Genomic DNA, 115,343 nt, shown 5'->3' with positions numbered 1-115,343 from the left:
CTTTACGGAAAATACGCCGGAAGTGAATTAAAATTTGATGGCAACGACTATATGATTATGCGCGAGGACGATATACTCGCTATTATCTAACGATTAAAACTCACAAATTCCAATAAAAAAATCCCAAGTTCCAAAGTATCTATTTTGAATTTGGAGCTTGAAATTTAGAATTTAAAAAATATTAACCCGACGATTCCTGATTATGACGGAATCACAAAATAAAATGTTTATGGCAAAAGATATAAAATTTGACATTGAAGCTCGCGACGCTATTAAGCGCGGAGTTGATGCTTTGGCAAATGCGGTAAAAGTAACTTTAGGACCAAAAGGTCGTAACGTAATTATTAGCAAATCCTTTGGTGCTCCACAAGTAACAAAAGATGGTGTTACAGTTGCAAAGGAAGTAGAATTAGAAGACGCTCTTGAAAATATGGGCGCGCAAATGGTAAAAGAAGTTGCTTCTAAAACCAACGATCTTGCTGGTGACGGTACAACTACTGCTACTGTTCTTGCGCAGGCAATCGTTAAAGAAGGGCTTAAGAACGTAGCTGCTGGCGCTAATCCAATGGATTTAAAGCGTGGAATTGACAAAGCTGTTGAAGCTATTGTTTCAAACCTTGAAAAGCAAACTACTAAAGTTGGGAATTCTTCTGAAATGATAAAGCAAGTAGCTTCTATTTCAGCAAACAACGACGATGTTATAGGCGATTTAATTGCTAAGGCATTTGGAAAAGTTGGAAAAGAAGGTGTTATCACTGTAGAAGAAGCAAAAGGTACTGAGACTTATGTTGATGTAGTTGAAGGTATGCAGTTTGACCGTGGATATCTTTCTCCATATTTCGTTACTGACACTGAAAAAATGCAAACAGAATTGGAGAATCCAATGATTTTGCTTTACGACAAGAAAATTTCTTCAATGAAAGACTTACTTCCTGTACTTGAGCCTGTGGCACAACAAGGAAAATCTCTTTTAATAATCGCTGAAGATGTTGATGGAGAAGCTTTAGCTACATTGGTAGTAAATAAACTTCGTGGTTCATTAAAAATTGCTGCGGTTAAAGCGCCAGGTTTTGGTGACAGAAGAAAAGCAATGCTTGAAGATATTGCAATCTTAACAGGAGGTACCGTAATTTCTGAAGAGCGTGGTTTCACTTTAGAGAATACTACGATTGATATGCTTGGATCTGCAGAGAACGTAACCATTGATAAAGATAATACTACTATCGTAAATGGTGCTGGTGAAACCGACAATATTAAGGGTCGAGTAAACCAAATTAAGGCACAAATCGAATCTACAACTAGCGACTACGATAAAGAAAAATTACAGGAGCGTTTGGCTAAATTAGCTGGTGGAGTTGCTGTTCTTTACGTAGGTGCGGCTTCTGAAGTAGAAATGAAAGAGAAGAAAGATCGTGTAGATGATGCACTTCACGCAACTCGTGCAGCTGTAGAAGAAGGTATTGTTGCTGGAGGTGGAGTTGCTTTAGTTAGAGCTATAGAAGTTCTTAAAAAACTAACTACAGATTCACTTGACGAAACAACTGGTGTAAATATTGTTTCTAAGGCAATTGAAGCTCCTCTACGTACCATCGTTGAAAACGCAGGTGGTGAAGGTTCAGTTGTTATCAACAAAGTATTAGAAGGTAAGAAAAACTTCGGTTACGATGCTAAAAGCGAATCGTATGTTGACATGATTAAAGCTGGAATTATCGATCCTAAGAAAGTAACACGTGTAGCCCTTGAAAACGCTGCTTCTGTTGCGGGAATGATTCTAACTACTGAATGTGCGTTAGTAGATATTAAAGACGAAAATGCTGGTGGTGGCGGAATGCCTCCAGCAGGTATGGGTGGCGGAATGCCAGGAATGATGTAAAAATTAGTTCCTAGTATTCAGCACAAAGTGAATTAGTAAGCCTCACAAGTCCTTGAGACCTGTGAGGCTTCTTCATTTTTATTAATTTTTCAAAATGAAAAAAAGCAAACTCGTATGAGGCAATTAAAATTAAAATCATTTTAATTTTAAACATATAGTTACATTTGGGTATCCTAAAGATAAAATTTAGCTAGAACCATAAATCGATTTACAAACGACTTGAATTTCATTAAAACTTATAAAATCCCAATTCTCGTTGCTTTAGTATCGATAGTGCTATACCTAGGTTTTGCCTATATTTTAAAACGCAGTGAATTTGTAAAATTAATTAGCCTTTATGCTGCACTATATATTACCTCATATTTATTCATAGAAAAATACTACTCACGAAATTCAAGAAATTTCAGGTTTTTAACTAGTATAGGAATAGTATTTAGATTAGCTCTTATTGTTTCGATTCCGAATCTTTCGCAAGACTTTTATCGCTTTTTATGGGATGGCAGATTGTTAATTCAAGGCTTTAGTCCGTATTTATTTACACCCGCCACTTCATCTACATTTGATGTAACAATTGCACAATCACAGAAGCTAATTGAAGGAATGGGTTCGCTTAACGCAAGTCACTTCAGCAATTACCCTCCAGTTAATCAATTGTTCTTCGCAATTGCTGCGCTATTCGCTGGCAAGAGTATTTTAGGGTCGGTTATAGTTCTTCGAATGGTGATTATTTTGGCAGATGTAGGTATTCTCTACTTCGGAAAAAAGGTGTTAGAGCAATTAAACCTTCCTGTGAAAAATATTTTCTGGTATTTCTTGAGCCCTTTTATAATTATTGAACTTACAGGAAATCTACATTTTGAAGGAGTTATGCTTTTCTTTTTTGTATGGGCCTTATATTTACTATTCAAGAGAAAGTGGTTATGGGCGGCGGTTTTAATCGGTCTTTCTATTTCGGTGAAATTGTTACCCTTATTGTTATTACCTTTATTTTTTAGATGGTTTTCAAGCAAAGAGGCTTCGGCTGCGCTCAACCTGACGTCTCTTTTAAAGTTTTATAGCATAATAGGAGTAACGATTTTAATAACTTTTCTCCCTTTTTTCTCCTCAGAATTCATTCAAAACTTTGCTGTTACCATCGGACTTTGGTTTCAAAACTTTGAATTTAATGCGAGCGTTTATTACATAATTCGATGGATTGGGTTTCAAGTTGTAGGATGGAATATTATTGGAACTGTTGGAAAAATACTGCCAATGATAGTTGTGCTTTTCATCCTAGGTCTTTCATTTCTTAAAAAGAATAGAACACCTCAACAGTTAATCACGTCAATGCTATTCGCGGTATCTTTTTACTTCCTATTATCTACAACTGTTCATCCGTGGTACATTGCCACTCCGCTTATTCTTTCGGTTTTTACGAATTATAAATTTCCTATTGTATGGAGTTTTGTTGTTGTCCTAAGTTATTCAGCGTATGGAAAAGAAGGGTTTGATGAAAACTTATGGTTGGTAGCTTTAGAATATTTTATAGTTATTGGAATTGCTGCATGGGAATTTACTCGTTGCAAAAAGTATAGAGAAAAGGAAAAACTCCCAAACTATTGAGTGAAAAAGCAATCTAAAAATTACTCTTTTCGCATCAATCCTATTAGACTATATTCGTAGTGGAGGTAAGCCTTGTTTCCCAATAGTTTGACAAGTAGATTAGATTACTGAAGGGTGGTTTTAAGTTTTTAAACCTCAAGGAGGAGCATTAGAACAAGGTTCTACATATAGAAAATATTATAAGCACTCATTATTATTGGCTAAACAGAATTTTCTATATTTAATTTCACACTAATGTTTTCATATAGTTAACTGAAAAAGAAACAGTTAAAAAGTTGGAAAACCGCAGAAAAAAGTATAAATTTATACTTAGTCTAATGTAAATTCATACTTTTATGAAAAAGCAATATAAAGCCCCCGATAAGGCAAACTACGTCAAGGAAGCCCCTACTTATTTTTACGATGGGAATCTAGCTATTCCCTTAGTTGATATGACTCCCTTTCAGAAAATGCAGATAGTTCGGGATGGGGTTACCAAAACCTATTTAACCCAGCTCAAAGAAGAAACTTCTTTAGATTATGATGCTTTAGCCCAAGCATTATCCGTAACGCGCTCGACGCTTATAAATAAGAAAGGCGATCAAAAGTTTAGCGATCATATTAGCGAACGAATTATTGCTGTGGCTGAAATCTATTCATTCGGCTACGAGGTGTTTGAAGACAAAGACAATTTCAATCAATGGATGTTTTCTTCAAATCAAGCCCTTGCAGGATCAAAACCTTTTGAACTTATGGACAATCAATTTGGTCGTGAGGAAGTTCGAAACCTGATTGGCCGTATTGCCCACGGCGTATTTTCATAATTATGAAGGTATATAGAATAACAAAAACAAAATATGCCGAAGATTTAAGGGGTACCGGAGCAAAACTCTACGGGGGAAGATGGAATCATATTGATTCCGCTTGTATCTATACTGCCGAAAGTCGCGCATTATCTGTATTGGAGTATGCTGTTAATATAAATATAGACTTCATTCCTCGTGCCCTTAGTTTATGTGTTTTTGAAATTGACGAAAGCCAAGTTTATTCATTTAAACAAGAAGATTTACCAGGAAACTGGAGAGAAACGCCTGCTCCTAAATCAACTAAGGATTATGGGACACAATTCTTAAAGGGCAACAAGCCTATCTTAAAAATTCCATCTATAATAATTCCTGAAGAATTTAATTATATAATAAATCCTCGAGTAGCTAGTTTGAGTTTCAAACTAGTTGAAATACAGGACTTCGTCTTTGATCTACGAATAAAGAAAAAGTAATTGTCTTGATTATTTTAGAAGGTAGATATTTATTTTTTTACACGCTCTAATCTGTAGAAATCTTTTCTTCTATCTTTTAAGTTTCTAACCGCTCCAAAGGTATGAAGCTCACGAAGAAGGTCAATATCTACATCGGCCACCAATATCATTTCGGTATTTGGTGTTGCTTCAGCTTTAATTCCATTACTTGGGAAGGCGAAGTCACAAGGAGTGAATACAGCACTTTGAGCGTACTGTATATCCATATTATGTACTTTTGGAAGGTTGCCCACGCTTCCTGCTATAGCCACGTAACATTCGTTCTCAACAGCTCTAGCTTGAGCGCATAATCTAACACGTGAATATCCATTTTGAGTATCGGTTAGGAACGGAACAAAAAGAATGTCCATGCCTTCATCCGAAAGTAATCGCGAAAGCTCAGGAAATTCAGAATCGTAGCAGATTAGCACCCCTATTTTTCCACAATCAGTATCAAATGTTTTTAAGGAATTTCCATTGGACATTCCCCACACACGTTCTTCATCAGGTGTAACGTGAATTTTCTCAAAACGTTCCACACTTCCATCACGTCGGCATAAATATCCTACATTGTATAACTTACCGCGAACTATTTCGGGCATGCTTCCTGTAATAATGTTTATGTTATAGGAAATTGAAAGTTGCGAAAGCTTTTCGGTTATACTCTTAGTGTATTTTGCTAATTCTCGAATGGCATCAGGTTCGCTTAGGTGATTGTATTTTGCCATAAGCGGAGCATTGAAGAACTCTGGAAACATTGCAAAGTCGCAGCGATAACCTGCAACACTGTCTATAAAATATTCCGCTTGATGCATCAATTCCTCCATTCCTGAATAGCTTCGCATTTGCCACTGAATAAGACCAAGACGAACAACACTTTTAATAGCTGTAGGTGTTGGTTTTTTTTCAGGTTTGGTATAATAGATATTATCCCATTCCATTAAAACGGCAAATTCGCCTGAAGCTTTATCACCTTCTAAATACCCTTTTAAAACACGAACAGGGTGAAAGTCATTAGAAATCTGAAAGTTTAATACTGGATCATCAATTTGCTTGCGTTTAACTTTTTCGATGTACTGTTTTGGTGAAAGTTTATCGGCATGCAGATGATAATTTGGCATTCTACCCCCAAACACGATGCTCTTTAACTCTAAGTTTTCACAAAGTTCTTTTCGGTAATCATATAATCTTCTTCCGAGACGAAGTCCACGAAAATCGGGACGAATAAAAACATCAATCCCATATAGCACATCACCTTCGGGATCGTGTATTTTAAAAGTTGGATCACCGGTTACATCTTTATACGTATGCTTCTCCCCTAGTTTATCGAAATCTACTATAATAGAAAGCGCACAACCAGCAATTTGACCATCAGCCATAATTAATACTTGACCTTCTGGAAAAACATCTATCAGGTTACCTATTTCGTTGATTTTCCAATAGCTATTAGGCATTCCTTTATAAGACTGAATAGTTGCCTTTTTTAGTGCTTCGTAGTCTTTTAAAGTTAAAAACTTAAGCTCGATATTTTCAATCTTTTTTGGTTCCATCGTTTATGTGGGTACTTCTATTAAAGCAATTTCAATTAGGGTATATAGTATAAATTTTAGAGAGAAAAAACGCAGCCAATTCCCAATTTTTAATTGGGAACTGTAAACTGCGGATTGTTCTTTAAATGCATTAAGGTATCTACTGAACGTTACTTTTTACATATCTAAGATATACGCAAAAACTAAAGGAGCAACAATAGTAGCGTCACTCTCAATAATAAATTTAGGTGTATCTATATCTAATTTACCCCAAGTAATTTTTTCGTTAGGCACAGCTCCTGAGTAACTACCAAAGCTTGTAGTTGAATCACTTATTTGGCAGAAATAACTCCAGAAAGGAGTATCAGTACGTTCCATATCTTGATATAACATCGGCACTACACAAATTGGGAAATCTCCTGAGATACCTCCTCCAATTTGGAAGAAACCTATTCCGTTTTTAGAATTTTCAGTGTACCAATCTGCAAGGAAAGTCATATACTCAATTCCACTTTTCATAGTAGAAGCTTGTAATTCTCCTTTCAGAACATAACTAGCAAAAATATTTCCCATTGTACTATCTTCCCATCCTGGACAGATAATTGGAAGATTTTTTTCAGCCGCAGCGTACATCCAAGAATCTTTTAGATCAATTTCATAATGTTCTTCCATTACTCCACTTAATAATAACTTGTACATATATTCGTGTGGGAGGTAGCGTTCGCCATTAGCTTCAGCATCTTTCCAAATTTTTACTATATGCTTCTGAATTCTTCTAAAAGCTTCTTCTTCAGGAATACAAGTATCAGTTACTCGGTTCAAGCCTTTTTCAAGTAAATCCCATTCATCCTGCGGTGTTAAATCGCGGTAATTAGGCACTCTTTTGTAATGGCTATGCGCCACGAGGTTCATTATATCTTCTTCAAGGTTTGCACCTGTGCAAGAGATAATTTGAACTTTATCTTGACGGATCATTTCAGCAAATATCTTTCCTATTTCGGCTGTACTCATCGCACCAGCCATAGATACAAGCATTTTTGAGCCGTTCTTTAGTTGTGCTTCATATCCTTTAGCTGCATCTACAAGCGCTGCTGAATTGAAGTGCAAATAATATTTTTCAATAAATTGAGAAATCGCTCCTTTGTTAGTACTCATCTTCTTCTGTATTAAATTTTGAATTGCCTTTTTTGCCCGAATCAGTCGGAATGGAGATATTAAAATTGTTTTCGAAATCGTCGACTTCTTCTACTCCTTCGAATTTATACGATAACATTTTGTAATAAAGTTTGGCCGCTACAAAGTCTGAAGATTTTTCGTCTTCTTTCGGACAAAGTTCAACGATATCAAAACCTACTACGTTTTTCTCTTCAAAAACTTGTTTTAAGAAATCAAGTGTTTCATACCATAACAATCCTCCTGGTTCAGGAGTTCCCGTGGATGGTAAAATTGAAGGGTCAAAAGCATCAAGATCGAAAGTAATAAAAACGTTTTCACCTAAAGCTTCAATTACTTTATCTATCCAGTATTCGTCTTTTACCATGTCGTGTGCGAAGAAAACTTTTTCCACATCCATAACCCTTGTTTCAGTAACATCCATACTGCGGATACCTACCTGAACTAGATTGGTATTTTGACTTGCTTCGTAAACTGCACAAGCGTGATTGCATTTTGTTCCTTCGTACTCTTCACGTAAATCGGCGTGCGCATCTATGTGAAGCACTGTAAGATTATCAAAACATTCATTAAATGCACGGATTGAACCAATTGAAATACTGTGTTCTCCTCCAAATAAAGTAACAAACTTGTTGCGTTTAATATAATCTTTTGTGATTTTATGCACTGCATCAACCATGGCTTCCGGAGAAGAGTTTTCGGTTATTGCATCAGCTAAATAAACGCCTTGTTTGTAAACCTCCGATTGGGTTTCAATATCGTAAAGCTCCATATTTTCTGAAGCATCCAAAAAGGCATCTGGACCTTTGTCCGCACCTTTTTGCCAAGTACTAGTTCCATCGTAAGGAACTGGAATTAATACAATTTTTGATGTTTCAAGTGCCGCATATTGTTGCGGGATACCTGCGTACGTTTTAGTGCTCATAACCTAAAATGTTTAGCAATTGCTCGCTTGTTTGCTGTTCTGAAAAAAGTTTAGTTGTAATATTATTATTTTCATCTCTATCAATCAATATATGTTTGGGCTGAGGAATCAAGCAATGTTGAAGTCCACCAAATCCACCTATAGTTTCTTGATAGGCTCCTGTATTAAAGAAACCAATATACAATGGTTTTTCTTTTTTAAATTTAGGTAAATAAATGGCAGCGACATTCTGCTCACTATTGTAATAGTCATCACTATCACAAGTTAACCCACCTAAAAGCACTCTTTCATACTCATCGTTCCAACGATTTAAAGGTAGCATAATAAACTTCTTGCTAATAGCCCAAGTATCGGGCAATGTAGTGATAAATGATGAGTTTATCATATTCCACTTCTCACGGTCGTTTTGTTGCTTCTGGTACAGAATCTCATAAACAGCACCTCCACTTTCACCAACTGTAAAACTTCCAAATTCGGTGAATATATTAGGAACCGGTACATCTGCTTCAGCGCATGTAATGCTTATCTGATTGATAATCTCATCAATCATATATTGATAATCGTACTCAAAGTGCAAAGAATTTTTTATAGGGAACCCGCCTCCAATGTTTAAGCTATCAAGTGAAGGACACATTTTTTTAAGACGTACATAAACCTTTAAACACTTTACTAATTCGTTCCAATAATAGGCTGTATCACGAATACCCGTATTAATGAAAAAGTGAAGCATTTTCAGATCCACCTTATCGTTATTTTTAATTTGGTTTTCGTAAAAAGGAATGATGTTTTTATATCCAATTCCTAAACGAGAAGTGTAAAACTCAAATTTTGGCTCTTCTTCTGAAGCAATCCTAATTCCCACCTGAAAATGATTGTTTATGCTATCTGAGAGCAAATCAATCTCTTCATAATTATCAATAATAGGAATACAGTTTTCGTGACCTTCGTTAATAAGTCGCGCTATGTTGTCAATATACTTCTCACGTTTAAAACCATTGCAAATTACATAGGTTTTATCTGTAAGTTTACCTGTTTTTTTAAGACTCTCAACAATATTTATATCAAAAGCCGATGATGTTTCGATGTGAATATCATTCTTTAGCGCTTCATCTAACACATGTTTGAAGTGCGAGCTTTTAGTACAATAGCAATAATTGTAATTGCCTTTGTAGTTATGCTTTTCAATGGCTGTATTAAACCATTTCTTCGCCAAATTTATATTTTCCGAAATTTTGGGCAAGTACGTAAATTTAAGTGGCGCTCCATACTTTTGCACCAACTCCATCATATCTACGCCGTGAAATTCAATTCCATTTTCTCCTAAGCGAAATTCTTCCTGAGGAAAATAATAAGTTTGATTTATTAAATCTATATATTTAGTATTCATTTTTTTCTTTCATAGTGTAAATTAGAAATCTCTATAGACTAATCCTCTTAAAAGATTAGATATAATAAAAAATTAACTTGTAAATTATATACGAATAGACAAATACCTTAAAGTAAGGACTTTGCCTTTAACCTGCAGATAAGCAGTTTTAGGAAGTATGAGTATAATGTTCATTTAAGATATCTGCTTTCGAAAACATCAAAAGCCAACCATTAAAGATAATATCATTCGTGTTTACAATACAAATGTGCGAAAAAAAATCAATATTTTATAAAATTGGCAAAAAATTCACTTTAGTTAGCCATACTAAACATATTCAGTTCTTTATTAGTAAGTGTTCTCCAGCGTCCGCGTGGTAAATCTTTTTTAGTAAGAGGGCCCAAAGTAACACAGTCTACACGCATTACATCATAACCTAAATGATCAAAAATTGTTCTTATTACGCTATTTCCTGTATGCTTAATTTTTAAACCAACTTCACTCTTAGGTGAATTATCTACATAGCTAATTTCCTCAACTGCAATTTCTTTCCCTTCAATAGTCAAACCATCTTTAATTTTTTTGAGATGTTCAGCTTTTAAGTTTTTGTCTAGTGCTATGTGAAACAATCTTGAAATACCCTTTTTCGAGTATTTCTGCACAAACTCTTCGTCATTAGTGAAAAGTAACAATCCAGTTGCATTTCTTCCTAAACGACCAAATGGTTTTATTTTTGCAGTGCTAGCATTAGCAACAAGATCCATAACCGTCATACCTTTTGCATTGCTATCTGTTGTAGCAAAACCTTTAGGCTTGTTTAGTAAAATATAAGTATTAGGTTCAGGGTTTAAACGACGTCCATCAAAACGAACATCATCATTTAATTGAACCTTATAACCCATTTCATTAATAATCTTACCATTTACAGTCACTAAACCTGTTGCAATAAATGTATCTGCTTCTCTTCTAGAACAAACTCCACTATTTGCAATATACTTATTTAAGCGAATTCCATCTTTTGGATTGCTTTTCTTAACCTGTTTTGGCGCCACCTCTCTTCTACCAACTTCTTTTCCGCTTTTATCGAATTTTAATTTTGGTTTAGAAACTGGGTCTTGCTGGCGCCCTGTCTTTTTTGATGGAGCTTCAGTTTTTAAGGGAGCATTACCTCTTGCATTACTTCTATTGCGATGGTTGTTACCTCCACGCCCTGAAGCTTTTCCTCTATTCGTGTTATCTTGTCTGCTCATATTATAAATTTTTGCAAAGGTAATGAATTTAAACAGGCAGAAGCACTTTCATTTTATACTTAAACCTCTAATAATAAAACCCCACAGATGCTGGGTTTTAGTTAATTATTTGTTTTAAAACGTTTAAATAGTCGGCTCTATTTTTCACAAAATCCATCTCAGAGATATCAATTATCTTAATATTTTCGGAATGTTGATTTTTTATAAACTCTAAGTAACTTTCATTCAACTTTTGAAGGTATGAAGCCTTGATACTTTGTTCGTATTTCCTACCTCTTTTTTTAATATTTTCTAATAACCGCTCTGTATTTTGATACAGATAAACATATACATCTGGTTTTGGCACCTCTTTGTGCATTACGTGAAATAGCTTTTTATAAAGCGTGTATTCTTCTTCAGGTAATGTGATACTAGCAAAAATTAAAGATTTGTTTACATCGTAATCTGCAATTACAGATTCTTTAAAAAGATCGTATTGAGTAATATCATCTACCAGTTGCTGGTATCTATCAGCCAAAAAAGACATCTCTAATGGAAATGCATAACGAGCTGCATCTTCATAAAATTTCGGAAGAAAAGGATTGTCTTTAAATCGTTCTAAAATCAACTTAGCATTAAAGTCGTCGGCTATTTTGGTCGCTAAACTTGTTTTTCCAGCTCCAATATTCCCTTCAATTGTAATATAACTGTATTTTGAAATATTATAATTATTCATAGGATTCACAAGCCTTTTCAATTGTTTATGCAATTTGCTATTATCTTCAGTTTCTGTTAAAATGTCACCTATACTTTTTTTGGAAACAGGATGAATTAATTCAGAGTTTAAATCAATTAAAGGCTGAAGAACAAACTTTCGCTTTTCCATTTCTGGATGCGGTACTGTAAGTTTTTCAGTATTTATAATCAAGTCGTCTATAAGGACAATATCAATATCTATAGGACGTGAACTATAGCCTTCAAAATTATTTCTTAACCTTCCAATTTTCTTTTCAATATCTAATACAGACTTAAGGACTTTTTGTGGTTTCTGACTTGTATTTATCCAAACTGCACAGTTTAAAAACGGATCGCCTTTAAAACCCATTGCGGGGGTTTCGTAAATTGAGGAAATCTTTAATACAGATCCAATTTCTTCAAAGATAAGGTCAACAGCATTTTGAAGATATTCAAAACGGTTACCCATATTACTGCCGAGAGATAAAAAGACGTTATGCGAGGGTTGAAGTGATTTCAAGTGTTAACATTTAAGACGAAATTAAGGAAAACAAAAAGACTACCAAGTAAATTTGCGCACAGATATAATTTTTCCTTTATAGCACTTTTTAATAAGTTGTTTTAAAAGGAATTATAAAAAAATAAATTTTTCAATTTTCTTATGAAGAAAGCACTCAAAATTTTTGGAATCATTTTAGGTTTAATTTTAGTCTTACTGATTGCCGCACCTTTTATTTTTAAAGGAAGTCTTGAAAAAATATTAAAGAACAACATCGACCAAAATATTAATGCAAACGTAAGCTGGGAAGAACTCGATTTAAGCCTTTTTAGTAGCTTTCCAGATGCTTCTCTAATAGTGAAAAACTTTTCAATTGTTAACAGAGCACCTTTTGAAGGGGACACTTTGGCTAGCGGTAAAAGCTTATCGCTAGATATGGGTATTATGCAACTTTTTAAGTCTGAAAATATTAAGATTGACGCTTTAAAACTTGAAGAAACATTTCTAAATATTAAGATTGACGCTCTAGAGAACACCAATTATGATATTGCCATCAAAGACGATGCACCAATACTTAATGAAGAAGAAACAAGTAGCGGATTTACTTTTGAACTGGATAAATATGAAATAGAAAATTCACGGATTAATTACTTCGATGAATCCTCAAAAATTTATTTGACGCTATCAAACATTCAACATGAAGGTAGTGGTGATCTATCTGCAGAAGTTGGACAACTAGACACCTATACAGAAGCCATGGCTTCTTTTAAGATGGAAGATACTGAATATTTGTCCAACAACAGCATTTCACTTGATGCTATTTTCGACTTAGATCTAGTAAATCAGAAATACACTTTTCTAGAAAACGAAGCCAAAATCAACGAGCTACCGCTAACATTTGAAGGTTATGTAAAACTAAATGAAAACAACAACGAAGTTGATATTACTTTTAAAACCCCTTCATCCGATTTTAAAAACTTTTTAGCGGTGATTCCTGAAACTTATGTAAAGCAAATAAGCGATGTAAAAACCACAGGAAATTTCACTGTAAATGGAGTGATTGAAGGTATTGTAGACAGCACTCACATCCCTACAATGGACATAAAAATAGCCAGTGAAAACGCATCATTTAAATATCCCGATTTACCTAAACCTGTTAAAAACATTTCCATTGATGCACAGCTAAAAAACGAGACTGGCCTACTAAAAGATACTTTTTTAAACATTCCAAACTTAACTTTTAAAATCGACGGCGAACCTTTTCGAATGAAGGGAAGTATTAAAAACATGACCGAAAATCCATTTGTAAATTTAGAAATGCAAGGGACGCTGAACTTGTCAAACATAGAAAAGGTATTACCTGTAGAAATAGAAAAAAACCTCAGCGGAATTTTTAAAGCCGATGTTGTTGCAAATTTTGATATGGAATCTGTTGAAAAAGAGCAATACCAAAAAATAGACGCTCGCGGAGATGCTAGCTTATCTAATTTTACTTATGATGCTGGATTCAAAAAAGACTTAAAAATATCGGATGCTAAACTTGCTCTACAACCTGGAGTTTTTACTTTAAAAGAGCTGAATGCGACCACAGGGCAGACAGATATTAGAGCTTCTGGAAATATTAAAAACTTAATTCCATTTTTAGTTAGCAATCAAGAGTTAAAAGGAAACTTTGACGTAGCGTCAAACACTTTCAATGTAAATGACTTCATGGTTTCTGAAACTTCATTAACTGAATCAAAATCTGGTGAAAAAGGTCAAACATCTAAGAAAGCAACCAACGAAGAAGCCATTAAAATCCCAGGATTTCTTGATGCAACTTTAAACTTTAAAGCTAACAAAGTTATATACGATAATTTAGAACTTAAAAACGCAAAAGGTGTAGCTTCCATTAAGAATGAAGCGATTACAATTAGCAATTTCACTTCTGATATTTTCGGCGGAAATATAGCTCTTGATGGAAATGTTTCTACCAAAACTGATGTTCCAACCTTCGCTATGAAACTGGATCTGAGTAAAATTGACATAGAGGAATCATTTGAAAAACTTGAAATGTTTCAATATCTAATGCCAATAGCAAAAGCTTTACAAGGAACTCTAAACACCAAATTTGAATTCAATGGTAAGTTAACTTCTGATCTTTCTCCTATACTTTCTAGCCTTGGCGGAACTGCCTTAGCTCAAGTATTAACAGCAGAAGTTAATTCCGAAAACACCCCGCTTTTATCAACGCTTAGCGATAAAATTACTTTTTTAAATCTCGACAAATTAAACTTACAAAATCTAACTACCAATTTGGTTTTTAAAGATGGCGATATAGTAATTAAGCCGTTTGACTTCGACATTAAAGGAATTGATGTGGCTGTTTCAGGAACTCACGGCCTAGATAAATCGATAGACTACAATGTAACCATGGATGTACCTGCTAAATACTTAGGTGGTGAAATCACCAAACTCCTTCAAAAACTAAATCCAAAAGAAGCAAACCAAATGAGTGTAGCGCTTCCTATAGGTTTAAAAGGAACATTTAATAACCCCCAAGTTTCATTAAACGCTGAAAACGCTATCAACAAGCTTACTCAAGAAATTATAGCGAAGCAAAAGGATAAACTTATCAACCAAGGAACAGATATTCTTAGTGGTATTCTTGGAGGTGGAACCAAAACTGATTCTACTTCAACCAATGCAAATACCCAAAAACAAGATACGATTCAACAGAATACACAGCAGCAAAATACCCAACAACAAAACACCAAGGTTATCAAGGATATTTTGGGTGGAATTTTAGGTGGTAAGAAAAAGAAACAAGACACTACAAAGGCTGGAAATTAACATAAAATCGCAGCTAATAGCATCTCTTTGTTTGGTTCACTAATTTACAGTTATAGAAACCACACAACCTTCGTTACTGCGAACATTAAAAACGGTATTATCTTCAAATATGAGGTATTGCCCTTTTATGCCTTTTAAGATTCCTTCATAGGATGGAGTTTTGTCGAGGTTAAGCGATTTTGGTTTTTCTGGATATTTAAGAACAGGAAATTGCAAATGGGTTTCAGCATTGTTTTCGAGGTAATAATCCATTGCTTCAGCAGGAATATATTGTTTTAACTTATCTCGCCATTCTACCAAATCTTCATCTTTAAGATCGTTTTTCAGCATATTACGCCAATTTGTTTTATCGCTTACATGATCCTTTAAAGCAATCTCGGTAATTCCAGCCAAATATCTGTTTGGCACTTCTACAATTTCAATGGCTTCGTGTGCCCCTTGATCTATCCAACGTGTTGGCACTTGTGTTTTACGAGTAACTCCTACTTTAACGCTACTGCTATTAGCCAAATAAACAATATGAGGTTGAAGTTGCACTTTTTTTTCATAATCTAGATCTCGATCTTCAATATTTAAATGAGCCGTGCTTTTTTCTGGATTAATGATCCAATCTGCAGCCTGAGGAATTTCAAAAAAACAATCATAGCAAAAACCTTGACGGTAAATTTTCTTTTGAAGCTCACAATTTAAACACTGATGGTATAGGAAATTGATCGAAATTTTCTTGTCCAATAATTGATTCACATTTATAAAGTCGTTTTTAAAAATGAGGTAATACTGAATTGGGGTTCCGATTTCAGTTTGCATTTTTGTAAGTACTCCTTCGTAATTCATTTATTTTATAGTATTTAGGTTGAAAATTTTCCTTGCAAAAGACTTAAAAAACATCTCTTCTGAAAAAGGAATCTCATAATTATAAAATCATTATTTTTATAGCATAAAGATAGCAGAAAATTATGCCAATCCCGATTGTAAACTCCATTGCTTCTTGGTTTCTTAAAAAGAGGTTTCATCAGATAGATTTATTTCTAAAATATCCTATTGAGGTTCAAGAAGAATTGCTTTTCAATTTACTTTACAAAGCGAAAAACACTGAAATTGGACGAGAATACGGTTTTGCTTCTATTAAGACCTATCGAGAATTTGCAGATAGAATTCCCATAACCACCTACGAAGAAAATGAAGCGAGAATTGAGCGCGCTCGAAAAGGCGAAAGCAATATATTCTGGCCTACTCCAATTAAATGGTTCGCAAAATCTAGCGGAACTACTAACGCCAAAAGTAAATTTATTCCTGTTACAAATGATTCTCTAGAAGACTGTCATTATGCAGCCAGCAAAGATTTGTTGTGTATGTACCTCAACAATAATCCAAACGCACAGTTGTTCTTAGGAAAAAGTTTACGCCTTGGTGGAAGTAAACAACTTTACGAAGAAAACGGAACTGTGTTTGGTGATTTATCTGCCATACTTATAGATAATATGCCATTTTGGGCAGAGTTTAGTAGTACCCCGAGCAATGAGGTTTCACTTATGGGCGATTGGGAAACTAAAATGCAAGCCATTGTAAATGAAACTATAAAAGAAAATGTTACCAGTCTCGCAGGGGTACCCTCCTGGATGCTGGTATTATTAAATAACGTAATAGAAACAACAGGCAAAGGAAACTTATTCGAGGTTTGGCCTAATTTAGAAGTGTATTTTCACGGTGGTGTAAATTTCGATCCTTATGTAGATCAATACAATAAATTATTACCTAAAAGTGATTTTAGGTATTACGAAATCTATAACGCTTCAGAAGGTTTTTTCGCCATACAAGATAAAAACGACAGCAAAGAATTATTGCTAATGCTCGATTACGGAATTTTCTATGAATTTATTCCAATGGATAATTATGGGACTAGTGATGAAAAAGTTATTCCTCTAAGTCAAGTTGAAGAAGGGAAAAACTATGCTGTAATAATCACAACCAATTCTGGACTTTGGAGATATAAAATAGGTGATACTGTTCGCTTTACTTCAACAGAACCTTATAGAGTAAAAGTAACAGGCCGCACCAAACACCATATTAATGCCTTTGGGGAAGAGCTAATTATCGAAAACGCCGAAACCGCGTTACGCAAGGCTTCTCAACTTACAAACGCAGAAATTGTTGATTATACCGCAGGGCCAGTTTTTATGGATGGTAAAGAAAAGGGTGCTCACGAATGGATAATTGAGTTTAAATCACCGCCTCACGACTTAGAAGTTTTTACAAAACTTCTAGACACAGCTTTACAAGAAGTAAATAGTGATTATGAGGCAAAACGCTATAACAACACCACCTTAAACCCTCCAAAAATTCATTACGGAAGGGAAAATTTATTTTATGATTGGCTGAAAGACAAAAATAAACTTGGAGGGCAGCATAAAGTCCCTCGACTATCTAATACTAGAAATATGCTAGAAGAATTATTAGCACTTAATAAGTAAAAGCAAAATCTTCTTCATTTTTAGCTAATAAAAAAAGCCTCAGGATATCCTGAGGCTTTTTTAAGTAAAACTATAAATCTCTATGAAACTGCCTTCAACTTTTTAAGTGTTGACTTATTAAGTTTTTCATCGGCATAATCTCTAGTTACTTTCACTAACTTTTCATCAGTACCGGGCATTTCATACATTGCATCGGTAAGCACTGCTTCACAAAGTGAACGTAGTCCTCTAGCTCCAAGCTTATATTCAATTGCTTGTTCCACGATAAAGTCTAATGCTTCTTCAGTCACTTCGAAATCTATTTCGTCCATTTCAAACAGTTTTTTGTACTGCTTAATAATAGCGTTTTTAGGTTCCGTAAGAATTGCGCGAAGCGTTTCTTTATCTAATGGATTCATATAGGTTAAAACAGGAAGACGCCCGATTATTTCAGGAATCAGTCCAAAATCCTTCAAATCTTTAGGAATAATATAGCGAAGCATATTGTCCTTTTCAATCTCTGTTTCCTTTAGAGTAGCAGTAAAACCAACGGCCTGCATATTCAATCTTTTGGAAATATGACGTTCAATTCCATCAAAAGCTCCTCCAGCTATAAAGAGAATATTTTCGGTGTTTACTTCAATAAACTTTTGATCTGGGTGCTTTCTACCACCTTTAGGCGGAACGTTTACTGTAGTACCTTCTAAGAGTTTTAGTAGCGCTTGTTGAACACCCTCACCACTTACATCACGTGTAATCGAAGGGTTATCGCTCTTACGTGCTATTTTATCAATTTCATCGATAAAAACGATACCTTTTTCAGCTTTCTCTAGGTTGTAATCTGCAGCTTGAAGCAAACGAGTTAAAATACCTTCAACATCTTCACCTACATAACCAGCTTCAGTTAAAACTGTAGCATCTACAATAGCTAGTGGAACGTTCAACATTTTTGCAATTGTTTTTGCAATCAGTGTTTTCCCTGTTCCTGTTTGCCCAACAATAACGATATTACTTTTCTGAATTTCGATATCGTCATCGCTCTTTGGCTGAAGCAAACGTTTGTAGTGGTTATACACCGCTACTGACATCACTTTTTTTGTGAAGTCTTGCCCAATTACATATTCATCTAAGAATGCTTTTATGAGCTTTGGCTTTTTCAGCATAAGGTCTTTAGACAATTCTGATTTATCAGAATGCAAAGCCTCCTCAACAACAATCCCGTGCGCTTGCTCTATACAACGGTCGCAAATGTGGGCATCCAATCCTGCAATTAGCAGTTTGGTTTCCGACTTTTTACGGCCGCAAAAAGAACATTCTAAATCTTCTTTCGACATAATATTTTTTTCAAAAATCTTTACTTATTCTCTTGTCAATATTTCATCAATCATACCGTATTCAACAGCTTTATCGGCTTTCATCCAGTAATCACGATCACTATCTTCGTAAACTTTCTCATAAGTTTGACCAGAGTGTTTTGCTATAATCTTATAAAGTTCCTCTTTAAGAGTCACAATTTCGCGAGCTGTAATTTCGATATCACTTGCTTGACCTTGCGCACCACCTAAAGGTTGGTGAATCATTACACGTGAATGCGTTAAACCGCTGCGCTTTCCTTTTTCACCAGCACATAAAAGTACTGCTGCCATAGAAGCTGCCATTCCTGTGCAAATAGTAGCTACATCTGGTTTAATAAATTGCATAGTATCATAAATTCCAAGTCCCGCATAAACACTTCCTCCTGGAGAGTTTATATAAATTTGAATATCGCGAGATGCATCTGCACTAGCAAGAAACAATAACTGAGCCTGTACAATATTTGCAACTTGGTCGTTAATTCCGGTACCTAGAAAAATAATACGGTCCATCATTAAACGTGAAAAAACGTCCATCGCCACTGCATTCATTTGGCGTTCTTCAATAATATTTGGTGTCAAGTTTGTTGGATACATACTACTTATAATCTTGTCGTAGTACATATTACTTATACCCTGATCTTTTATAGCAAACTTTCTAAATTCGTCACTGTAATTCATAAATGTTAATTCTTTATTTAGGTAAGAAATTCAACTTAAAGAGCATTTTTGGATTCCCGTCTTAATAGGAATTAAAAAGGCGTTAAATTAAAAAAATTCAACGCCTAAAGATAACTATTTCTTCGCTAAATTAAGCGTAGGCTTCTTTAATGAATTTGTCGAAGGTAATCTCTTTAACTTTTAATTTTGCATTCTCTTTAAAGAAGTCTAACAATTTAGCTGTGTTTAATTGTTCATTTAAACGCTCAACCTCTTCTCTATTAGAAAGAATACGTGCGGTAATAGATTCAACTTCTTCGTCAGTCGGGTTTGTTTGTCCAAACTGAGCCATTTGAGCTTTAATCATATTTTTTGAATGAGCTTTCAACTCATCAAAAGTTACTTGCAAGTTGTTTTCGGCACGAAGTTTACCTTCAATTAACTGATAACGAAGTCCCTTTTCGCTTTTTTCGTATTCAGCTTTTGCTTCTTCCTCAGAAAGTCTCTTCTCACCAGTCGTTGCAATCCAGCGCTGTAAAAATTCTTTTGGAAGATCAAATTCTGTGTTTTCAATTAAAGATTCTACTACATCATTTAAAAGCTTTTGATCGCTTTGTTGTGCAAACTGCCCTTCAGCGTCTTCTTTAATTTTTGCTTTTAATTCATCTTCTGAAGTAACTTTACCTTCACCAAAAAGCTTGTCGAAAAGCTCTTGATTCAAATCAGCCATTTCACGCTGATTTACTTCTTCAATTTTTAAAGAAACTTCGATATCCAATCCATGAGCGTCATCGTGATCAACACCCAAATGCTTTTGGTTATCGTGGTCATCAGCAAACATACCTTTAGTTTTTAATGTAACGGTATCGCCAACTTTTGCACCAATAAGAGCATCTAATTGTTTTTTTCCTTTGATATCTTCTGTTGAAAAAGTAGATTTTTTCTCAATTTCTTTTTCAGTTGAAGTAAATGTTCCAGTGATTTCATCACCTTTTTCTACTTCATTTTTAGATATTAATTTTCCGTATTGTTTGCGGATAGTTTTTACTTGATTGTCAAGCATCTTATCGTCTGCAACAATTTTGTAATGAACTATTTCTTTTCCTTTTACATCAACATCAAATTGTGGAGCAAGACCTAATTCAAACTCAAACTTATAGTCTTCAGCATCCCAATCGATTTCTGATTCATTCTTAGGAAGTGGGTTACCTAACACATCCAATTTTTCCTCTGTAAGGTATTTTTGAAGTGCATCTTGTAAAACTTTATTCACTTCTTCAACCAAGACAGCTTTACCATATTGCTTTTTAACCATTCCCATTGGGATATGACCTTTTCTAAAGCCAGGTATGTTAGCGGTTTTTCTGTAGTTTTTTAAAACCTTTTCTACGTTGTCTGAATAGTCTTCTTTCGAAACCTCTACTGTAAGAACAGCATTCAGCTTATCAATGTCTTTTTTTGTAATGTTCATCTTTTCTCTTCTGAAATTCGGGATGCAAAAGTACGGCTTTTTACAAAACTCAACAAACATTTACAAATTGTTGTTGATTTAAAGTGAAATAACCCACCTTTTCTTGTTTAAGGTTAAGAAAAACAAGGTATCCTAATCAGATCTGAAAAGAGTAAAAAAAATATATTTATAGAGTAGTTATTAATCTTCGGGTAGTAGTGAAAATAAAATTGACTGAAAAACGGAAAGCAATAAACTAAAGAGTAAAGCCCACCAAATAGTAGTTACATCGAAACTATCGACAAAATAACCTGCAAGTAAAATAATAATAGCATTGATTATTAATAGGAATAGGCCAAAAGTGACAATTGTTATAGGAAGAGTTAAGACCACTAAAATTGGCTTTACAATTAATCTTAACAATGCGATAACAATAGCAACAATTACGGCTGAACCATAACCTTCTACAGCTACACCAGGAAGGATTTTTGCCAAAACCACCACGGCTAAAGCAGTAAGCAACAATTTTGCAATTAATTTCATAAAAGGTGTTTTTAGTTAATTTAAGCTTTAGTAAATATAATAAAAAAACCGCTCTCATTTGAGAGCGGTTTTAACCAATTAAATAAATTGATAAATTTAATTATTTGCAAGCGTAATCGTAGGGTAATACCCTATTTGTACCGTTGGTATCGTAGCGTCGTACGTATCGTTTATTGCCTGAATCATCATATTTGCTGTATAAGCATATCCTCTAGCAGTTGGGTGAACACCATCTAAAGAGAAAGCACCTCCAGTTACAAACTGAGAAGTTAATACACCTCCATCATAAGGAATTCCACCATCCGATAATCTTGCTAACGCAGTTTTTGCATCTACAAAAGCAAGTCCTTTTGCACTAGCTAACCCTTGAATTGTAGCATTATATGAATTTGTTGCAGCTGTAATTCTATCTTGTTCAGACTTAGCTAATACAAATTGGTCTGCCAATGGAATACTTACTCCTACAACACCTTGTGGGTTGTTTGGATCTGGAGTAGAACCTAATACAGAAGATGCTGTTAAAACAACAAGGTCGTCTGAGTTTACTTGACGTAATTGGCCTAACAAAGCAGCTGTTGGAGCTGGTAAGTTAAATGGAGGCCCTTGTAAAATAGCTGTAATATCTGTTAAATCTTTATCTGTGGTAATTGGAAAGTTTTGTCCTGCAGAGAAATTTATCATACGCATTGCAGCTTCTTCAGCCGAGATAATCCCCATACCAGCTAAGCCAGGTAATATTTGAGTATTATATCCTGCGAAATTAGCATTTACAGCAGCAGCTGTAGCTGCATCTAATGGAATAGCGTTAGTAGGAACAGTAGTAAAATATGGGATAGAAGTTACTTCAGGAATATTTACCAATACTCCTTTTGCTCCACCAGCTGTTAATGCCTCTACTTGTGCGTTGTAAACTGAAGCGAAAACGTTTGGATCTGTTATATCGTTACTACCATATGTAGAAGGATCAATATTTCCTGTTTGATCGACTCCTGAACCTCCAGAAGTTGCGTAGCTTAGAATATCATTATTTCCAATCCAAAGACTAAAAAAAGTAGGGCTTTGAGCAGCCGCATCCTCAATAACTTTCACATTTTCACTACTTGCGAAACGTGCAAAATATGGATTAGCAGTTCCAACTGGCACTCCTGCAACATTTCCATACCCTGGCGTTACCAAGTGAAAACTTTTTGCTCCAGGTACTCCCATATTATTGAAAGGCCCACTTAATTTGTTTGTAATATCTGTAGTTGGAGTTCCATCTAAACGAACTGGAGATGGATTACCATCTGCACCAACAGCTAAAACAAGTCTGTTTTCAGCAATTTGGTTTCCACCTAATAACAATCCACCAATATTATCATTCATTAATGGTTGAGTAAAATCTCCACCGCCAACAAATTCGAATTGCTGTGCCATTATATTTGGGTAACTATTGTTTTGACCAGTAATATATAATGCGCCATCTGCATAACCAGCTGTCAAAGAGTTTCCAACTGCTACAAACTTTGATAAGTTAGCAGAACCACTACTATAAAACCCACCATCGGTTACAGGGCTGTCAAATTCTGGCTCACAGCTTACAAGACCTATTGTCAACGCTGCGAATGTATATTTTAATAAGTTTTTCATCTTTCTGAATTTTTCAAATTATAGTTTATAAGTAACTCCTAGACCAGGAACAAAAGCATTGGTTTTATATGCTCCAGCAAAAGGAACAGCTACACCATTTTCTAAGTAATGATCGTATGAAGCATCAATTTCTTTAAAGTGTGAGAAAAGGAAAGATGCATCAATTTGTAGGTTCTCACCAATATTCACTGTTAACCCTGCAGTAAAGTTGTTACTATCACCACGAGGTGTTTCTGGCGCGAAGTAACCTGGCTGAACCGGAGTTTCATCAAAGTAGTATCCTGCTCTTAGCGTAAACATTTTTGTTGCTTCGTATTGTAATCCAAAACGATAAGCAGAAGAGTTCTTGTAGTTACGTGGGTTATAAGAATCTGGAATTGCTGGATTAGCAAAATCAATATCTAAAGACTCGTATACATTCCAATATGTACGATTGTAATCGAAAGCGAATAACCAGTTTTCTGCAAATTTATAAGACATACCAACCATCAATTCTGCTGGTAGAGGCATTGCAGCATCAATCTTAGTATCTTCAAAAGGAGTTAATGGAGAATTTGGAATATTTTCAAAAGTTGCATCTCCACCTTCTGCTTCTAGAATCATTTCAGAACGGTAAGTTGCACCTATTCTTAAATTATCAGTAAAATTAAAAGTTGTACTCGCTACCCATCCCCAAGCAGTTACACCACTTGCGTCAATTGTTACATTCGAACGATTTCCATCAAGATCGGTAAGTGTACGGTTTAAGTTTCTGTTAAAATTTACAGATCCATTTACATATATTGGTCCACCACCAACACTTAATTTTTCATTTATTTTGAACGAAACTGTTGGCTGAACATATATTGCTTGTAGATCTATATTGTTTACAAGATGAGAACCAACCCAGTCTTTATCATATTCTACAGAACTTCCATAAGGTGTATATACCCCAAGACCAAATGCCAACCAATCTGTTGCTTGATATGATGCATAAAAATAAAACGGCGTTCCTAATAAACTTTTAGTTTGGTCACTCGCTCCTGTAGTTTCATTTTGATAGGATATGTTTGCTAATACCCCGTGTGCACCAGCAGAAATGCTAAGTTTATTTTCTAAATACACTAATGCAGAAGGGTTAAAAAACACAGATTCACTGCTATTTATAACTGCAACACCCGTGTGGCCCATTGCAAGGGACTTATTACCCTGTAGACTTACACGGTACCCGCCCGCATAAGTTACCGCAGTTGCGAGTGCAAATACAGCAAGTACTAATACTTTTTTCATAATTTTTTAATTCTTTAGAGTTAATTTGTGAGGTTATTGGTAAGTTCAAAATGGTTTTTATTATGCATGCATAACAACCGTACTTACAATATTATAAAAAATTCATAACATTATCATAAAATTCTTCAGGATTTTCTGCATGAAGCCAATGACCTGCATTTGAAATAGGCTGAATTCTGGCTTTTGGAAAGTGTTTTTTAATCAAAACTTCATCCATAGGCTCAATGTAACCGCTCTTTTCGCCACTTAAAAACAAAGTTTCACCTTGGTAAATGGAATCTTCAGCAAGTGCAACACCAATAGCTTCAACTTTATCTGTTAATACTGGAAGATTTATACGAAGACCATATTCTTTTTTATCTTTTCGATACAGGTTCTTAAGAAGAAACAGCCTTGTGCCTTCATCTTTAATGTATGTTGCCAATATATCTTCCGCATCACTACGAGATTTAATTTTTGAAAAATCTAATTCTGAAAGAGCTTTTAAAATATCTTGATGATGAGAAGGATAAAATTTTGGACCTATATCTGCAACAATTAGTTTTAAAACCATTTCGGGATAACTTACTGCAAATTGCATAGCAACTTTTCCACCCATTGAATGACCTAATAATATGATTTGCTTCAAATTGTGTTCATCGCAGTATTTCTTTAAATCATCCGCCATTATTTCATAGGAAAATTCATTGTGATGAAAACTTCTACCGTGATTTCGTTGATCAACCAAGTGAACTTCATATCCATCTTCTGCCCATCTAGAACCAAGTGTTTTCCAATTATCGCTCATACCGAGAAAGCCGTGGAGTATCACGAAAGCTTGTCCGGAACCGAGAATTTGAGAATGTAAAATCATGTGAAATTTTATTTATTATTTAAGTCTTTGTAAATACCCGGCAATAACTTTTTCTATCCCATCGTATAGCGCCTCACTTATTAGAGCGTGGCCTATACTCACCTCTAAAAGATTAGGAATGTTTTCTTTAAAGAATTGAATGTTATCTAATGAAAGATCGTGCCCCGCATTAATTCCCAAGCCTAATTGGCTTGCAAGAACTGCACATTCGGTATACGGCTTTATAGCATCTTTGTTTCCTAGTGCATACTGATCTGCAAATTCTTCAGTGTACAATTCAATTCTGTCTGTTCCCGTTTCGGCTGCCCCTTCAATCATTTTTAATGTGGGATCAACAAAGATTGAGGTGCGAATTCCATTATTCTTAAATTCTGAAATAATTTCTTTTAAATAATCTTTATGTTTAACCGTATCCCATCCAGCATTAGAAGTTATAGCGTCTACCGCATCTGGTACAAGGGTAACTTGGGTAGGTTTAATTTCTAATACCATTTTTGTGAAGTTATCCATAGGATTTCCTTCAATATTATATTCAGTAGTAACTATAGATTTTAAATCGTAAGCATCTTGATACCGGATATGACGTTCATCAGGCCGTGGATGAATAGTGATTCCTTGAGCTCCAAACTTCTGAATATCCTCTGCCATCTTTAATAAATTTGGCACATTACCACCTCGTGCATTACGAAGCGTAGCTATTTTATTTATATTAACGCTTAACTTTGTCATTGAATAAATTGTTATTTTGTAATAATAATTAAAACCCATTAAACCCGAAAATAAACTCAATCAGATTCAACAAATGCATTTTTAACAAAAATACAAACCTTAAGGACGGAAAGGAACTTATATTTTAAGTAATTTGCATTTTAAATAAATATCTAATGGAGACTATAAATTATATAATCAACGATATTGAACCATTCGACATTTCAGCTAATATTAAAGATGTGCAAACCGTTTTTAACCAGTTAACTTATTCGCACGTACCTGTTGAGAAAGACGGGGAATTTATAGGTTGTGTATCCGAAAATGACGCATATTGTTTTGATAATGCCAAACTCCTTAGCGACTATCAATACGCTCTAGAACCTTTCCACGTTCTGGAAGACACTAATTGGCTTGACGTTTTGGAGGCTTTTGCATTACACAATAGCAATGTAATGCCGGTTTTAGGAATAGACAATAAGTACCTTGGTTATTTCGAATTAGGTGATATAATGAGCCTTTTTAACAATACTCCTTTTTTAAATGAAACAGGGGGCATCATTGTAGTTGAAAAAGGCATTCAAGATTATTCTTTTAGCGAGGCTTGTCAGATAGTAGAATCTAATGGCACTAGAATTTTTGGGATATTTATTTCAAAAATCACAGAAAACACTGTTCAGCTTACAGTAAAAGTTGGTCATACCGCAATGAATAGCATCGTTCAAACTTTTAGACGATACAAATACAACATCATAAGTCAACACGAAGAAGATAAATTTGTGGAAGACTTGAAAGAACGTTCCAAGTATCTAGACAAGTATTTAAACATCTAAAATAATAACCATACCTGAACAAATTTAATTTTTAATACAGCACTCCAATCTTCTAAACCAATTAAATGAAAATAGGAATTTACGGACAGTTTTATCACAAAAATTCAGAAATATACATTCAGATGTTACTGGATGCACTTCAAAAAAAGGCTGCGAAAGTTCTGATAGAGGAAAATTTCCTTGAAATTATTAACCAAAATCAAGAAATCACTAAAAACTTTTCAGAGTGTTCAACCTTTACAAAACTTGATTCTAGTTTCGATCTATTTTTCAGTATTGGAGGTGACGGCACCATTTTGAAAGCGGTGACATTTGTTGGGGATTTAGGTATTCCAATTGTTGGAATCAACACTGGGCGACTAGGTTTTTTGGCGACTATCCAAAAGGAAACCATTACTGAAAGTCTCAATCAAATATTAGAAGGAGAATATATTATTTCTGAACGCAGCCTTCTAACGGTAGAAACTAAACCCGAGAGCGAAGAAGTACCCACACTTAATTTTGCACTAAATGAAGTTGCGGTAAATAGACGCAACACAACTTCAATGATAAAAGTTGAGACCTTGGTAAACGATAAATACCTTACCTCCTATTGGTCTGACGGATTGATTGTTGCTACACCAACCGGATCTACCGGTTACTCCTTAAGTTGTGGAGGTCCCGTTATAGACCCTGATTCAAAAAATATGATTCTAACTCCCATTGCCCCACACAATTTAAATGCAAGGCCTTTAGTAATTGCAGATTCCAACACAGTTACTCTAAAAGTTTATGGACGTGAAGAAACTTTTTTAATGTCTATGGATTCCAGGATTGCTACTTTAAAAAATGAAACGAAGATTATTATAAAAAAAGCTGATTTCACTATTAAACTAGTTCAATTGAACGATGACAGCTTTATTAAAACCCTTCGAAAAAAATTGTTATGGGGCGAAGACAAGAGAAATTAAACAATAAAACAAACTAAAACTTGTTAATCATTTAAGACAATTTGGCTTCAGTCTATTTCAAGCCAAGTTTATTGTTATATTTGCAAACTTTTAAACTATATGAAGCATTTTGCAACTGCATTTTTACTACTCTTAGCTGTGTATAGCGCACAGTCTCAAACCTATGAAGTAGGTGTTATGTTGGGCGGCGCCAACTATATTGGCGATGTTGGAAAAACAAATTATATAAATCCAAATGCAATTGCAGCAGGTGGGATATTTAAATGGAATAGAGGTCCAAGACACTCATTTAGAGGCTCTCTTCTTTATGCTAAAATTAAAGGAGACGATATTGATAGCGGCTATAGCAACAGAGAACAGCGCGGTTATTCATTTGAAAATTCAATCAAAGAATTATCGATAGGGTTAGAATTTAACTTTTGGGACTTTGATGTTCACAGTGGTAAAAAAGTTCACACCCCCTATTTATACACTGGTTTTACGTCGTTTTTATATGATTCATCAGGAGCTTTAGATAGGAGAGATGGCAATACAAAAGAGGAAAAAGTACAAACAGGGATAGATTTTGCAATCCCTATGGTTATAGGATACAAAGCAAAGCTATCTCACAGCACCATGATAGGCTTTGAAATTGGAGCTCGTTATACCCTCACAGACAACTTAGACGGAAGTAGTAATTGGAAAAAAGGAGAACCTCGAAAAGCAAATGATTTTGGAAACATCAATAGTGATGATTGGTATGTGTTCAGTGGCATAACGTTTACATTTGCTTTTGGAAGACTACCCTGCTATTGCAATTTTTAAAACAATAATGGATTCTAAAAACAGCATAGACAAAAACAGATTACCAAAACACCTTGCCATTATCATGGACGGGAATGGTCGTTGGGCTAAACAAAAAGGTCTTTTACGTTCCATTGGGCATGAAAACGGATCGAAAGCTGTTCGCGAAATTGTAGAAGGATGTGCGGAAATCGGAATTGACTACTTAACTCTTTACGCCTTTTCTACCGAAAATTGGAAAAGACCTAAAATTGAGGTAGAATTATTGATGAAACTCTTAGTTTCATCCTTAAGAAAAGAAATTAAAACACTTAATGATAACGACATTAAGTTAAATGCTATCGGCAATTTAAATGCATTACCTAAAAAAGCTCATAAAGAACTTTTGGATGTAATTGAAAAAACAAAAGATAATAAAAGGATGACACTTACTCTTGCATTAAGCTATGGTTCAAGAGAAGAAATAACAAAAACAATTAAAGAGATTAGTCTTAAAGTTAAAAATAACCTAATTTCGCCGGACGATATTGACGAAACGGTAATTAATAATCATCTTTACACCCAAAATTTACCAGATGTAGACTTGTTGATCCGCACCAGTGGAGAACAGCGTATCAGTAATTTTCTGCTTTGGCAAATAGCTTATGCCGAATTATATTTTACTGAAACGCTTTGGCCGGATTATACTAAAAACCATCTTTTTGAAGCAATATTAAATTATCAAAACAGAGAAAGAAGATTTGGAAAAACCAGTGAACAACTTAAATAAAAGTTCCCTATTGCATACATACAGAAAATCTTATTGTATTTTTTTATTTACAATACTTTCCGTTTTTACACTACAGGCACAGCAAAAAGAACTTGACAGCGGCATAAAATACACTATTAATGAAATAGTAGTAACAGGCGCTCAAAACTTTAACGAACAAACCGTTATAGCTTTTACAGGCTTAAAAAAAGGGGATCGCATTTATATCCCTGGTGAAAAACTTAGCCAAGTTACTAAGAAACTTTGGGAACAAAACCTTTTTAGCGACATTGCTTTCTATGTGACTAATATCAATGGAGATGAAGTAGATTTAGAGCTATACATTGTAGAGCTACCTAAACTTAACGAAGTTACTATTGAAGGTGACGGAATTCGCAAAGCCAAGAAGAAAGAAATAATTAAGGATAACAACCTTGGCGCTGGCGCTAAAATTACTGAAAACCTTATTTCTACAACCACCAACTACATTACCAATAAGTATAAAAAAGATGGCTTTTTAAATACTGATGTAACTATCACCACCACTCCTGTTAAGGATTCAAGTGGGGTGGAGATTTCTAAAAACATGAAAATCGCGGTAGACAAAGGAAACCGTGTAAAAGTAACCAAAATAAACTTTGAGGGTAATGAGCAGTTTTCAAATGGAAAATTGCGCAGAGCGATGAAAAAAACAAAGCGTAAAAACTTTTTGCGTTTTTGGAAAAGATCTAAATACACCGAAGAAGGTATTGAAGAAGATAAAGAGTCTATCTTAAAGAAATACAAGTCTAATGGTTATCGTGATGCACGTATCGTTAAAGATTCGTTGCGCATCCTAAATGATAAAAATGTTGCATTAGACATCAAACTTGAAGAAGGAGACAAATACTATTTTGGTGATATTGATTTTATAGGAAATAGCGTTTTTACAGATTCTCAATTACGTCAAGTTTTAGGTATTAAGAAAGGAGATGTTTACAATGGAATCCTACTTCAAGAACGTATTGCAGACGACAGCTCTCCTGATGCTGAAGATATGACTAACCTATATCAAAACAACGGTTATCTTGCTGCAAGAATTAACCCTGTAGAAGTTGCTGTAAGAAATGACACCATCGATTTTGAAATAAGAATCATGGAGCGTAACTTATTCTATTTCGACCACGTTACAGTGGTAGGAAACGACCGTACCAATGACCATGTTATCTACAGAGAGCTTAGAACCCGTCCAGGTCAAAAATATAGCAAACGAGATGTAGTACGTACTATTCGCGAACTTGGACAATTAGGATTCTTTGATCCAGAACAACTTTCACCTAATTTCAAAAAAGTAGATGAAAGCAACGGTTTAGTAGACCTTGAATACTCTGTGGTTGAAAAAGGAAGTAGCCAAGTTGAGCTACAAGGTGGTTATGGTGGTGGAGGTTTTGTTGGAACCTTAGGGCTTTCTTTCAACAACTTCTCACTTAGAAACATTTTTAATCTAGACAGCTACAAACCACTTCCAATGGGAGACGGTCAAAAGCTTTCATTAAGAGCACAAGCAAGTAGCTATTACCAAACCTATAGCGTTTCACTTACAGAACCATGGCTTGGTGGTAAAAAACCAGTTCAGTTCTCTGCTTCGTTCTCACATACAATTCAAAATTTCTACGACTATAGAAATAGAAGAGCCGATACAGACAGAAGCTTTACAATTACTGGTGGTTCTCTTGGATTAGCTAAGAAGGTTAAATGGCCAGATGATTATTTTGTGTGGTCTAATGCTCTTAGTTTTCAACATTACAACTTAAATAATTACAATACTGGATTGTTTACATTCGGTGATGGGTACTCAAATAACTTAGCCTATACTATAGGGATAAGCAGAAACAATACCGCTACAAACCCGATATATCCAACTTCTGGATCGGACTTCAGCATTACTGCTAAACTTACCCCTCCATATTCAGCATTTAACAGTGTAGATTACGGTGCTTTAAAAGATGAAAGAGCTAGATTATTGGAAACATTACCAGACGATCCTAACTTTGTAAATGCAAATCAGAGAATTTCTGAAATTGATCAAGAACGTTTTAAGTGGTTAGAATACTATAAAGTTAAATTTAAAGGAACTTGGTACACACGTTTATACGATAAGCTTGTGCTTCGTACAAACACTGAATTAGGATTCTTAGGCGCATACAATCAAGACCGTGGTGTTCCTCCTTTCGAAAGATTCTTTGTTGGTGGTGATGGACTAGGAGCTTATAGCTTGGATGGTCGTGAAGTAATTCAAATGAGAGGATATCCAAACCAAGGACTTTCTGATACTGATGGAAATACGATTTACAATAAATTTTCGTTAGAGGTAAGATATCCTGTAACTTTGGCACAAATGGCGTCGATTTACGTATTAGCTTTTGCTGAAGGTGGAGCTTCATACGATGGCTTTAGAAATTACAATCCATTCGAACTCAAGCGTTCAGCTGGAGCAGGATTACGTATATTTATGCCAGCATTCGGACTCTTAGGTATCGATTTCGGATATGGATTTGATCCAGCGTTAGGAGGCACCGAAAAAAATGGATGGGAGACACATTTTATCATCGGACAACAATTTTAAAAAAACTGGCACGATATTTTCTTAACCTACAACCAAACAACTATGAAGACAAAAAAAATACTCTTTTTTACTATTGCCCTTTTTTGCTTTACCTTCATGGCAGAAGCACAACGAGGTGTTCGTATAGGATATATTGACATGGAATACATTCTAGAGAGTGTTCCAGAATATAAAGAAGCGTCAATTCAATTAGAAGGAAAAGTTCAACGTTGGAAGCAAGACATCGAAAAAAGGCAAAAAGATATCGATCAGATGAAATTGAATCTTGCCAATGAAAGAGTGTTACTAACACAAGAATTAATTGAAGAGCGAGAAGAAGAAATAAAAATTAAGGAAGATGAAATGCTTCAGTACCAGCAAGACCGATTTGGGCCTAATGGTGACTTAATGATTCAGCGCAGACAATTAGTTCAGCCAATTCAAGATCAAGTATTCAATATTGTTCAAGAAATTGCAGAAGGTAAGAAATACGACTTTATTTTTGACAAGTCTGCAGATGTAGTAATGTTGTTTGCAGCAAAAAGAAATGACATTAGCGACTTAGTAATCAGAAGCATCGAACGTGCTGGAAGAAGAACGCAAGCTTTAGATAAAAAAGAAAAGCGTGAAATAGAACGCAAAGAAAAACTTTCTTTAGAAGAGGAAGGAGCACTTTCAGAAAGAGAAGAAGAAATTCAAAAGAAACAGGAAGAGCGCGAGGCTATTATCGAGGCTAAGAAAACAGAGCGTGAGCAAATGATGGAAGATCGCAAAAGAGAACGCGATTCTATTAGAGATGCAAAAAGAGCTGAAATGGAAGCTCGCAGACAAAAAATGATTGAAGAAAGAGAACGCAGAAGAGATTCTATATTAAATGCTCGAAAAAATAGAAACAACTAAAACCCTGGAAACAGTGGTGAGGAATAGGAAGTAAATAAATGAGTTGTTAAATCTCACTAAACCTTTAACAGAATAACCAAATCAATTTAATTAAAATAACACTTAAATTTAATACACTTACGATGAAAAAAATGAAAACCTTATTAATGGCAGTTGCACTAATGATAGGAGCTACTAGTTTCGTAAACGCTCAAGTAAAAATTGCTCATATTAATGCACAAGAACTTATTGAGTCAATGCCAGACTATAAAGCTGCTCAAAATCAGTTAGACAAAGTTCAAAAGACTTACGATACTGAAATTAAAGCAATGGTGAAAGAATGGGAAACTAAAATGAAGCAATACGATGCTGAAGCTTCATCAAAAACCGACGAAGAAAACCAAAAGAGATTCCAAGAGGTTCAAGCAATGCAAGAAAACATTCAAGCATACAGACAACAAGCATTACAAGATTTAGATAAGAAAAGAGCTGATACATTTAAGCCAGTTCTTGAAAAAGCTCAATCTACAATCCAAAGAGTTGCTAAATCTCTAGGATACCAATATGTATTGGATTCTACAATGGGAGGTGGTGTAATTCTTGCCGATGGTAAAGACCTTATGGCTGATGTGAAAAAAGAATTAGGAATGTAATTCTTTTTTAGATTATACTTTTTAAAAAAACTGCCCCCAAAAGGGCAGTTTTTTTATGCAATATTTTTAATGGAATTGGCTACTTTTACGATATGGATAAAAACAGTCCAATAGGGATTTTTGATTCTGGAGTGGGTGGCACTTCTATATGGAAAGAAGTAGTAAAACTACTTCCTTTCGAGCACACCATTTACCTTGCTGATAGCATAAACGCTCCCTATGGCGATAAATCTACTGACGACATTATCGCACTCAGTATTAAAAATGTAGAAAAGCTACTTAGTTTAAAATGCAAGATTATAATTGTAGCCTGTAATACAGCAACTACAAATGCAATTTCAGTCCTTAGAAATAAATACGATATTCCAATTATCGGAATAGAACCTGCAATAAAACCTGCTGCATTACAAACAAACTCAAAGAGTATTGGCATTCTAGCTACAAAAGGGACGCTTAGCAGCGCACTTTTCAGCAAAACCACCAAAGAGTTCACTAAAGATATTAACGTTGTTGAAATCATAGGAGAAGGACTCGTTACGTTAATTGAAAAAGGAAATTTAGACGGTCCAGAAATGATGGCTCTTTTAAAGAAGCATATTCAACCTATGATTGATGCCAATGTAGATTATTTGGTTTTAGGATGTAGCCACTACCCTTATATTATCCCTCAATTAAAAATGATTTTACCAGACAACGTTAAAATTATTGATTCAGGGGAAGCAGTGGCCAAACAAACAAAAACGATACTACAGAGCTTGGATTTACTTCGTGAAGAAACTTCTGCTCCAACTCTTCAATTCTATACTAATGCCAAAACAAGAACTTTAGAATTTCTATTAAAAGAATATTCTAAAATCATTACTATAGAAAAAAAAGACTTTTAGAAAGTTATTTAAACCAAGAAGAATACATCACGTAATTTTCGGCAATACGTTCAACTTCGCCTTTTGTAAGTTCTGGACTAATATCCTTAATTTTTTTTGCTGGGATTCCAGCGTAAATACTGCCACTTTCAACTACAGTGTTTTTAGAAACAACAGCTCCCGCAGCTATGATGGTATTACTCTCCACAATGCAATCGTCCATAACAATACTCCCCATCCCAATTAGCACGTTATCGTGTACCGTACAACCGTGCACGATAGCATTATGACCTATGGAAACATTATTACCAATGGTTGTAGGTGAGGTTTTGTAGGTAGCGTGAATTACTGCTCCATCCTGAACATTTACCCTATTTCCCATTTTAATAGAATTCACATCTCCGCGAATAACTGCATTAAACCATACACTACACTCATCACCCATAACTACATCGCCAACTATAGTAGCATTTTCAGCTATAAAACAATTTTCGGGTATTTCAGGATGTTTTCCGTTTACTGATTTTATGATCATAAGAATATATTAAGAAAGTAAAGTTCAAATCTATTAATAAAACAAAGCCTAATACAAATTTAAGTATTAGGCCATATTGTAAAATATAAAAACTGTATCAATTAGTTAATCGCAGGGCAATTACATTCGTACGGCGCTGGTCTTCCACCTAAAAAGTCGAAACCTAAAGTAATTTGATGAAATCCTCCACTTTGATATTTAACATTCCCAGATTGATATGAATAAGTATAAGCAAACATAAAGTTGTTAAAGTCTATCCCTAAAACTGGAGTAAAATATTGAAGTTTTTGATTTTCAATTTTTGTACCATCTAAGTATTCTGCACCGTCTAAAGTTCTTCTGTACGATATCCCTCCCCAAAGTTTTCCAAAATCCATTTTGCGATAGGCTTTCATATTTACATCAACAGTTTTTTCACCTGTACGTTCAGCCCATTGGAATAGAAATGAAGGTTCGTAACTCCAATCGGAATCAAACTTTCCAATTGCGTAAGCCATAGAAGCTAAGTATTTACGCTGGTTGTTCGATTCAAATTCTTCACTGTAAATATTTCTATTTCTAAAAATGATGTTTTTAACAGTAAGGTGACTTGAGAAATTTAAAAAATTATAAGAAAACCCTGCGTCTACATTAAAGTAAGTACTACTCTGAATAATTCCACCAATAACAGGATCGAAGTCGGATAAATCAAAGCTTGTTTCATCCAATCTACCTTGAGTAATTCCCGCACTTAATCCAAAAGATAATTGATTTAAATCAACTTCAGTTCTGGAAAACATAATATGATGCGCATAAGTTACATAGCCCCCGGTTTGCGAATGGTATCCATTTTTATCGTTATACAGAATTAATCCAAGACCAGATTGTTCTCCTACTCGAGCATTAACACTCAATGTTTGCAAATTTGGTGCTTCCTTTTGATCAAACCATTGCTTTCTAGCCGTTAGTCTAATCTTGTTATAATTTGCTGCACCCGCCATGGATGGATGAATAAGATATAGATTATCTGCAAAATAGTCTGAGTACACCGGAATTCCATCTTGTGAATAACCACAGAAAGAAACTATTAGTAGCAGTAAAATGGGGAATTGTTTAAATTTCATGTGCATAAAATATTTGATAATGCGTAAGATAAATTGCCTGTTCTAATCTTCGGTAATTTACTATTTTTTGTTAAACACTTTATATTTTCTATTAACGTTTTAAAGTAAAATGTCCTTTAAATTCTTTTAATTGATCGTCTTCTTTATATTCAACTCTAAACCAATAGTCACTAGATGGTAATGGTGTTCCATTATATGTTCCATCCCAACCTTGTTCTGTAGGGCTTAATTGCTTCAATAATTTTCCGAAGCGATCAAAGATATATATTTTTGCCGTTGGGTCACTTGCACCAATGCCATAAATATTCCAAGTATCGTGATAACCGTCTTCATTTGGAGTAAAATACTGAGGATAATCTATTACACTCACTTCAAAAGTAACAGATCCGCAACCATTCACATCCTTAATAGTTATAAAGTGAACTCCAGGACTTACATTTTCAAATATATTGCTAGTTTGAAATGGTCCATTATCAAGTTGATAGTGATACTCTCCAAGACCAGTAGCTAGCACTTCGATTATATGATTTCCTGCGAAAGCTCCATTACTTAAAACAGCTTCATAAGTAAGCGGCGGAGATGATAAAGTAACCGTTGTACTTGCCGTGGTTTCACAACCTGTAGCAATTTCAATAATTGTAACTGTATACACTCCTTCTTCCAAAGCCGTAATAGAAGGCCCAGTTTCTCCAGGCACTAGTACTCCATTTAATTCCCACATAAATGAATACAGGTTAGGGTCTAAACCAGTATCAATTACAGGAGGCGAAACACTTCCCTCTTCCTCAGGAATCGGATTGCCATTTTCATCAACACATAATCTATATTCATCGTCAAAAACAATAGTTGGCAAATAGTTCACTTTCAAAATCATTTCAACTACTGCATAACATTTCGGAAAAAAAGAATTGCTCTCATTAGTAACCCTTACATAAATTCGTTGTGGATTTATAATGTTTACATAAGGGAATTCAATTGCACCTTCTCCATTTTCGGCACCTTCAAATGTTTCATAGAAGGTTAATTGAAAATCAGCAGCATCTTGACCATCTAAAATTTCATTGTGAAGATCTTGCACTTGAGGATCTGTTAAGTTGTATAAATCAAATTCTGTATAACCATCACTTGGAGGAAGGTTATCACAAACTACAAATGGTTGTGCTGGTGTATTCGCAAGCGCCTCTCGATTCACCTGAAGTTCGAATGATTGACTACCACCTACATAACATCCTGTTTCTGTGTTGAGAATACCTGTGTAAATAGTTTGTGGATTTATAGCATTGTTATTCGCATCTCTATTTTGATAAGTAGTAGTATTTACAATTGCATTTGTTTGATTTTCTGCATCTTCTATATCTGTATAAAAACTTACTTCAAAAATAGATGAAGACTGACCGTTTAATATTTCATCAACCTTAGAATCTAAATTGAAAATACCAATTCCGCTATCATTAGAAATACAAACTACATAAGGAGAAACCTCAGCCGTATCATCAGGAAGTGGGTTTACGATTAGTTCCAATTCTACTATTTCAAAACATAGTGAAGTAGGATTGGTTGTACGAACGTAAACTGTTTGTGGATTACTTATATTTTGATAAGCTGTTGTTTCCGCCTCTGGAATAGCATCGGTTTCTGAAACCGCATTTTCATAACTTAAATAAAAATCTAACGTCCAAGTGATGTTTCCATTTAGAATTTGATTATTGCGAGAAGTAAGATCGAAAAGCTCTGTTTCATCATATGGTCCCGGAGGGATAATCAAGTTGTTATCGCAAAGCACTATAGGATCTGGTGTAGCAGGTTCTGGATTGCTTTTTACTCTTATGGTTAATGTTGTAAAAGACAAACATCCGCTATCATTATCTTCTACTCTTACATATAGCACTTGAGGATTAATAGCATTACCTGAAACGTCCACATTTACATAAGCTGTATCTGGATCTATAGGATTAATATTTTCCTGAGCATCTTCTTCTGTAATAAAGTAAGAAACTCCATGTGTAAGCACTCCCCCAGTTATTTCACTATTTTTAACTGTAAGATCAAAAGTAGTTATTCCGTCGTTTGCCTCTCCTAAGTCATCACATAAAGACAACGGCGTTGGGTCTATTATTTGCACTCCCTCCTGAACTACAAGGTCAAATTCGCCTAATTTATAGCATTCCGTAACATTATCACTTAACCGAACCCACACTGTTTGTGGGTTGCTTGTATTTGTATAAGACTCTGGTTGAACTATAACATCTGTCCCTAAGGCTGCTGAAGCTTCTGATTCATGATACGTCAAAGTAAAATCATTGGTGGACTGACTGCCAAAAATTAGCTCTTCTTGAACAGTAAGATCAAAAACTGCAGAATTATCGTCGCCACAAAGTATTAAATCTGGTAAATCTTGAGGAACAATTGGCGTTGGATTAACAATAAGTTCTAAGGTAGTAACATCAAAACATCCTGTCCCATCCGGTTCATCGTTATAGGCTACTCTTACAAATATCGTTTGATTGTAAGCTATAATATTTTCATAAGGACTTTGTAATGGAAAACTATCTGTATTTGCATCTTGTAGTGTTTCGTGATAGCTTACATTAAGAAGTGTATTACCTCCGCTAATTTCAACACTCTTACTTTCTAAATCAAAGTCGGAAACTATTCCGTCGTTATCCATATCGCAAACAATCAATGGTGTTGGCTCTACAGGAACAGGAAGTGGATTTACTATTAGATTAAATGAAAGCTCGGCCATACAATCCTGTTGATTTGAAATAGAAACAAATATTTCGTGGGGATTGCTTGTGTTTTGAAACGCTGTAGGGTCATCAATAGGAATATTATTCGCCAAATCGTCCGCATCTTTATAATACGTTACTGTTAATGTTGCATCATTATTAGTTATCAAAGGCGTATTCACTGTTAAGTCGAATGTTGATACCTCATCATTTGATGTACTTCCATTAACTTCATCATCGCAAAGTTCAAGATCCTCTGCCGTTCCTGAACCAGGGAATTCACCAACTTCTAAATCAAAAGAAGAAACTCTGTAGCAGCCAGTATTTAAATTTTCTAAGCGCACGTATATCGTTTGTCCCATGCTAGAAAACTGATTTGCCTGCGTAATTTGACTAATATCGGCTACGGCATCCGATTCATTTTCATAATAAGAAATCGGTGCAAAATCGGTAGGATTCTGAGCGCCATAAACTGAAGGATTTTGAATTGTTAAATCGAAAACTCCTATTCCATCTCCATTTAAATCACAAACGATATATGGATCTAAAAAATTGACATCTGGTTCATCTGGCAATGGAATAACAATAAGTTGTAACTGTACAATGGTATAACATTCAGATTCATTCTTTTCAACTCTTACCCATACTGAATCATTAAATGGAACAACGTTGGTGTATAGAAAAGGAGCTACAATTTCACCTGCACCTCCTACTTCCGCTTCTGCTTCGGTTGGGTAATATTTTACCGTTACATCTAACTCCCCATTCATTATTTGATTTGTACGCAAACTTAGGTCGAATTCTGCAAATCCATTACCTTCATCACAAAGTTCAAGTGGATCAGGAACTACTGGCGTTGGCAACGGGTCTACCACTAATGTTAAAGTAACAAGGCTTTTACATTCAAAAGTATTTGCAACTCTTGCCACAATAGTTTGTGCATTTGTAGTGTTTTGATATGCTGTTGGGTTGGCTATTGGATTATCGGCAGCTTCATCTGCAAAAGTTTCAAACCAAGTAATAACTAAATCAGGAACGCCTCCTGTTATTTCATCATTTTTTGAAGTTAAATCGAAGGTACTTATTTGGTCCGTAGCAGTACTACCATTTACAGTATCATCACATAAATGATAATCAACTGGTTCATTTCCTACGGGACTTGGCTCTACAATTAGCTCCAACTCCACAATTGTATAACATCCCTGCCCTCCATTATTTGGAGTAGTGTTAGCTGTTGAACCAACTCCAAGAACATAAATAATCTGGGTATTTGGAACAATATTTTGATAAGCGGTGGGGTTTGCAATTGCTTGAGAGAAATCTGGATTTTCTAATGCTGAAATTCCAGCATCTATAGCATCTTGTTCTGCTGCATAGTAGTATATATCGTATTGTAACGGATCTAGCCCGTTAAGGATTTCATCTTGCTTGCTTGTTAAATCGAAAACTTCAAAACCATCGTTATTGTCATCGCATAGACGATAAATTGCAGGTTCGTTTAGCATTGGGCTGTCACGCACTTCCAGCTTCAACAACACAGTTGTATAACATGTAGAATTCGGACTTTCTATTCTTGCATATACTTCGTCATTATATGGAATAATATTCTCAAAAGGTTCTGGTAAAACCCCTTCGTTGGTTTGAGCATCTGATAAGGTATAATGATATGTAACTGTTAACGTAGGATCTCCTGCTGTAATATCTTCATCTGCATTATGGAGAAAAAAGTCTGTGAAACCATTGCTATCACTATCACAAGCAACTAATGGATCAGGATCTTCATTTACTACCTGAAGCGAATCAACAGTGATTTCAACAGAGGTAGTTAAAAAACAATCTGGATTGATAACTGCCTCAATCCTAGCAAAAATCGTTTCGCCTGGAACAGAAACTGGATAAACAACTGGAAGTGGATTAGCTCTTGTTTGAGCTTCATTTAAAGTGTTGTGATATGTAATATTAAATTCTGAAGCATTTTGACCGTCCAAAACAAATGCATCAAACTCTAATGGCAAATTTACATCCTCACTACCATTTTCATCTTGATCGCATAAAGCCATTGATGGAAGTACTCCTACGCTAATTGGTGTGTAATAAATCTCAAATTGTTCAAGGTCGTAACACATTTCCTGTGCTCTGTCATGAATACGTACATAGATTGTTTGTGGTGATGGCCCCACCATAGGGTAAGCCCCGGGTGTTGTAATTGCATTTATGTTATTTTCACTATCTGAATATGTTTCAAAGTACTTAACCTCAAAAACAGTTGAGTTTTGCCCACCTAAAACATTTACGTCATTCTGAGTAAGGTCAAAAAAATTTGTTTGGGTTCCATTATCGCACCTAAAAAGATCTAATGGTTCGTGGGCTACTGCTTGCGGATTGAATGTTACAATAAATGCGGGTGATTCTTCCACAAAACAAGCGGCTTTATTACCACTTACAGTATATACCCCAGACTGGGTTACATTTATCGTAGGCGTATTACCACCATAAGGATTTCCATCAAGAAACCAGTTATAGGTGTCTAAATCATTAAAATTCGCCGTTAAAGTTTCTGTTTGACCTTCGCAGCTTTCGTTATTTCCTGTTATAAATAAACCTTGTGCTGCTAGATCTACTGTTTGCTCAAATTCATTGTTTTCTTCATTAGTTTCTAGAACAATCCCCACCCCAGTTCCGTTGTCATCAACAACCGCTTTTAGCGTAAATATTTGAGGTGTACCTCCGGGAATATTAAGGTTTATCGTTCCGCTTTCGCTGCCATCAATTGGAAGTTCACTATTTGTCTGTGCTTGCCCTAACAACACTGCATCGGCATAAAATGCTATAGGAGTACCGGCTGGCAATGCTGCAGTACTGTTAATATTGTATACGGTATAGTCTACTTCTATAGTACTATCTGCACATAGCACTCCAAGATTATCAATAGTTATGGTAGCATCTGGAAGTTCTGAATTTACGCTGGTAATGATGTTATTTACCATTATCCAGTCTTGGTCTGATGTAAGTTTAATTTCAATAGTACTATCACCAGGCTCAACGATTCCCACCAAATCGTAAAAATCCAAGTCCATATTATAATTCTGGGCATTTCCAGGAGCACTAATATAGGAGTTGGTTCCGTTAAACGCATTATTTGAAGGGTTTAATGGCGGATCGGATATTAATTGTCCATTGATAAATAAACTTTCTTGATTATCGATAAACCTATCACCTTCCCAAGCAAGAAATCCAATTTTTGATAATTCATCTGAAGCTACAGAGATATCAGTAAGCGTTATTTCAATTGGATGCGCAAATTCGTTTACCCCTTCAAGTCCATCAAACAAACTAATCTGATTTAATAAAATATCAGGGTCTGTTGGGTCTTCATAAATTATATAAATAGCCCACCCACCAAAGTTAGTACCACTACCCGAACCATTGGGAGGGGAACAGTAATCAGACAGAATATTCATTACATCCAATCCAGAGAATGTATACTCTCCATTCCCATTAGCCAACAATAAATTTGTTACATCTGCATAAGCTGCAAAATATGGTAGGTTTCTAAAAGAATGTGAAAAAGTTCGTTCAGCAGTTATTGTTGTTCCATTGATATCAACTTGAAAATCTCCAGGTCCAATGGAAGACCAATAAAGGTGAGCCGAAACTAGGCTTTGGGTTGGTGATAAATTTAATGTTGCACTACTTTGTGAAAGCATATCACAATAAGATGTCCCGTTTTCAGAGGCATTTAATGTGTTGCCAATAGCTGTAAAATCGTAACGCCCATTAAACTGTTGAAATAATCCAATTGGGTTTTGTTGAGAAAAAACAAATATGGGGATTACTAATAGTAAAGTGAGTAATGATTTTTTCATAATTTGGTGTTAAGATACCAAATATATTGAATGTTATGATTTCCTTTTTATAATTTTGCAAATTATTCCTAAAACTCTCCCCTTTCTATTATGGAAATCGTCAAAACTTCTAATCCTAGTATAGTAAAATTTGTGTCTGATTCTTTTCTTACTAAAGCATCAAGTTTCGAATTCAAAAATATTGATGAAGCTAAAAACAGCGCTTTGGCACAACAACTTTTTTACCTTCCCTTTGTGAAAACAGTTTATATTTCTCAAAACTTTGTTGCCATTGAGAAATACAATATTGTAGAGTGGGAGGATGTACAAGAAGAGGTAGCAGAATCTATTTCAGAATATATTAAGTCTGGGCGACCTGCTGTGACCGAAGTTGAAGTTGTAGCTCCAAAAAAACTTCCAGTTAGTATTTATGCAGAAAGTACACCAAACCCAACGGTTATGAAGTTTGTTGCCAATAAAACATTAGCGGAAGGTACTTTTGAATTTAAAAGTGTTGAAGATGCTATTCTTTCACCATTGGCACAAGCGTTATTTAATTTTCCATTTGTAAAAGAAGTTTTTATTAGCAACAATTATGTTTCAGTTACGAAACACAATATGATTGATTGGGAAGAAATTTCTATGGAAATTAGAGAGTTTCTTCGTCAATATGTTCAAGACGACAAACTTATTGTGAAAGATGAAATTAGCAAGGCTTCAAATATTTCGAATAATATTGGTTCGGCAGATTCTTCTCTAGAAAAAAACGACAAAAATTATTCAGATGTAGAAAAAGAAATCATATCTATCTTAAACGAATACGTTAAGCCTGCAGTAGCAAGAGACGGGGGCAATATTATGTTCGACTCCTTTAACCAAAAGTCTAAAACCGTTAAGGTTGTACTTCAAGGAGCTTGTAGCGGATGTCCTTCATCAACCATAACTTTAAAAAATGGAATTGAAACTATGCTTAAAGAACTAATGAAGGGACAAGTGGAAAGTGTAGTTGCCATTAATGGATAACCTACAATATCTAAAATATTTTAATATTTATTTAGTTCATTTTCAGCTTTTAATGTAAAGGTTTAACTTAATTTTCAGATTAATAATTCTTAATAACTGTATCTTAGTGTTTTATTAATTATCCCAATCTTTTAATTAACAAGATGGGAACAAAAACTAAGTAATTATGGCAGTATTAAAAGTAATTGAAATTCTTGCTAGCTCTAATGAAAGCTGGGAAGATGCTACAAGAAATGCAGTAAAAGAAGCTTCAAAAAGCGTAAAAAACATCCGTTCTGTTTATGTTCAAGAACACAGTTGCGTTGTAGACAATGGGGATATTACTCAATTCCGTGTTAACGTAAAGATTACTTTTGAAGTTAAATAAATTCTTCAGGAAATATTAAAAATACGCTTTTGATTTTCCAAAAGCGTATTTTTATTTTATAAACTTCTGTAATATAGCTATTTCCTGTTACCTTAATACTAGGGATTCTACTTGCCTGTAATACCTCTAAAAAAGATACTTTGAACACACATCTCTTTACAAACGATTTAATTTACGAAACTAGCCCTTACCTGCTTCAGCATGCTCATAACCCTGTAAATTGGAAACCGTATAATGACGCAGCTTTGCAACAGGCCAGAAAAGAAAAAAAACTCATCGTAATTAGTATTGGTTATGCCGCCTGTCATTGGTGTCACGTCATGGAGCATGAAAGTTTTGAAGATATTGAGGTTGCAGAGGTTATGAACAAAAATTATATCTCGATTAAAGTAGACCGAGAGGAACGACCAGATGTAGATCAAACATATATAAATGCAGTTCAACTTATGACTGGAAGTGCGGGATGGCCATTAAATGTTATTACGCTTCCAGATGGCCGACCTGTTTGGGGCGGTACTTATTTTCGTAAAAGTGATTGGATAAATGCTCTAGAGAAAATTCAGGAGGTGTACGAAGAAGAACCTGAAAAATTTATTGCTTACGCTAACAGGTTAGAACAGGGTATTAAAAGCATGGATCTAATTGAGTTAAATACTGAAGATGTAGATTTAACAAAATTTCCAACAGCAGATATTATTAAAAATTTTTCAGAGAGATTTGATAATAAAAATGGTGGATTTCGAGGAGCTCCAAAATTTATGATGCCAAACAATTTTGAATTCCTATTACGACATGCTGTTGAGAATAACCATAATACCTTATTGAACTACGTTATTTTATCATTAGATAAAATGGCCTACGGTGGGCTTTTCGATCAATTAGGAGGTGGATTTTCACGTTATAGTACAGATGAAAAATGGCACGTACCTCACTTTGAAAAGATGCTGTATGACAATGCCCAGCTCGTAAGCCTATACAGCAATGCCTATCTAGTTACTAAAAAGCCACTTTACAAAGAAGTGGTTGAAGAAACGCTAGATTTTATCGCCATAAACCTTACCAATGAGGATGGAGGATTTTATTCATCCTTAGATGCAGACAGTAATAATAAAGACGGAAAATTAGAAGAAGGAGCATTTTATGTTTTCACTCAAGAGGAATTAGAAAATTTGCTAGAAGACGATTTTAAAATTTTTAGCACGTATTACAATGTAAATAGCTACGGGAAGTGGGAACACAATAATTATGTTTTAATTAGAAGGAAAACAAAGTCAGAAATTGAAGAAGAGTTTAATATTTCTCATGAAACCCTTCAACAGAAAAAGGAAAGATGGAAGCAAACCCTTTTAAGCTATCGAAACGAGAGACCGAAACCAAGACTGGATGACAAAACACTTACTTCTTGGAATGCTATGATGCTAAAGGGATATATAGATGCTTACAAAGCATTCCAAAATCAAGAATATTTAGATATCGCCCTTAGAAATGCTGAGTTTCTTACTAGAAATCAACTTCAGAAAAACGGCGCATTATTTCATAATTATAAAGAAGGGAAAAGTACAATTAACGGCTTTTTGGAAGATTACGCTTTTACCATTGAAGCTTTTATAAGTTTATACCAAGTTACCTTGGATGAAAAGTGGCTTAACTTATCAAAAGAATTGACAGATTATTCAATCGTAAACTTTTTTGACGAGGAAAAAAATATGTTTTATTTTACATCAAAAGAAGACCCAGCCATTGTTAGTAGAAATTTTGAATATCGAGACAATGTCATTCCTGCATCAAATTCAGTTATGGCAAAGAATTTGTACAAACTTTCGAAGTATTTTGAGGAGCCTCGTTTTAATGAAATTTCTAAGCAGATGCTAAAAAATGTAGTAGCGGAAATAAAAAGTTACCCTAGCGGGTTTTCTAATTGGTTAGATTTGCTTTCAAATTTTCAAAATAACTTTTTTGAAATAGTTGTTGTGGGAGACAATGCATCTAAAAAAATTCAGGAATTCTACAGTCACTATTTGCCCAACACCATTTTAGCTGCAAGCAATGTAGAAAACAATGCTCCTCTATTTAAAAATAGGTTCGTCAAGGATGAAACACTTATTTATATTTGCGAAAATAATACGTGTAAGATTCCAGTTAAGGATTCCGAAATTGCAATTAAATCATTAAACTAAAAATTAAAAAACAGTAAAACATTTATGGAAAAATTTAAGGACATTAATATTTATATCGAAGAATATGGTCAAAAGTTTATCGACTTTCTACCGAGTTTAATCGGGGCTATTTTACTTTTATTTATAGGGATGTGGGTTGTAAGACTTATAAATAAAATAGTTAGGAAGTTTTTTGACAAAAAAGATTATGATCCTACTTTAGAGAACTTTATCGCTAGTTTAATTAACTGGGCGCTTAAAATTGTTTTATTTGTTCTCGTAGTTACCCAATTAGGAGTAGAATCTGCTTCCCTAGTTGCTATAATTGGTGCTGCTGGTCTTGCTGTTGGTTTAGCATTACAAGGATCGTTAGCAAACTTTGCTGGGGGGATTCTAATTTTATTAATGAAACCCTTTAAGGTTGGAGACTTTATTAGCGCCCAAGGTATTGATGGTACTGTAAAAGATATTAATATATTCAACACTAAGCTCACTACTTTTGGAAACCAACTCGCTATAATCCCTAACGGAAAGTTAAGCAACGACAATATAGTTAATTATACTTCTGAAGGTATTAGAAGAGAAAACTTAACCTTTGGAATAGGTTATGATGATAATATTAAGGAGGCAAAAGATATTTTACTTAATTTAGTAAACGAACAAGAGACTGTTCTACAACTTGAAGATAAAGCACCTATGATTGTAGTTGCCGAATTAGGTGATAGTTCAGTTAATTTAAGTCTACGTTATTGGGCTAAGAATGAAGATTTCTGGAATTTAAGATGGTTAATTTTAGAAGAAGGAAAGTCTAGATTAGAAGCAGCTGGAATTTCAATTCCATTCCCACAACGAGATGTTCACCATTTTAATTTGGAAACACTTAACCCTAATAAATCATAATATAATAAATCATGAAAAAAATATTGTTAATAGGACTAATTGCCCTTACTACAAGCCCTTTATTTGCACAACGCGCAAGCACTAGTTTCGATATGTACGCAACCACGATAGATATTAATCAAAAAGCATTAGCTTTTGGGTTAACTGAAGCCGAGTTTGAGTCCATAGTAGATGATGCTTATGTAAACTCTAATTTTTTAAATGGCTCCATTTTCCAAGGGGAAGATTTGATGCAATCTAATGTACTTATGCGTTATAATGCTTTTGCCGACGAAATAGAAATTAAAAAACACGCTACCGACAAAAATTATGGAGCTTTAATTAAAGACCCAGAAGTATTTGTAAAAATTGGTAAAGACATTTATTTATTCGTGCCTTACCAGGGTAGTAATGAAAAAGGTGGTTATTTTAATGTGCTAAGCGACGGAAAAAACTATGATCTTTATAAAAAAGTGACATCAAAGTTTAACGAAGCAAAAAAAGCACGCAATAATTACCAGACAGACACTAAACCTTCATTTTCAAAGAATGTGAAGTATTATTTGGTAGAAGATGGAACTTTCTTAGAAATGCCTAGCAGCAGGTCTAGAATTCTTAAAATGATGGATAAGAAAAAGAATGAAATGAAAGCTTTTATCAAGGCAAACAACTTAGACCTTGACAAAGAGGCAGATTTAATAAAAGCTGTTCAGCATTTCGATTCTCTTTTATAAATAGAAACTAGTTTAAAAGAAATTCTTTTAAATAATAAGGTTCAAAATAGGCGACGCTTTCAGTGTCGCCTATTTTATATTTAGCCTCTGCCAAACTAGCCATTTCGGCTGAGGAAGGATGTGTTATTTTATAAAACTCTGCATCGTTATGATTACAAATTGCTTCAAATTTTGCCGAACCATCGCCAATGAAAATTGTTTTTTTCTCATTTAGAAATTCAACAAATGAATTTTCATCGATAATTTCTGCTTTAGTTTCTTTTATTTGCTTTTTTTCAGCATTAAAAACAGCAGAGTAAACCTCCATTCTTCTAGCATCTAATAAAGGAATAATAAAGCAGTCTTCACACTTAACTTGCTGTGCTAACACTTCTAAGGTGAGTGTTGATATTAAAGGAATATCTAGCGCGAAGCACAGGCCTTTAGCTGCAGAAACACCAATTCGCAAGCCTGTGTAGGACCCTGGACCTTTACTAACGGCAATTGCTTCTAAATTGGTTTTGTCAATATTCGCCTCATTTATAACTTCATCAATAAAAATGTGAAGTTTTTCGGCATGCGAATATTTTTGGTTGTTTTCTTCCCTAATAGCTTTTACTTCCCCATCTATTGCAAGGGCAACAGAACAATTAGTTGTAGCCGTTTCTATGCAGAGAATTATTGCCATTTTTTAATTATTCTTTGAATTTGAAATAACCTCAACTTTATCACCTTGCTTTAGTAATTTAGTTACGGTAGTATATGGTCCAGTTATTACTGTTTCTCCTTCTTTTAAACCAGAAAGAATCTCAATATTTGATTCATCCTGAATACCTGTTTTTACAACTCTTAACTTGGCCTCATCTCCTTCTTTCACATAAACCGCTTCGAACTTTTCGGTATTTGATGTTTGTTCATTAGTCTTTGGTTTTCTAGTATCTGATGTATCAGTTTTAACAACAATTGAACTAATTGGAACCCCAACTACCTTTCGTTTTTTATTTGTGATAATATCTACTGTAGCAGTCATTCCAGGGCGGAACGGTGAATAGCTTTCTGGCTTTCCTTCGGTTAAATCCTTATATGATTCTGGAAGAATACTAACTTTAACTTTAAAATTAGTTACCTGATCGGCTGTTAAAGTATTTTCAGCGCTATTGGCAATTGCAGTCACCACACCTTTAAACTCTCTTTTTAAATACGCATCAACTTCAACCATAGTTGAGTCACCAACCGATACTTTTACAATGTCGTTTTCGTTTACGTCAACCTCAACTTCCATTTTCTGCAAGTTTGCAACACGGACGATTTCTGTACCTGCCATTTGAGCTGTACCCACTACTCTTTCCCCAAGTTCTACAGACAACTTTGAAATTGTACCGCTCATTGGAGCATAAATTGTGGTTCTAGAAAGGTTATCTACCGATTGTTTAACGTTGGCAGCAGCACTTTGTACACTGTAATAAGCAGCTTTCACATTTGCTTTAGCCATATCGAAATCTGTAACAGATTTATCCCATTCAGACTTAGAAATCACGCCTTTTTCAAAAAGTGTTTTATTTCTTTCATAAGTTAATTGAGCATTCTTTTTACTAGCTTCGGCTTGTGCTAATTGCGCTCTTACATTCTGAAGTCCAGCTTGGGATTGGCTTACGGCAGCTTGAATAAGGTCTGGGTTAATTTTAACCAAAAGATCTCCTTTTTCAACCGTCTGACCTTCTTTAATAGGAAGCTCAATAATTTCACCAGAAACCTCTGAAGAAAGGGCCACTTCCACTTCAGGTTGAATTTTTCCCGTTGCAGCAACAGTTTCAGTGATGTCTAATAATTCTATTTGAGTTATTTCAACCTCTTTGAAATCGCCTGATTTTCCAAACCAGCCAGCTTTTTTCCCAAAAATCAATATAATTATAAGTAGGACAACCGCTACAACAATCCAAATAAGTGTTTTTTTCTTCATATTTAAAATTTTAATTCGCTTGCTGGAACGCCAAAATACAATTCCAAAACTTTTAATTTAAAAATATACTCAAATTTAGTTCTGTTTTCTTCAATTTTAGCATTGTCATATCTCAGTTTTGATTGACTAAAATCGAAAGCGTTGGTTAAACCAACATCATAGCGATCTTTTGCATATTGATATGCTAATTCTTGCGATTCCATTGCAACTGTAGCAGCTTCATAAGCTTTTAATGCACCATTCGCATCTACATAGGCTTGGTAAACATTAGATTCAAGATCAAGCTGTGCCTGCTCTAATTGATATTTAGTATTCTTTAAATTTACTTTGCTTCTCATTACACCACTACGTGCTGCAAACCCATTGAATATAGGAATGTTTAGCTGTAAGCCATAACCTATTCCATCGTTCAAATACAACTGCTCCACGAAATCGCGTTCAAGTGGGTCATTATCTGCATAACGTGTATTATAACCAAAAAAAGCTGAAAGCGTAGGGTAGTAACTTCCTCTAGAAATCTGTAAGTCCTTTTCGGCAAGCTCTACATTTTTTTGAGCAATTTTTACTTCAGAGCGTGTTTCTTTCGCACTTCTAATAATTTCTGAAACATCTTTGTCTGCAATTCCACCATCGATAATATTGTATTCTTCTTCGGCTATATCAAAATTCGAGTAATCCTTAATCAGTAATAGTTGCGCTAGACTAATAAGTGAAATCTTTACGTTATTTTCCGAAATAGCAATTCTTTGTTTTTCACCAGCATCGGTAGCCTTTATTTCTAAAAGATCGCCACGAGGAAGGACCCCCGCATCTACAAGGTCATTAGTTCTTTGTAACTGTTGAAGAGTAACCTCATTTTGCGATTTTATGACTTCTAAGTTTGCCTTATTTAATAAAACCTGCAAATATGAGTTTGCTACAGCCAAAGCAATATCATCTTTCATTTTATCTAAACGATACTGTGCTGCAAGTTCTGAAAGTTTCGCTCGTTGTAATTGACGTACGTTTCTTAAACCATCAAAAAGAGTATAGCCTACATTAATAGCTCCAGAAGCTGAACCTAGGGTTGTATTTTCTAATTGATTGGTTGTTGGGTTTAAACTAAGTCCCGTGTTTTTTGATGCTGAAGCATTGGCATTTAAACTAGGTAAAAAATTACCAATAGCTTGTAATTTATCAGCTTCGGTAAACTCTAAATCTAACTGACTTTGTTTTACTGAAATATTATTTTCTAAAGCGTGGTTTACACATTCCTGAAGTGTCCATTGTTTGGTTTGAGCATTTAAGGAAATGCTACAAATTAATAAAAGAAATGGGATTATTATCTTTTTCATAAATTTTTCTATTACTGAATAAGTCTTTTGTATTGCTATTGCGTTACAAAAATTATGAAATTTAAATTTCTATAAGTTTTTAGTTTTTAGTATGTCATAATTTGAGGCAAAGGTATCTTATAGTTATACAATGCATTTACCCTTACCTATTTTATCGATCTGCAGGTTTTAATTGATTCCATACTTTAATGGCATCGTCTTCGGAAACGCCACTTTTTACTTCTACATCGATGCCATCACTTATACCTAACTCAACATCTTTTCTTTCAAATTTTTGGTCTCCAACCATAATTTCCACAAATGGTTTTTGTGTTTTTGGATCGTATTGAACCAAAGCTTCTTTTAAAGTGAGAACATTTTCAGCTTTAGCCAAAATTATTGAAGCATTTGCACTTAACCCAGCACGAATAAATACTTTAGAGGTATCTAAGCTTTTCATTGTAGCTTTTATCTCAAACTGAATAGCTCCATTTTCATCTACACCTTTCGGAGCGATATAATCTAATTCTGCATTGAAAAGTTCATCTGGAAGTGCTCCAACTGTAATTTCTAGAGGAAGACCTTCCTTTATTTTTCCAACCTCACTTTCATCTACTTTTCCTTCAAAAATCATTTTATCAACATCGGCTATTGTTGCAATAGTTGTCCCATCGTTAAAATTATTCGATTCGATTACCTGATTTCCGGTTTTTACAGGAACATCTAAGATCATCCCAGATACCGTAGCTCGAATTTCAGTGTTAGCCAAGGCTCCCATTCCAGTAGTGGTTCCAGTTCTGATGATGTCGTAATTTTGATTTGCAGCCGTTAAGCCCACTTGTTCTTGCTTTAATCTTTGTTGCGCTTGATTGTATGCTAATTGAGCGTTATCAAACTCATTTGCAGAAATAACTCCTTTTTCAAACAGTTCCTTTTGGCGGTTGTAGATGTTTTTCTGATTTTCAAAAGCAAGGCGAGCCGTTTCTACTTGGGTACGAACATTGTTTATATTGCTTTTGGCACTGTTAAGCGACGAAACATTAGGCACAACTTTTACCTTTGCTATTAAATCTCCAGATTTAACCACTTCACCGGCTTCAACATATATTTGATCTATAATTCCCGAAATGTTAGGTTTTATTAAAACTTCCTCTTTTGGAACTATACTTCCTGTTGCGACAGTCTTTTTTAATATAGTGCCTATTGCAGGTTTTTCAGTTTCGTAAACCACCGGATCTTCAATGTTTTTACTATACAGCCAATACATTGAAGCCAAAAACAATATCGCTATTGTGGCAAGGATGATTATGGTTTTTGATTTTTTCATTGGTATCGATGTTGATTTAATTTCATATTTTATTTTATACTCCTAGTAATGGCAAGTGTTTTAATTTGTGATACATCATAGCCATTGAAATACACTGCTTTAATTCATCTCTAGGAATTTCTTCATCTAATTTGAAGCATATCGCTCTATTACCTTCAAAATTAAATTCATTTTTATATAATGTTTTAAAAGTTGGAACCAACTTAGATGTACACTTAAAATAAATGGCATATTGATTAGGTGTTTTGGGTTTCCAATCTATCCTTAGCGTACTTCCAAATTTTGTTATATAACTTGGCTCACCCCATCTTAAGGTTTCTTCAAGTTTATCAATTTCTTTAATGTTTGACGCGGTATTAATAACTAATTCTCTAAGACTATACATTTGCTGTTTAACCTTTTCAGGGTAGTTTTGAAAAACTTCTTCAACCTCGTTATTTGTTATTAATTTCATTTTTAAAATTCTATTCCGTTCTTAAGGCTTCTACAGGTTTAATTTTTATAGCATTTTGAGCAGGAATTAATCCAGCCAAAAGTCCTGATACGATTAAAATTGTTAAAGCAATAAATACTACACCTATATTTACTGATGGATTTATAAACATCATTTCAGAGGTATCCATACCATCGAGTTGATAATTCACAAACCAAAGTACCGCACTTGCTAAAACAATGCCTGCCATTCCTGAAACAATGGTTAAAAATATCGACTCTAATAAAATTTGAGCACGTATACTCCAAGGAGTTGCTCCCAAAGCCCTACGAATACCTATTTCTTTTGTGCGTTCTTTTACTACAATTAGCATTATATTACTAATACCGATAATACCAGATAACAATACTAATATTCCCACAAAAAAGGCTACAAAATTTAGAGCAGAAAACAAGCCCGTTAATTTGGTGTATTCTTGAAAAAGATCAAAATTTCCTACTGCGCGATCGTCATTGGGGTTGATAGTGTGACGCGTTTTGATAACATCAAAAATTTGCTCTTTCAAGTTTGTAATGGAGTATCCATCTTTCGCAGTTATCGCCATCCAACCTACAATATCTCCCATATTAAACGCTTGCGAAAACGCTGTAAATGGCACATAAATTTCCTTTTGCATCTCCTCAGGATCGCCATTGTTACCCTTCTTTTTATAGGTTCCTACAACCATAAAGTTTACGCCGTTAATCTTAATGTACGAGCCGATAACCTCTTCACCTGAATCATATAAGGCACTTCTTACACCACTTCCAATTATTGCGATTTTCCGTTTTTCCTGTATGTCTGAATAATTGATAAATCTACCTGATGTAATATCCATAGGCTGTTGTTGGATAATTTCAGGATAGTCTCCATAAACATTAAATGCTCCTGTTTGAAGACCTCTTACTACGTTATTACTTCCTCTAAAGCCACCTAATTGATTTCGAGGAGAAACAAATTGTAAGCCTTCTACACTTTGTTTTATCGCTGGAACATCGTCGGTTTTAAAATTATAGCGTCGTCCTTTAGGCAAACCTTTATAGGGCTGAGAAGCAGTTTGGGTCCACATAAACATTGAGTTTGTAGCCATCCCATTAAATCCCTGCCTTATTCCATTTTCTAAGCCGTTTCCAGCTGCAAGAAGGATTACTAAGATAAAAATGCCCCAAAGCACACCAAAAGCGGTCATAACCGTTCTAAACCAATTGCTACTTAAAGCCTCGATTATTTCTGCCCAACTATCTTTGCTTAATATTTTACTCATCTCGCAAAGCTTCTATGGGTTTAATATTTGCTGCTCGGTATGCTGGAAAAAAACCTGCAATTGCTCCCGCGATTACAAGAATTACTACAGTTGTTATCGCTACTGAAAAATCTACTGAAGGGTTTTTAATATAGTCCATCTCAATAAAGGGTCCTGCTATCTGCAGGAGAAACAAACTAAATATAAGCCCTATGAAACCTGCAATTGCTGTTACAAATATGGACTCATGTAGAATCATCCCTATAATCGACCAAGGTTCTGCACCAATTGCTTTTCGGATGCCTATTTCTTTTGTACGCTCTTTTACGATAATAAGCATAATGTTACTCACTCCTACAACTCCAGCTATTATGGTACAAATTCCAACACCCCAGAAAAACCAGCGTATCATTTTATTCAAGTCGTAAAACTTTTTAGCGTTTTCTAAGGAATTGTTCACATTTACCGCTCTGTCATCAGTTGGAGCAATAGTATGCTTCGTTTTTAAGTCGGCTTCTAATTGCGCAGAAAAAGCTTCCGAAGCCGCTAAAGCATCTTCATAGCTATCGTGTTTTTCTAAGGTAAAAGCTAAGGATCTAAGTTTATCTCCAGCGTTATATACACGTTGTGCTGTTGAAATGGGGATAAATATTCGGGTTTCCTCGCGTTCCCCTCCTGGGTCACTATAAACACCCACTACTTTAAATTTTATTCCAGCAACATCGATATATTCACCCAAAGCATCTTTTCCTTTAAAAAGATCAAGATACACTTGGTTACCTATTACAGCGTGTTTTTCGTAGTTATTTACATCTCCTTGATTTATATACCTACCAACAACAAGAGTTTCATTTTCTAAAAATTGATAATCCCCGTGAACTCCTTCTACTCGATAACTTCCACTTTCTTTATTAAAGGTTGTCAATTGTCCCCACCTACTGTAAACACCAGATTTATATTCAAGTTTATCTTTGTTTTTATTGATTGCTAAATTATAATCACGATTATCCATTTCTATTCTTCGACCTGGATTTAAACCTTTGTATTCAACTGAAGTTACATTTGTCCATACACTGATTCTATTAGTAGCATCGTTTTCAAATTGCTGCTGTACTCCATTTTGCATTCCTTGACCAATTCCGAGGAGAATTACTAGAATAAAAATACCGGAAGCCACAGATAAACCCGTAAGAAAGGTTCGCAATTTATTTTTGCGAATTGCTTCAAAGATCTCCTGCCAGCGTTCCAGATTAAACATAACTATTGGCTTTTGCGCGTACTTGTGTAACAATGGAGTCGTCTATAATTAAGCCATCTTTTAGATTTACAATTCGCTTAGTCATATGCGCTATGTCATCTTCATGAGTGACTATCAAAATAGTTTTACCTTCATCATTGATACCTTGAATGAGCTCCATTACTTCGTAAGAAGTTTTAGTATCTAAAGCACCTGTTGGTTCATCTGCCAGTAGCACTTTTGGATCGCTTGCTAAAGCTCTAGCTATCGCCACACGTTGTTTTTGACCACCAGAAAGCTCATTTGGTAAGTGTGTAGCCCAATCTGCCAAACCTACTTTTTCTAGGTAATGCATCGCTTTTTCAACTCGAATATTTCGTTTTACACCTTGGTAGTAAAGAGGCATTGCTACATTGTCTAATGCAGATTTGTAATTGATAAGATTAAAAGATTGAAAAATAAAACCAAGAAATTTGTTTCGGTAACGAGCAGCTACCTTTTCGTTTAGGTTTTTTATAAGAGTACCATCAAGTGTGTAAGTGCCTTCATCTGCTTCATCTAAGATACCCAGAATATTGAGCAATGTAGACTTTCCTGAACCGGAAGAGCCCATTATAGAAACCATTTCACCTTCAGAAACTGTAAAGTTGATACCTTTTAAAACATGGAGTGAATTTTTCCCCATGTGATATGATTTTTGAAGGTTTTTAATTTCTATCATTTTGAACATATATTGAATTACAAAACTTGAAAATCGTTTTTAAAATAACGAAGATCATGTTAAGACCTAAATCAATTAAGACTTTCGGTCATTAATTAGACATTAAAAACCGTTTCTTGTTACAATTGAAATTAAAAAAAACTAAGCTTTATCTTGAGTACGCGCTTTTTTACGACTTCTATAGATAACATAGCCCACCCCTCCAACTAATAAGTAAGGAAAGATCATTAGGTAAACAATACCATTGTTGATGCCTTTCGCCGCTCCCCCACCGTCTTCTGTTTCTAAAACTGCTCGACACATAGAGCATTGTGCTTCGGCAGGAAGAACAACTATAAAAACAAGCATTAATATTAATAGAACCTTTAGTTTCATTTTTTTATTCAATTAAATCCACAGTGTTTAATAATATGGGGATATCATTAGATAAACTATAACCCCACTAACAGCTACATAAAGCCATAATGGATAGGTGATACGCGCAATTTTTCGGTGTTTATAAAACTCCCCAGAAAGTGCGCGAACAAAGGTAATCAACACAAATGGTATAACGATGATTGAGAGCAATATATGCGTTATAAGGATAAAATAATAAACATACTTAATCACTCCCTCGCCGCCATAAACTGTAGAGTCTGACGTCATGTGATAAGCTACATACATTAGCAAAAACAATACTGAGCAACCAATTGCAGTTTTCATTAAGCGTTCGTGAGCCTTTCTATTGCCTCTTCTTACCTGATATACTGCAGCAACCAAAAGTATTGCTGTAAAGGCATTTATACTCGCATAAATTGGAGGCAAAAAGCCTAATCTTTCTACACCCGGTATTTTAACTGTAAACAAAACAGCAACTGCTATAGGAATTGCAATAGATAAAATCCAAATCCAAACGTTATACTTATTTTTCTTCACTGTATTATTCATTAGTTACAAAAGCGCTTTAATATCTTCTTTTAACATTTGTATTTGCTTATCTTCTAATCCATCGTAATAAATAATAGGATTGTCAAATTCGTCTATTCGAGAACGGATATTACCATCTTGATCGATTAATGCAAAATATCCCGAGTGCTCAAAGCCGCCTTCTGCTTCTGAACCTTTACCTACATACAGATTAAAGCCTTCGTTAGCAAGTTTAAAAATCTCGTCTTTATCACCAGTTAATAAATGCCATTGAAGCTTTGTAATACCTGTATTCTCGGCATATGTTTTAAGTACTTCTGGAGTGTCGTGTTCAGGGTCAATTGTAAACGAGGCGATACCAACTTTAGGATTACCTAAAAATTCATTTTGAATTTTTATCATATTCTCATTCATTATTGGGCAAATACTTGGACAAGTTGTGAAGAAAAACTCTACAACATATACCTTCCCTTCATAATCTTTGTTGGTAATAGTTTTTCCATTTTGATCTGTGAATTCAAAACCTGGAACAGGCCCTATGGTTGCAAGCTCTGGTTTGGATAAGGTCTCTACAATTTTGGGTACGGCCCAAATTCCAAAAATTAAAATAATAAAAGAAATACCTATGTATGAATAATTTTTTTTCACTTGTAAATTATTTAATGTCTGGTTTTATTAATACAGCTTTATTATAAAATTAAATCTCTCTATCTACATCGTATTTTTTTAAAGCTCTTCTGTATTCTGCTAAAAGAACTTTAACGTCGTCGCTCATTTTATTGTTGATTTCTGCAATAATACTAGAGTCGAAACCATACATAACCCCTACTTCCTCATCTTCTTTACGACCACGCAAACTACCTTCTTTATCAACTATAAATACGAATGGAGTAGACAAATTTGAATCTAATGATAAATTAGATTGCAGCGAACTAAATACATTATGAATGTTCTCCTTAGAACCAAACGCGAAGAACCATGAATCCAACGGGGCAATTTGTTCTAATTTTTCACTAACGTTTCGAGCTTGATCTTCTGTTCCTTCTGGCAAAAGAATCACAAATTGAAATTCGTTGAAGCTGTGATTTTTGGTGTATATTTTATGGGCTAGATTATAAGCGTAGGCTCTGTGAACCTCTAAATCACTTCCGAAAAAACCTAAAACTGTAATCCTTCCTTTTAGTTGGACAGGCTCACCTTCAAGAGTTTTAAATCCATCTAGTTCTTGAACAGATTCGGTTAAAATTGGCAATGGCTTAAAGTAATTAGTACTCATTGCAAAAAAGATGTAAACCGTAATCGGCAATATAAACAGTATGCCGAGGACCAAATATTTTTTCATTCTGAAGAATTTATCACGCCTACAAGTAACGCTGTAGATGAGACTACAAAAATACAGGGTAAAAGAAGGTAAAACAATGTTTTAGCTGTTAATTTTTAAGCATAAAAAAGCCCTCGAAAAGAGGGCTCTAATTTATTTTAAAAAAGTTCAGTTAGAAATTGAACTTGATAAAACCGTTTTTATATACTTCGTAAATGTAATCTCCTTCAATTAAGATTAGGACAATTATATAAGCAATCAAAAACACTCCTGTCCAGACCACTGCTCTACGTAAGCCTACAGTTTCATCACGCATATGCATAAAGTCCCAGGTAATGTAATAAGCTTTAACTATTGTAAGAATTATAAAAATCCAGTTAAGCAAGTTCATTGCTAAAAACTTATTGCCAACTAAAGCCTCAGGGCGTAAAATACCAAGTACAACTTCAATTATTGTAACGATAGAAAGTAAGATAAATACTCCCCATATTTTGGATACATTAGATTTGAACTTTAATGCTCCTCTAAATATTTCTAATTTATGTTCGTGTGCCATTGTTAAACTTTAATAATTTTATACAAGATAAAAGAATGTAAATACAAATACCCATACTAAATCCACAAAGTGCCAGTATAGACCTACTTTTTCAACCATTTCATAATGTCCTCGACGTTCATAAGTACCGATTACCACATTGAAGAAAACAATTAGATTTAAAAGTACTCCAATAGAAACGTGGAATCCGTGAAAACCTGTAATGAAGAAGAAGAAATCGGCAAATAGTGGGTGCCCGTATTCGTTGTGACGAAGGTTCGCTCCTTCAACAACTAGATTACCGTCATTAACCAATTTAGTAATAGATTCTTCTCTAGACAAAACTATATGCTGTCCATTTTCATCTTTATTTGGTAGTCTTATAAGTAGATTTTCATTAGCCAAGAATCCTTCTTTAACTTGTTCAAATGAAACTGAAGTTTTGTATTCAGGTTCACTCTTGTACCATATACCGCTTTCATTGGTATGCTCTACTCTCGGATCTGTTTGAGCAGCAGCAAAATCGGCTAGCGCTACACGTTTTCCATCGGTATCCAAGAATTGAAGAATCTGACGTCCATTAGTTTCAACAGCTCCATAATCACCTTTAATGAATGTTTTCCACTCCCAAGCTTGTGAACCTAAGAACACAAAACCACCAAGTAAGGTTAAGAACATGTACAGAATCACTTTTTTCTGCTGCATTTTCTGACCTGCATCTACAGCTAACACCATAGTCACAGAAGAAAAAATCAGAATAAACGTCATAAACGCCACATAGTACATTGGCGCTTCTACCCCGTGAAGAAAAGGAAAGTGGGTAAATACTTCATCGGCGATTGGCCATGCATCAATAAATTTGAAACGGGACATTCCATAAGAGGCCAAGAAACCTGCAAATGTCAATGAATCTGATAGAATAAAAAACCACATCATCATTTTGCCATAACTGGCCTTTAGCGGGTTATTTCCGCCTCCCCAGGTTTTTCCTTCAGTACCTGTTTTTACAACAGTTGCTTCCATAAAAAGAATTTGGTTTTTAAATAGGGTTCAAAAATACGTTTAATTTTTATTTAACGAAATATAAAAACAAAAAGAGGTAAATCCACACAACATCTATAAAGTGCCAAAATGTTGCAGCTAGTTCAACACCAAGGGTTTTCCCGTTTTGATATTTTAGTTTATAATGATTATAAATTACAATTAAAAGACTTACTAAGCCTGCAAAAACGTGTGCTACGTGAAGCAATACCACTAAATAAATAAAAGAGGTGGTAATATTACTTGTTGGTCCTGTAAAATTATATCCACTTTCAATAATCTCAGAAAAGCCTACAAATTGAAAAACAATAAACAAAATCCCTAAAATTAGTGTTGACACTAAAAGGATCATACCCATACTGTGCTTCTCTTTTTTAATCGCTTTAAGCGCCAAGTGAATTGTAAAACTACTTACAAGAATCAAAGCAAGACTTATATAAAATGCTGGTGGAATTTCAAAATTGGAAATCCAATCCGGTCTTTCTTTACTAACTACATAAGCACTAGTAAGCCCAGCAAAACTCATTGTTAAACTAATGATACCAAACCAAAGCATATTCTTTTTGGCTCTGTTCACCTTAATCTCGTCACTAACCTCTGTTAAACTCATTATATTTTTTATTAATACTGAAATCAGTATGTGGCATTCATTTATTTTAAAATGAAATTATTTATTTCTACTTACCTTAAAAACTTATCTGCAACAAATATTATCTGTAACAAAGTAATATAACTAACACTTGCTAGCATAAGTTGTTTTGCAGCTTTTGATGTTTTTTCTTTATAAAGTCTTATTGCATAATACAATAAACCAATTCCTAAAATTCCTATAATTACACCAGATACTGTAGTTAAATAAAGTTTCCCGGTGATTCCGAATGCAGGTATTAACGATGCAAAAACCGTCCATAAAGTATACAACACAACCTGAGTTGCTGTTCCTTTATCGCGTTTTCCGTTTGGAAGCATAAAGAAGCCTCCTTTTTTATAGTCGTCGAATAAAAACCATCCTATAGCCCAAAAATGTGGAAACTGCCAAAAGAATTGGATCATAAATAATGTCCCTGGTTCTATACCAAATTCACCACTTGCTGCAACCCATCCCAACATAAAAGGTATTGCTCCTGGAAAAGCACCAACAAAAACCGACAATGGTGTTTTAGTTTTTAAAGGCGTGTACAAACTAACATACATAAATATAGACACAGCCCCAAACATGGCTGTAATCGGGTTTATAGAATACAGCAAACCTATACCGGCAATTGTAAGAACGATAGCCAATATAAATGCAGACTGAACACTCATCTGTCCAGCTGGAAGCGGCCTGTTTTTAGTGCGATCCATTAGCTTGTCTAAATCACGCTCGATAATCTGGTTGTAAACATTTGATGCACCAACCATACAATATCCACCTAAACACAAAAGAAATAACACAAAGAAGTCTATAGAATCTGCACCTAAAAGATAACCCGCAACGGATGAAAAAACCACACTTACAGAAAGTCGCAGTTTCGTAATCTCAGTAAAATTCCTGATTAAGGACTGAAAAGATGATTGGGAATGTGTAACAGACAAATTCATTTTTTTTAAGGCTGCGCAAAGATACGCTTCCTGTAATTTTTCCACAATTTATTCTTGATAAGAAATGCTTTATTTCAGCTTTTTTAGTAATTTGAAATAATTTTCAAACTAAAAAAATATGTTATCAAAAATAATGCTAAGCGCCACATTTTTATTTTCGGTATTTATAGCTCACGCTCAAAGCGATACAGGCCAAGAAATAAATACTAAAATGCTGAAGGTCAGCAACAATATATACATGCTTCAAGGTAAAGGAGGGAATATTGGTTTAAGTTTTGGTGATGACGGGATATTTATGATAGACAACCAATATGCTGAAGATATTGACCAGATTCAAAACGACATTAAAAAAATAAGCGACAAACCTGTTCGTTTTTTAATCAATACACACTTTCACGGAGACCATACGGGTGGAAATGTTGCTATGGCAGAAACTGGAACAGTAATTTTCTCACACGAAAACGTTCGTTCTCGACTACAGGACATCATGGAAGCAGAAACAAAGAAAACTCCAAAAGAGTCGCTACCAGTAATAACGTTTTCAGACGACCTTACATTTTATTTTAACGGTGAAAAAATTTATGTTTTCCACGTTCACAATGCCCATACCGACGGCGATGCTATGGTATATTTTACCAAAAGCAATATTCTACATGCAGGCGATGTGTTTTTTAATGGAAAATATCCTTTTATCGACACCAATAACGGAGGAAGTATTAATGGGTATTTGTCTGCTATAAACAAAGCATTTTTTGTAATTAACGAAGACACCAAAATAATTCCAGGCCATGGCGATATAGCAAGCTATTCCGATTTTAAGGATTTTCAAGAGATGCTAAGTATATCCTATAGAAAAGTAGCAAAACAATATCTCCTAAATAAAACCGAAGCAGAAGTATTAGCTGATACTAGTTTAACTCAGATCTATGACGACAAAGGCTATGGTGATGGCTTTATCAATAGAGAGCGTTTTGTGAAAATGCTATATGCGGAATTCGCTAAAGAAAATGCTGGTTCTGAAAGCAACAATGAAAAAAATACTAAAGCTCGTGAAAAAATAGAGGAAATGAAGAAAAAGCACGCTGCCAAGAGCAAAAACTAATTTCGAATTCTGCTAAATTCATTCCACCTTAAAAGTCGTAGTACCAGTTAAATAAATCGGTACGGATTCCGAAGTTTATCCAACTTGTTTGATTTTCATAAACAGTTTGAGTATTAACCATCGGATTAAAATCCCTGTAAATAAAACTACCGTAAATTTTTAAGTTGGTTGCGGGATTTATAACATATCCTGCTTGTAATTCAGCGTGAAAGAAATCTGTTGTATTTCCTTGAGCCAATGTATTACCATTTTCTGAAACACGATCATCTTCTGTACCATAGATATCACTACCATAGAACTTTGAATCCTCGTCGGTATTAAATTCAAATCCTCGTTTAGCAATTATAACTTTAGCATCCCCATATAGTCTTCCCTTCTGATAACGAGCAATTGCAATAAACTCAGAGAAATTTGCTCCTAAAGTATGCGCTAAGGATTGATTATTATGTCCGTAATTAAGAATAACTGAATTATGTGAATACGTATAAGGACGAACTCGGTTATATTCAGTTTGCAAGTAAAGGTTTTTTAACCCAAAAGCATCGTAATACTTCAATCCTAATTGATAGCCAGTTTTGTTTTTATAACTTCCATTTCCACCAAACACATCACTACTCGAAAACTCGTCTATGATAAGCTGTCCATAGGCGTTTATACGATTGTTCACTTTGTATTTCGCACTTAAACCTATAAGTGCGTTTCCACCACGAGACCCGGTAGAGAACTCTATTGCTCGATAAAAAATTATTGGGTTTAAATAATTTACATCAAAACCTCTATCATTATCATTTTGCCAAACTACTGATTCGAATAGACCAATGTTTAAACGTTTCGTAATATTATAGCTTAAATAGTGATTTGCGATATATTTTGTTCTAAATGAACCACTTTCAGTAACTTCTGGACGTACATCGCGAAGTGACATCCAAGTGTTGGTGTATTTTAATTTCCAAAAGGTTGTATTTATCTTAAAGAACGGATACGGACTTGAATTATCACTTGTAAGCAATGAACGATATCCATCTCCTAAAAAGGTTTTTCCGTGACCTAATTGAACGTTAAAATACTTTGAAGGAGTATACGAGATATGCCCAGTTGCAATAGGATAATCGTAAGAATCTGTTTTGAAACCTTTCGCTATTCCTCTACCAGGGATGATGGCGGGATTCCCTCCCGCAGGTCGAATGGATTCTGCATATCTATTGAAGTAGTCCGCAAAACGACCTTGACTTTCATAAATCACTCCGAAAAAACCTAACTTTTTACCAATCGCTCCTTGAGTATAAACCAAACGAGTATTATTATACGTATCGATATCGGCGTCAAAATCTTTTCCTGCTTGTAAATCAACACCAACATCTAATGTAATCCAATAATCTTTACCTTTAATTGTAACTAAGTGTTCATCCCAAAACTTCCGACCAAACCATGATTTTTTGTTTTTAGACAACAATTTGTTAGCCGCTTCAAAATCGTAATACTTATTTACCTCACTGTATATATATGGCTTTTGTGCTGTATGACTATTTAATCCAATTCGATTTATAGCAGCATCGAACAAGCTATAATTATGATGAGAAAGCGGAATATTAATATTACTTGTATACTCTTCATTATTATAAGGAAGGTTTTTTATATCGTCGTATTCATTTACTAATGCAACTCTAGAATCGTTTTCCTCAATAGCTTTAGAAGTAATTATATTCTCTCCAGGAGCAATTAACGGAATAGCAATAGGAAGCGTAAATTGCACATAGGTTGGCGCCCCATTATAAGTTGCTGGACTTACTTGAGGAAGCATTTCAAAAACACGACGTGCTTCATCCTTTAACTCTTCATAAATACCATCTATATACAAAATTTTAAATCCACCCTCTTTGTCAACTTCAAAAAGCACATTTACATTACCCTTATAATTTTCCTGTACAACTTTTTCAGGTACTTTAAAATTCTTAAAAATGAAAGATTGTAGGGTAGTCTTAAAGCAGCTTTCTAACGCATCAACATCCTCTTTTACACATTCTTCAAAAACTGGATATTTCTCATAATTTGCTAAGGTAACTTGAGCAAAAGACACTATTGAAAAACAAAATGTAATAAGAAAAATAACCTGCTTCATAGGAGTTCATATATTTTAAACCGAAAGATACATTTTTTTTAGAATGAGAAGAATAAAAAAAGGCTCCCATTAAAAATGAGAGCCTAATTAATCTAATAATAATTGATTAATTAATTTTAAACACTATAGGCACAGTGTACAGAACATCTACATATTTATCGCCCTGCTTACCAGGTTTCATTATTGGCAACTTAGCAATAACTCGTTGTGCTTCGTTTTTCAATTTTACGTTATGAGAATTGGCTTTAACATCGGTAATGTACCCTTTTGAATCGATTTTGAAGTTCACATAAATTCTATGTGTTTCATTTTTATTTAAATCTTCTAAAAGCTCTTTTCTAAAATTTTTATTGATGAATGAATTGATTTTAGAAGACATACATTCTACTTTTTCAGCATTTGTACTCAATACTTCACAACCAGGAAAAACCGGTACAAACTCAACATTTAAAATATTCTTGGGACCCTCAACATCCGGTTCAGATGGTGTACTTACAGAAATTTTCGGCTTTTCTATAATAGGGATATCAGTTTGAGCTATTGGAGTTTCAACTTCTGTTGAAGTATCCGGCTTAACTTCAAAAGATGTGGTTTTTACAACTTTTTTAATTGGAACTCGCTTTTCTTTAGCTTTTACAACTGGAGCCTCAGGCTTGGGAATATCTACATCAATTACATAATCAATAATAGGAGGTTCGTTTAAGCCATCAAATGTATTAGGCTCAACTACAGATGCAGTAGTTTTAAAATTGGTTTGCATTACTATGAATACAATTAGCAAACTTACAATTACACCTATTTGGAAAAACAAACTTGAATTCCACTTGATGCCTATTGCGCGCTTTTCATCTCTTTTGTTCTGAGTACTTTTTGTAGATGTTTTCATAATAATGGTATTTAAAGGTTACATTATTATGAAATACAACTGTTATGCCAAAAAGAAAAAGCCTCGTATTTGCTAGTGCAAACCGAGGCTTTTAATATTATGTAATTTCAATTATTGAATATCGAAAACAATAGGTAGTGAGTATAATACCCCAACTGGTTTCCCACGTTGTTTACCCGGAGTCATATCTGGTAGAGATCTAACAACGCTCACTGCTTCTTTTTCCAATCTTGGATGCGGAGCACGAGCACGTACATCAATTACCTTCCCACTTTTGTCGATTTTAAACTGAACTGCGATACGCTGTCTTCCTTCCAAACCTAAATCAGAAGCTAGATTAGTATCAAATTTTTTGTTTATAAATGAACTAATCTTAGAAGACATACATTTTTTCTTAGCTGCATTCCCTCTTTCATTTTCGCACCCAGGATAAACTGGTACATTTTCAATAACTGCGAAAGGTACATCAGCGATTTCTTCTTCAACTACCTCCTCTACAATCTCCTTAACCTCAACAATTTTTTCATCTTGTTTCACTTCAGTCGATTCGATTACAGTTTCTTCTTCTTCCACTTCGTCTTCCATAACCTCAATAACTTCTGGAGCAGGTGGCGGCGGTGGCGGTGGTGGTGGTGGTGTCAATTGTTGGGTAATTGGAATTTCTTCTTCCAATTCATCACCTACATCAAGCTGACCGTAGTCTAGATCTGATTTATCATAGGTTTTCCATTCTATTGCTTGCCACGCAAGAAATAACATCGCTATCATTCCAATTTGGAAAAAAAGTGTGCTTCTGCGGCCTACATCAACTTTTGGGTTTTTTTTTGTTTCCATTATAGTGGGTTTAACTTGGTGCTAAAATATATAAATTATCGTTCAATTTAAAACTTATTATAAATTTTAAGAATGAAACTTTCCTTTAAATATCTTAAACACTAAAATTCCTAATAAAGCACCTAGTAAATCTGCTAATAAGTCGAAGACATCGCCAGATCGCGCAACAGGTGACAGTTCTTGAAATACTTCAATTATTATGCCATAAAACATTAAAATCACAAGTAAAACTGTGATAGTCACGGCACTTAGATTATGTTTCTTATGTTTATAAAAGTACCATTGCCAAAGATAAATTAGGACAAAGAATATAATTCCGTGAATCCATTTATCAAGATGTGGAATATTTATTTTTGATACTTTTTCATTAGGCACAAGCAAGTAAGTAGGTAGAAAAAACAGTGCTGTTACTGCACAACTATAAACTACAGCTACAAACAATAAAGTCTTACGCTCCAATTACCTCCTTATAAGCATCAGCATCTAACAAATTTTCAATTTCTGAAGCGTCACTAAATTTCATTTTAATCATCCAGCCTTCACCATAAGGATCTGTATTTACCTTCTCTGGCTCGCTTTCAAGGTTCTCATTAAATTCTACAATCTCACCTGATAGCGGCAAGAACAAGTCTGATACTGTTTTAACCGCTTCGACAGATCCAAAGATTTCATCTTTATCCAGAGTATCACCTACGGTTTCGATGTCTACATAAACGATATCACCAAGCTCACTTTGAGCGAAATCTGTAACGCCTATTATTGCAACATCTCCTTCAATTTTAACCCATTCGTGGTCTTTAGTGTACTTTAATTCTGATGGTAAATTCATAATAATTATTTTTTAAATTAGTTTCCAAAATTATATCGCAGGGTAAATCCGCTGCGGATAGTAGTTTGAGGGAACGCCGTTGAGATAGCATACTTTGAAAAAGTATGATCGTAATAGAATAAAGCTGTAAGGTTCTTACTCAGCGCGTAATCCATAGTCAATTGAGCTCCATACATAGTTTGTCCTGCTGTAGTTTGACTATTCTCGATATCTAAATATCTTATTATTGTTACATTATCCCTTCTTGTAAGATCAATCTTAAAGTTAAGGTCACTACTCATAACCGACTTTTTTCCTCCAAAATTAGTCGCAATTCGTAAATCTTTAATTCGATAACCTAAACCAACAGTGTATTCATTACCTCTAATTTCTGTGAGTAGGTTATTTGCAAAACTTAAAGCAAGCGCTCGGTCTTTACGTACTTCGGCTAATATTTTAACCGAATTTTTCATTTCAAAATCCATTCTAATTAATGGTGAAAACTGTTCAGTTAAGTTCACATTGGTCAACAATGTTTTCACTTTGAAATTACCCGATTGGTCTACAGCTTCAGGATCTGCGTGGTTGTAATCTAAATTAGATTGGAATTGGTTTACAGTATACCCAGCTCTATATCCGTGAGCTAATGAGAAACGCTTGAAGTTTTTCTTAAACCAAGGCAACCTCATTAATCCTGTATACTTAATATCCCAGTTTGGAAGTGGCACATCTCTAAAGATACCCGTACTTTCTTTATCTGCTTTATTTCCTTTATAAGCTGCAAGGAAGGCTGGCAACAATACGTCTTGACTATTTCTCCCGAAACCTACTGGGAAACCATCTTCCGTTCTTGGAATTGGACCTCCTTGATAATGTTCTTCCGCAAGTCTGTTGGCAATAATCAAACGGTTATTTCTGAAGTCTTCAAACGCAGCCGAATTGGTTTCATCACTAGCAGAAAATGCAGTTTTAATCAACATAGTTGAAATGTTGAAGTTACCAAATGTATTAGGCGTTAAAGAGTTATAAAGCCCATTTTCAACAATATAGTTTTCTGAATAGTTTTCAGAATACACTCTGCTTCCATTTACATCAATCGTTAAATCGGTGAAGGGTGTTAAGTTTGCCTGAATATCTAACTGGCGGCTAGTAGTTTCGGTATACTGCTCATTAAATTCAGGGTACAGTGTTAACCAACCTTTACGAGCTGCCAATTCGCGAATTTCGCTCTGACTTCCAAAAACAAAACCTGTGGTTGGTTTTAAGGTTCCAATAAATCCAACCGATGGGGTATATCCTGGTAAGTAAATACCATTGTTTTCTTTATAGCTAAGTTGAATTTTCTTTAATGAAGTTGCAAGTCCGATTAAGGTATTTACAGCTTTATCTCCAGTATTTAAACCTCCTTCTCCAGCTCCTGATGCACCTCTACCCATTACATTAGAATTTCCAGTTGCAGCTAAACCTAGCCTACCAGACTTTTCATCCTTTTTATTCTTACCATCTAATCCTTGTCTACCACCTCTTTCTCCAGATCTTCCAGTTTTAATGTCTCCTTCGCCAGTTCTAGAATTTCGTTTTTTGCTTTTCCTTATTTTAGTTAATCCAATATATCTGTAAAAACCAGTCATATCAACACTCGAGTTGATTTGATGTGTACTTGCATTCTGAATAGAATTTCCTAAGTCGTAAGTATTTGTCGAACCATCGTTCAACATCACCGGTATATTATTAAATAAGTTGCTACTAGCTTGCCATTGGTAATCTCCGGTATATGAATAAGTCGCTCTTATAAATTTCAAGAACGGAAATTTATTAAACGGCAAGTCGTAATTCACTTGAAGTGACTGGAAGTGTTGATTAGGATTTCCTACATCGAAGAAACCATCCCAAACTCCAACATTATTATTTACATTCCCTTCGTCATCAAGATAATTGTTTACAATCATATTGTTGGTTGATGTGAAGTTGAATCGCAATGACTTAGTCAAATTATGATTAATAGTGTACTGCCAATCAAATAAGAAGTTGCGCTGGTACAATGTAGGCAATCCAATATTTCCTTCTATGAAGTTTATATCTCTAAATTTTTGCTCGTTATACTGACGCGTAATATTTGAACCAACTGAAATATTAGTCGGCAAATAATTAAAGTTTAAGTCCTTTAAGAACTGCCAATATTTACCTCTAAAAATTGAGTCGTTCTTTTTAAATGGCTCTATTGGTTTAGCTTCAAAATTGTAATTGTAAGTTGCACCTACTCTTACATTTTGTTCAACAGCATCTTCAACTTCAAAATCGTGATGATCTGTTTGGTTGTACGAAAATGATCCTGTGAAGTTTTCTATGTCGTAAACTTTAGGCTTAGACTCACCAGTACGTTCTTTACGAACACCTATAAAGTTAACACTTTGACGTTTTGTATAATCTACAGCTTGTTCCTTAATTCTATCGTGTTCAGCATCACTTACTGCATTATCCAATCTTGTTTGAAGTTCGATATCTTGGAATTCAGGGTCGTATTGTGGCGTAATAAGCTCTTCAGATCTTCCATAGTTAAATGGCAACTGCACACCCCACTTTTTAGGCAACAACTGTCCTAAATTCACATTGGTAACAACGTCGTATTGCTGTACGTCTTCTTTGCTACGTTGGTTTGGACCTTGCTCTAATGAACCAAATCCAACGGTACTTCTTCTACCTGAAGCACTTACTGTTGCGAAGTCGGCAATATTAGCATCAAGTGCTACTACTGCAGCCCAACCTCCTTGGTTTTCTAATTCTGAAAGGCGTAATTCATTGAACCACACTTCTCCACTAATATCATTAGTAGTACTGTTTTTAACACCCAACATTATAGTCCGAACATTTCCAAAGCTTGGATTTCCTTTAATTCCGATGGTCAATTCATTTTCACCACCAGATAAATCCCCACCTAATTCAGACTCGGTATAATAAACTACTTCAGTAGCGTTTGCTGGAGTAAGGGTTTTTACTTGTTGCAGCAATTCTAATGGTAAATTCAATCGGTTTGCCAATGGCCAAATATCTTCAGGATTTCTCGCACCAAAACTTGTTGGATTCAACGGTATTTGAACCTCGTAATAATTATCGGTTAAATCGTTACCCAACCTAATAAACGCCAACATATCGCCGTTAGTTAACTCGGTTTCATTTTGGAGCGACTCCGCGTGAATAAACATTTCAAGATTTTTATATTGACGCATATCCACATCAAAATTCTTGTAAACTGCGCGCCCGTCATTCGGTTCTAATCCACTAACACGAAGGGAAAGCGATTGTTCGTTTTGACGAATAATATCGTTATTATTGTTTAACTGCTCACGTTCAAGTCCCGGAGGTAATCGATAAGGAATTGGCTCACGATTTTCGTTTTCTTCAATACTTACTGTTGTTACTTCAAAAAGTGTATTGTCCAAAATTGGATCTTCCATGGTTACATCATCCAATGTTTTATCGAAACGCTTATAATCTCCGCGCACTAATTCTAAAGTACCAAATCTTAAAACTGTGTTTTCTGCAAATTGAGACATAAACATTCTCATAAAACGGATAGAACGGAAATCTGTAATGCCGTTAATAGCTTGGTCGGGCTCACTGATTGGAATTTTAAATTGAACCCAACGCACTGGAATTACACTATTGTTTTCAGTAGTAACTTCTATTTCTTTTACATCAGAAACATAGTTATTGTTATCTCTATTCATTCCTGGGAACATAGGAACGTTATATTCGAAATAGCTATTTACTGTGTTCATTGTATTGTCTCTGTTGATGTCTTCAACATCAGGCTGAGCTGTACTACCTCTATTTGTATCAGTTACTTCTACTGGAGAGTTACCCTGAGTACCGTTGTATCTCAAATACCTATCTAAGATATTTCCTTCTGCTTGAAGGAAGTATTGATAATCATCGTTTGCTGGATCTGCTAAGCCGGCAAATTCTGGAAATTCCGCAGCTTCTTCGGCATTGTTCAATCCATCTAATCCAATATCCTGATTAATTCGCTCCTGCCCCTCGGTATTGAAGGTGTAAACTAAAGATTGATTTGAAGGCACTTTACCCCAAGTTGTTGAAGTAGTATTTCCAGTTGAACCATCTTTAGGAAGTCCATTTTCATACTGCTTTCTTCCATCTTTAAGAATATCTTCCGAAATATTTCCGAGGTTAAAGTTTAGCATTCCTCCAGGATTGGTATTGTTTTCCTCATAAATAAACGGGTCCATCACCCAGAATTGAATATACTCTACATTTGAGCGCTCAAAATCTGTGGTTGTAAGTGGTCTCATTATACCTCCAAAATTATCTTCTGGATTAGGAAGTTCATTTGTTCCGTTTGCAGCTGGGTTGTAATTATACTCTCCACGACGTGAAGGGTAATAAGCTAAATCTAAGGTGAAAAGTGCTTGTGTTTGTCCTTGTATAATATCTTGATTTGGGAATATTTCATCTCTAAACACTCTTCTTGAGAATGGAGAAGAAAGGTCTTCATCATTAATTCCATTTGGACGTTGTGTACTATAAAAAATAGGATCAATAGTATACCACGCTAACTTAGCACGTTTGAAGTTATAAGACAAATCATTATTTATAACCTCTCCACCAAATCCTACCGGAGTACTCGCTAAGAACCAACTTGAAGGACTACTAATATCGTTTGCTGTTTGTGAAGACTCAAAATCATCGACATAAACAGTTGTTTTTCCTCCAAAGTCAGAAACTTTTGGAGCTCCTGGGCTTAAGTAAGCAAATTCACCTCGTAAAGAAACGTTTGACTCAACATCAGTATCGATGTTTGGAAGGTGATTTACCATTCTTGTTAAGAAAGGTACTTCGGTAGAATAAGTAGCATTTATACCATATACAGTGTTGTTAATAGGTTCTACACCATACGATGATTTTTGAGTTAGCGGACGCTCATTTAAGTTTAAGTACGTTGCACCAATCATAAATTTATCACTGAATTTATGCTCGACATTTAATCCAGTAAAACGCTTACTTTGCTGACCAAAAAGTGAGTTGTTTTCAGTGCTAATCGAAATTGGCGTTTTGCTGTTTAACAAACTTGGATCTATAATTTTAACTCTACCTAATTGATAGTTCACTGTATAATCTACACCTTCTACTAAGGTACGACCACCAGCGGTAACAGTAACGGAACCTTGAGGAATGTTAAATGCTCCAATAGGAATACCATCTGCACCCGTAGATTTATAACTACCTTTTAGTTGGAATTTATTTTTCTCGCTTTCTAATTGTTCAGCTCTCGTTTTTGTAGAAGTATATAGCGATCTAAAAACGTATTTATGCTGGTTTGCATTATACGTTTCAGGAATGTCATAGCTTGCAGGAGGAACTCCTGTAGTTGGTGTTTGATTTAATTGATCGAATAAGTGCTTACCGAAAGGCTCAACAGTAGGGAATATAATTCGACCATTTTGTGAATCTACGGTAATTCCATCTAAGAAATCAAAGAAACCATCCCCACCATTTTGAGGATCGTTGTTAAAGTTAAGTCGGTCTAAATTAAATACTCTAAGAAGAATTTCATCTTTTACATCTTCAGGAAGTTGTGCATAAGGATGACCAGGCGATGCTTGAGCTTCAGTAATAAAGTTTAAAGGGGAAGGATCTGTATAGAAAATATTCAATTTAAAATCTTCCTTTTCAAGTTGGTAAGCTCCAATTGGATAGATGTTTTTCATCATCAGGTCCCAAATTGGTTCCGTTACACTAGTAATATTACTCTTTAGAAGTTTTACTACTAGGTTTTGTGCCATTCCTACTTCATTGTTTCCTCCCGGAGGATTGCTGCCTCCTAATTCTCTTGGTCCTCCATTTGCTTCAACTCCGTCGCTAGAAAATTCTCCAACTTGGTAAACCTTTCCGTTTGCAGTAAATTGATAAGAAACCGCGAGAACTTCATCGTTTGATAAACTTTGATTTAACGAGATATACCCTAATTCAGCGTTTAATTGATATTCGCTCTGGTCTAGTCTTCTCGCATTCTCAAGCGTAGCATAATCGATACCTTCACTTACTTGAACTCCAGAGAAACCCTGCCCTACAGTAGCCACATCTCGAATAGCTGGGGTTAACAAAGAAGATGCTCCACCATTTATTCCAAATGGGTTAAAATCGTTGTTCGCGTTATCTGGATATGCATTTCTTCCTACATTAATAAACCCTCCTGGAGGAGCGTTTAACCCAATATTTAAGGGATCTGATTCCCCAATATCTTGAATTGCAACAATGTTTCTTACGTTCTCAGTACGAGAGGTACGGTTTGTAACCCATACTTCCATACGAGTTACCTGCACATTACTATTTACAAATGGATATTGCGCCAATGCACGATCGTAGTTGTCTCTAAAATAATGTGCTAAGAAGAAGTGACGGTTTTCATCGTAATCTAGTGCATATAATTCAAAATCGGTGACGGTAGCTCCACCTTCGGCAGTTACAGTTCGCGATTCAGATTTTTGTTCAGAAAACACCCCGGTTATGGTTGTTTTACCAAATTGTAGTTGTGTTTTTACACCAAAAAGACTTTGCGCTCCTTGAATTAAAGAACTATTAAGCGGCATACTAACATTACCAACTTCAATTTTTTGAATAATATCGTCTTCTGTTGGGGTATATTCAAGTTTTATTTGGTTCTGGAAGTCGAAAGTACTTTGCGTATCGTAATTTGCGTTTACCTGAAGTCTTGTTCCAACTTTAGCTAAAAGGCTTAAGCTGATTCGCTGGTCAAAATCAAATGAAAAATTTGTTCGGTTTCTCGGTGAAAAAGACGGGTTATCTTGCTTTGTATACAAAACACCAAGATCCATTTCAACAGAACCTTGAGGAATCACTTCAATTGAGGTACCTCCAAAAACAGTTTCAAAGAAGTTGGAATTCACATAAAATGTAGGAAGCAAGTTTTTCTGCTCTTCTTCAGAACCTTCTTTTCGTCCATCAGCAGCATCAATTTTCTGCTTGAAATACGATTTCATCTGCTCCTTTTGAATTAAATCTTGATATTCTTTAGGCGTAAGAATAGTTGGATAATTTATGTTAAAACCGCCAAGCGTTTGCGAATAGATATACCTATCGGTAATAGGGTCGTATGTATATAAATCCTGGATGCTAGTTGGGTTTGGAAGTATCATATTCCCCATTTCATTACCAACTGCGGTTGAATCTTGTGCTAGCGAAGAGTTGCTAACCAAAATGAAACTTAACACTGCCAAAAGCTTGAAAAAGCTACCCTTGTAAACGTAATTTTTTGCCTTCAAATTTTATAAATTTTTTAAAGCTTGTTTAATAATCAATTCTACCGAAGCCTGTGGAGTTTCCTTAATAATGGCATCCACCACCTTTTCAGCCTTTTTGCGAATAAAACCTAGTGTCTCCAAAGCAGATAACGCTTCATTTTTATTCGTATTGCTTGTACCGGCAGAATTTCCTGACAAACCGTACACTTTTAAAATTTTATCTTTTAAGTCCAACACTACTCGCTGAGCTGTCTTGGCTCCAATTCCTTTTACCGACTGTATAACTGCAATATCATTTTGTGCGATAGCATCAATTACTTGATCTGGGGATAATGACGAAAGCATAGATCTAGCCGTACTTGCTCCCACTCCTGATACGCTAATTAACAATCTAAATATTTCTCGTTCTGCAACACTGGTAAAACCATAAAGAATATGGGCATCTTCACGCACCTGCAAGTGAGTGTAAAGTTTTATACTTTCACTAGCGGGAATTTCGGAAAATGTATGCAAAGATATATTGATGAAATACCCTACACCATTGCAGTCTATCACTACGTCAGTTGGGTTTTTTTCAACTAATCTGCCCTGTATATGGGTTATCATATGTTAATAAAAACTAAAGGGTTCAAATATAGTATAATTATTTGCAACTGCCATTGGGGATTTTTGGAAATATAAATAACATATTAAGCTTAAAAACAAGGTAGTTTGTATTATAAAATTTCAACAATAATTATCCTTATTGTAGCTTTAATTTACTTATAAATGAAAAAAGCATTGCTCTAAATTTAGACAATGCTTTTTAATGTGTATAACCTATCTTGCAGAATTACAATAATAATATGGAACTCTAATTACAATTTACCTCGTTTCTCCTTCTGTTGTGCATCTACAACGGCAACGGCACTCATGTTTACAATTTCATCTACACTAGCTTTCATCTGCAAAATATGCACTGGTTTACGCATTCCCAACATTATTGGCCCTATAGACTCAACACCATTAAGCTCTTTTAAAAGCTTATAATTACTATTTGCAGAATCTAGGTTTGGAAAAATTAATGCATTCACCTTTTTTCCAGCCAATTTTGAAAATGGGAACTTCTTCTTTATTAACTCTGCGTTCAAGGCAAAGTCTGTTTGTAGTTCTCCATCCAAAATCATATCTGGATTAGTCTTGTGGATGATATCAACCGCTTCTCTAACTTTAGTTGCGTGAGGATCCTTTGAAGAACCGAAATTTGCATACGAAATCATTGCTATTACCGGCTCCATACCAAACATTTTGATAGTATAATTGGTCATTCGAGCAATTTGTGCTAGCTCTTTGGCTGTAGGGTCAATATTTAAAGATGTATCTGAAATAAATATCGGACCACGTTTTGTGATCATCAAATTGGTTGTAGCAACTTTATTTACACCATCAAATTTCCCTATAGTTTCAAAAACAGGTTTTACTACAAGTGGGTAGGAACGAGAGAACCCTGAGATCATTGCATCTACATCCCCTTCACTAACCATCATCCCTGCAAAATAATTACGCTCTGTCATCAACTTTCGAGCATCGTATAGGGTAACACCTGTTCGCTTTCTCTTCATCCAGAATTTCTCGGCGTATTCATCGAATTTTTCAGGCTTTACATCACTCTTTGGATCGATAATTTCTATATCGGCATCAAACTCCAATTGCTCCATATAATCCTTAATAACATCTTTTCTTCCTAATAAAACCGGAATACCGATACCTTCTTCATATACAATTTGAGCCGCCTTTAATACGTCCAGATGGTCTGCTTCTGTATATACAATTCGCTTAGGTTTTAACTTTGCTCTATTGATTAATAAGCGAATGGTTTTATTGTCACTACCCATACGTTCGTATAACTCATCTTGATACTTCTGCCAATCGGTAATTTCGTGTGTTGCCACTCCGCTTTCCATGGCAGCTTTTGCAACTGCCGGAGGAACAGCAGTTATTAATCTAGGGTCAAAAGGTTTTGGGATTATATATTCTCTACCAAACGTAAGCTTCGTTTCCCCGTAAGCAATATTAACCTGCTCAGGCACTGGCTCTTTTGCAAGATTCGCAAGTGCTTTAACAGCTGCCATTTTCATAGCTTCGTTTATTTTTGTTGCTCGTACATCTAGTGCACCTCTAAAAATAAACGGGAAACCCAAAACATTGTTTACCTGATTAGGATGATCACTACGGCCCGTAGCCATTATAATATCCTTTCTAGTTTTTACAGCTAAATCGTATTCAATTTCCGGGTCAGGATTAGCCATAGCAAATACAATTGGATTTGCTTTCATGCTCAACAGCATTTCTGGAGTTACAATGTCTTTTACCGAAAGCCCTACAAACACATCTGCATCTTTCATAGCCTCTTCCAAGGTGTCTATTTTTCGATGAGAAGCAAATTCTGCTTTTTCGTCTGAAAGGTTTTCGCGATCTTCCCTAATTACTCCCTTGCTATCCAACATTACAATATTTTCAGCCTTTGCTCCGCATGACTTGTAAAGTCGCGTACAAGAAACCGCAGCAGCTCCAGCACCACTAATTACGATAACAGCATCTTCTATTTTCTTATCTGCTAATTCCAATGCATTAAGCAATGCTGCTGCCGAAATAATTGCTGTACCATGCTGGTCGTCGTGCATTACAGGAATATTCAACTCTTCTTTCAACCTCCTTTCAATCTCAAAAGCTTCAGGAGCCTTTATATCTTCAAGATTTATTCCTCCAAATGTTGGCGCTATATTTTTTACAGTAGCTATAAATTCTTCAATATCTTCTGTACCAATTTCAATATCAAACACATCGATGTCGGCAAAAATCTTAAACAGCAAACCTTTACCTTCCATTACAGGCTTAGACGCTTCAGGACCAATATTTCCCAATCCTAATACCGCAGTTCCATTAGAGATAACTGCTACTAAATTCCCTTTGTTAGTGTATTTATATGCGTTTTTTAAATCTTTTTCTATTTCAAGACAAGGTTCTGCAACTCCTGGCGAATATGCTAAGGAAAGATCACGTTGTGTAGAATAACTTTTGGTTGGAACTACCTGAATTTTCCCAGGTTTTGGTTTTGCATGGTATAATAATGCTTCTCTGCGTTTGCTCTGTTTGCTCATATTTCTTTACAACATTTATTAATAAAAATCACCAATCAATAAATCTAGTGATAATCCTTCAAAGGTACGAGTTTTGAAATAATCCGTAGCATGAATAGCTTCTCGGTTTTTATTACAAGTTTTTAGAAATGTTTAAAATTTAAAAGCAAAGAAAATGCTTAGCTTTCAATACTTTTGAAAAGTATTAATCTTAAAGGTGAAATTGAAAAGACTTTTATTCCTCATATTACTATTTTATACATCCCCCCAACTTGCCGCTCAAAACAAACAGGCGGAAAAGGATAGTATTGGAATTTATCAAGAAATAGAGTCGTATTCTAAAAAGAGTAAGTTTACGAAAATGGTGCATCGGTGGCTATTTAGATCTACTGCTAATAAATCTAAGGTGGAACCTACCCATAAAAAGAACCCCAATTATAAAAAACACGATGGAAAAATAATTCGTAAAATAATAATCAATACTAAAGATCCTTTTGGGTATTCTATAAGTGATAGTACTGAAACTGCAAATAGTTGGCTAGAGAAGACTGGAAACAATATTCATATTAAATCTAAACCATTAGCTATTCATAACTTTTTACTTCTAAAAGAAAACCAACCTTTAGACACTTTATTGCTTTTAGAAAGTGAACGTTTGCTTCGTTCACAAAATTACATTCGTGAAGTTACGATTGAAACCCAGGAAATCTCTAATTCCAAAGATTCTGTAGACATTGTAATTACTGCGCTCGATTCGTGGAGTTTAACACCTAAGGTTCAACTTTCAGGGTCACAGACAAAATTCAAACTAAGAGAGCGGAACATTCTTGGTACAGGGCATCAGTTAAAACTAGAGTTTTCAAATAGATTGGATGATGGAAGTGACGCCTACAAGGCAAGTTATAGTGTTCCAAACTTCTTAAATACTTTCATAAGTGCTGAGGGGAGGTATTCTATTGATTACGAAGGTTATTTTGAAAAAACTCTGGCACTCGACCGCATATTCTACTCACCATTAACCCGTTGGGCAGGAGGAGTATTTTTACAAGAACGTTTATTAGGAAGAGAATTAAAAAACGATACCGCCGGCTACGCAGTAAAAAACTTGAAATTTATTGCTCAAGATTATTGGGGCGGACATTCATTTCGGTTATTTGAAGGTAATTCCGAAAGAGAACGAACAACAAACCTTATTTTAAGTGCGCGTGCTTTACTAGTAGATTATAAAGATATCCCGTCTATTGAATACGATAGTATCCGATTCTTTTCCGATGAAAAAATTTATTTAGCAAGTATTGGAGTAGCCTCTAGACAATTCGTTAAGGACAATTATATTTTTAAGGATGGAATTACCGAAGATGTTCCGGTAGGCGTAGTCTATTCAATTACTGGGGGAATTCAGGATAAAAACAATAAAAACAGACCTTATCTGGGAGCGAAAATAGCCTATGGCAATTATTTCAGGTTTGGGTTTTTAAGCACCAATTTTGAACTTGGAACATTTTTTAATGATGCACATACGCAGCAAACTGTTTTTAATTTTGAAGCCACCTATTTTTCTCACCTCCTACAACTTGGAGACAAGTGGAAAATGAGACAGTTTGTAAAACCTCAATTTGTAATAGGAATGAATCGGCTAGAATCTGAAGTGGATAGGCTAAGCCTTAATGAGCGAGGCCATTTTAATGGAGCGTATGGCAACCTTTATTCCGATTATAGAAATGGAGCCATTCACGGCTTCGATGCCTCAATTGTAGGAACTCAAAAATATGTTCTTGGCTTACAAACACAATTTTACTCACCTTGGGAGCTGTTAGGTTTTAGATTTAATCCATTTGTAAATGTAACTCTAGGAATGCTTGCAGAAAGTAATAGAAGCTGGAAACGAAATCCTATATACTCTTCGTTGGGCCTAGGTTTTATTATCAGAAATGACTATTTAGTTTTTAGCTCTTTCCAGTTGTCATTTGCATACTATCCTCAAATTCCTGGACAAGGAAAAAACATCTTTAAATCTAATGCTTTTGAAACTGAAGACTTAGGCTTCCAAAACTTCCAAATTGGGAAACCTAGAACTGTAATCTATAATTAACAATCAACTTCATTATTCTGAAACAGAAATCAATCTTTTAAAAATTGAATGTTTCTGGTGAGTCCAGTGTACTTTGTTCGTTTTACTGCACTCTTTTTAAATATTTCACGAAAAACGTCTTTGGTAATTTCCTCCCAATCTTTTTTCGTCATAGAAAGTAATTCAGGATGAGGATTAAAAAGCGGTTCGTTATGCGGTTTGCTGAAACGATTCCAAGGGCAAACATCTTGACAAATATCACAGCCAAACATCCAATCTTCAAATTTTCCTTTTTCTGAAATGGGAATTTCGTTTTTTAATTCGATAGTGAAATATGAAATACATTTGCTTCCATCTACAACCCTATCTGCTACAATAGCGTTTGTAGGGCAAGCATCAATACAAGCGGTACAAGTACCACAATGGTCTGTAACGGGATTATCGTATTCCAAATCGAGATCGACGATTAACTCGGCAATAAAATAAAATGACCCAGACTGTTTAGTGAGCAAATTACTGTGTTTTCCTATCCACCCTAATCCACTTTTTGCAGCCCAAGCTTTATCTAATACTGGAGCAGAATCGACGAAGGCTCTTCCATTCACCTCACCAATTTCTTCCGATATAAAGTGCATTAATTCTTTTAACCTATCCTTTATAACAAAATGATAGTCGGTGCCGTAGGCATATTTAGAAATTTTATATGAATCAGGATTCTGAGTTTGAGAAGGATAATAATTAAGCAATAAAGAAATCACACTTTTAGAACCTGGCACTAAAACCGTAGGGTCTAGTCTTTTATCGAAATGATTTTCCATATACCCCATTTCGCCATTCATATTATTATTAAGCCATTTTTCTAATCGAGGCGCTTCTTCTTCAAGAAAAGCTGCTTTGCTTATACCACAAGAAAGGAACCCCAAGCGTTTTGCTTCGGCTTTTATTATCTGCGAATATTTTACTGCATTTTCAATCAAAACTTATCTCAAATTAAACTCCAAAATTGCATTTTTTGGCTTTAAGGTTATTAATGGCTTAATTTCTATTGGTGAATTCTTTTTAGAAATCTTATATGTTTTTACAATTTCTGCAATCGCTAGTATCATTTCATACATTCCAAAGTTATTACCGATGCACATTCTTGGGCCAGCTCCAAAAGGAAAATAGTGACCTGAATACTCTTTAGCGTTCACATCGGAAAATCGTTCTGGCCTAAATTTCTCAGGCTCATCCCAGTTTTTAGGGTCGGTATGAATCTCTAACAATGAAAATAATAAACTTGAATTTTTCGGAATAAACATCCCTTCAAAAGTATCGTTTTCAATATTCACTCTATCTATAAAATATGCCGGAGGATAAAGGCGAAGTGACTCTTCTATTACATTTTTGGTATACGAACAGTTTTTAATGAATTCCATTAAGCCTTCAGAATTCTCGGATGCGGCAGTTATTTCGGCATAAATCTTATCCTGTACATGAGGGTTTCGAGCAAGTAATTCACAAGTAAATGTAAGTGCATTTGAAGTTGTTTCGTGACCAGCAGTAAACAATATTAAAATTTCATCTATCAACTGCTTATCGTCCATTCCACTTCCATCTTCATATCTGGCATCTAAAAGCATGTCTAGTAAGTCATCCTCACGAACGCCCGATTGTCTCCTATCATTAACAAGTTTCTTAAGAATGTTTCTCGCTTCTTTAGTTTCAGCAAGGTGTTTAGAAAGTTCGCCACTCAGTTTAAACCACCAACCCAAGTACGGCATACGTAATTCTTTTACCAGCATCTGTTGCGCAGATTCGGTGATATGTTGAAGCCTTTTAATTTCACGACTGTCAACTGCACTACTAAAAAGCGATTTTACCACCGTTTGAAAAGCGAGGTCGTTGAAAATAGGAAAGATATCTTTCGCTTTACCCGTTTCAATCTTAGATAATTCAATATCAATTGCACCTTGAATGGCGTCTAGTAAATTAACCAATTGTTTTTTATGAAACGCAGGTTGAATTAGTTTACGTTGTTTTTGCCAAAACTCTCCTTCTGAAGTTAGAAGTCCGTTACCTACATACTTAACAAGATCTCGAGTTTGTATGGGAGATTTTTTATAATTCTTATGATTTTTCTGTAGTGCATATTGTGCTAAGCCAGCATCACGAGAAAAAATCACAGATTTTCCAAACCCGAGCTTCAACCGAAATGTGTCCCCCTTATTTTCAAAATTTCTATGATGAAAGGGCAGTGGATTTTTTAAAATCTGAAAGGAGTGAATCAGAAATCGGAAGGCAGAAACCGATGGGATTTTCATTACTTCCATAGCTAAAATTAAAACAATTCACTTTGAGTTGAACCTCTATTCTTGCCAAGATGTTTATAAGCTGCCTCGGTAACCTCTCTTCCTCTTGAAGTTCTCATAATAAACCCTTGCTGAATTAAGAAAGGTTCGTACACTTCTTCAATAGTTTCAGGACTTTCCGAAACAGCAGTTGCAATGGTAGTAATTCCAACAGGTCCGCCTTTAAACTTTTCGATTATTGTTGAAAGAATTTTATTATCCATTTCATCTAAACCGAAGGCATCTACATTCAAGGCGTTTAAGCCAAATCTTGCTATTTCAATATCAATTTTCCCATTTCCTTTTATCTGAGCAAAATCTCTAATTCTACGTAAAAGAGCATTTGCAATACGAGGTGTACCACGACTGCGTCCTGCAATTTCTATAGCAGCTTCCATAGCGATAGGCACATTTAAAATTCTTGCACTACGCTGTATTATTGTAGTTAATAATCTGGTAGAATAGTATTGGAGTCTTGAAGAAATTCCAAAACGTGCACGCATAGGCGCCGTAAGTAAACCTGAACGGGTTGTGGCACCTACTAGCGTAAAGGGATTTAAATTAATTTGAACCGAGCGCGCATTAGGCCCAGATTCAATCATTATATCAATTTTATAGTCTTCCATTGCCGAATAAAGATATTCTTCAACAATAGGGCTTAAACGATGTATCTCGTCAATAAAAAGCACATCTCGTTCATCTAAATTGGTAAGTAATCCTGCTAGATCACCTGGTTTGTCTAATACTGGACCAGAAGTTACTCTAATATTAACGTCGAGCTCATTTGCAAGAATATGTGCTAATGTAGTTTTACCTAACCCTGGAGGTCCGTGAAATAGGGTATGATCTAAGGCTTCACCTCTTTGATTTGCAGCTTGCACAAAAATTTGAAGATTTTCCAATGCTTGATCTTGTCCTGTAAAGTCTTCAAAGCTTAATGGACGCAACTGTTTCTCAATATCCAATTCCTGTGGGGATAGATTTTCGCCGGAGGGATCAAGGTTTTCATTCATAAAACAAATATAAGGAATCGGTAGCTAGGAAGTGTAATTGAAAGTAATGTAGAAATAAGAAAAAGCAGAAAAAACAACAAGCCGTGCTTTTTAGCACGGCTTGTCAAATAACTTGTAGTCTCCTCACTTCCTACTCATTATTATCTATTCAAAGATAAGATAGATTAATTTACTAGGAAATACGTGTTACTACTAATATTTTGCGTTATACAGAAATTAATTAGTGTTCTAACTCATCCTCATTGTCTTGTAAAGGGACGTTTTGAGGAATATAATCTTGACCAGCAATTACGTAATCTGTTTCGTCTTTATTAAGTTTACTATAATCGTAAGCCCAACGGTACACATGTGGTATTGGACCATCCCAGTTTCCATGGATGTGTTTTTGTTCTGCTGTCCATTCTAATGTAGTAGCGTTCCAAGGGTTCTTTGGACCTATCTTTCCGTAGAACATAGAGTGGAAGAAGTTGTAAAGGAACACTACTTGTACTGCAATCGTCATAATTGCAAACAGCGTCATAACAACATTTATATCATGTAAGTCATCAAAATATGGGAAACTTGTGTTGTTGTAGTATCTACGAGGTAGCCCTGCTAAACCAACAAAGTGCATTGGGAAGAAAATCCCGTAAGCGCCAATTGCCGTTACCCAGAAATGGATGTATCCTAATTTTTTATTCATCATACGACCCTCAAACATTTTTGGGAACCAGTGGTAAACCCCAGCAAGAAGTCCATAAAGCGCCGAAATACCCATCACTAAGTGGAAGTGAGCTACAACGAAATACGTATCGTGAACGTTAATATCTAATGCACTATCTCCAACGATAATACCAGTAAGACCACCAGTAATAAAGGTAGAAACGAAACCTATACTCCATAGCATAGCTACGTTCATCTGTAAGTTACCTTTCCATAAGGTGGTAATCCAGTTAAATGCTTTTACAGCAGATGGAATTGCAATAAGTAATGTTGTAAAGGTAAACACAGAACCTAAGAATGGATTCATCCCTGAAACGAACATATGGTGACCCCATACAATTGTAGAAAGGAATGCAATTGCTAGAATAGACGCAACCATCGCTCGGTAACCGAAAATTGGTTTACGAGCATTTGTAGCCATAATTTCAGATACTATACCCATGGCAGGTAGAATTACAATATACACCTCTGGGTGCCCAAGAAACCAGAATAAATGTTCAAACAACACTGGTGAACCTCCTTGGTGATGTAATACTTCACCAGCAATATAAATATCTGACAAGAAGAAAGAAGTACCAAAACTTCTATCCATGATAAGCATTAAAGCAGCTGAAAATAAAACGGGGAATGCTACAACACCAATAATAGCAGTTACAAAGAATGCCCAAATAGTTAAAGGAAGACGCGTCATAGACATCCCTTTAGTACGCATATTTAATGTTGTAACGATATAGTTAAGTGAACCTAACAATGATGAAGCAATAAATATTGCAATAGATATCAACCATAATGTCATACCTGCCCCAGAACCTGGAATAGATTGAGGTAAAGCACTAAGTGGAGGATAAATTGTCCATCCTGCTGATGCCGGCCCTGCTTCAACGAATAATGAGAAAACCATTATTGCACTAGAGATAAAGAATAACCAGTAAGAAACCATATTTAGGAATCCTGAGGCCATATCTCTTGCACCAATCTGTAGTGGAATTAATAGGTTACTAAAAGTACCACTCAATCCAGCTGTAAGTACGAAGAATACCATTATAGTACCGTGAATCGTAACTAATGCAAGGTAAACACTAGGATCCATAACTCCATCTGGAGCCCATTTCCCTAGTAACATTTCAAAAATTGTAAAACTTTGGTCTGGCCATGCTAGTTGTATTCTAAACAATAAAGACATTAGAATACCTATAGTACCCATAAACAAACCTGTAATTAGGTATTGCTTAGAGATCATTTTATGATCTTGGCTAAAGATATATTTAGTTACAAATGTTTCTTTATGATGATGCCCATGATCTTCGTGATGATCTTCTATTGCGTGAGCCTGTGCGTGTGCTGACATATCTTTTTAAGCTAAATTTTCTATTAATATTATTTGCTAAGTTGTTCTGCCAAGGTAGGCTGTTCTGCCAACCAAGCATTATACTCTTCTTCAGATTCAACTACAATCTTCATTTGCATATTATAGTGGCTAATACCACAAATCTTATTACAAAGAATCATATAATCAAATTCATAAGGGTCTAGAGGTTCTTCACCAGCAGCTTGAAGTTCTTTACTCTTCTCGGCTCTAATTTCATTAATGTTTTGAACCTTATTTATAATATGATCTTCTTGACGCATTTCCTCAGTTGTAACTGTAGGAGTAAAGGCAAACTGAGTAATCATACCAGGAACACAGTTCATTTGCGCTCTAAAGTGGGGCATGTAAGCAGAGTGTAATACATCCTGAGAACGTATCTTGAACAATACTTTTCTACCAACTGGTAAATGAACTTCAGTTACAACTTTATCGTCTTGACTGTTAGGGTCAGCAGGATCCACACCTAAAACGTTAACACCTTCTATCAAACGAACGTTAGCATCACCTAGTGTGTTATCATTACCACCGTAACGCGCTTTCCAGTTAAATTGTTGAGCATATAGTTCTATAACAAGTGGATCATCATCCTTATCAACATTCATGATATCTGTCCAAGTGAAAAGACCATAAATAATAAGACCGGCAAGAACAATTACAGGAATAATAGTCCAGATAAATTCTAATTTATCGTTATCGGCATAGAAAGTTGCTCTTTTAGTTTTGTTACCTCTGTAAACAAATGCAAAGTAATGTAACAACCATTGCGTTAGAATACCAGCCGCGAAAATAACGATCATAGAAATTAACATTAAGTTGTCAATTTGCTCACCGTGTTCTGATGCAGACTTTGGTAATAAGGTATCATACCATAACCAAAATGAAACAATAGTTAAGATATAGATAAAGGCTAAAAATGCTAACATTAAATAACCTTGATGGTTATTATCTTCATCCGAGGCAATATCAGAATGAGTTGTCGATTTAATCTGAGCCAATCGAAATATCCTGCTTATTTGCCAAACAGAGATTCCAAAAAGGAGAATTACTAAAATTACTAAAAATGCGGTCATCTTTAAATTTCTTCTTTTAAACTAAATGATTAAAAATGGTAGTTTTCACTTTCCTTAATAAATGGGTCGTTCTTAGGTCTAAGAGATACTTTTCCAAGTCCATTTCCAACAACCATAATGAAAAGCCCTGCAAAAAATAATAATGCAGCTATTTCAGGTATTCCAAAGCCCCAGTTGTGTCCAACTGTTGATGGCATAACTAATAGGAAGACATCTATATAGTGACCTACCAAGATGAATACTGCTGCTATAACAACAAACCATGGAACCTTTTTGAAATCGCTATTCATTAACACAAGCATTGGGAACACAAAATTAAGTATTAGCATTCCAAAAAACAATCCTTGATACTCCTGAATTCTTATAATAAAGTAAGTAACCTCTTCTGGAATATTTGAATACCAGATTAGCATAAATTGGCTAAACCATAGGTACGTCCAGAAAATGCTAAAAGCAAACATATACTTAGCTAAATCGTGTAAGTGTCTATCACTTACAAAAGACAATAGCCCTTTGCTTTTTAAGTGAATTGTTACTAAAGCAATCACAGTGATTGAAGAAACAAACATCGTTGCGAATACATACCATGCAAATAATGTACTGTACCAGTGTGGAGTCATCGACATGAACCAATCCCAAGCCATTGTAGCTTCAGTTAATAGGAAGAAGATAAGGAAGAAAACGGATGCCTTAAAATTCTTTCTATAGTGATCAAAATTATTTGCTTCAGCTTGTGCTAAAGAGTTTTTCCTTGAATAGTAACGGTAAATATTCCAACCTAAAAGATAGATTGCCGCACGGATAATAAAGAATGGGAAGTTAAGGTAACCCGCCTTTCCTTGTAAGATTTTATCTTCTGCTACTAAATCAGCATTTTGCCAAGGATAGAAATGTTCTCCTGCAAAAATTACAAGTACAAAAACAATGATTGATCCAGGTAATAAATAAGATGTTATTCCTTCCATTACTCTATATAACACAGGAGACCATCCTGCTTGTGATGCAAATTGAATTGCGTAAAACACAAGTACACCTAAAGCAATCATCATAAAGAAGAATGCAGCTACGAATGTAGCAGACCAAGGTCTAGTTTGTAATTGGTGTAATACATGTTCTTCATGTGATGAAGCTCCGTGACCTTCAGCACTTAAATCGGTTGCGTGCTCCATTGCAGCTCCTGAGTACCCTTCTTCACCTCTTGCAATATCAATAAAGTTAGCAGTATCCTCTGCATGGTCTACACCATGGTGGGCTTCTTCTTCTGCTAAAATCTTTTTAACATCGTCAATAGTTTTGGGAGTAGTCATAAACCCAAAGATTATTCCTGCAAGCCCTAGGACCATTAGAACAATAGAAAACAGTTTTAATTTACTTGGTAGCGTATACATATCTTTAGCCATTCTCTTTAATAAATCATTAATTACGTTCTACTTTTGAGTAGCGTTGTCATCTGTAACTGAGGTAAGAGACTCCGTTAATTCTTTTTCAGCTTGCACTGTTTCAAGAACACCGGGTTCACCTTTTAAGGATGCTTTTAAGTCCATTACATGCATTGCTATTTGCCAACGTTCTTTTTCCGTTGTTTGCGAAGCATATGAACCCATTGCATTCAATCCATAAGTTTGTACGTGGTAAATACCTCCTGGTACAATTGTACGTCCTGCATCAGCAAAACTTGGAATACCTAAAAACTTTTCACGAGTTGCTAAGATTCCTTTTCCATCTCCTTTATCACCGTGGCAAACTGCACAGTAAATATTGAACAAATCTGCTCCAACTTTTAAGTTTTCTTCAGTAACCTTATAAGGGTTGTCTAATTCAGCTTTAGCTAAATTTAAACCTTCAGTACTGTTTTCATAGTCGTAAGGAACAAAACCACGAGGCACAGTATTCTCCACAGGCATCATTGCTGATTGTTGTCCTGGAAAAATTTCATATTCTCCATAGGTTTCGTAACCTACCGATTCATACATATTCGGGAAGTACTGATAATTTGGCTTTCTATCGTTAAAACAAGAAGTCAAAACTACAGAGGCACAAATTGCGATTGCTATGTTTTTTAATGTTTTCATACTAGTGGTCCTGCTCATTTTCAATTAAACTAATCTCTGATGCACCTGTGTCATACAAGAATTTAGAAAGCGTTTCAACATCGTGATTATCTACGTCTACTTCCATTAAGAAATGGGCATCAGTAGTACGCGGATCTGGATTTTCTGCTTTTCTAAAAGGCCAGAGCTTACTTCTCATATAAAATGTAATTACCATTAAGTGACCCGCGAAAAATACAGTCAACTCAAACATAATTGGGATGAAAGTAGGCATGTTTTGGTAGAAAGTAAAACTTGGTTTCCCACCAATATTTTGAGGCCAATCTTGAATCATCATATAATTCATCATCAGTACAGCTACTGTTAAACCACATAATCCATAAAGGAAAGAGGTGATTGCAAGTCGTGTTGGAGCTAGACCTAATGCATGGTCTAATCCGTGTACTGGAAATGGTGTAAATATTTCGGAAATATGATATTTTGCCGCACGGGTTTGATTTACAGCCTGCAATAACAGGTCGTCATCCGTGTAAATAGCGTGTATTTTCTTTGCAGCCATAATTATTTGTTGTTTTTTAGGATTAGCGCCTGTCCAGCCCAATCATCACGTTTGGCTCTTCCAGGGAATTCACTAATAATCTCATCTAATAAATCGTATTCACGGTCAGTCATTCTACTTACCTGATCAAAAGTAAAGATGCCTATCTGATGCAGTTTATGCTCCATTACAGGTCCAACTCCATTTATCAACTTCAAGTCATCTTGCTCTTCAACATCAGGATTAAATGCTCCTATAGTTGAAAGTAATGAGTCTACTTTTGCATTATCAGAAACAACATTTTGTGAAGCTACAGGCTTTTCAACTACTGGTCCTCCGTCAAGTGCTCTTACGTGGCTAACATCATTCCCGTGTTTCGCACGTAAATTCTTGAATTTTTCACCCGAAGATTTTAATATTGTTTTCACCTCTGCTTGTGCAATTACAGGGAATGTACGCGCATACAGAAGGAATAGAACAAAGAAGAAACCAATAGTTCCTACGAACGTTCCAATATCAACAAATGTTGGTTGGAACATTGTCCATGAAGATGTTAATCTATCTTTAGTAATATTCACAACAATAATGTTGAAACGCTCAAACCACATTCCAATATTGATTATTAGGGCAACAATAAATGTCCAGATAATGTTTCTTCTGTATTTCTTAACCCATAAGGTCATTGGAACAACAAAGTTACAGATGATCAATGCCCAGAAAGCCCACCAGTAAGGTCCTGTTGCCGCACCGTATGATAGGTAAGTGTAATCCTCATAAGGAACACCCGAATACCACATCACAAAATACTCAGTAGCATAAGCGACTGTTACAATACCTCCTGTTAGCAGAATTACTTTATTCATATATTCAATATGAACAATGGTAATATAGTTTTCAAGGTTAGAAACCTTTCTCATTATTATAAGAAGCGTTTGTACCATTGCGAATCCAGAGAAAATCGCACCTGCCACGAAATATGGAGGATAAATAGTACTATGCCATCCAGGAACTACCGAAGTTGCGAAGTCAAAAGATACAATGGTGTGTACAGAAAGTACAAGTGGCGTTGCCAAACCTGCTAATACAAGTGAAACTTCTTCAAAACGTTGCCAGTCTTTTACACGACCACTCCATCCAAAACTAAGTATTCCGTAAATCTTTTTCTGGAAAGGACTTTTAGTTTTATCACGAATCATCGCGAAATCAGGAAGTAATCCCGTCCACCAGAACACTAATGAAATAGATAAATAGGTAGAAATCGCGAATACGTCCCAAAGAAGAGGTGAGTTAAAGTTAACCCATAGCGATCCAAACTGGTTAGGTATTGGAAGTACCCAATATGCTAACCACGGGCGACCCATGTGTATAATCGGGAATAAACCTGCTTGTACAACGGCGAAAATTGTCATTGCTTCCGCAGAACGGTTTACAGCCATTCTCCATTTTTGACGGAAAAGTAATAGTACTGCAGAAATAAGTGTTCCTGCGTGACCAATACCTACCCACCAAACGAAGTTAGTAATATCCCAAGCCCATCCAACGGTCTTGTTCAAACCCCAAACTCCAATTCCAGTAGAAACTGTATAAATAATACAACCTAATCCCCATAAAAATGCAATAAGGGCTATGGTAAAAACAATCCACCAAGATTTATTTGCTTTTCCTAGTACAGGAGCTGCTACATCTGCACTGATGTCTTGATAGGACTTTTCGCCCAGAACCAGTGGTTCTCTTATAGGTGCTTCGTAGTGTGACGACATATTTAATTATTAAATAATTGGTTCTTGATTAAATTATTATGCTTCAGAAGTGTTTTTAACTATCATTTGATAGAAAACGTTTGGTTTAGTACCAACATTTTCAAGAAGATAGTACATTCTGTCATCTTTTTTCTTCTTAAGTATTTCTGATTCCTCATCATTTACATCTCCAAATACCATGGCTCCAGTTTCACAAGCATTTGAACATGCTGTTGCAAATTCACCATCTCTTACTGGCCTACCCTCACGCTTAGCGTCTAGTATAGTTTTCTGAGTCATTTGGATACATAAAGAACATTTTTCCATTACTCCACGAGAACGAACTACCACATCTGGGTTAAGTACCATTCTACCTAGGTCGTTATTCATGTTGTAATCAAACTCATCATTTTCACTGTATAAGAACCAGTTGAAACGACGAACTTTATAAGGACAGTTGTTAGCGCAGTAACGAGTACCAACACAACGGTTGTAAGCCATATGGTTTTGCCCCTGACGCCCGTGAGAAGTTGCCGCTACAGGACAAACAGTTTCACAAGGTGCATGGTTACAGTGCTGACACATTACCGGCTGAAATGCTACCTCAAGGTTTTCATAGTTTGGCACCTCTACGGCTTCATAACTATCAAAAGCAGGAAGGTTTTCATACATCTCAGCTTCTTCCTTAAAGGTTTCCCCTGCAGAGTAATATCTATCGATACGCAACCAGTGCATATCACGGAATTTTCTAACTTCGGTTTTACCAACTACTGGTACGTTGTTTTCAGCGTGACATGCAATAACACAAGCCCCACATCCCGTACAAGCATTTAAATCTATAGATAAGTTAAAGTGTGTGCCGATAGTAGTATCAAATGGACTCCAGATATCCGCTTTTTTATCGCGAACTGAAATCGGAGCGTGATCGTAATCTACAACTGGAACAGCATTCCACTCGCTTACATCTTTAGTATTGAAAATCTCTAAAGTAGTATCCTTTATAATATCGTTACTACGTCCTGCCATTGTGCTTTGCAACTGTACGCAAGCAAACTCGTGCATTCCGCTAGCTTTTTCGATATTTACTTTTTGAACATTAGAAAAGTTCTGGTAAAGTGGATAGGCATTAATACCAGTTTGCATTTCTTCTTGAATAGCAGCTGTTTTACCATACCCTAAAGCTAGACCAACAGATCCTTTAGCTTGTCCAGGCTGGATAATAACAGGAACTTTTTCAAGAACAACACCACCTACCGACACGTTCACGTAACTACCGTTTAAGGCACCATTAGCAACGTTTTTATTAACAAGTCCTAACGCTTTAGCGTCTGCAGCTGAAACAGTAAGATAGTTATCCCAAGATGCTCTTGTAATTGGATCTGGGAATTCTTGTAACCAAGGGTTATTTGCTTGTTGACCATCACCAAGCCCTGTTGATGTATACAATGTCAACTCGTAACCTCCTTCTTGAGATAAAGCCCCAAGCGCACCATTAGATGTACTGTCCTGCATTAAACCAGAACCTTCAGTAGCTGGCTTAACTTCCTCCATTTTAATTTCTACTTCACTAGAAACAAAACCATCGTGAAGCGCTTCATTCCAAGAACCTCCAGACAAAATAGAACTTGTCCAAACTTCTTTTATGTAATCGTAATATTTTTTTGAATTACCAGTCCACTGCAATAGGCTATCTTGGAATTGACGTGTATTGAATAATGGACGGATTGTTGGCTGAGTAAGGCTATAAGTACCTTTCTTAATTTGCGCATCACCCCATGACTCTAAGTAGTGAGGAGTTGCAGCAACTAATTGTGCCAATGATGCTGTTTCATCTTGTTTCATACTGAATGCAAGACTCATTTCAAGCTTTTGGTAAGCTTCAGCAAATTCTTTGCTATTTGGTAGCGAGTAAACTGGGTTTACACCTACTGTAATTAATCCTTTTATACTTCCAGAAATAACGCCGTTAACAACACTCATCACTTCGCTAGTACTTCCTTGTCTAACAAGCAATGGTTTATCAACATCAATTGCCTCACTATTAGCATTGAAATCTAAAGCTAACTTTTGTGAAGCTACATCCGGCAAGCCAGTCACTAATAATGCTTTTCCTCCGGCTTTCTGAAGTTGTGCTTTTGCTTTATTTACTGCATCAGCAATATTTTCTGGTAAGCCAGAAGTACTGCCGCCGGTTAAAGCCTTAAGTATTTGTAATTGTTGAGATGGAGTTGCAGCAACACGTTTATCAGCTTTAGCACCAGTCAATGTAAAGTTAGCCTCAAATTGAACATGTCGAGACATTTTTCCATTTTTAGGCACTCTTCCTTGAGCATATCCTTTGCTATAGCTTCCTCCCTGCCAATCTCCTAAGAAATCTGCACCCACAGAAACAATAACTTCAGCTTTTGAAAAATCGTAATCTGGTAATGCGCGAGTGCCGTATTTATTTTGGAAAGCATCTAATGCAGCTGAACTAGACACAGTATCATAAACAACATGACGTACATTAGGATACTTAGAAGTAAATTCAGAAATCAACTTAGATGTAGATGGACTCGCAAATGTTTGAGTAAGAAGAACTATATCTTTCCCAGACATTTCGTTCATCTTCTGCGCAATAGCAGTATCAAACTCCGGCCACGTAACTTCAGATCCACCAACCATAGGACCAGTTAATCTGTTTTTATCGTATAATGATAAAACCGATGCGTGAACACGAGCATTTACACTTCCTCCATTTTTAGCTAAATCATTCTTCTCAATTTTGATAGGACGACCTTCGCGTGTTTTTACCAATATATTGGCAAAATCGAAACCATCCGCCATAGTAGAAGCATAATAATTTGCTACACCTGGAACAATTTCATCTGGCTGAACAACATAAGGGATAGATTTCACTACAGGTCCTTCACAAGCCGCTAAAGTAGCAGCTGCTGTAGAAAAACCTACATATTTTAAGAAATCACGACGCGTGGTAGAAGAAGCAGATAAAGCTTCTTTGTTTCCAAGAAATTCGTCCGTAGGTATTTCAGTTACAAACTCATTGTCTTGTAGCGCCTTCACAATAGTGCTGTCTTCATTCAGCTCTTCAACACTTTTCCAGTATTTCTTGTTTGATGCCATATTGCTATTTGTAATTATCCTTTTTTATTTATTAATAGTGACATTTGCCACACTCCAATCCACCCATTTCGGCGATTGTCAATTTTTCTACACCGTACTTCTTAGAAAGCTCTTCGTGAATCTTAGCGTAGTACTCATTAGACTCTAAGTTAACATTGGTCTCTCTGTGGCAATCAATACACCATCCCATTGTAAGTGGCGCAAATTGCTCCATAACCTCCATGCTCTCAACTTCACCGTGACACTTTTGACAATCGACTCCCGCTACTGTTACGTGTTGTGAGTGGTTGAAATATGCGAAATCAGGAAGATTGTGAATACGAACCCATTTTACAGGCTTTGTTTTGCCAGTATACGCTTGTTGCTCTGGATCCCATCCAACAGCGTCATACAACTTAGCAATTTCACCATCGTAAAATTCTTTTGAGTACTCATCGGTAGCAGTTTCTTCTGCTACTTCAGAAATATTTTTATGACAGTTCATACAAACATTTAACGAAGGTATCCCTGCAGTTTTACTCTTTCTAGCTGAACTATGACAGAAGTTACAATCTATCTGATTGTCTCCTGCGTGAATTTTATGCGAATAGTGAATTGGCTGAACCGGAGCATACCCTTGGTCAACCCCTACCTGCATTAAGTATCCGTAAGCGAAGTAGCTTCCAAAAAGAATAAAGAAAATAGCCGTAACTAATACCAAGAATTGATTCTCAGCAAAAGCCTTCCAGATTGGAGTACGCTTTTCTCTTTCTTCATAAACCACCCCATTAGCTTCAGCAATTCTCTTTAAGGTAGTAGATACCATATAAAGAAGAATAACTAACAACAAGAACACAAGAACTAGCGCCCCTAACACTAAAGCATTAGAAACACCCTCACCTCCTCCTGTACTTGCAGCACCTCCAGCAGGAACTTCAGCAACAACAGGCGCAGCTTTTGGCTGACTTGTATACGCAAGGATGTTATCGATATCCTCATCGGAAAGTCCTGGGAAAGCCGTCATGACAGCTTTGTTATTCTCTTCAAATAATCTCACTGCTGTTGCATCACCTGAAGCAATAAGAGCCGAACTATTACGTATCCAGCTGTACAACCAATCACGGTCAAACTTATCGGCCACACCTCTTAAGGCAGGACCAACCGCTTTTTTGTCCATCTTGTGACAGGCAGCACAGTTTGCCTTAAATAATGATTCACCCGCAGCAACATCACCTCCAGCATCAGCCGGCGCTTCCTCAGAAGCAGCTTCCGCTTCATCCTGAGAATACGAGGTAGTTGAAAAAGTTAGTACAAAGACTAACAATAGAAGTGGCAATTTTGATCGTAGATGTATAAAATTCACCTTTTTCATACTAATGGTTAAATTATTGTCGATAGTTTGGCACAGAATTAGTTAGGTTATATTTTAACAGAATTACTCTTTCCGTACCGCAAATAAAGGAGCAAAAATACATTATTAAGTCGATTTTGGAAATGCAAACAAAGTGTTAACCATTAATTTATATTAGTTCTAAATAATAAATTTGCGCTTCACTCAGTTATTAAGTTTTACATTTGCATTAAAGATATAATTATATGAAATCAACAACTTCTCACAAGATTTTTATAGCCAGCATTTTACTGATTTTAATATCAGCTAATAGCTATTCACAAAGCGCAACACTTCAGGTAAATCAGGATCCGAAAATCACACAATTGTTAGATTTGAAAAAAAGTCTTGAAAAAGACAATAAGCTAACAGATGGTTACACCATACAGCTTTATTACGGTGAATTGGATAAGGCCAACCAAATACTACGAAAATACAAGGGAAGTTTTAGCCATTGGCCTGCTTCTATTGAATACGAAACCCCGAACTACAAAGTGTGGGCTGGAAGTTTTGACACCCGTATAGAAGCGGAAAGAGCTTTGCTTAAAATACAACAAAGCTTTAGTTCTGCATTTATCCTTAAGCCAGAAAGAAGAAAGTAATTTTACACTTTTAATTTCTCTAATTTAGAAAACGAAATTTTATTCACTTTTTAGAGTTCTCAATTTCCATCAATTTATTTTTAAACCAATTTATCATGCAGTAATAGCCAAAACACTAGCTTACTCAAAATGAAATACTATTAAGTTGGCATTCATCAAATAGGGTTTTGAAATTACAGTTAAAACTAATCCTAGCTTTATTAACACAACTATTTAAAGCATTTCGATAAATCAATAGAAGTTAGTTACTTGGAATAAACTACTATGAAAAATCCAGGCCATTTATAACCATATCTTTTGTAACAAAACATACTTGGTCATTATATCTATGCTCGCAATTTATTTTACCCAAACCAACAGCATCTTCCTTCTTAAATTTTGTCACTCCCTCCATTGCCCAAGTTCCTTCTAGTGAAGTAAATAAATTAATTGTTTTTGCATCAGTAGTTTATAGGACAACAATATCTTCCCGCGGAATAGTCTCGGTAGTTTGTAATCTAGTCAAGGCGCCAATAATAAAAATCGAAATATATAGACCTTTTTGAACGGAAATTGTTTTCTGATGATAGGTATACTAAGTTAATAATAGACTTTTAAATAATGCAATTACCAAATTATTATTTAAGAAATAGTTAAAGTACATAAATCTGAAAAAAAGGAAAATCCCCCAGCATAATACAGGGAATTATCTGTTTTAAATTTCAATATTTTTACAAAATTTTAAGAAATTAAATAACTATAATCCTCGAATTATAAAATTACAAGCCTCTAGCCTTAAAGGCATTAATACTTTATCTGTTTTTATTTTATTCTTTTTTCCTATTTGCTCAAAATAAATTAGAGACAATCAATAATGTTGATGACTATAAAGATTATGATGAAGTTGAAGTAACTGTAAATTCTTACTATCTGCAAAGTTTAAGCCCTAAACCAACCGCTAACCAAGTAACAATTAATTATAAAGCCCAGGATGCCAGTTCTGCCTATTTAATGGTAACAAGCAGTAGCAACGGCGCCAGCAACAATTATATTATAGATACTACTACAAATAGTATTACAATAGACGTTTCTACCTATACTAGCGGCACTTATAATATAGCATTGGTATGCGATGGACAAATACAAGATTCAAAAAACCTTTTAAAACAATAGATTATGAAAAATACGTTTTTATTAATTATTATGTGTCCTATATGTTCAACCAACTTTGCTCAAGATATGAGGTTGTTTGAAAACCAATGGTTTTTATTTGCTCTAGAGATTGAGGGAGTAAATCACCCCGTTCCGCAAAATAACGAAGTAGGTGATGTAGAGTTGAACGTTATGGAACTATTATTTACAACAGAGTTTTGTGATTTTCTTATTCAAGGAGATGAGATAACTATTTCCAACACCGAGATAATAATACCAAATTTTATTATTACCGGCTTAATTACTTGTGAAATTCAAGAAAACATTGATTATATTGATTTATATTTCTTCCAATTCTTCAACGTTGAATTTGAAAATAAAATTTTCGAGTATGCTATTGACACAGACGGTAGCGGGTTTGCACTAACCCTCACTAACCAAGAAGGCTACAAAGCATATTATGGCAGTGTACCTTTAGGAGTTTCTAAGTTTAAAACCGCAGGGTTAACGATATATCCGAATCCCACTAATGAATTGTTGGTGATAAAAGCTTCAAATGGAACAGGCAAATTTAAAATCCAAATTTATTCAACGGAAGGAAAACTTCTAAAATCACAAAATTTACATTTTAATGGTCAATCATCAATAAACGTCTCAAACCTTTCCAGCGGTATTTATCTTTTAAATATTGAAGATGAAGAAGGGAATACTGAAACAAAAAAGTTCCTTAAAGAGTAAACTGTTACTTATACCTACAAGGAAATTGCTTAGTGCCTCGCAATTACACCTTGCAGGATACTTAGGATTTAAAATAGTTTAAACAAAAAAACGCTCCGGAAAGTTAATTTTCAGAGCGTTTTTAATATTTATAGAAACTAGTTGTTACTTCAACTTCTTTTTCACTGCTACTTCTTGGAAAGCTTCAATAATATCGTTTTCTCTAATATCGTTGTAGTTTTTAATTTGAATACCACAGTCGTACCCTTTAGATACTTCTTTCACATCGTCTTTGAAACGTTTTAAAGAAGCTAGTTCACCTGTGTAAACCACAACACCTTCACGAATTAAACGAATACCCGAGTTTCTAAAGATTTTACCTGTAAGCACCATACAACCTGCAATGGTTCCAACTTTCGATATTTTGAATGTTTCACGAATTTCGGCTGTACCAGTAATCTCTTCTTTCATCTCTGGAGATAGCATTCCTTCCATCGCATCCTTTACGTCGCCAATTGCATCGTAAATGATAGAGTACGTACGGATATCTATTTCTTCTTTATCAGCTATCTGACGTGCATTACCCATTGGACGCACGTTAAATCCAATTATAATTGCATCGGAAGCAGAAGCTAACAACACATCGCTTTCGGTAATTGGACCAACAGCTTTATGGATTATATTCACCTGAATTTCTTCAGTAGATAGTTTTTGGAATGAATCTGTTAATGCTTCCACAGAACCATCCACATCACCCTTAAGGATAATATTAAGCTCTTTAAAGTCTCCTAGAGCAATACGTCTACCAATTTCATCAAGTGTAATATGACGTTGTGTTCTTACCGACTGCTCACGCTGTAATTGGGTACGTTTAGTAGCGATAGATTTTGCTTCACGTTCATCTTCAAACACATTAAACTTATCACCCGCTTGAGGCGCACCATCTAAACCTAGTACGGATACTGGAGTTGACGGACCTGCTTCCTGAACATTTTTACCACGTTCATCTTGCATTGCCTTAACCTTACCACTATGCTGTCCAGCTAGTATGTAGTCTCCTACCTTCAAGGTACCTCCTTGCACTAGTACTGTTGAAACATAACCACGACCTTTATCTAGGAATGCCTCTACTATAGTACCATCTGCTTGTCGATTCGGATTTGCTTTAAGCTCTAATAATTCAGCTTCAAGCAATACTTTTTCTAGTAATTCTTTTACACCAACTCCTGTTTTAGCAGAAATATCGTGTGATTGTATTTTTCCACCCCAATCCTCAACCAATAGGTTCATTTGAGCTAGTCGTTCTTTAATCCTTTCTGGATTAGCAGTAGGCTTATCTATTTTGTTTATTGCGAAAACTATAGGCACACCCGCAGCTTGTGCGTGGCTTATGGCCTCCTTAGTTTGTGGCATAATATCATCATCTGCCGCTACAACAATAATTGCAATATCTGTTACTTGAGCACCACGAGCACGCATCGCTGTAAACGCTTCGTGACCAGGGGTATCAAGAAAAGCCAGTTTTTGACCACCATCAAGCTCTACGGCATACGCACCAATATGCTGCGTAATACCTCCAGACTCACCTGCAATTACATTTTCCTTACGTATGTTATCTAACAAGGACGTCTTACCGTGATCCACGTGACCCATTACTGTTACAATTGGAGCTCTTGGCAATAAATCTTCAGGAGCATCTACGTTGCGCTCTATAGACTCTTCAATATCTGCAGTTATAAATTCAACGTCGTATCCAAATTCATCTGCCACAATACTTAGCGTTTCTGCATCTAGACGTTGATTCATCGTTACCATCATTCCCAAACTCATACAAGCTGAAATAATTTTGGTAACAGGAACATCCATCATAGTTGCCATTTCACTAGCTGTTACAAACTCAGTAATCTTAAGAAGCTTACTTTCCGCTTCTTGTTGCGCCATTTCATCCTCAGTTTTCTGACGGTGGAAATCTCGTTTTTCACGACGGTACTTAGCACCCTTCCCTTTAGAAGACTTACCTTGAAGTTTTTCTAAAGTTTCGCGCACTTGTTTTTGCACTTCTTCTTCGCTAGGCTCTTCTTTAGGCGTATTTGGACGCGGCTTTCTACCTTTTCCACGATTATCTCTAAAGTTTCCACCTTTGGCAGTTTTAGGAGCTTCTTTGCTTATACGACGACGCTTACCCTTTTTGTCTTTGTTAGCGTCTGTTTTGGAATCTTTTTTCTTCTCAGGTTTTTTAAACTGAGAAAGATCAATTTTTTGTCCTGTAAAGTTTGGACCTTCCAGTTTGCGGTATTTTGTAGTTACCGTATCCGAATCTTTATTTGAAGACTCTTCTTTGGCTTCTTCTTTAGATTCAACCTTAGGCTCAACTTTCGGTTCTTCTTTAGTTTCTTTTTTAGAAACAGGAGCTTCAGCAGGCTTTTCTACTTCTTCTTTTTTAGCAGGAGGAGCTGGTTTCGTTTTTGGCTTTTCTTCTACAACCTTTTCTTTCTCAGCCTTTTTTTCTACCTCAGGTTTTTCCTCAACTTTTGGTTTTTCGGCTTTAGGTTTTTCTGCTACAACTTCAGGCTTTTCTTGTTTTTCAACCTCTACCTTTTCTTCTTTAGCAGGCTCCACCTCAACTGACTTTTCAGCAGCTTCAGGCTCTTCTTCCTTAGGTTTCCCTGTAGAAAGATCAATCTTACCTATTTGTTTAGGACCTTCAAGTTTAGCGCCAGCTCTGATTACTCGAGAAGCTTCTTCTTTCTTTTGCTTTTCTTCAAGCTCACGCTCACGCGCTAATCGAAGCTCTTCTTTCTCCTTGCGCTTTTCCTCGCCAATTTCCTTGGATTCTACTTTTTTACTTTTGTCGGTTTCAAACTCTTCAAAAAGAACTTCGTATTCATCGCCCGTTATTTTAGTGTTTGGACTTGCAACCACATCGAAACCTTTTGTGCTCAAAAATTCCACGGCACGATCCAACGAAATATTAAATTCGCGTAATACCTGACTTAGTCTTTTTTTCTTTACTCCAGCCATAAATGCTTTTTCCTGTTTTTCTTTTTAAAAAATTTGTATAAAAGTAGTCAAAGTTTCAACTACTCTTCAAATTCTTCTTTTAATATATTAATTACATCAAGAATTGTTTCTTCCTCCAAATCGGTTCGTTTAACCAAATCCTTGATATCGTGTTCTAGCACACTCTTAGCTGTGTCTAGACCTATTTTATGGAATTCTTCGATGATCCAGCCTTCTATTTCATCTGAGAATTCACGCAACTCTACGTCTTCTTCTGCGCCTTCACGAAGCACATCTATTTCATAACCTGTTAATTGACCTGCAAGGCGAATGTTATGCCCCCCACGACCAATTGCTTTACTCACTTCTTCAGGACGAAGAATCACTTCAGCTCGCTTAGTGTCTTCATTTATTTTAATTGAAGTTACTTTTGCCGGGCTTAATGCACGTGTAATATAAAGGTTAATATTACTTGTATAATTTATAACATCGATATTTTCGTTTCCAAGTTCACGTACAATACCGTGTATTCTTGAACCTTTCATACCAACACAAGCGCCTACAGGGTCAATACGATCATCGTATGAATCTACAGCAACTTTTGCTTTTTCACCAGGAATACGAACTACGTTTTTAACCGTAATTAAACCGTCAAATACTTCTGGAATTTCTTGTTCGAATAATTTTTCAAGGAAAATTGGGTTTGCGCGCGACATAATAATTGTCGGCTTATTTCCCTTTAAATCAACGCTTTCAATAATTCCACGAACGTTATCTCCTTTTCTAAAAAAGTCTGAAGGAATTTGTTTATCTTTTGGAAGAATAACTTCATTCCCTTCATCGTCCAACAATATAACAGCTCGATGGCGAATGTGATGAACCTCAGCAGTGTAAATTTCTCCTTCAAGATCTTTAAATTGCTTATAGATGATCGTATTATCGTGCTCGTGAATTTTTGAAATAAGGTTTTGACGCAATGCCAAAATAGAACGACGCCCTAGGTCGATTAACTTTACTTCTTCCGAAACATCCTCTCCAATCTCAAAATCCGGCTCAATTTTTTGTGCTTCGCTTAAAGAAATCTCTTCGTTTGGATCCTCTACTTCTCCATCTGCAACCACAACACGGTTTCTCCAAATCTCCAAATCCCCTTTATCAGGGTTTACAATTATATCAAAGTTATCGTCACTTCCATATTTCTTTTTCAGTGCATTTCTGAAAACGTCTTCAAGTATCGCCATAAGCGTTACCCTATCTATTTGCTTATCATCTTTAAACTCTGAAAAAGAATCGATTAGTGCTAAGTTTTCCATATCAATTCTATTAAAATGTTATCATCACTTTTGCTTCCATAATATCTTCATAAGGCAGAGTTGCCTCTTTTTGAACGGTAACTTTCCCCTTACCTACTGGTTTAGGCTCTCGCACAGACCACTTCAAGGTACAACTTTCTTCGTTCGCAGCGATTAATTCGCCTTCAATTTTTTCTTCGTTTTTAGTTTTCACTTTAAGCATTCTACCTAAGTTCTTTTTATACTGCCTAGGTAAAGTCAAAGGTTCTGAAACACCCGATGACATTACTTCTAATGAGAAATCATATTCCTCACGGTCCAAATTATGTTCAATTTGTCGGCTAACAGCTATACAATCTTCAACCGTAACGCCTTTATCGCCGTCAAGGATGACCCGTATTTGGTTATCTTCAGTAATATTTAGGTCGATCAAAAACAGAGATTGGTTTTCTGCTAAAGCAGTTTCTAGTAGTTGTGCTACTTTTTCTCGCATCGTTTTTTAGCTATAAAAAGAGGGGACTTTTAGTCCCCTCAGATATTTTCGTATCAAAATCGGTGCAAATATACTATAATTTTTTAATATTATAAAAATCAAGGGTAACCGATTTATTTTTGTAAATTATCATCGCTAAAAAAAATTAATCCCAAATCTATTTATGAAACGTATTTTAGTCCCTACCGATTTTTCCGAACAAGCCGAAAATGCCCTTAAAGTAGCTATAAAATTAGCTAAGAAACACAATAGTGAAGTTTACGTTTTGCACTCTTTGGAAATTCCAATGCAATACGCTACTGCTAAAGATTCAGGTAGCCTTCCTGAATCGTTGTATTTTATAAAACTTACGGAGAAACGCTTTAACGACCTTAGAAATAGCGACTTCCTTGAGGGAATAACGATAAACGAGACAATTGGTCACAACGAAATTTTTGAAGATATTAATGAGGCTTGTAAGAATTATGACATAGATCTTATCGTTATGGGATCTAACGGTGCTAGTGGGTTTAAAGAAATGTTTGTAGGAAGTAACACCGAAAAAGTTGTTCGCACCTCCGAGGTTCCAGTTTTGGTGATAAAAAATAATCATTCAGAATTTAATGTGGAGGATTTTGTTTTTGCAACTGATTTTTCTGAAAATTCACGTGGTACATTAATTCAAGCTTATGATTTTGCTAAGAAAATTGACGCAAAACTACATTTGCTATATGTGAACACGCCTGCAGGTTTTAAAACTTCTGGGCAAGCTCAGAAATTAATGGAGGATTTTGTAGATGGTATTGCGATTGAAAATTACTCTCTAAATATCTATAACGACACTTCTGTAGAAAAAGGAATACTAAACTTCACAAAATTTATAAATGGCGAATTAATCGGTATGGCCACCCACGGACGCAAAGGTATTTCACACTTTTTTAATGGAAGTATCAGTGAGGATATGGTTAACCATGCTAATATGCCAGTAATTACTTTTAAGAAATAAAGAAATACCTATTTATTTTTTTGAAGCCTGTGATCTATCAAGTCCACAGGCTTTCTACTTAAAGGTGGAAACCTAAGTGCTTGGATCTCTTCAGATGAGGCAAATTCTAACTTTGGCGCTACTCGTAATTTTGCTCGAAAATGATCCTTGATATCTAAGAGAAGTTCTTCGGAAATATTATCGGAAGCAATCTTTATAGAGATTTCATCGGTACCTAATTCATTGTGGAATACTTCAATTACATAGCTTTCAACTTCTGAAAAGTTGTTTAAAATATTATACATCGCTGGAGGATACAAGGTAGTTCCCTTATATTTAATCATTTGCTTTTTACGCCCAACAACTGGCCCTAAGCGCATGGTATTACGCCCACACTTGCACTTTTCATCACTTGCCTGAACCATATCACCAGTTTTAAAACGCAATAAAGGCATCGCTTCAACACCTAAGGTGGTAATGGTAAGTTCACCCACCTCACCAATTTTTACCGGATTATTATTTTCATCCAAAATTTCAGCAATAATCAACTCTGGATGGTGATGACCACCTACGTGATATTCACATTCATTAAATGCTGTACTCATTTCGGTAGAAGCATAAGTAGAAAACAACTCAATATCCCATTCTTTTTTAATTTTTTTTGACAGAATATTCAAAGAAAAATCTTGATCGCGAATAGGCTCACCAATGCATATAGCTGCTTTAACACCTGTATTTTTTAAATCTATATTGTGTTGTTTTGCATATTCTATAAGTTTTAAAAGAAACGAAGGCACTGTAATTAAGTAAGTAGGATTAAATTTTAAAATCGAATCCCATTGTAGCTCAGGAATCCCGGATCCAACCCGAATGATTCCCGCTCCCAATTTTCGAGCACCTAAAAAGTAAGCCAACCCTGCCATAAACCTGCGGTCGATTGTCGTCATCAACTGCATAACATCGGTCTTCTTAACTCCTGCACACTCAAATGAAATGGCTTCGTTATAGGCTAAGCGGTTTAAATCGTTATCGGTAAGTGCAAATATTACAGGGTCACCCAAAGTTCCAGAGGTTGTAACATAATCTATAATTTCAGCTCTTGGAACACATATAAAATCATCATTGTAGCGCTGTAGAAAATCTTTGGTAGTAACAGGAATTTTATAAAGGTCTTCTAACTTCTTTATTTCTGAAACGTTAATGTTGTTTTCCTTAAAAAAACGTTTGTAAAATGGAGATTTCTCATTTAGATATTCTAGCGTGTCTTTGAGTTTCTCTTCTTGAAAGACTTTTATCTCTTCTTTGGATGCTTTTTCTATTTCTGGAATCATTTACTGTTCTTTTTTGAAGCAAGACCTTAAGGTTTATAAAACTCCACGCCTTTTTAATTCAATTAGTTTAATTTCCGAAGATATTTTTCAATACTTTGTCTATCGGTAACTGTTGTTATTTCTTTGGTCAACGCTTTTTCAAAAGCAAGTTTTGCGGCGGCGTCATATTTTTTTCCAAAGTAATACTTTCCTATTAAATAATAGGCTTTCCAATACTCTGGGTTTTTTTGTTGTAAGGCTAAAATGGTTTCCTGGGAAAGTGTTTCTTTTTCCGAAATAGCTTTTTCAACTTCACGCTCCAAAACTCGGTATTCTTGATAGTCTTTAAATGCTTTTGAATGTATAAACTTATCTTCAGGAATATTCCCTTTCCTGTTAGAAACGGTAGTAATTGCTGGGTTGTCCTCCCTATTCATAAAAATCTCATCTAAATCGTATTCCACAAATTCTCCTAATTGATAGGGATTTGAAGAAACCCACACCTTTTTACTTTCTGGTTTAAAAACAATCCCATGATGGGCCAAAAGTTGGTTTAAGGCTTTTTCATTTCCAAAACCTATTTCTTTGTTATCTAACCCCTTTTTATTTCGTAGAATGGCAACTGCATCTTTAACATCAATTTTTTCTTTTTCTGAAATCAGTTCTTGCATCCTTTCAAAACGGTACATAGAATGACTCTCTTCTATCCATTTTATATTGCGTTGGTCATTTTGATATTCTTCACTTTGAAAGTGATTACTACATATAAGTTTATTGGTATTTTCTACTTCATAAACACCAAAATTATCCGGTGAAACTTCAATAACAACTGCTTTTTTATCCTTAGCGCTACCTACAAAAATAGCTTCGGATACAAATACCTCACGCTTTTTGGCAATAGCAATTGCCTCATCAATAGTAGATGCGTATTGAAGAATTTCGCGTGTTACTATAGATATTGGTGTTTTAGCAATTAAGGGAATTTTAGATTTCCCAGCATTTATAGTAACTGTTAAACCTTGCGCATTCATCCCAGACACTACACCAATCATTCCACCCCAAGTTACCGACATAAACTTGTGCCCTTTTGAAGGGTTTACAAAAGAGATTATTTTCTCCTTAGCAAAGTCATCTCCAGCATAAAAATCGAAATTTCTTCCAATTAGCAAATCATTGTCGACTGTTTTATCTCCCCATACAGCGAACGATGAACACCCAACTAGCATTAAATCTTGCATTGCATGGCCAATGTCGTGAGCGCCGTGCAAGTATAGTATTCGCAAATAAGGCTCGCCAATTTCACTGAAATTTGATGATGAATATTGAGAAAGACCATAAATTTCGGATTTATATTCCTCAGGGATATGTTGATACATTTTGCGATTGTACCAAGCCAAAAACTTACGAAGTAGAAATTGTTGAAACTTTGAAGGGATTATATCTTCCACCATATTGAAGATATAAGCCTCCTGATTTTGAAGTTGTTTTTGCGTAAGGCTTCCAGTTATCTCCCCAATTTGCAATGGATTTCCTTCCACATATAACTCCCACAAACCTTGTTTGTTTTTTAAGAAGAAGTTGTTCCCAGCTATAAAAGTAGAATCGTTTATTTTAATTTTTTCAGGAATCGAAGAGTTATAGTCACTGACATTAGGTCTATTGTTTACAGATTTTGACACTCCACACGAATTCAAAAGAAATATTAAAAACGCAAATGCAAGTAACTTTCCTGAAATCTTCATCCTTATAAATTTTGATCATTCAGCTTGGCTACCCTATTATTTGTTTTTTTATAGGCACGGTTTTCTTTATAATCAATCCACTTTTGCCCAAATGATTTTCGCATTATATTTTCGAAATGTCGCATAAAAAACACATTGTAAAGCATATTTCCAAAACGACCTAAATGCCTTGGAAAAGCTCGAAGTGTCATAGAAAAGCCTCCATTTAAATATTTTATATAGTGCCAATAACCGCTTGGCATATACAGGGCATCACCGTGTTGCATCGTCGCGTGAATTCCTTCCACATATTTTAACGCAGGATATTCGTCAAAATCGGGATTATCTAAATCGATGGTTTCTAAATTATGTACTGCAAATGGAATTTTATATAAATATTTAGTTTGCTCGGGAGAGAAAAGCAAAACTCTCTTAGTCCCCTGAAAATGGAAATGCACTAAGTCTGCTAAGTCCATGTCGTAATGTGGTAAAACCTTAGAACCTTCACCTCCAAAAAACAGCACCGGAAGACGTTTAAAAAACTTTAAACCAATATTGGGATATTCAAAATCTTTTAGAAGTTCTGGCAATTTCACCTTAAGATCGTAGAAGAAGATTCTTAAATCGGTAGGTTTCGATTTTATAAGTTCGATATAGTCAGACATCTTCATTTCAGTAGCAGGCTCGGCCGAATTCTGCTTCCCTTTTGTAGGCTCATTATTATAAAGCGGAACCACCTGATCTCCAGCATGTTTTTGAATATAGTCCAAGTTCCACATTTTAAACGCCTTCCAATCTTTTGTGAGTCCTTCAATTAAAACAGGCTTTTGAGGTTTGTAATATTTCTCAATAAACTCTTTCTTAGAAATATTCCGAACCCTTTCAATAGGTTTTGATTTGATTTGTGACATCTCTAAACTCTTTAAGTTATCCTTTCCGTATTTGAAGCTTCTAAAATTTTATTTAAAAGATATTCCCCTCCCAAAATTTCAGAACAAGTTACTACTCCACTAATTGTAACACCTAAAATACCGTGCATATTTAAACTTTGCCCAGTAAAATAAAGATTCTTGATTTTGGTTCGTGACGACACAAAAGATTTTAATGGACTATTAGCGTCTTTAACAAAGCCATACATCGATCCTTTATTACACCCAATATAATCACGGTACGATAAAGGGGTTGAAGCGTAAACTGCTTCTATACAATCTCGTATGTTTGGGAATTTTTTCTCTAACTCTTGAATAACTACCTCAGCCTTTTGCTGCTTAAACTCTTCATAGGTTTGCCCTCTCTCGTTTTTATCGGCGGCTGTATTAAAAGTATTTATCCAAGGTTCCATTTCTTCAAAACGCATATATGTCATAACCGTTAAATTATCCCCATACTCATCTTCGTCTTTCTTAATTCCCATGGAAGCCATATACACTTCGGGCCAACTTTCTTCGGTATACTTATGCGCATCCCAAATAGCGTTATAGTCTTTAAAATGATAGTAATTATGGTTTAAGTATTTAAAACTCTTGGGTTTCAATACTAAATAGAGGCTAAAAGCTGCAATTGTACTTTCAATATTCTCAATACGTTTGGTGTAAGATTTCCTAAAGTGATTTTCACCAATCATTTGCAAGGTCATCTTAGGGTCTACATTAGAAATAAATATATCGCCTTTTATTGTCTTCCCATTTGCAATTTCAACTGCTGAAACCTGTCCATCTTCTGTAACAAACTTTGTTACTTCGTGGCGTTTAAATGCCTTTCCTCCATTTTCACGAAGCCTAGCAAGTAGCGCCTTGGTTATTTGACTTCCACCATTTATACAACGATAGGAGCTTTCTATATAAGAGTTTACTGACAAAGCGTGCATATACAAAGGAGTACGCTCCCCCTCACCAGCATATAGCAAATTGCTCCCTCCTAATACTGCTTGTAATTTTTTATTATCTGTAATCGAATCTATAAAATCTTTAATTTTCACTTCAAAGAGTGAAGTGTTTTCATAATATGGTTTCCCAAGTTTAAGTCTGTAAAGCGGAAAGAAATCGCAAGTTTCCTTCATTTTATTGCAATAAGCATCTATTGCCTTTTCTTCTTCAGGAAATTCCTCGAGGAGCGTTTTTTTAAACCTTTCATAACCTTGCGCGTATTTGTATTCCGTTGGGTCATTGTCAAAAGTGATTCTATCAAAACCATCTTCGTCCATTTTCTTAAGTGTGATATCGTCAAGAATACCTAAATACTTAAAGTACCTATTTAGATTTTGTCCTTCTGAAAGTCCACCTATATAATGAACCCCTGTATCAAAAATGGTTTTATTTCGTGAGAAGGTTTGTAGATTACCGCCAAACTGTTGGTTCTTCTCGAGCACACATACACTATATCCCTCTTTGGCTAGTATAATTGCCGAAACCAGGCCTCCTAGACCGCTACCAATAATTACTACATCGTATTTCTCAGTCATTCTGCTGTGGTTCTCGATAGATTAAAAATACTAATATTCGTATTTTGATATACTCTTTGGTAGTCTAATGTAACAATATTTTCCTTCTCAACAAGGGATGCATCTTTCAGAAAGACAACGGTTTTTACAGAAATTTGCGGTAAAATGTCTATTACTTCAGCTAGGTATTTTTCTGAAGAAATTACTAGCATTTCCACATCTGCGTTCAATACAGCTGTGATAGATGATTTAAAATAAACCTTACCGTATTTATTAGTTATATAACTATTTTGAAGTATTGCTCTAATATCTGAATCTTCAATATAGCTGAAAATTTTTCTATCTGGCCCATCAAGATTCAAAAGAAAGTCGAGTTGTCCATTACCATCTGAAATATGTGCAATATTCCCACGCTTTTCGAGATACCTTAAGGTTTCGAAATACGGCGCAGCATTTTCTTTTAAATCCTTTTTTACAGCCTTATAAACTGAGTCTCCTTTATATCGGTATTCTTCTAAAACAATATTGTGAAAGTATTTTACACCTTCAATTTCGTTTCTAATTTTTAAAAACTCATCTCTAAAATACGCGCCTATTTGTTTTGCTTGTTGCCTATGACTTTCTCCATATGAAGGGTCTTCGGCCTTTATACGCGGTAAAATCTTTACAGTAATGCTACCGTCTATAATAATAAAGCTTCCCTTAGGGTTTACTTCGCTATTTCCGTGAATTAAAACCGGTAGAATATCCAAATTGAATTGATTTGCCAAATAAAAAGCTCCTTTGTGAAAACGCTTAATTTTATTGGAGTCGCTTCTAGTACCTTCTGGAAAAGCCATCAACGAATATCCTTCCTCAATCTTCTTTTTTAAGGGCTCTAAGCTATTTTCAATTCCACTTGATACAGGGTAGAAATCCGCTTTTTGTACTGCTTTCCCAAATATTGGAGAATTATAAACCCAATCGTTTACCAAGAAACAGATTTTTGGATTTAACATTCCCACCGCCAAAATATCAAGGAATGAAGTGTGGTTGGCTATAATTACGGCAGGTTTTGAAAAATCCTCACCCGATTCATTGATTATTGTTTTTTGTACAAAGGGATTAGTGTATAATACCGATTTAAAGAATTTCGATATAACTTTATGAAACCATCCCATCGATGTTTTCTTACTGATTGGTAAGATTGGCATTAAGGTTACACTGTAGATTGAAAGCAATATTCCTCCTAATCCGAAATAACTAAACGACAATATCGAATGCACAAACATCCTAGGAGTTATAGGGCGTTTTTTTGAACTGCCTATAAAAAGTTTAAACAATAACGGTTGCACTGTGAAGGCTGTAAACATTGCCGAAAATATCCCAATGATCGAGACTATAGATATTGAATACAATGCCGGATGTTTAGCAAAAATTAGAACTCCAACTCCAAGAATCGTGGTTAAAACCGACAGTATTATTGATGCTCTGTTGGTTACCATTACTTTTTCACCCGTGGCGAGTTCTTTTAACAAGCCTTTAGTCATAAAAATGCTGTAATCGATTCCCAATCCAAAAATGAAAGTAGAGATTATAATATTGAAAATATTGAATTGAATATTGAGCAATCCCATTATCCCTAAGGTTAGAAACCAAGTTAGGAAAATTGGGGTTGCAGTAACCAAAGTGAGAGAGAAACTTCGGAAGAATAAAAACAGTATTAATAAAACCGCTAGCAAGCAATACCCAATTAGGTTGTTGAAATCGTTTTTAAGATTCCCTAAGAAGGTTTCATTCATTTCCTGCCTATCAATAACATAGGTATTCGGGATTTTCTTGAACCTATCTTTAATATCAGAAACATCTACATCATCCAGCTTCACTAGTGTCGTAATGGTTGTAAATCCAGCTTCGGTAGTAATGTAATCTTCAAGAATAATCGATGGAATTTGCTGATAGTCTTCAGGTTTTAAAGTGTTGAAGTCTTTATTCAGAAAAGAGTAAAACTTACTAAAAGTTGAAGGTTTAAAACCAAGCTCTTCCCCACTTTCAATTAGACTATTTGCAGTGCTATCCTTTCGAGCTTCACTCCAAAACTGTTGCCATACAGCTATTTTATTTCTTTGGTCACGCTGTGAATGCACCAAAGCTCCAATAGAACTAAAACTGCTTATTTGTTCATCTTCTTTAAGTAACTCTAAAGTTGCGTGGATAGAATCGTTTAGCTGAAGCGTACTTTCCACCGATTTTCCATAGGTTGTTAAGTAGACTGATTTAGAGGAAATATCTGTCAACTCATCTAAATGCTGCATTGCCGTTTTTAACGCTTCAGGCTCATAATTTAATTTTGAAATATCTTTATCAAATTCAACCTTATTAAAAGTGAAAAAGCTTGTCGCTAAAACGGCTCCTAGACCAATTAACAACCATTTATTTCTATGGTAAGGGTAATCGGCGATTTTGTCTAACACATTAACTTGTTGCTTTTGCGAAAGTGGATTTTTGTAAACCAACGGAATAAATAAAAGCGCAAAAACCGAAGCACCCAAGACACTTACAGCAGCAAACATCCCCAAATCCTGTAAGGCTTGAGAATCTAAAAATAAGAGACATAAAAATGCCAAGGCAGTTGTTAAACTGCTCATCAATATTGGTTCTGCAACATCTTTATACAAACTTTCTACCGTTTCATTATTGCGAATATGAGTGAGTATATGAAGTGAATAATCCAATGTCACCCCGAGCAAAACTGAGCCAATCCCTAGTGAAATTGCAGAGATGTTGTCTCGAACTAAATGCAATAGTGCAACTGCTAAAAGTCCACCGAAAAGCGTCGGTACAAATAAAATTATGGGAACATATATCTTTCGGTAAAAGAATATAAAAACTAGAACCAATAACGAAAAAGCGATACCTACGGTAAACTGTATATCACGCTTTATTTGCTGGGCATTGGCAACTGCAATTAACGCAGCTCCAAAATATTCACTTTTTACTTTTCCTGAATATTTAAGATCTAGAGAATCTTGTAGCGCATATAGTTTTTCGGAAAACTTGCTGTTTTCGGAAGTTTCACTACTTGCATATTGTGGAGTGATAAATAGAAGAAGATTATTTTCATCCTTACTTACTAAAAACCCATCCTTCAATACAAATTCATCGGTGACTCCAAGCTGTCTGAGTTTTTTTAAGGCGATTAATGAAAGTCCTATAGGGTCTTTTAAAATAATATCTTTCGTTACTATTCCAGAAGGGGAAATAAGCGTTTTGTAATTCGCTGCTGTTATAGCCGAAACACTATCTTTCTCGAGCTTATTGGCAATGGTTTTGTAATCGTCCTTATCAAGAAATAAAGGCAAATTTTCATACACAAAATTCATGGTACGAAGTAAATCGTCATCGTTTACTTTCCCTCTAATGTTTTTGATGTATTGAGATGAGTGAGTTTGTAAGCTGTCGATAAATTCTGAAGCGTAATCGGTAAGTTCTTCAACGGTTACATCTTCATTTTTCTGAAGGGTAACAATAATTTTATCGGTAAAATTCACTGATTTTAATACCTTCTGAAGGTTTTTAGACTCTCCTTCTACAGGTATTAATTTAGAAATATCTTCTTCAAATTGAATTTTAGTAACAAGAAACACCAAACCTGAGAGCAACACTATAAAGATAATTGCACTCCGGGATTTATTATTTTGAAGAGATTGATATGCCTTAAAAAACCATTTACCCATTCTTAAAAATCTTTTTACGCTCAAACAACGTTAAGATTATGTATCCTGCAAGTCCGCAGAGAATTGCTGCAGAAATTGAAAGAGCCAAACTGCCAACAATATAAGATTTTAAATATTTCACTAGCTCTAAACTAGGATCTATTTCATTAAATGAAAGGACAAAGTTTTCACCTAAAAGCCAGCTCCCAAGTTTTAAACTGAAATAAAGAATAAACGGTATAAATGGAGGCAAGCTCACATTAGAAAAAGCAAAGGCAATCACCTTATTTAGCTTCAAAAGAATAGCCAAAAATATAACCGATATAGTATGAAAGCCCCAAATTGGAGACAAGCCTATAAATACTCCTAAAGCGATCGAAAAAGCTTTCTTTTCGGCAGAATCATCGCTTTGAAGTAAGTCTTCCATCAAGAACCTTTTAAGCCCTTTTTTTTTTAATTTCCTAAAGAGATTTCGTGGTTTAATATATAGAAAGGTAACAAGTACTAGCCAAGTGTTTAAGATACTTATTCGTGTAAAATCTTTAAACGGTCGAAAATGTGAAACCCTGTTTTTCAACTCATAGTGAATTTGAATTGGAATATTTTTCACTTCTATCCCACTCCAGGCAGATTTGACTATGGCTTCAATTTCAAATTCAAATTTATTGGTGTAAAAGTTTAAGTTTTTCATTGCGTAAAGCGGATATAATCTAAAGCCAGACTGAGTGTCTTTTAAGCGAATTCCCGTCTCTACCCAAAACCAAAAATTTGAAAATTTGTTTCCAAAACTACTTTTCTTAGGCACTCCCGTTTGCCCCATATTTCGTGCGCCGATAAGGAGTAATTTTTTGTTTTCCGACTTTTCTAAAGCTTCTGTAAAAACTGGAATATCCTCTGGAAAATGTTGCCCATCACTATCAATGGTAATGGCGTAATGGTAACCCAAACTTTCAGCGTGTTTAAAACCCTGTCGCAGTGCGTTTCCCTTTCCTTTATTTTGTGCAAGGTTAATTAACCTTAATTGCGGAAACTGTAGCAATATTTCTGGAGTCGAATCTGTGGATCCATCGTTCACCACAATTACATTTTCAGTGTAAACTAAAACACCTTCAATTACCCGTTGCAAAGTCTTTTGATTATTATAAGTAGGAATAATCACGCAACACTTCAAGGAATTGAGTTTTTCTGAATGTAATTTTTGGCTCATTATGAAGTTTTATTCTTAGTGTCCTCTGCGACTTGGCGGTGTATAAATACCACTGAGGAAAAGAGCACGCAACAAATATAAGTTATTGCAGTTGAAGTAATGGTTTTGCTTAGTTTAATTCAACCCTAACTTTTCAGTTTCATCAAAATTATTAGAGTTTAAAACAAAATCTTTTACAAGGATTTTTAAAGTCTTAGAGGATAGAGTTCCGTAATTTTTTAAAATAAAATCTTTATCTGCCTCAATATTTTTGTGATACCCTAAGAATTTTGGCGAATTTTCTTGAACTGATAAACGGATGTATCTAATTTCGGTATTCAGCGAATCTAACTCTACAGCAGATTCAAGTAAAGAAACGCCTTCTTTAAAAAAATCCTTTTTATCGCGTTTATTTTTTGAAAACTTGGCTTTCAACGTTAATATTGCTCCTTTGTAGGCATGCAATACAGGCTTGGTCGATGTGCTTATTTTTGCAAGCTCGCCATACAACTTTTCGGTTACCTCAGGGCTCTCAACTGCTTTTGAGTATTGCGAACGAATTTCTCCTAAAACTTGGGCGTTTCCTATGAAGGAAATGAAAAAGAATAATATAAATATGTTTTTCATAATTGTAAATTCTAAATCTAATAGGTTTAAAAACCTTCTTAGGCTTAGATAAATATTAAATAATCTTAAACGTAGCACTTAACTTTAGAGCTATAGTATCTTCAAAAGATGTAGTGTTTTTCACCTTTACCTCACCATTTTCTTCAGTAATATCTATAGCAAGCTGCAACTCAGAATTTTTTTCAGGATTGATAATTGCCATAAATTTTATATTCGAAGAAACCGCCAAAAACAATTCCTTTTCCACTGTTTTTTCAGTGAGCTCCTTTATAATCTGAATCATACAAACTCCTGGCATAACTGGATTTCCAGGAAAATGCCCTTTAAAAATATCGTGATTTTTGTCTAAGTGAACTTTTGCCATGATGCCTTTTTCGGTCTTCTCAATAGCAATTATTTTGTATAATCCTTCTATGAGCATATCATTTTTTTTTGAATTTTTCCAAGTCTATCGTTAACTTGAAATTATTGTGTTTAATGCTTATGATGTCTGCGATTTCTTTTTCAGTTGAAGTAAAATTAACCTCAACTTTTTCTTTTCTTTTCGTTGTATTTACAATTTTTTGAAGCTTTCCCGTTCCTTTTTCAAAAAAGTAATAATTGAATCGTTCCTCGGACTGTGCTTTAAAAACATTGTGTACTTCAGAACTAAAAGCTTTTAAAATATCAGATTTTTCAGTTATCAATAATTTGAAATCGTCTCTCAAAATATTAATTATAAATTTTTTATCTAAGTCTTCAACAACAAAATTCTTGGTAAACTTATCTCCGTCAAACTGAAAGTCTAATAATTTACTTCCAAATTCAGTTGTAAAAACTACTCTGTGATTTTTTGGCCCTGTTTTTTTTACAATTAATATTCCACCGAAATTTTTTTTGTAAACCTTGATTTTCGCTTTATAAACATAGTCTATTTCTGGATTAGAAAAATATAGATTTTCCACCTCTTTATTCAACTTGCCATTCTCATTCAAACCAATTGGTCGCAATCCTTCTGTAGTCTTTAAAGAGCAGGACGTTAAAGAGAAAACAAGGGATAGACTAATTACTAAAAACCGAATCATTAACCTTACTGTTTAAAACTCGATTGCTAAATATAATCCTTGTAAAGTCCTTTGATGGCTCAATCATTTTTACCTCGTGAACCTGTGCGTCATCTTTGTTAAAAAGCAATTCGAAAGACGCTATATAATTAGCTATTTTTTTGTCTTTAGGCACAAAAACCGCTTTGTAATGTTTTGATACTTTATAAAATGAAACCCTAAAATCGGCGTCGTTAAACATATTGCCTTTTACGCTATTCACGATTAACTCGTTTAATTTCTTAAAGAGATTGCTATTTCCAATATCGACTTTACTTTTAGTGCCTCCATCATTGATAAGCAGCTT

General features: G+C 35.2%; 91 protein-coding genes (2 of these 91 cut by a window edge). 25 read left to right on the top strand and 66 right to left on the bottom strand.

The window, feature by feature from the left end; translation table 11 throughout:
- The 5 genes from K8344_RS06360 to K8344_RS06340 all read left to right on the top strand — a co-directional run.
- Positions 1–90, top strand: partial view of a co-chaperone GroES gene (locus K8344_RS06360; protein ID WP_237607900.1) — the 3' end only. 186 nt of this gene lie to the left of the window's left edge; the window shows 90 of its 276 coding nt (coding positions 187–276); its start codon lies off the left edge, out of view; the stop codon is at positions 88–90.
- Between the two features lie 139 nt (positions 91–229).
- Positions 230–1,873: a chaperonin GroEL gene (groL, locus tag K8344_RS06355; RefSeq protein ID WP_237607899.1), complete on the top strand. Its 1,644-nt coding sequence runs from the start codon at positions 230–232 to the stop codon at positions 1,871–1,873.
- Between the two features lie 219 nt (positions 1,874–2,092).
- Positions 2,093–3,475, top strand: a complete 1,383-nt coding sequence (locus K8344_RS06350) for an MptA/MptB family glycosyltransferase (RefSeq protein WP_237607898.1) — start codon at positions 2,093–2,095, stop codon at positions 3,473–3,475.
- Positions 3,476–3,810: 335 nt separating this feature from the next.
- Positions 3,811–4,278 (top strand): type II RES/Xre toxin-antitoxin system antitoxin, encoded by a 468-nt coding sequence (gene parS / locus K8344_RS06345; protein ID WP_237607897.1) that lies wholly within the window; start codon positions 3,811–3,813, stop codon positions 4,276–4,278.
- 2 nt (positions 4,279–4,280) lie between these two features.
- Positions 4,281–4,733 (top strand): RES family NAD+ phosphorylase, encoded by a 453-nt coding sequence (locus tag K8344_RS06340; protein ID WP_237607896.1) that lies wholly within the window; start codon positions 4,281–4,283, stop codon positions 4,731–4,733.
- 29 nt (positions 4,734–4,762) lie between these two features.
- Here K8344_RS06340 and K8344_RS06335 read toward each other — a convergent pair whose 3' ends face one another.
- From K8344_RS06335 to folK, 6 genes are all read right to left on the bottom strand, one after another.
- A complete protein-coding gene (locus K8344_RS06335) occupies positions 4,763–6,301 on the bottom strand; it encodes a bifunctional GNAT family N-acetyltransferase/carbon-nitrogen hydrolase family protein (RefSeq protein WP_237607895.1) in 1,539 nt (512 codons plus the stop codon).
- Positions 6,302–6,457: 156 nt separating this feature from the next.
- Positions 6,458–7,435 carry a deoxyhypusine synthase family protein gene (locus tag K8344_RS06330; RefSeq protein WP_139855514.1) on the bottom strand — a complete coding sequence of 326 codons (978 nt, stop codon included), beginning with the start codon at positions 7,433–7,435 and terminating at the stop codon, positions 6,458–6,460.
- The gene (gene speB, locus K8344_RS06325) at positions 7,425–8,378 is read right to left on the bottom strand and encodes an agmatinase (RefSeq protein ID WP_237607894.1); all 954 of its coding nucleotides are present in this window, start codon (positions 8,376–8,378) and stop codon (positions 7,425–7,427) included. The genes K8344_RS06330 and speB overlap by 11 nt, the downstream gene beginning before the upstream one ends.
- The gene (locus K8344_RS06320) at positions 8,368–9,765 is read right to left on the bottom strand and encodes an arginine decarboxylase (protein ID WP_237607893.1); all 1,398 of its coding nucleotides are present in this window, start codon (positions 9,763–9,765) and stop codon (positions 8,368–8,370) included. The genes speB and K8344_RS06320 overlap by 11 nt, the downstream gene beginning before the upstream one ends.
- Before the next feature lie 293 nt (positions 9,766–10,058).
- Positions 10,059–10,994 carry a pseudouridine synthase gene (locus K8344_RS06315; protein WP_237607892.1) on the bottom strand — a complete coding sequence of 312 codons (936 nt, stop codon included), beginning with the start codon at positions 10,992–10,994 and terminating at the stop codon, positions 10,059–10,061.
- A gap of 97 nt (positions 10,995–11,091) precedes the next feature.
- Positions 11,092–12,228, bottom strand: coding sequence for a 2-amino-4-hydroxy-6-hydroxymethyldihydropteridine diphosphokinase (gene folK, locus K8344_RS06310; RefSeq protein ID WP_262913402.1), 1,137 nt, complete (start codon positions 12,226–12,228; stop codon positions 11,092–11,094).
- Positions 12,229–12,369: 141 nt separating this feature from the next.
- Between folK and K8344_RS06305 the strand changes: the two genes are divergently transcribed.
- Positions 12,370–15,039 carry an AsmA family protein gene (locus K8344_RS06305; protein ID WP_237607891.1) on the top strand — a complete coding sequence of 890 codons (2,670 nt, stop codon included), beginning with the start codon at positions 12,370–12,372 and terminating at the stop codon, positions 15,037–15,039.
- Between the two features lie 39 nt (positions 15,040–15,078).
- Here K8344_RS06305 and K8344_RS06300 read toward each other — a convergent pair whose 3' ends face one another.
- The gene (locus K8344_RS06300) at positions 15,079–15,873 is read right to left on the bottom strand and encodes a DUF2797 domain-containing protein (protein WP_237607890.1); all 795 of its coding nucleotides are present in this window, start codon (positions 15,871–15,873) and stop codon (positions 15,079–15,081) included.
- Between the two features lie 122 nt (positions 15,874–15,995).
- Here K8344_RS06300 and K8344_RS06295 point away from each other — a divergent pair, with 122 nt between their 5' ends.
- On the top strand, positions 15,996–17,510 hold the full coding sequence (locus K8344_RS06295) for a GH3 auxin-responsive promoter family protein (protein ID WP_237607889.1): 1,515 nt from the start codon (positions 15,996–15,998) through the stop codon (positions 17,508–17,510).
- An 80-nt stretch (positions 17,511–17,590) separates the two neighbouring features.
- Here K8344_RS06295 and clpX read toward each other — a convergent pair whose 3' ends face one another.
- From clpX to K8344_RS06255, 8 genes are all read right to left on the bottom strand, one after another.
- Positions 17,591–18,823: an ATP-dependent Clp protease ATP-binding subunit ClpX gene (gene clpX / locus K8344_RS06290; RefSeq protein ID WP_237607888.1), complete on the bottom strand. Its 1,233-nt coding sequence runs from the start codon at positions 18,821–18,823 to the stop codon at positions 17,591–17,593.
- Between the two features lie 24 nt (positions 18,824–18,847).
- Positions 18,848–19,522 carry an ATP-dependent Clp endopeptidase proteolytic subunit ClpP gene (gene clpP / locus K8344_RS06285; RefSeq protein WP_185097891.1) on the bottom strand — a complete coding sequence of 225 codons (675 nt, stop codon included), beginning with the start codon at positions 19,520–19,522 and terminating at the stop codon, positions 18,848–18,850.
- Between the two features lie 130 nt (positions 19,523–19,652).
- The gene (gene tig / locus K8344_RS06280; RefSeq protein WP_237607887.1) at positions 19,653–20,972 is read right to left on the bottom strand and encodes a trigger factor; all 1,320 of its coding nucleotides are present in this window, start codon (positions 20,970–20,972) and stop codon (positions 19,653–19,655) included.
- Between the two features lie 180 nt (positions 20,973–21,152).
- Complete coding sequence (locus K8344_RS06275; protein WP_237607886.1) at positions 21,153–21,494, bottom strand: phage holin family protein; 342 nt, start codon at positions 21,492–21,494, stop codon at positions 21,153–21,155.
- A gap of 96 nt (positions 21,495–21,590) precedes the next feature.
- The gene (locus K8344_RS06270) at positions 21,591–23,123 is read right to left on the bottom strand and encodes an SGNH/GDSL hydrolase family protein (RefSeq protein ID WP_237607885.1); all 1,533 of its coding nucleotides are present in this window, start codon (positions 23,121–23,123) and stop codon (positions 21,591–21,593) included.
- A gap of 18 nt (positions 23,124–23,141) precedes the next feature.
- Entirely contained in the window at positions 23,142–24,392 is a 1,251-nt protein-coding gene (locus K8344_RS06265) for an OmpP1/FadL family transporter (protein ID WP_139855526.1), read from the bottom strand.
- A gap of 91 nt (positions 24,393–24,483) precedes the next feature.
- Positions 24,484–25,245 carry an alpha/beta fold hydrolase gene (locus tag K8344_RS06260; RefSeq protein ID WP_139855527.1) on the bottom strand — a complete coding sequence of 254 codons (762 nt, stop codon included), beginning with the start codon at positions 25,243–25,245 and terminating at the stop codon, positions 24,484–24,486.
- Between the two features lie 15 nt (positions 25,246–25,260).
- Entirely contained in the window at positions 25,261–25,974 is a 714-nt protein-coding gene (locus tag K8344_RS06255) for a pyridoxine 5'-phosphate synthase (protein ID WP_139855528.1), read from the bottom strand.
- Between the two features lie 155 nt (positions 25,975–26,129).
- Between K8344_RS06255 and K8344_RS06250 the strand changes: the two genes are divergently transcribed.
- From K8344_RS06250 to murI, 8 genes are all read left to right on the top strand, one after another.
- Positions 26,130–26,786: a CBS domain-containing protein gene (locus K8344_RS06250; RefSeq protein ID WP_237607884.1), complete on the top strand. Its 657-nt coding sequence runs from the start codon at positions 26,130–26,132 to the stop codon at positions 26,784–26,786.
- 65 nt (positions 26,787–26,851) lie between these two features.
- Complete coding sequence (locus K8344_RS06245) at positions 26,852–27,736, top strand: NAD kinase (RefSeq protein ID WP_139855530.1); 885 nt, start codon at positions 26,852–26,854, stop codon at positions 27,734–27,736.
- Between the two features lie 99 nt (positions 27,737–27,835).
- Positions 27,836–28,540, top strand: coding sequence for a type IX secretion system protein PorG (porG, locus tag K8344_RS06240; RefSeq protein WP_237607883.1), 705 nt, complete (start codon positions 27,836–27,838; stop codon positions 28,538–28,540).
- Between the two features lie 7 nt (positions 28,541–28,547).
- Complete coding sequence (locus K8344_RS06235; protein WP_139855532.1) at positions 28,548–29,288, top strand: isoprenyl transferase; 741 nt, start codon at positions 28,548–28,550, stop codon at positions 29,286–29,288.
- Complete coding sequence (gene bamA / locus K8344_RS06230) at positions 29,272–31,872, top strand: outer membrane protein assembly factor BamA (protein WP_420908346.1); 2,601 nt, start codon at positions 29,272–29,274, stop codon at positions 31,870–31,872. The genes K8344_RS06235 and bamA overlap by 17 nt, the downstream gene beginning before the upstream one ends.
- 42 nt (positions 31,873–31,914) lie before the next feature.
- Positions 31,915–32,751 carry an OmpH/Skp family outer membrane protein gene (locus tag K8344_RS06225; RefSeq protein WP_139855534.1) on the top strand — a complete coding sequence of 279 codons (837 nt, stop codon included), beginning with the start codon at positions 31,915–31,917 and terminating at the stop codon, positions 32,749–32,751.
- A gap of 122 nt (positions 32,752–32,873) precedes the next feature.
- Positions 32,874–33,383 (top strand): OmpH/Skp family outer membrane protein, encoded by a 510-nt coding sequence (locus K8344_RS06220; protein ID WP_139855535.1) that lies wholly within the window; start codon positions 32,874–32,876, stop codon positions 33,381–33,383.
- 92 nt (positions 33,384–33,475) lie between these two features.
- Positions 33,476–34,267: a glutamate racemase gene (murI, locus tag K8344_RS06215; RefSeq protein ID WP_237607881.1), complete on the top strand. Its 792-nt coding sequence runs from the start codon at positions 33,476–33,478 to the stop codon at positions 34,265–34,267.
- 4 nt (positions 34,268–34,271) lie between these two features.
- Here the strand turns inward: murI and K8344_RS06210 are convergent, their stop codons facing one another.
- From K8344_RS06210 to K8344_RS06200, 3 genes are all read right to left on the bottom strand, one after another.
- The gene (locus K8344_RS06210; RefSeq protein ID WP_237607880.1) at positions 34,272–34,781 is read right to left on the bottom strand and encodes a gamma carbonic anhydrase family protein; all 510 of its coding nucleotides are present in this window, start codon (positions 34,779–34,781) and stop codon (positions 34,272–34,274) included.
- A 101-nt stretch (positions 34,782–34,882) separates the two neighbouring features.
- On the bottom strand, positions 34,883–35,884 hold the full coding sequence (locus K8344_RS06205) for a PorP/SprF family type IX secretion system membrane protein (protein ID WP_139855538.1): 1,002 nt from the start codon (positions 35,882–35,884) through the stop codon (positions 34,883–34,885).
- Positions 35,885–35,975: 91 nt separating this feature from the next.
- Positions 35,976–42,479 (bottom strand): T9SS type B sorting domain-containing protein, encoded by a 6,504-nt coding sequence (locus tag K8344_RS06200; RefSeq protein ID WP_237607879.1) that lies wholly within the window; start codon positions 42,477–42,479, stop codon positions 35,976–35,978.
- 90 nt (positions 42,480–42,569) lie between these two features.
- On the opposite strand from K8344_RS06200, the gene K8344_RS06195 reads away from it, so the two are divergent.
- From K8344_RS06195 to K8344_RS06175, 5 genes are all read left to right on the top strand, one after another.
- On the top strand, positions 42,570–43,481 hold the full coding sequence (locus K8344_RS06195) for a NifU family protein (protein ID WP_237607878.1): 912 nt from the start codon (positions 42,570–42,572) through the stop codon (positions 43,479–43,481).
- Positions 43,482–43,647: 166 nt separating this feature from the next.
- The gene (locus K8344_RS06190) at positions 43,648–43,848 is read left to right on the top strand and encodes a dodecin family protein (RefSeq protein WP_237607877.1); all 201 of its coding nucleotides are present in this window, start codon (positions 43,648–43,650) and stop codon (positions 43,846–43,848) included.
- Positions 43,849–43,988: 140 nt separating this feature from the next.
- Positions 43,989–46,025, top strand: coding sequence for a thioredoxin domain-containing protein (locus tag K8344_RS06185; protein WP_237607876.1), 2,037 nt, complete (start codon positions 43,989–43,991; stop codon positions 46,023–46,025).
- A 24-nt stretch (positions 46,026–46,049) separates the two neighbouring features.
- The gene (locus K8344_RS06180; protein WP_237607875.1) at positions 46,050–46,904 is read left to right on the top strand and encodes a mechanosensitive ion channel family protein; all 855 of its coding nucleotides are present in this window, start codon (positions 46,050–46,052) and stop codon (positions 46,902–46,904) included.
- Positions 46,905–46,915: 11 nt separating this feature from the next.
- Positions 46,916–47,617: a hypothetical protein gene (locus K8344_RS06175; protein ID WP_237607874.1), complete on the top strand. Its 702-nt coding sequence runs from the start codon at positions 46,916–46,918 to the stop codon at positions 47,615–47,617.
- Positions 47,618–47,624: 7 nt separating this feature from the next.
- On the opposite strand, the gene tsaB is transcribed toward K8344_RS06175, so the two are convergent.
- From tsaB to cyoE, 16 genes are all read right to left on the bottom strand, one after another.
- Positions 47,625–48,284, bottom strand: coding sequence for a tRNA (adenosine(37)-N6)-threonylcarbamoyltransferase complex dimerization subunit type 1 TsaB (gene tsaB / locus K8344_RS06170; RefSeq protein ID WP_237607873.1), 660 nt, complete (start codon positions 48,282–48,284; stop codon positions 47,625–47,627).
- A 3-nt stretch (positions 48,285–48,287) separates the two neighbouring features.
- A complete protein-coding gene (locus K8344_RS06165) occupies positions 48,288–49,556 on the bottom strand; it encodes an efflux RND transporter periplasmic adaptor subunit (protein ID WP_237607872.1) in 1,269 nt (422 codons plus the stop codon).
- Between the two features lie 2 nt (positions 49,557–49,558).
- On the bottom strand, positions 49,559–50,890 hold the full coding sequence (locus K8344_RS06160; protein ID WP_237607871.1) for a TolC family protein: 1,332 nt from the start codon (positions 50,888–50,890) through the stop codon (positions 49,559–49,561).
- 151 nt (positions 50,891–51,041) lie between these two features.
- A complete protein-coding gene (locus K8344_RS06155; protein WP_237607870.1) occupies positions 51,042–52,196 on the bottom strand; it encodes an efflux RND transporter periplasmic adaptor subunit in 1,155 nt (384 codons plus the stop codon).
- A 34-nt stretch (positions 52,197–52,230) separates the two neighbouring features.
- Positions 52,231–52,650, bottom strand: coding sequence for a DUF1801 domain-containing protein (locus K8344_RS06150; protein WP_237607869.1), 420 nt, complete (start codon positions 52,648–52,650; stop codon positions 52,231–52,233).
- Between the two features lie 10 nt (positions 52,651–52,660).
- A complete protein-coding gene (locus K8344_RS06145) occupies positions 52,661–53,923 on the bottom strand; it encodes an ABC transporter permease (RefSeq protein WP_237607940.1) in 1,263 nt (420 codons plus the stop codon).
- A gap of 1 nt (position 53,924) precedes the next feature.
- Positions 53,925–55,169 (bottom strand): ABC transporter permease, encoded by a 1,245-nt coding sequence (locus tag K8344_RS06140; RefSeq protein WP_237607868.1) that lies wholly within the window; start codon positions 55,167–55,169, stop codon positions 53,925–53,927.
- Positions 55,162–55,869, bottom strand: coding sequence for an ABC transporter ATP-binding protein (locus K8344_RS06135; protein WP_237607867.1), 708 nt, complete (start codon positions 55,867–55,869; stop codon positions 55,162–55,164). Before K8344_RS06135 ends, K8344_RS06140 begins: the two co-directional genes overlap by 8 nt.
- Before the next feature lie 141 nt (positions 55,870–56,010).
- Positions 56,011–56,244, bottom strand: coding sequence for a hypothetical protein (locus K8344_RS06130; protein ID WP_237607866.1), 234 nt, complete (start codon positions 56,242–56,244; stop codon positions 56,011–56,013).
- Positions 56,245–56,271: 27 nt separating this feature from the next.
- A complete protein-coding gene (locus K8344_RS06125; RefSeq protein WP_237607865.1) occupies positions 56,272–56,796 on the bottom strand; it encodes a DUF420 domain-containing protein in 525 nt (174 codons plus the stop codon).
- A gap of 3 nt (positions 56,797–56,799) precedes the next feature.
- Positions 56,800–57,423 carry an SCO family protein gene (locus K8344_RS06120; protein WP_237607864.1) on the bottom strand — a complete coding sequence of 208 codons (624 nt, stop codon included), beginning with the start codon at positions 57,421–57,423 and terminating at the stop codon, positions 56,800–56,802.
- Positions 57,424–57,472: 49 nt separating this feature from the next.
- On the bottom strand, positions 57,473–58,117 hold the full coding sequence (locus K8344_RS06115; RefSeq protein WP_237607863.1) for a hypothetical protein: 645 nt from the start codon (positions 58,115–58,117) through the stop codon (positions 57,473–57,475).
- A gap of 151 nt (positions 58,118–58,268) precedes the next feature.
- Entirely contained in the window at positions 58,269–58,652 is a 384-nt protein-coding gene (locus tag K8344_RS06110) for a cytochrome C oxidase subunit IV family protein (RefSeq protein ID WP_237607862.1), read from the bottom strand.
- An 18-nt stretch (positions 58,653–58,670) separates the two neighbouring features.
- The gene (locus tag K8344_RS06105; RefSeq protein WP_237607861.1) at positions 58,671–59,654 is read right to left on the bottom strand and encodes a cytochrome c oxidase subunit 3; all 984 of its coding nucleotides are present in this window, start codon (positions 59,652–59,654) and stop codon (positions 58,671–58,673) included.
- A gap of 46 nt (positions 59,655–59,700) precedes the next feature.
- Positions 59,701–60,282 carry a cytochrome c oxidase subunit 3 gene (locus K8344_RS06100; protein ID WP_237607860.1) on the bottom strand — a complete coding sequence of 194 codons (582 nt, stop codon included), beginning with the start codon at positions 60,280–60,282 and terminating at the stop codon, positions 59,701–59,703.
- 71 nt (positions 60,283–60,353) lie between these two features.
- Positions 60,354–61,253 carry a heme o synthase gene (gene cyoE / locus K8344_RS06095; RefSeq protein WP_237607939.1) on the bottom strand — a complete coding sequence of 300 codons (900 nt, stop codon included), beginning with the start codon at positions 61,251–61,253 and terminating at the stop codon, positions 60,354–60,356.
- Between the two features lie 118 nt (positions 61,254–61,371).
- On the opposite strand from cyoE, the gene K8344_RS06090 reads away from it, so the two are divergent.
- Positions 61,372–62,355 carry an MBL fold metallo-hydrolase gene (locus tag K8344_RS06090; protein ID WP_237607859.1) on the top strand — a complete coding sequence of 328 codons (984 nt, stop codon included), beginning with the start codon at positions 61,372–61,374 and terminating at the stop codon, positions 62,353–62,355.
- 28 nt (positions 62,356–62,383) lie between these two features.
- Here K8344_RS06090 and K8344_RS06085 read toward each other — a convergent pair whose 3' ends face one another.
- The 8 genes from K8344_RS06085 to K8344_RS06050 form a co-directional block, all read right to left on the bottom strand.
- Entirely contained in the window at positions 62,384–64,474 is a 2,091-nt protein-coding gene (locus K8344_RS06085; RefSeq protein WP_237607858.1) for an energy transducer TonB, read from the bottom strand.
- 106 nt (positions 64,475–64,580) lie between these two features.
- The gene (locus K8344_RS06080; RefSeq protein WP_237607857.1) at positions 64,581–65,360 is read right to left on the bottom strand and encodes an energy transducer TonB; all 780 of its coding nucleotides are present in this window, start codon (positions 65,358–65,360) and stop codon (positions 64,581–64,583) included.
- A gap of 111 nt (positions 65,361–65,471) precedes the next feature.
- Positions 65,472–66,194: an energy transducer TonB gene (locus tag K8344_RS06075; RefSeq protein WP_237607856.1), complete on the bottom strand. Its 723-nt coding sequence runs from the start codon at positions 66,192–66,194 to the stop codon at positions 65,472–65,474.
- A 66-nt stretch (positions 66,195–66,260) separates the two neighbouring features.
- Positions 66,261–66,653 carry a VanZ family protein gene (locus K8344_RS06070; protein ID WP_237607855.1) on the bottom strand — a complete coding sequence of 131 codons (393 nt, stop codon included), beginning with the start codon at positions 66,651–66,653 and terminating at the stop codon, positions 66,261–66,263.
- Entirely contained in the window at positions 66,643–67,023 is a 381-nt protein-coding gene (gene gcvH / locus K8344_RS06065; protein ID WP_237607854.1) for a glycine cleavage system protein GcvH, read from the bottom strand. Before gcvH ends, K8344_RS06070 begins: the two co-directional genes overlap by 11 nt.
- Positions 67,024–67,040: 17 nt before the next feature.
- Entirely contained in the window at positions 67,041–74,303 is a 7,263-nt protein-coding gene (gene sov, locus K8344_RS06060) for a T9SS outer membrane translocon Sov/SprA (RefSeq protein WP_237607853.1), read from the bottom strand.
- A 3-nt stretch (positions 74,304–74,306) separates the two neighbouring features.
- Entirely contained in the window at positions 74,307–74,888 is a 582-nt protein-coding gene (gene ruvA, locus K8344_RS06055) for a Holliday junction branch migration protein RuvA (RefSeq protein ID WP_139855564.1), read from the bottom strand.
- Between the two features lie 251 nt (positions 74,889–75,139).
- A complete protein-coding gene (locus K8344_RS06050) occupies positions 75,140–77,422 on the bottom strand; it encodes an NADP-dependent malic enzyme (protein ID WP_237607852.1) in 2,283 nt (760 codons plus the stop codon).
- A gap of 202 nt (positions 77,423–77,624) precedes the next feature.
- Between K8344_RS06050 and K8344_RS06045 the strand changes: the two genes are divergently transcribed.
- Positions 77,625–79,493 carry a hypothetical protein gene (locus K8344_RS06045; protein WP_237607851.1) on the top strand — a complete coding sequence of 623 codons (1,869 nt, stop codon included), beginning with the start codon at positions 77,625–77,627 and terminating at the stop codon, positions 79,491–79,493.
- Positions 79,494–79,522: 29 nt separating this feature from the next.
- Here the strand turns inward: K8344_RS06045 and queG are convergent, their stop codons facing one another.
- From queG to K8344_RS05990, 11 genes are all read right to left on the bottom strand, one after another.
- Positions 79,523–80,449: a tRNA epoxyqueuosine(34) reductase QueG gene (gene queG / locus K8344_RS06040; protein WP_237607850.1), complete on the bottom strand. Its 927-nt coding sequence runs from the start codon at positions 80,447–80,449 to the stop codon at positions 79,523–79,525.
- A 3-nt stretch (positions 80,450–80,452) separates the two neighbouring features.
- A complete protein-coding gene (locus K8344_RS06035) occupies positions 80,453–81,784 on the bottom strand; it encodes a cytochrome P450 (RefSeq protein WP_237607849.1) in 1,332 nt (443 codons plus the stop codon).
- Positions 81,785–81,792: 8 nt separating this feature from the next.
- Complete coding sequence (gene ruvB, locus K8344_RS06030; RefSeq protein WP_237607848.1) at positions 81,793–82,815, bottom strand: Holliday junction branch migration DNA helicase RuvB; 1,023 nt, start codon at positions 82,813–82,815, stop codon at positions 81,793–81,795.
- Positions 82,816–83,035: 220 nt separating this feature from the next.
- Positions 83,036–84,865, bottom strand: a complete 1,830-nt coding sequence (locus tag K8344_RS06025) for a cytochrome c oxidase subunit I (RefSeq protein ID WP_237607847.1) — start codon at positions 84,863–84,865, stop codon at positions 83,036–83,038.
- A 29-nt stretch (positions 84,866–84,894) separates the two neighbouring features.
- The gene (locus tag K8344_RS06020; protein ID WP_237607846.1) at positions 84,895–85,956 is read right to left on the bottom strand and encodes a cytochrome c oxidase subunit II; all 1,062 of its coding nucleotides are present in this window, start codon (positions 85,954–85,956) and stop codon (positions 84,895–84,897) included.
- A gap of 29 nt (positions 85,957–85,985) precedes the next feature.
- Positions 85,986–87,344, bottom strand: coding sequence for a quinol:cytochrome C oxidoreductase (locus K8344_RS06015; RefSeq protein WP_237607938.1), 1,359 nt, complete (start codon positions 87,342–87,344; stop codon positions 85,986–85,988).
- Positions 87,345–87,383: 39 nt separating this feature from the next.
- Entirely contained in the window at positions 87,384–88,028 is a 645-nt protein-coding gene (locus K8344_RS06010; RefSeq protein WP_237607845.1) for a c-type cytochrome, read from the bottom strand.
- 1 nt (position 88,029) lies between these two features.
- Entirely contained in the window at positions 88,030–88,566 is a 537-nt protein-coding gene (locus tag K8344_RS06005) for a DUF3341 domain-containing protein (RefSeq protein ID WP_139855572.1), read from the bottom strand.
- A 2-nt stretch (positions 88,567–88,568) separates the two neighbouring features.
- Positions 88,569–90,305 carry an NrfD/PsrC family molybdoenzyme membrane anchor subunit gene (nrfD, locus tag K8344_RS06000; protein ID WP_237607844.1) on the bottom strand — a complete coding sequence of 579 codons (1,737 nt, stop codon included), beginning with the start codon at positions 90,303–90,305 and terminating at the stop codon, positions 88,569–88,571.
- A gap of 36 nt (positions 90,306–90,341) precedes the next feature.
- Positions 90,342–93,407, bottom strand: a complete 3,066-nt coding sequence (locus K8344_RS05995) for a TAT-variant-translocated molybdopterin oxidoreductase (RefSeq protein WP_237607843.1) — start codon at positions 93,405–93,407, stop codon at positions 90,342–90,344.
- A 31-nt stretch (positions 93,408–93,438) separates the two neighbouring features.
- On the bottom strand, positions 93,439–94,758 hold the full coding sequence (locus K8344_RS05990; protein WP_237607842.1) for a c-type cytochrome: 1,320 nt from the start codon (positions 94,756–94,758) through the stop codon (positions 93,439–93,441).
- Between the two features lie 224 nt (positions 94,759–94,982).
- On the opposite strand from K8344_RS05990, the gene K8344_RS05985 reads away from it, so the two are divergent.
- Together K8344_RS05985 and K8344_RS05980 are read left to right on the top strand one after the other, a co-directional pair.
- A complete protein-coding gene (locus K8344_RS05985) occupies positions 94,983–95,378 on the top strand; it encodes an SPOR domain-containing protein (RefSeq protein ID WP_237607841.1) in 396 nt (131 codons plus the stop codon).
- Between the two features lie 1,155 nt (positions 95,379–96,533).
- Positions 96,534–97,247, top strand: a complete 714-nt coding sequence (locus K8344_RS05980; protein WP_237607840.1) for a T9SS type A sorting domain-containing protein — start codon at positions 96,534–96,536, stop codon at positions 97,245–97,247.
- Positions 97,248–97,391: 144 nt separating this feature from the next.
- Here the strand turns inward: K8344_RS05980 and infB are convergent, their stop codons facing one another.
- The 3 genes from infB to rimP are packed head-to-tail and all read right to left on the bottom strand — an operon-like array spanning position 97,392 to position 102,011.
- Complete coding sequence (gene infB, locus K8344_RS05975; RefSeq protein ID WP_237607839.1) at positions 97,392–100,247, bottom strand: translation initiation factor IF-2; 2,856 nt, start codon at positions 100,245–100,247, stop codon at positions 97,392–97,394.
- A 59-nt stretch (positions 100,248–100,306) separates the two neighbouring features.
- A complete protein-coding gene (nusA, locus tag K8344_RS05970; protein WP_237607838.1) occupies positions 100,307–101,539 on the bottom strand; it encodes a transcription termination factor NusA in 1,233 nt (410 codons plus the stop codon).
- A gap of 10 nt (positions 101,540–101,549) precedes the next feature.
- Entirely contained in the window at positions 101,550–102,011 is a 462-nt protein-coding gene (rimP, locus tag K8344_RS05965) for a ribosome assembly cofactor RimP (RefSeq protein ID WP_237607837.1), read from the bottom strand.
- A 163-nt stretch (positions 102,012–102,174) separates the two neighbouring features.
- On the opposite strand from rimP, the gene K8344_RS05960 reads away from it, so the two are divergent.
- Complete coding sequence (locus K8344_RS05960) at positions 102,175–102,996, top strand: universal stress protein (protein WP_237607836.1); 822 nt, start codon at positions 102,175–102,177, stop codon at positions 102,994–102,996.
- Positions 102,997–103,004: 8 nt separating this feature from the next.
- Here K8344_RS05960 and flxY read toward each other — a convergent pair whose 3' ends face one another.
- The 10 genes from flxY to lolA2 form a co-directional block, all read right to left on the bottom strand.
- Entirely contained in the window at positions 103,005–104,306 is a 1,302-nt protein-coding gene (flxY, locus tag K8344_RS05955) for a flexirubin biosynthesis putative acyl-CoA ligase FlxY (RefSeq protein ID WP_237607835.1), read from the bottom strand.
- 62 nt (positions 104,307–104,368) lie between these two features.
- Entirely contained in the window at positions 104,369–106,027 is a 1,659-nt protein-coding gene (locus K8344_RS05950) for a C45 family autoproteolytic acyltransferase/hydrolase (protein ID WP_237607834.1), read from the bottom strand.
- Between the two features lie 2 nt (positions 106,028–106,029).
- Positions 106,030–106,917, bottom strand: a complete 888-nt coding sequence (locus K8344_RS05945) for a cupin-like domain-containing protein (RefSeq protein ID WP_237607833.1) — start codon at positions 106,915–106,917, stop codon at positions 106,030–106,032.
- 11 nt (positions 106,918–106,928) lie between these two features.
- A complete protein-coding gene (locus K8344_RS05940) occupies positions 106,929–108,467 on the bottom strand; it encodes a phytoene desaturase family protein (protein ID WP_237607832.1) in 1,539 nt (512 codons plus the stop codon).
- The gene (locus tag K8344_RS05935; RefSeq protein ID WP_237607831.1) at positions 108,464–112,162 is read right to left on the bottom strand and encodes a 1-acyl-sn-glycerol-3-phosphate acyltransferase; all 3,699 of its coding nucleotides are present in this window, start codon (positions 112,160–112,162) and stop codon (positions 108,464–108,466) included. Before K8344_RS05935 ends, K8344_RS05940 begins: the two co-directional genes overlap by 4 nt.
- Entirely contained in the window at positions 112,155–113,348 is a 1,194-nt protein-coding gene (locus K8344_RS05930; protein ID WP_237607830.1) for a DUF2062 domain-containing protein, read from the bottom strand. The genes K8344_RS05935 and K8344_RS05930 overlap by 8 nt, the downstream gene beginning before the upstream one ends.
- Before the next feature lie 114 nt (positions 113,349–113,462).
- Positions 113,463–113,954 carry a hypothetical protein gene (locus K8344_RS05925; protein ID WP_237607829.1) on the bottom strand — a complete coding sequence of 164 codons (492 nt, stop codon included), beginning with the start codon at positions 113,952–113,954 and terminating at the stop codon, positions 113,463–113,465.
- A gap of 55 nt (positions 113,955–114,009) precedes the next feature.
- Positions 114,010–114,375, bottom strand: coding sequence for an ApeI family dehydratase (locus tag K8344_RS05920; protein ID WP_237607828.1), 366 nt, complete (start codon positions 114,373–114,375; stop codon positions 114,010–114,012).
- 1 nt (position 114,376) lies between these two features.
- Positions 114,377–115,018, bottom strand: coding sequence for a flexirubin biosynthesis protein LolB2 (gene lolB2, locus K8344_RS05915; RefSeq protein ID WP_237607827.1), 642 nt, complete (start codon positions 115,016–115,018; stop codon positions 114,377–114,379).
- Positions 114,996–115,343: the 3' portion of a flexirubin biosynthesis/transport protein LolA2 gene (gene lolA2 / locus K8344_RS05910; protein WP_237607826.1), read on the bottom strand. It continues 282 nt past the right edge of the window; only the last 348 of its 630 coding nucleotides appear in the window; the start codon falls outside the window, past its right edge; it ends in the stop codon at positions 114,996–114,998. Before lolA2 ends, lolB2 begins: the two co-directional genes overlap by 23 nt.

The organism is Aequorivita xiaoshiensis (assembly GCF_022008395.1).
GTDB classification, from domain to species: Bacteria; Bacteroidota; Bacteroidia; order Flavobacteriales; family Flavobacteriaceae; genus Aequorivita; species Aequorivita xiaoshiensis.
This window is presented reverse-complemented; position numbering and strand designations above follow the sequence as displayed.

Excerpts from the sequence above, each read along its gene's own strand:
- K8344_RS06105 (WP_237607861.1), bottom strand. The coding sequence starts at position 59,654 with ATGGAAGCAACTGTTGTAAAAACAGGTACTGAAGGAAAAACCTGGGGA.
- K8344_RS05990 (WP_237607842.1), bottom strand. The coding sequence starts at position 94,758 with ATGAAAAAGGTGAATTTTATACATCTACGATCAAAATTGCCACTTCTA.
- K8344_RS05995 (WP_237607843.1), bottom strand. The coding sequence starts at position 93,407 with ATGGCATCAAACAAGAAATACTGGAAAAGTGTTGAAGAGCTGAATGAA.
- lolB2 (WP_237607827.1), bottom strand. The coding sequence starts at position 115,018 with ATGATTCGGTTTTTAGTAATTAGTCTATCCCTTGTTTTCTCTTTAACG.
- K8344_RS06005 (WP_139855572.1), bottom strand. The coding sequence starts at position 88,566 with ATGGCTGCAAAGAAAATACACGCTATTTACACGGATGACGACCTGTTA.
- gcvH (WP_237607854.1), bottom strand. The coding sequence starts at position 67,023 with ATGAATTTACCATCAGAATTAAAGTACACTAAAGACCACGAATGGGTT.
- K8344_RS05945 (WP_237607833.1), bottom strand. The coding sequence starts at position 106,917 with ATGTCACAAATCAAATCAAAACCTATTGAAAGGGTTCGGAATATTTCT.
- K8344_RS06075 (WP_237607856.1), bottom strand. The coding sequence starts at position 66,194 with ATGGAAACAAAAAAAAACCCAAAAGTTGATGTAGGCCGCAGAAGCACA.
- K8344_RS06275 (WP_237607886.1), bottom strand. The coding sequence starts at position 21,494 with ATGAAATTAATTGCAAAATTGTTGCTTACTGCTTTAGCCGTGGTGGTT.
- K8344_RS05950 (WP_237607834.1), bottom strand. The coding sequence starts at position 106,027 with ATGAAGATTTCAGGAAAGTTACTTGCATTTGCGTTTTTAATATTTCTT.
- K8344_RS06130 (WP_237607866.1), bottom strand. The coding sequence starts at position 56,244 with ATGAAACTAAAGGTTCTATTAATATTAATGCTTGTTTTTATAGTTGTT.
- tig (WP_237607887.1), bottom strand. The coding sequence starts at position 20,972 with ATGAACATTACAAAAAAAGACATTGATAAGCTGAATGCTGTTCTTACA.
- rimP (WP_237607837.1), bottom strand. The coding sequence starts at position 102,011 with ATGCGAGAAAAAGTAGCACAACTACTAGAAACTGCTTTAGCAGAAAAC.
- K8344_RS06115 (WP_237607863.1), bottom strand. The coding sequence starts at position 58,117 with ATGAAAAAATATTTGGTCCTCGGCATACTGTTTATATTGCCGATTACG.
- flxY (WP_237607835.1), bottom strand. The coding sequence starts at position 104,306 with ATGATTCCAGAAATAGAAAAAGCATCCAAAGAAGAGATAAAAGTCTTT.
- K8344_RS06125 (WP_237607865.1), bottom strand. The coding sequence starts at position 56,796 with ATGAATAATACAGTGAAGAAAAATAAGTATAACGTTTGGATTTGGATT.
- K8344_RS06340 (WP_237607896.1), top strand. The coding sequence starts at position 4,281 with ATGAAGGTATATAGAATAACAAAAACAAAATATGCCGAAGATTTAAGG.
- K8344_RS05980 (WP_237607840.1), top strand. The coding sequence starts at position 96,534 with ATGAAAAATACGTTTTTATTAATTATTATGTGTCCTATATGTTCAACC.
- K8344_RS06205 (WP_139855538.1), bottom strand. The coding sequence starts at position 35,884 with ATGAAATTTAAACAATTCCCCATTTTACTGCTACTAATAGTTTCTTTC.
- K8344_RS06295 (WP_237607889.1), top strand. The coding sequence starts at position 15,996 with ATGCCAATCCCGATTGTAAACTCCATTGCTTCTTGGTTTCTTAAAAAG.
- K8344_RS05925 (WP_237607829.1), bottom strand. The coding sequence starts at position 113,954 with ATGAAAAACATATTTATATTATTCTTTTTCATTTCCTTCATAGGAAAC.
- K8344_RS06160 (WP_237607871.1), bottom strand. The coding sequence starts at position 50,890 with ATGAAAAAGATAATAATCCCATTTCTTTTATTAATTTGTAGCATTTCC.
- K8344_RS06140 (WP_237607868.1), bottom strand. The coding sequence starts at position 55,169 with ATGTTTAATCTGGAACGCTGGCAGGAGATCTTTGAAGCAATTCGCAAA.
- clpX (WP_237607888.1), bottom strand. The coding sequence starts at position 18,823 with ATGTCGAAAGAAGATTTAGAATGTTCTTTTTGCGGCCGTAAAAAGTCG.
- K8344_RS06315 (WP_237607892.1), bottom strand. The coding sequence starts at position 10,994 with ATGAGCAGACAAGATAACACGAATAGAGGAAAAGCTTCAGGGCGTGGA.
- K8344_RS06080 (WP_237607857.1), bottom strand. The coding sequence starts at position 65,360 with ATGAAAACATCTACAAAAAGTACTCAGAACAAAAGAGATGAAAAGCGC.
- murI (WP_237607881.1), top strand. The coding sequence starts at position 33,476 with ATGGATAAAAACAGTCCAATAGGGATTTTTGATTCTGGAGTGGGTGGC.
- K8344_RS05940 (WP_237607832.1), bottom strand. The coding sequence starts at position 108,467 with ATGACTGAGAAATACGATGTAGTAATTATTGGTAGCGGTCTAGGAGGC.
- speB (WP_237607894.1), bottom strand. The coding sequence starts at position 8,378 with ATGAGCACTAAAACGTACGCAGGTATCCCGCAACAATATGCGGCACTT.
- K8344_RS05920 (WP_237607828.1), bottom strand. The coding sequence starts at position 114,375 with ATGCTCATAGAAGGATTATACAAAATAATTGCTATTGAGAAGACCGAA.
- K8344_RS06015 (WP_237607938.1), bottom strand. The coding sequence starts at position 87,344 with ATGTATACGCTACCAAGTAAATTAAAACTGTTTTCTATTGTTCTAATG.
- infB (WP_237607839.1), bottom strand. The coding sequence starts at position 100,247 with ATGGCTGGAGTAAAGAAAAAAAGACTAAGTCAGGTATTACGCGAATTT.
- K8344_RS06335 (WP_237607895.1), bottom strand. The coding sequence starts at position 6,301 with ATGGAACCAAAAAAGATTGAAAATATCGAGCTTAAGTTTTTAACTTTA.
- K8344_RS06250 (WP_237607884.1), top strand. The coding sequence starts at position 26,130 with ATGGAGACTATAAATTATATAATCAACGATATTGAACCATTCGACATT.
- nusA (WP_237607838.1), bottom strand. The coding sequence starts at position 101,539 with ATGGAAAACTTAGCACTAATCGATTCTTTTTCAGAGTTTAAAGATGAT.
- K8344_RS06135 (WP_237607867.1), bottom strand. The coding sequence starts at position 55,869 with ATGATAGAAATTAAAAACCTTCAAAAATCATATCACATGGGGAAAAAT.
- K8344_RS06245 (WP_139855530.1), top strand. The coding sequence starts at position 26,852 with ATGAAAATAGGAATTTACGGACAGTTTTATCACAAAAATTCAGAAATA.
- K8344_RS06330 (WP_139855514.1), bottom strand. The coding sequence starts at position 7,435 with ATGAGTACTAACAAAGGAGCGATTTCTCAATTTATTGAAAAATATTAT.
- nrfD (WP_237607844.1), bottom strand. The coding sequence starts at position 90,305 with ATGTCGTCACACTACGAAGCACCTATAAGAGAACCACTGGTTCTGGGC.
- K8344_RS06165 (WP_237607872.1), bottom strand. The coding sequence starts at position 49,556 with ATGAAGAAAAAAACACTTATTTGGATTGTTGTAGCGGTTGTCCTACTT.
- K8344_RS06270 (WP_237607885.1), bottom strand. The coding sequence starts at position 23,123 with ATGAAAAACTTATTAAAATATACATTCGCAGCGTTGACAATAGGTCTT.
- K8344_RS06190 (WP_237607877.1), top strand. The coding sequence starts at position 43,648 with ATGGCAGTATTAAAAGTAATTGAAATTCTTGCTAGCTCTAATGAAAGC.
- groL (WP_237607899.1), top strand. The coding sequence starts at position 230 with ATGGCAAAAGATATAAAATTTGACATTGAAGCTCGCGACGCTATTAAG.
- K8344_RS06225 (WP_139855534.1), top strand. The coding sequence starts at position 31,915 with ATGAAGACAAAAAAAATACTCTTTTTTACTATTGCCCTTTTTTGCTTT.
- K8344_RS06255 (WP_139855528.1), bottom strand. The coding sequence starts at position 25,974 with ATGACAAAGTTAAGCGTTAATATAAATAAAATAGCTACGCTTCGTAAT.
- K8344_RS06100 (WP_237607860.1), bottom strand. The coding sequence starts at position 60,282 with ATGAGTTTAACAGAGGTTAGTGACGAGATTAAGGTGAACAGAGCCAAA.
- K8344_RS05960 (WP_237607836.1), top strand. The coding sequence starts at position 102,175 with ATGAAACGTATTTTAGTCCCTACCGATTTTTCCGAACAAGCCGAAAAT.
- K8344_RS06320 (WP_237607893.1), bottom strand. The coding sequence starts at position 9,765 with ATGAATACTAAATATATAGATTTAATAAATCAAACTTATTATTTTCCT.
- K8344_RS06180 (WP_237607875.1), top strand. The coding sequence starts at position 46,050 with ATGGAAAAATTTAAGGACATTAATATTTATATCGAAGAATATGGTCAA.
- K8344_RS06220 (WP_139855535.1), top strand. The coding sequence starts at position 32,874 with ATGAAAAAAATGAAAACCTTATTAATGGCAGTTGCACTAATGATAGGA.
- K8344_RS06150 (WP_237607869.1), bottom strand. The coding sequence starts at position 52,650 with ATGAAATTAATAACAAATAACGAGGTTGAAGAAGTTTTTCAAAACTAC.
- K8344_RS06050 (WP_237607852.1), bottom strand. The coding sequence starts at position 77,422 with ATGAGCAAACAGAGCAAACGCAGAGAAGCATTATTATACCATGCAAAA.
- K8344_RS05930 (WP_237607830.1), bottom strand. The coding sequence starts at position 113,348 with ATGAGCCAAAAATTACATTCAGAAAAACTCAATTCCTTGAAGTGTTGC.
- K8344_RS06025 (WP_237607847.1), bottom strand. The coding sequence starts at position 84,865 with ATGTCAGCACACGCACAGGCTCACGCAATAGAAGATCATCACGAAGAT.
- K8344_RS06305 (WP_237607891.1), top strand. The coding sequence starts at position 12,370 with ATGAAGAAAGCACTCAAAATTTTTGGAATCATTTTAGGTTTAATTTTA.
- K8344_RS06110 (WP_237607862.1), bottom strand. The coding sequence starts at position 58,652 with ATGGCACACGAACATAAATTAGAAATATTTAGAGGAGCATTAAAGTTC.
- K8344_RS06010 (WP_237607845.1), bottom strand. The coding sequence starts at position 88,028 with ATGAAAACATTAAAAAACATAGCAATCGCAATTTGTGCCTCTGTAGTT.
- porG (WP_237607883.1), top strand. The coding sequence starts at position 27,836 with ATGAAGCATTTTGCAACTGCATTTTTACTACTCTTAGCTGTGTATAGC.
- K8344_RS06235 (WP_139855532.1), top strand. The coding sequence starts at position 28,548 with ATGGATTCTAAAAACAGCATAGACAAAAACAGATTACCAAAACACCTT.
- K8344_RS06200 (WP_237607879.1), bottom strand. The coding sequence starts at position 42,479 with ATGAAAAAATCATTACTCACTTTACTATTAGTAATCCCCATATTTGTT.
- K8344_RS06035 (WP_237607849.1), bottom strand. The coding sequence starts at position 81,784 with ATGGAAGTAATGAAAATCCCATCGGTTTCTGCCTTCCGATTTCTGATT.
- K8344_RS05985 (WP_237607841.1), top strand. The coding sequence starts at position 94,983 with ATGAAATCAACAACTTCTCACAAGATTTTTATAGCCAGCATTTTACTG.
- ruvA (WP_139855564.1), bottom strand. The coding sequence starts at position 74,888 with ATGATAACCCATATACAGGGCAGATTAGTTGAAAAAAACCCAACTGAC.
- clpP (WP_185097891.1), bottom strand. The coding sequence starts at position 19,522 with ATGAATTACAGTGACGAATTTAGAAAGTTTGCTATAAAAGATCAGGGT.
- K8344_RS06020 (WP_237607846.1), bottom strand. The coding sequence starts at position 85,956 with ATGACCGCATTTTTAGTAATTTTAGTAATTCTCCTTTTTGGAATCTCT.
- K8344_RS06155 (WP_237607870.1), bottom strand. The coding sequence starts at position 52,196 with ATGAAAAAATCAAAAACCATAATCATCCTTGCCACAATAGCGATATTG.
- K8344_RS05935 (WP_237607831.1), bottom strand. The coding sequence starts at position 112,162 with ATGGGTAAATGGTTTTTTAAGGCATATCAATCTCTTCAAAATAATAAA.
- K8344_RS06300 (WP_237607890.1), bottom strand. The coding sequence starts at position 15,873 with ATGAATTACGAAGGAGTACTTACAAAAATGCAAACTGAAATCGGAACC.
- cyoE (WP_237607939.1), bottom strand. The coding sequence starts at position 61,253 with ATGAATTTGTCTGTTACACATTCCCAATCATCTTTTCAGTCCTTAATC.
- ruvB (WP_237607848.1), bottom strand. The coding sequence starts at position 82,815 with ATGAATGAAAACCTTGATCCCTCCGGCGAAAATCTATCCCCACAGGAA.
- K8344_RS06260 (WP_139855527.1), bottom strand. The coding sequence starts at position 25,245 with ATGATTTTACATTCTCAAATTCTCGGTTCCGGACAAGCTTTCGTGATA.
- tsaB (WP_237607873.1), bottom strand. The coding sequence starts at position 48,284 with ATGGCAATAATTCTCTGCATAGAAACGGCTACAACTAATTGTTCTGTT.
- parS (WP_237607897.1), top strand. The coding sequence starts at position 3,811 with ATGAAAAAGCAATATAAAGCCCCCGATAAGGCAAACTACGTCAAGGAA.
- K8344_RS06210 (WP_237607880.1), bottom strand. The coding sequence starts at position 34,781 with ATGATCATAAAATCAGTAAACGGAAAACATCCTGAAATACCCGAAAAT.
- K8344_RS06195 (WP_237607878.1), top strand. The coding sequence starts at position 42,570 with ATGGAAATCGTCAAAACTTCTAATCCTAGTATAGTAAAATTTGTGTCT.
- K8344_RS06265 (WP_139855526.1), bottom strand. The coding sequence starts at position 24,392 with ATGAAAAAAGTATTAGTACTTGCTGTATTTGCACTCGCAACTGCGGTA.
- K8344_RS06090 (WP_237607859.1), top strand. The coding sequence starts at position 61,372 with ATGTTATCAAAAATAATGCTAAGCGCCACATTTTTATTTTCGGTATTT.
- K8344_RS06085 (WP_237607858.1), bottom strand. The coding sequence starts at position 64,474 with ATGAAGCAGGTTATTTTTCTTATTACATTTTGTTTTTCAATAGTGTCT.
- K8344_RS06175 (WP_237607874.1), top strand. The coding sequence starts at position 46,916 with ATGAAAAAAATATTGTTAATAGGACTAATTGCCCTTACTACAAGCCCT.